The following is a 115,343-nucleotide window of genomic DNA, read 5'->3' as shown; positions in this document are numbered from 1 at the left end:
AAAGAAACTCGGAGTCAAAGTAATAGACTTTACGGGTGGTGAACCACTCCTACACAGAGAATTAGATATACTACTTGAAGAAGCTAAAAGAGGAGGATTTTTAACAACCGTTACTACCAATTGTTTATTATATCCAAAGTATGCCGACCGCCTAAAAGGTAAAATTGACATGCTTCACTTCTCGCTAGATTCACCTGACGAGGAAGAACATAATCAATCAAGAGGTGTAAAATGTTTCGATAAATTACTCGATTCTATACAAATAGCGAAAAATAATAAAGAAAGACCAGATATTATATTCACAGTATTTGAACAAAATGTGGATAAGATTGAGCGGGTGTGGAATGAAATCACTCAACCCAATGATTTGGTCTTAATTCTCAATCCAGTTTTCAACTATAACTCTGTAGAAACTGGGGAAAACCTTTCAGAGGCGAGTTTACAAAAACTTTTATGGTGGGGAAAACAAAAAAATGTTTATTTGAATGAAGCGTTTATTGACCTGCGAAAAAATGGGGGAAATCATGTAGAAAATCCAGTATGCCGAGCTGCTTCAACTACAATAGTTATTTCACCAGAAAATAAATTAGTTCTGCCCTGTTACCACCTCGGAACAAAAGATTTTGATATAAAGGGAAATCTATTTGATTTGTACAAATCGAACGAAGTGCAAGAAATTGTGGCTTTAGAAGGGAAACTGAAGGAGTGCGAAGGATGTGTAATTAACTGCTATATGCAGCCATCTTTCTCGGTAGAAATCAATAAATACTTTTGGAAAGCACTTCCAAGCACCTTAAAATATAATTACATAAAAGGCACTTGGAAGAATTTGTTTTAGTTATGACTTTTTGCCCTTCGACTTCGCTCAGGGAACAAAAAGTTGGGTTACTTCTTAGGCTTTGCCTTATTCTTATCAATAATAGCTTGCATCGAACTGACAGCCGAGATTCCGAAGAATCCAACTGCTTTTTTGGAAGAATTTGAATTTCTATTGATGATATTGGTTGGAATATTTGCTAATGGAGTAGAAAATAAACTACCATCTTGCGAAACTTGCTGAACAAACTGCAAATAATAAAATTGCTCTTGTGTAATCGAATAAAGGTCAACTTTTAAAGTATCTTTATCAGAGTATAATTCTCTACCTACTGAAGTACGAATTGGTAAAATGAACAAAAGTCCATCTGTTTTTGAGCCTGGACTAAAACCAGCATCATAAGCAACCTGAATTTCGGTTGCCTTTGAAAAATACTTATTATTCTTAGCAGATTTTACCCAATAACAATCTCCTTCACCTTCAAAATCTTTAGCATAGAATTGTGGCAGAAAACCTTCCTGTGGGCCATTATCTGGTTTTATAGGTAGTTTCTCTACTTCATAGTTGATTGAATCAATTTTAGGTACACGATTGAGCTTAGAAACCGAAATAAACTCATCCTCTCCATATTTCACATAAAGAGCATATTGCTTTCCGATTTTATTCAAAGGTTTGTTTTTAGCATCGTAGGTATAAACACCATCCTTTTTCAAGTCTTTAAATTCGTAAGCAACACTATCTTGGTCGAACACAAATACCGTAGCTCCAAGAGCAGGCTTGATGGCTGAATTATCAAAGTAACCTTGGGTTAGGGTCAACTTGATTGTTTGTACTTCTGCCTTGTTATTGACGAGTGCATCAACCGAAAGTTGTGATACACCTTCCTTGACATTAATATCAATCACATCCGTACAAGAAAATAAAATTACGGATAAAAAGTATATAGAAAATAAATTACGAATTTTTTTCATTGTGTAACATATGTTTATCTTCGACTTCGCTGGTGACCGAGCGAAGCCGAGGTCAGAATTTAAAATTATAAGTAACAGCTGGAATAATCGAACCAAAAACCGCATAGCGAACTGCCTCAGTTTTTGTTGGGTCTGTTTCATTCTGGCGAACAAAGACCGAAAAAGGATTACGACGATTGTAAACATTATAAACCGAGAAAACCCATTCGCCAGTACCTCGCTTAAAGAAACCATATTTAGTTTGGCGAGTAGCCGCAAAGTCAAGACGATGTGATGCTGGAATTCGATAAGCATTACGAGTATCGTAATAATTGTGCGGAAGGGCATAACCTTGCCAAATAAATTTATTAGTTGGGAAGCTCGCAGGAGTACCTGTGCTAAATGTAAAATTACTTGAGAATGTCCATCGTTTGTTCAAGTCATAAATAGCCACAACTGATAAATTATGGGTTTTGTCAATTCTACTCGGAAACCAATTATTTTGATTCAAACCTTCAATTTTTCTTTCCGTACGAGCGAGTGTATAACTCACCCAACCATTAAATTTTCCCTTAGCTTTCTTTACATAAAACTCAGCACCATAAGCACGACCTTTACCAAAAAGCAAATCAGCTTCAACAGCGGGATTCAACAATAAATCAGCATTTCTGACATAATCAATTTGATTGTAAAGGTCTTTGTAATATACCTCAACCGAAGTCTCAAAAAGGTTATCGCTGAAATTATGAAAATACCCCAAAGCATATTGGTCGGCCAATTGAGGTTTGATGTTATTACTACTCGGAGTCCAAACATCAAGTGGAGAAGAAGCAGTTGTATTTGAAAGAAGATGAATATACTGAGCTAAACGATTATAACTCAGTTTAATTGAATTATCTTGACCGAGACTAAAATTGGCCGCAAATCTTGGTTCAAAATTACCATACTGTTGAATACTTTTGCCCCAACCAAACTCTGTTGTTTTTGAAATGCTTCTTCGCTCTGCATCGTTTGTAGCTGGACTCAATTCATACGCTTTTCCTTTTCCTAAATAATTATAAAGCGAATATCTAAGCCCATATTGAAGCGAAATCTTAGAAGTTAACTTTTGTTCATTTCCAATGTATAACGCATTTTCAGTCGCAAATTTATCATCTAACCCAATCGTACGTTCAACTCCACCCGAAATCGCAACTGCCTGACCTGGATTAAAACTATAATAAGTCAATTGTCCACCAAAAGTAATCGTATTCTTAGTGTTTGGGTAGAAAGTAAAATCTGGCTTTATACTGTAAGTAATAATATTAGATTTCCAACGAAAAGCATCTTGGTCATTTTTCTGTTTAAGGTCTGACTGAAGGGCGTAATCGTAGTTGCTGTAAAAAATAGTATTATTCAAGAATAGCTTGTTGTTGAAAACGTGATTCCATCGGAAACTCGTGGTTGCATTTCCCCAGTTAAAACCAAAATCAGCACCGAAAGTGTCACGACCAAAATATCCCGAAAGAAAGACTGTATTCTTTTCATTGACACGATAATTGGCTTTCGCTGTGAAATCATAAAAATAAAAACTCGTACCTTTCAATTCAGAATTCAAAAATGGTTTTGCCAAAATATCAATGTAAGACCGACGCAAAGCTACAATAAACGACCCCTTATCTTTCAAAAAAGGACGCTCATAGGTAAATCTTGAAAAGATGCTACCAATTCCGCCCGAAAATTGCGGCTTTTTTGAGTTTCCTTCTTTCATTCTTACATCCAAAATAGAAGAAACACGTCCGCCGTACTGTGAAGGGATACCACCTTTAATCAATTTTACATCTTTTACAGCATCAGGATTAAAAACCGAGAAAAAACCAAAAAGGTGAGAGGAATTATAAACAGGAGCTTCATCGAGCAAAACTAAATTTTGGTCAATACCACCGCCACGAACATTGAAACCCGAAGCACCTTCGCCAACCGAAGTTACACCAGGTAAAAACTGAATACTCTTGATAATATCAACTTCTCCGAGCAAAGCGGGCATTTTTTGCATTGTCTTTATGTCAACTTTATTAACCGACATTTCAAGGCTTTTTACATTATCATCGGCCTTTTTTGTAGTAATAACCACTTCCTGTAAAAGCTTCGAATCATCTTTTAGCTCGACATCTAACTTTACATCTTGACTCAAAAGCTCAACTTTTTTTGTAATTTTTTCAAAGCCTACATACGTCAATACCAAGTTGTACGTTCCTTTTGGAAGTGTAAGCGAATAGAAGCCATACGGATTTGTCTGAGTGCCTGTCTTAACTTCTTGTACATAGACCGAAACCCCAATCAGACCTTCGCCATTGGCGGCGTCTTTTATGTACCCACTGACCGTAAATTTTTCTTGTGCTGAGGCATTCCACGTGAAAAACAGACTAACTAACAACAATAATAGTTTTTTCATGAATTGGATTTTTTGTAGTAATAAAAACGTAAACTATTTCTCTTTCAAAAGATATTCATAATTGTAGATGTTTAATTTGTTGACAATTTTGAATACTTTTTACTTAAAAAATAGTGAAGAATGGTAGATTTTTGTTTTGAACGGTTAACAAATAAAAAATAATAGGAATTAATAAACTTAATACAAAACCAAGATTACTAATCAAAAGTAATAACGTTAGAAACATATCGAAAGTTTTGTTTGATGAAGCGGAAGTTTTGAAGGATAAAAGGGTGAATTAGAGATTTTCAGCAATAAAAGACAATTAATAGGCAGAATAATAGAGAATATTTTAAGAAATTGCCGAAAAATCAGTAAACAATAGATTTTTAGTAGAAACCAAAAGAAAATTAGATGAAGAAAACACTCATTTTGCTTTTTATAAGTTTGAATATTTTTCAAACAAACGCACAAACACTCGAAAAACTCAGATGTGAATACCAAGAAACGCCAATGGGCTTGGAAGTACTAAATCCACGATTATCATGGCAAATGAAAGCCACCAATCGAGGTGCAAAACAAACAGCCTATCAGATTTTAGTAGCCGATAACGAAGCCGACTTAAAGAAAGATAACGGAAACGTCTGGAACTCAGGCATGGTAAAATCAGAACAATCAATAAAAATAGATTATGCAGGAAAACCACTCGAATCTCGTAAAAGATATTTCTGGAAAGTGAAAATATGGAATGAGAAAAACAAACCAACGCTTTACAGCGAGCCAACTTGGTGGGAAATGGCATTACTAAAAAAAGAAGATTGGTCGGCTCACTGGATTGGAAAAAATGGAACAGATGGCAAATCAATCGAACTTCAAAAAGAATTTAACTTAGGCAAACGTGCCACAAGAGCCAGAATCTATGTAACTGGAGTAGGAGCGTATCACTTGATTTTTAACGGAAAAAAAGTAGGACAAGATATTCTGACACCCGGTTTGACAAAAGATTCTAAGACAATTCCTTATCAGATTTACGAAATCTCAAACGAAGATTTAAGTATCGGTATCAACTTCATTACTGCAACGCTCGGAAATGCTTGGCAAAAAGGTAATCTGCCAAACAAGCTTTTATTTCAGATGGAAATGGAGTTTTACGATGGCTCTCGTCAAACTGTAATTTCGGATGGAAGTTGGAAAACTCGACTATCACCAATTGTGTCAAATTCGATTTATGCTGGTGAAATTTATAATGCTCAGCTCGAATACGGCAAAGACTGGGAAAATGCTGCCATCATGGACGAAGCCCAGAATGGAATAGAACTCAAGCCTCAAATCTCGCCACAAGCAAAAGTTATCAAAGAAATAAAGGCAGTAAAAATAACCGAACCAAGAAAAGGTCGTTACGTTTTTGATTTCGGAGAAAACATCGTTGGATACGCTTATTTACAAACCGAAGGCAAGGCAACCAAAGAAGTAGAACTAAAATACGCCGAAACTTTGACCGACAAAGGCTTGGCCGAACTAAAAGGAATCAAACCAACCGATAAGTATCTATTAAAAGGTTATGGTATTGAAAAATGGGAGCCTAAATTTAGCTTTCATGGATTTAGATATGTTGAGGTAGAAGGGCTTCCTAAAAAAGCCGACGAAAATACATTGGTCGCAAAAGTAATTTATGAAAATAGCCCTTTTGTAGAAAACTATGCTTACTCAGAAGACCTTTTGGCGAAAATTTATGCGAAAAAAGTAATAGTAGAGCCAAATTTCAACGAATCTAAGGTTGTCATTGCTCCGCCTTTGGCCCAAGAATCAAAAACATTTGACACAAATTATGGTCAAATAATTAGCCAATCGAACCTACAAGGTAATAAATTTAGTTTGAAGCTGACAATTCCTGCAAATTCGTCGGCACAAATACAGCTACCACTTCAAGCAGGAAAAACAATCAATAATATCAAAGAAGGAGGGAAGTTCTTCATTGTGAAGAAGAAACCCGTAAAAATTGAAGGTATCACTTACGTAAAGTCCGAAAAAGACAAAGCAATCTTTGAAGTGTCAAGTGGTACTTACGACTTTATAATCGAATAAAAGAATAAAAATTTTATCATATAACCTCGGTATTTCAAACTTGAAAACCGAGGTTTTTTATTTTACAAAAATATTTTTATTAGTATGCTTGCATAACAATTTAAAAATTCTTTATATTTGCAACAGTATGCACGCATACTATTTAAACAACGATAATATTCAATTCATAATACCATGACAGCAACCGAAAACAAATCATCAATTAAAGGTGGCGAATTTTTAATCAAAGAAGTAGAAGCTCACCAAATTTTCATTCCAGAAGAATTTACGGAAGAGCAACAAATGATTGCCGAAACTTGCCGTGATTTCTTGAAAACCGAAGTTCACCCACGCCTTAATGAAATTGATACGGCCAAGTCTCCAGAATTAATGTCTTCGTTAATGACAAAAGCTGGTGAGTTGGGTCTTCTCGGCACAGCCGTACCTGAAGAATACGGTGGTTTTGGTATGAATTTCAATACTTCAATGTTGGTTGCTGAGGCTCTCGGAACAGGTCACTCGTTCTCAGTGGCACAATCGGCACACACAGGTATCGGAACTTTACCGATTGTATATTACGGAAACGAAGAACAAAAATCTAAATATTTGCCACTTTTGGCTTCAGGCGAGTGGAAAGCTGCTTATTGCTTAACTGAGCCAGATTCTGGTTCGGATGCCAACGCTGGAAAATCAAAAGCAGTTCTTTCAGCTGATGGCAAGCATTATATCATCAACGGACAAAAAATGTGGATAACCAATGGCGGTTTTGCTGAGTTATTTATCGTTTTTGCAAAAATTGATGATGATAAAAACCTTACAGCATTCATCGTAGAAAAATCTTTCGGAGGAATTACGATGAACGAACCTGAGCATAAACTTGGTATCAAAGGCTCAGATACTCGCCAGGTTTTCTTTAATGATTGCCACGTTCCTGTTGAAAATATGCTTTCATCTCGTGGAAATGGATTTAAGATTGCTGTAAATATCCTTAACATTGGTCGTATTAAACTCGGTATTGCAGTAGTGGGTGGCTCGAAAGGCTCACTAAATAATGCAATCAATTATGCCAACGAACGCAAGCAATTTGGGGTTTCTATTGCCTCATTTGGTGCGATAAAATATAAATTGGCTGAAATGGCCACTCGTATTTTTGCTTCTGAAACGGCCAACTACCGTGCGGGACAAAACATTGACGATGCCATCGAAGACCTAAAAGCACAAGGCTTAGGAGACTCTGAAGCGAAACTAAAAGCACTCGAACAATTTGCTATTGAGTGTGCTATCATGAAAGTACATAGCTCAGAAGTTCTGGATTATGTAGTTGACGAAAGCTTACAAGTTTACGGTGGAATGGGTTATTCGGCCGATGCTCCAATGGAGCGTGCTTACCGTGATGCTCGTATCAACCGTATTTTTGAAGGTACTAACGAAATCAACCGCATGTTGATTGTTGATATGTTGCTAAAACGTGCCATGAAAGGCGAACTTGATTTGATGGGCCCTGCAATGGCAGTTGGCAAAGAAATCATGTCGATTCCAGATTTCAGTGCTTCTGATGACGAAACACTTTTTGCAGCAGAAAAGAAAGTATTGAAAAACTTGAAAAAAGCAGCGTTGATGGTTTCGGGTGCGGCAGTACAGAAATTCATGATGTCGTTATCAAGCGAACAGGAAATATTGATGAACGTAGCAGATATGGCTATCGAAATCTATGCTGCAGAATCGGCTTTACTAAGAGTTGAAAAACTAATCAGTATCAAAGGCGAAGCAGCAGTTGAGCTACAAAAAGATATGGCCTTAATTTATTTACACGAAGCGGTTGCCAAAGTAAATAACGCTGGCCGTGAGGCTATCACATCGTTTGCCGAAGGCGACGAACTCAGAGTAATGCTCATGGGCTTGAAACGTTTCACTAAAATTGAACCAATGAACCTCAAAAACGCTCGTCGCCGTGTGGCCGATGCTATGATTGAGGAAAACAAATACATTTTTTAAAGAATAGGGTAAATTTTTTAAAAAGGCTTAGAATCAACAACTAAAAATCAACAAACCGTCTTTCTGATTTGAGAGGCGGTTTTTTATTTTTCAGAAAAAACGTACCTTTGAGGCCTTAAAAATTAAAAGTAGGCTTATCTATTCGTAAACAATAAAATAATGGCATACGGACTCCTTAAAGGTAAAACAGGCATCATTTCTGGTGCATTAAACGAAAAATCAATTGCTTGGAAAGTTGCTTTGAAAGCACACGAAGAGGGAGCAAGGATAGTTTTGACCAATGCCCCAATAGCCATGCGTATGGGCGAAATCAATAAATTGGCCGATATTTGCGAAGCACCAATTATAGCGGCCGATGCAACTTCGGTTGAAGATATTGAAAATCTTTACACAAAATCAATGGAGCATTTTGGTGGAAAAGTTGATTTTGTGTTGCACTCAATCGGAATGTCGCCCAATATTCGTAAAGGAAAAGCCTACGGAGATTTGAATTATGATTGGTTTCTGAAAAGTGTTGATATTTCGGCTTTATCATTTCATAAATTCTTGCAAACTGCCGAGAAACTCGATGCTATCAATGAGTGGGGTTCGGTTGTAGCTCTTAGTTATATGGCAGCTCAACGTACGTTTCCGTTTTATACCGATATGGCCGAAGCAAAAGCCATGCTTGAGTCGATTGCCCGTAGCTATGGATATCGCTATGGTAAACTAAAAAAAGTGCGTGTAAATACAGTTTCTCAGTCACCAACTGAAACATCGGCAGGTACTGGAATCGGTGGTTTTGATAAATTCTTTGATTTTGCCGATAAAATTTCACCACTTGGAAATGCCTCAGCTGATTCTTGTGCCGATTATTGTATCACACTTTTCTCAGACCTTACTCGAATGGTTACGATGCAAAACCTTTTCCACGATGGAGGTTTTATAAATACTGGTATTTCGGAAGATGTATTGGCTTTTATGGAGAAATAAAGTAATCAAGTATTAAAATAAGAAATACCCGTAACTTTTTGAAATTACGGGTATTTTATTTTGAAAGATATTGTACTTTTTAAAGTTTTACCTGTGATTATTGGCGTTTTTGAACTAATTGGTATAATTTTTCCGTTATTTTTGTGAAACCAAAAAAATAAAAAAATGGAAACACTCGGTTATTTGGCAGGCATACTCACGACAATTGCCTTTGTACCACAAGTATTACAAATCTATAAAACCAAGTCAGCAAAAGATGTGTCGTTGGCTATGTTTTTGATTTTTACAACAGGTGTATTTATGTGGTTAGTTTATGGAATCAAAGCAAACGCTTTTCCTGTAATTGCGGCAAATGCTTTTACGCTAATTCTTTCGTTAGTGATTTTGTTTTTCAAGTTTAAATACAGAAAAACATCACATTGATAGTTTTTTTCACTGGTTTCGACTTCGCTCAACCACCGAAAAAAACTATTTCTTCTCAATAATCTCGTCAATGACAAAAAACGGACGTTTTTTGACTTCAATATAAATTCGGCTGATATACTCACCAATAATTCCGAGCATTGTCAGCATTACTCCTCCTAAGAAGAACATCCCAACGGCCAAAGATGCCAACCCTGGAGTTTCTTCGGGCGTGTGGCCAAATACTTTAAAACCGAAAAGTCGATGAACCAAGAAGAAAACTCCTATAATAAGTGACGGAATGGCAATTGAAATACCCAAATAAGTAGAAAGACGAAGCGGGAAACTCGAAAACCCGAAAAGCCCATCGAGAGCCAATTGTACTAATTTCTTGAAAGTATATTTTACTTCGCCAGCGGCACGCTCGGCACGCTCATACGTTACTCCTATTTGCTTGAAACCTGCATACGCCCGCATACCACGTATGAAGCGAATTTGCTCGGGCATATCATGCACCAATACATTCACAACTTTTCTGTCCATTACGCAGAAATCGCCCGAATCAAGTGGAATTTCAATATCTGAAATGGCTGCCATGATTCTGTAAAAGCTCGAATAGGCCAATTTTTTGAAAAAACCTTCTTTACGTTTCGTTCTTACAGCATACACAACTTCGTAACCTTCACGCCATTTGTCCAGAAAACGATATAATTCTTCGGGCGGGTCTTGCAAATCACCGTCCATGATGATGATGGCATCGCCTTTAGCTTCTTGTATTCCTGCCGAAATAGCTGGTTGATGACCAAAATTTCTCGAAAGTTTAATAACCCGTACATGAGAATCCTTCTCAGCCATTACTCGCATCATCGTCAATGAACTATCACGTGAGCCATCATCAATCAATACAATTTCGTAATCTTCTTTCCAAGATGGAGCGGCATTGGTCAGGCGAGTATAAAGATTTTGTAGGTTTTCTTCTTCGTTATAAATCGGGATAACAATCGAAATCATTGGTCTGTAAAGTAGGTCGAAGTTCGTTAGTTGTTAAAAATCAACTATTCTTCATTTTTGATGAGTAAAAAACTTTAAGTTACAAAGATATATTTTTTGAAGCAGAAAAAGGAAGAAGAGGGCAAGAAAACAAAAAAGTCTCGCCTAAGGAATAGACAAGACTTTTGTTTTTTGGATGCGTATGATATATAAACGCCGATGTTATATGAAAAGTTTTATGATTGAAAAATTATTCAACTATTTTTCAGAAAATCATTAAAACCCAATTTGCCCCGAAAGAGAAGCCCGTAAGGTATAAATTAAGAGGTGATAAGCCTTATACTTTCAAAAGATTAAAAACTCCACCGTAAAATAAGTATTTAGCCGATTTTGAGCAAAATATTTGGAAACCCCGCTCCCCCCCTGTATATCTTGTGCCACAATTACGTAATTTGCTGCAGAAAACCACGACTTTTACCACCCAACTTTTGCGAGTAGGTAAAGTTTTTTATGACAATGTAATTTTTAAAATCATGAAAAAACGAATGGGCGGCACTCCGCTTTTACCAATGAACATCATCATTCTTTCTGCCTTATTGATAGGCGGTTGTAGGGGCAATGACCCCGTGGCAAAACCTGCCCTAAACACCGATTATAGTATTATTGATGGCGATACCATAAAAACGGTTGTCTTTAAAGACTACAAAATACTAAAAGACAAAGACCCCAACGGCAAAAACTACATAACCGTAGGCGATACCATTGTGCTATACAAAGAACCAAAACTACACACGCCACCCAGCAAAGACCCCGACCTAAGTAAATTAAAAAACAACGACGACCCCGACCTAAAAGGTAAGCCACTACGCTATGTAGCCATTGGTGGTAGCCTAACGGCAGGCGTGCGAGACGGTGGTTATTTTAATGAAGGCATTTTGACCAGCTACCCCAACCTGATAGCCCGACAAATGAAACTCAAAAAATTTGAGCAACCGCTTTTTGATGCTACCGATTATAACGGTTTTGGGCGAAAAGTACAGACTGGTTTTAATCCTACGGGTGGTAAAGTTCCTAAGTTAAATGCTATTTCAAACAATCTTAGTATTACTATTAGTGGAACAGACTTTAACTTTAAAAAAGTCAAAACAGTTGTTGATAATTTCGCTATACCTAATGGAAGGTATCACTCTCAAGGAGTAGAAGGTGCTTTTTATAGAGACCTTAAATACCAAAATGGAATATTGAAGAAATATTCCGAAAGATTTTTGACTAATGGTGCTGGGTCTGAACTACTTAATCAAAAATTTGATATTATGACGTTTGAATTTGGAATAAATGACGTTCTTGATTATATATTAAAAGGCACTGATTATATGCGTTCGTCTGGATTAGAAAATTCATACCTTGAATCTGATTTATGGTTCGACTTGCTGAGTAAGAAAAAAACTCTCGGCATAATTCTTAATGTGCCTGATGTATTAGATTTTCCCTACTTTACACAGATTAGTTATGATGATGTTTTCGGTGGAATTCCAAATGATTATATAGAATCTGATGCTGGTCGAATATTTAAAGATAAGCGAAAAAACTCTACTGATATTATTTTTCTACCCAACAGTAGAGTTGATTCATTATCGAGTGTCAAAGTTCACCCTGCATTAAAAGTGGGATTAGATAATAAAAGCCTTTTACTCGGAAATAATTTTCTAATAAAACAAGAAATTGCTGATATTAGAAATGCACCAATAAAGCTCAACGCAGAACTTGAACGCTATTCAAAAAAAGTAAATTTTCGGATGGTTGATTTATACTCAATGTATAAAAAAATTAATGATGGTTCTTTTGTTACAGATGATGGAGTAAGAGTCAATAGCAAAAACTTTTTTTCTATTGATGGCATCAATCCTACCGCTTTTGGGCAGGCTGTAGTAGCAAATGAGGTTATCAAAACACTCAATCAAAATTATAAATCTGAAATTCCTCTCATAAAAACTTCGGAATACTTAGAAGTTAAATAAAACTCTCATTTTAAATCATTTTGAATATGAAACTTCTGTTCCATCAATGTCTCCCGTAGGCACGTAGGGGACGTTGATGGCATTGGTCTATGTACTGGCAGATAAACGCTAATACCTCAAAAATCATTACTATAATATTTATTGCCAAAGTAAACCTCAAAACTCCGCAAAGTGTACAACTTTATTTGAGCGATATAAAAGGAAATACCATCAAAGAGTATTCATTTGTAGGAGTTGAAGGCATGAATAATTTTGAAATCAATATTCAATATAAAGTTACGATTGAATCTATTTATAACATTCGTTGTCAAGCAGGCATCTGATTCTAAAAGGGTGGTTATTGAAAAATAAAATCGATATAAATCAAAAAAGCCTCTAAAACAGAGGCTTTTTTGATAAAGATAAGATTTATATGAAGTTAAAACCCAATTTGCCCCGAAAGAGACGCTCCGTAAGGTACAGAATCTGCATTTATTCCCATTGCTTTGCAGGCTTCGGCAGCAACTCTGATTGAATTATTGGTGCTGCGTTCATCGGGATAAATATGCACCATATTTGCCAAATAAAGATTTTCGGTAGCGGTTTTGCAATTGGTTACTTTTTCCGAAAAATTCAAATCACAGACCGTTGCGGCAGTATTAGTTTTGAAAACAAAAACATTTTTAATCCATTCTTCCGAAAACTCTGGGTTGATTTTCTTCAATGGTGGAATCATCACGGCTTTGATTTCGTCTTCGGTCATGGTTGCCAAAGATTCGCTCATGGCAAAATAACGAGAAAGATAAACAATGTGCGAGCCGTTGTATTCTTCTTTCGGAATGAAGTTTGTGTGTTCGATTACTCCTCCGAAAGGATAACCTTCGTCAGCAACGTTCATCCAATAAATATGGCTGAAAGATTTTTTCAATTCTAAAATCGTACAAACTGCTCCGAAATATTCAACACCATTGGCATCGAGTGGACAATTCTTGATTTTATCGAAATAAAGCGATGGAATAGTTAAAAGAAACTTCCCGCCATCAATGGTCATATTCTTTGTAATAATGCCTTCTACCTTGCCATTTGCTACCTTAAACTCTTCGATTGGCTCGTTCTTGATTAATTCTACGCCCATTTGTTCTAAACGAGAAATTAGCGTATCCATCAAGGTTTTCCAGCTACCATTGATATAACCGAGGCGTTCGTCGCCACCCTTGCGAGAGTTTAGGCGTTGTGCCATTCGACCAATCATCCAAGCCAATGGAACTTTATTGGCATACGGCCCAAATTTGATATTGAGCATAGGTTTCCATAGAGCATCGGTAATATCATGACCAGCCCAACGATAAAACCAGTCAAGTGTCGGAATTCCTTCGTTTTCTCTCCACTTGGCCATTTTTCCGAGAAAAAGGCTTGTCAGACCAAAACGAACTTTACCGATTAGACCTACGGGCTTAAATTTCAATAAATCAATCGGTGAATTGAAATCGTAGATTTTGCCATTACGAAAAACTCCCATCGTGGTTTTTTTGTAGAAAGCTTTATCCGATATTTTCAAATCTTCGAGCAACCAGCGAAGTTCGGCATCTTGCGTAAAAAAGTGGTGATAATAGTGTTCGAGTTGGTTTCCACCTATTTCAAAAGTATTCAGAAGTCCGCCAAATTTATCGCTTCCTTCAATTACTGTTACTTTTACGCCTTGTTTGGCTGCTATGTAGGCCGCTGCAAGACCCGTCATTCCGCCGCCGATGATTGTTAGTTTTTCCATAAGTCCATTCTCCTTTTACTTTCGGAGTGAATATTTTCTATTGATATTTTCTTTGTTTATACTTGTTCAACAGCGAATAGGATGCGGTCAAGCGTCGGCCGCCGTCGCTACGGTTCGCCCCACGGTTTACTTTATTTCGATGACTTCTTCTTTTAAAACTTTAAATTGGCCATTTTCGAGTTTTCCGATTTGCATATTGAAACTCCCGATTGGTAAATCAGGCTTGGCTACAATCATACTGATGCGATTATTGTAATATCTTTGAGTGGAAAGAAATGTTGTGAATTTATTGGCTTGTGTTTCGAGATAGAAAGCCAAACGATTGGTATTATTGCTGAAAACTGCATAATAACCATCATATCGTTTGTTGGCCGGCACAAAAGCATTATTTATTTCAATCTTGAAAGTATTCGAGCCATTGATTACACTTACCTGCTCGCCTGCATTGGCAGCAATTTGATTTTTGAATAATGCTTGATTCAAATCATCGATTTCGGTAGGAGGCGTGTAGTTTTTGAAATGTACACGACTTATCCACAAAATGTCGTTGACATACTTCATGACTCCCAGTACGAAACCTGCATAGTTATACGGAGGAATTGGAAGTCGTTGATAAGTGTTGATAGGAGCGTGGTCGTCGGGATTTCGGGAATTATCAAAGGCGTAATAGTAATAGCGACCATTGTTTTTCCAGTTCAGAATCGTTGTTCCGAAGAATTTTCTGCGGTTTTCCACATCGTCCCAACTTTCGTAATAGGAGAAGGCACTAAATAGCACCGTAACTATTATCGAAATTTGTAAATATTTCTTCCAGTTTTTGGTTTGAATGACATTATATAAACTCAAATAAACCACCACAAACAAAATCAACGACACCGTTTTATATCTACTTGCAAAAGCCTGTTCAAGTCCTTGACTGGCACGAGAAGCGGCAAAAGCGGCACCGCTCAAACCAACAAATACGAAAGCGGCCAATAGATAAAGGTTGTATTTTGGGTATTTTAAAATAGTCTGGTATAAAGCACTTGTTTTTTCTTTTGTAAGTCCTTTATAATTAGTTAGATACCAAAAATAAATAAAGCTAAAAAATATATATAAAACCCAGCCCAGCATCAAAACTCCAGCTGAAATGGCAACTGTATATTTAAGATTCGTGCTGTAAAACTGAACGGTACTGTCGATAGGTGAGCCGAAAAATGCAAAGATATCTCCAACGATAATATGTGGATATTGCGTGAAATTTATCTTCACATCGGGACGAATACCTGGTTTTTTGAAATCAAAGAAATAGAGTAAAAACGAAAAAAATGTAAAAGCAATAAACTGAAGTTTCTCGCTACGAGTGCGGGCATACAAAACCAAAGGAATGGCCGCAATGAAAGAAAACATTCCGTTTCCGTTCGTAAACATTGCCACAAAAAATAGGATATTGGCTAAGTAAAACGCCCATTTTTGCTTGTAAAACAACAAAAGAGAAAACCCCCAAAGTCCAAAAATGATAACAGTATTGGGTTGAAGAGAAGTTATTGCCCAAAAGATATTTTCGATGGGTTGAGTGTTGAAAATGATAAAGATGATGGGTATTAGATAAGCTAATCTCAGATTGATTTCACGCAAAACTCGGTAGAAAACAAAGGGTAAAATAAGCAAATACGATACTCCCATGAGCATCAAAATCTTATAGTTTACTTCACCGAAAAGATTGTAGCAAAGGAGCGTACTAAGGCGTACGTACAAGATTCGGTGTTCGCACATTTGCGAAAATAGCAAAGTGATTTTTTCAGAGAAAGTCTCTTGTTGCATCCAACTGGCTAAAAAACCTTCGATTCCGTGCCAATCGTCGTTCCAACCGATGTTGAAAGCATTATGAAAAACAAATACATAAAAGCCAATAATTGGCAGTAGTATCAACAAATATGTGATGAGTTTTTTATTCATGCTCGAGAATTGAAACTGGATTTATATTTTTTCGACGGTTTGGATATAGTCCTGAAAGTGTACCGCAGGAAGAAAATTGAAGTTTACACGGTAAGAAAGAACTGTAAAAACTAATATCAATGTGCTAAGAAATGCTTGGCTCAAAATTCCAAAGAATAGGAGTAAACCCCAAATCGGAATATGGTACTCAAAAACAAATACTAATGAAATACCAAAAACAGCAGTCAAAATAAGTAATGAAACCGCTATTAATAATCGAACCGAAACTGTATCGACATAAACAGCTACGGCACTCAAGCCATGAATCACTAATGAGGTATAATTCATTTTTGATTTGCCCGTATATCTTTCGCCACGCTCCAGACCTACTGATTTATACAATAATCGTGAGCGAATAACACCACCTGGGTAATGATTCCAGATATCAGAAATATGTGCTACTTTATCGAGTAGTTTTTGAGGAATGACCGAGTAATTGCCAAAATTAATGACTTTTCCTGTCAAGAAAACAAAAATGTATTTGTAAATTTTATAGAAAATCTTGAAGAAAAAGCTCTCTTTTCGCTTCGTTCGGCGGGCAAAAACTATTTCATTGGCTTTTCCTTTGATGGCTTCTTCTAATAAAATCGGTAGATGTTGGGGTTTATCTTCACCATCCACATCCATAACCACAACCAAATCTTGTTCTGTATTTTTATTTAGGTAAGATACCCCAATAGCAATAGATTTCTGATGACCGAGATTTTTATTAAGATGTATAATCTCAACTGGGTGTCCTGCCAATTTTGTTGCATCAACTTCCAAACTCGAACAGTCGTTTACCACAACAAAGCGATAATCGGCAAATTGAGTAGGAGAAAGTACCTTACGAACATCTTCTACGAGTTTGTAGAGGCAGTCCCAGTCATTAAAAAGAGGTGTAACTATTGCTATTTTCATAAAATACCCTGCCGAATCGTCGGAACTTCCCTTGAAGGGGAACAAAAAATCAATATTTTTGCAAAATTACTAAATATTCGCTTCAAGTGCTTGAATTTGTTTTTCGTAAGACGCCAACGTTTGTTGAATAGTGCTATCGTACTTGAAATCCAACCATTCGTTGATGTCAGTAAACATTTGTTGGCGGTTTCGTAGAAAATACAAATTGGTGGAAGATTGTACATTACTCAAGCCACCACGGTGTTTGCGGTAAACACCCATTGATTCGTTGATATAATGAATCTTACCCGTTGCGGCTAACTGAATCACTAAGGCCCAATCGCCCGCTGCGGCTCGGCTGTGCCATTCTACAAAATCTCGTTCTCGGAAAATATTTCTGTAAAGTGTGGCTGCTGTGGCAATAAACCATCGGTCTTCGAGAATATCAACAATGCTCGACTCAGTTTTTTGGTTTTCGTCATTGAAGAAATGCTCAGGCGAACCATCTTCATAAATTACTCTCATATTGTGGTGACAAATGGCGTAATCTGGATTTGCTTCCATGAAATCTACTTGTTTTTGTAGTTTCAGTGGGTCAGTCCAATAATCATCACCTTCACAAAGTGCCACGTAATCACCTTTGCAGGCTTTCAGAAGCCCTAAAACATTATTTCTACCACCAAACTCTTTTGGTTCTTTTGGCCCTTGGTTTTCTTTATGCAAAAAAGCTTGAAAGATACTCGGGTACTTATCAACATATTCCTGAATAACTTGTTGATTATTATCTGTCGAAGCATCATCGCCGATGACGATTTCAATTTCAAAATCGGTTTGTTGCATCAAAGCCCCATCAAGGGTTTGACGAATATATTTCTCGTGATTATAAGTCGGAACGCAAACGCTTACTTTTGGTGGCATAGTATTTTAAATGTTATAGAATTGTTTCAGGTTGTTATTTTTGTTACAGATTTGTCATAAAAAAACAATTTGCAACAAATACGACACTACAAACTTTTCTTAATGCGATGAGGTAAAAGTGCAAAAAAACTATAAAGGTTACTTAGCCATTTCGGGAAAATATATTCTCTGATAATCTCTCGTTGTATCTCACTGCTTGGTTTGGCCAATCTCAAATAAGTAATTGCCGTTGGCATTTGCTTAAAATATTTTCCCACAAATTGCTTACTATCAAGCATCATTCGGTAGTAGCGAGCAATATTTTTATTGAGTGTTTCGTGAAATTTATAGTCTAATTCTTGGTCGATTCCTCGGTACATTCCTATACGGTTTTGCAAGAACTCAACATCTTTATAACCATCCGTAAAACTCATGCCGCTATTGCGATTTTTTCGGTAAACCGACATCGTTTCGTTGATGTATTTAAACTTTGTGCCACCTTTTCCCAACAAAATATAACGAGGAATATCACCACTTTTTGATTCATGAAACCATTGCGGGTAATGCGTAATCACACCATTGCGGAATAAAATCGCCGAAGTAGCAATAAACCAAACTTCTTCTTCGCCAATAAAATCTTCGACCGTAACGATTTCTTTTTGGTCGGGAGCATTTACGAACTGATTCGGGTGAGAATCATCATCAAAAATAATTTCGGCATTATGAAAACACGCCACAAAATCAGGGTTTTGGTCTAAGAAATCGGCCAATTTTTGAAGTTTTTGGTCGGAAGTCCAATAATCATCACCATCCATCGGGGCAATATATTTTCCTTTGGCTATTGCCAGTGCAGCCAGTGTATTGTTTTTGCCAAAACCACCGAGATTTTTCTCGTGAAGCATCGGTACAATAATGTCAGGATATTTGGCGTAGTATTCTCTAATAATGTCGGCGGTCGAATCGGGCGAGGCATCATCGCCAACAATTACCTCAAATTTAAAGTTGATTTGTTGCGAAAGTATCGAATCGAGGGTTTTGCGAATAAATTTTTCGTGATTATAAGTCAAAACTATTACACTGACTTTTATATCCGAATTTTCGTTTGGAAAAGTATTCAAGGAATTTCTACAATTAACTTATTGACTATAAAAATCTTTCTGTTTGCGAATTTTCACAAAACGGTTGGCAAAATTAAGCCAAAAAGCTCTTCTAATATTAGAAACACGTTAAATATTCTGATAATCAGACATTTTTTTGCTTTTGACTCTACGCTAATCAATAAATCGTCTTATTTTTACATCGAAAAATACAAACAAACTATAAAACCATGCCTGTTACCACTGAAACTTACCCTTGGCTAAAATATTATCCAAAGGGTGTTCCCTACGAAATTAACCCCGACGCCTATCCTTCCATTTTAGAGTTGATGGAAGATGGTTTCAAAAAGTTTAGCCAAAACTCGGCCTACGCTTGTATGGGCAAAGAAATTACTTACAGACAGGTCGATACGCTTTCTCGTAATTTTGCAGCTTATCTTCAAAGTATCGGGATGCAAAAAGGTGACCGTATTGCGATTCAAATGCCAAACGTACTGCAATATCCAGTAGCGATGTTTGGTGCTTTGCGTGCTGGGCTGACGGTCGTGAACACAAATCCGCTTTACACACCACGTGAAATGGAGCATCAGTTTAAAGATTCGGGAGCAAAAGCGATTGTTATTGTGGCAAACTTTGCTTCGAGTCTTGAAAAAATTCTGGGGAATACGTCAATCAAGCACGTTTTTGTGACAGAGTTGGGCGATATGCTTGGCTTTCCTAAGAAACAAATTGTGAATTTTGTTGTGAAGAGTGTCAAGAAAATGGTTCCTGCATATGACTTACCTACGGCACAGTCTTTCATGGATGCCGTGAGCAAAGGTGCAAACCAAACTTGGACAAAGCCAACGATGAATAATTCGGATTTAGCTTTTATCCAATATACAGGCGGAACAACGGGTGTATCGAAAGGTGCAATGCTAACGCACCGAAATATCGTGTCAAATCTCGAAGCTAATAATGTTTGGCAAGGAGTTTTGACTGATAAAATTACCGATGAAAAACCTGTTATAGTGGCTGCTTTGCCGCTGTATCATATTTATGCTCTTACAGTAAATGCCCTCACAGCTCTGAAAACAGGTACGATGAATTTGCTCATCACCAATCCTCGTGATTTGGAGGCTTTCATCAAAGATTTGAAAAAATATCCTCCGCACGTATTCACTGGCGTAAATACTTTATATAATGGTTTATTGAATCACCCTAAAATCGGGGAAGTTGATTTTAGTAAATTAATTATTACTTCGGCGGGTGGAATGGCTCTACAAGGAGTTGTGGCTAATCGTTGGAAAGAATTGACAGGAAATCTCCCAGCCGAAGGCTATGGTTTGTCAGAAACATCACCAGTACTTACTTCAAACCCACTCATTGGCGAAAACCGTGTTGGTACAATCGGAATTCCGTGGCCAAGTACCGAAATCAGAATCTTGAAAGATGATGAAACTTGGGCAGAAGTCGGCGAAGCTGGGGAAATAGTAGCTCATGGCCCACAAGTAATGGCAGGATATTACAACCGTCCAGATGAAACTGCAAAAGTTACATTTGTGGATAGCGAAGGTAAATCTTGGTTCAAAACGGGTGACGTAGGCGTCATGAGTGCCGATGGTTTCTTCAAGATTGTTGATAGAAAGAAAGATATGATTTTGGTTTCGGGCTTTAATGTTTATCCAAACGAAATCGAAGATGTAGTAGCAACTTGCCCAGGAGTTTTGGAGGTGGCATGTATTGGCGTGGCCGACGAAAAATCAACGGAAGCCGTAAAGGTTTTTGTGGTGAAGAAAGACCAAAGCCTAACTGCCGAGCAAGTACAAGCTTATTGCCGAGAAAACCTGACTGGTTATAAATGTCCGAAGCACATAGAATTCCGTACTGAATTGCCAAAGACAAATGTTGGTAAGATTTTACGCAGAAGCCTAAAAGAAGAAGAAATGGCTAAAAAGTAGAAATTGATGGTTTCGACTTCGCTAACCAACAAAAACAAAACGCCCCGAAATACTTGTTTTCGGGGCGTTTGCTATTTTTAAGCTACGAGATTTTAAACATAATTCATCTCATAACTAAATAATCTGTGGACTGTCGAGCGGAACGCCGCCCGCTATTGACTGTGGACTACTTATCTATCAATCGAACCTAAGACCTTTTTCATAAAAGTATTGGCGGCATCTTTTTCGGGCATACCTTCGGCAATCATCTGATGCACTTCGATTGCACCACAAAGATTTGAAATCAATTCGCCAATCACATCAATTTCCTCCGATTTCAGAGCAGGAGCTTCCGAGATATTCTCCAACACCGAAATAGCCGTTTCGATTTCTTCGACCGAGCAAGAACGCTGAATTTGTCTAATTAAGGGTAATTTCATCAATCAAAGCTTTTAATTGTTCTTCTTTATTTGTTTGAACTTGGTTCAATAGTTTTCCACCTTTGAAACCCGCAAATGTTGGTAAGTTATTTACCGCTGCCAGTTTTCTTGAAGCAGGAAATTTCTCGGCATCAACAATCACAAAAGTTGTGTTATTGTTTTCGCCCGAAAGTCTCTTGAACTTTGGTTTCATCAAACGGCAATTTCCACACCATACCGCCGAATATTGTACCATTACCGATTCGTTTTGAGCAATGATATCGGCTAAGTTATCTTCTTGTAATTCGATTAACATGATAATTTTCTTTGGTTAATTAGTTTTGTGATAAATAGCTCGCTACGCCTGCTGGAGTCGCAAACATCGCTGCTTCGCCTTCTTCCCAGTTTGCCGGACAAACTTCGCCGTATTTTTCAACGTGTAATTGTGCATCTAACAAACGTAGGTATTCATCAATATTACGACCCAATGGCAAATCGTTGATTGATTCGTGGCGTACGATACCTTCTTTGTCAATCAAGAATGTTCCACGGAAAGCAATTGGATTTCCAACAAACGACCAAGTGCGAGTTTCGTTATTGAAAACATATTCGCCACCCAAAACTCCGCAGTTCAAAGCAATAGTCTTTGCTGTATCGGCGATAATTGGGTAAGTTACGCCTTGAATTCCACCATGTTCTTTTGGAGTATTCAACCATGCAAGGTGAGTTTCTTCGGTATCAGTTGAGCAACCAATTACTACCGCACCTCTTTTTTCAAACTCTTCTAACTTAGCTTGGAAAGCGTGTAATTCGGTTGGACAAACAAATGTGAAGTCTTTCGGATAAAAGAATAAAATCACGTATTTTTTGCCGATATATTGGTCTAAACTAAAGTTTTCAACGATTTCTTCACCATTGATAACTGCTCCTGCTGATATGTGCGGATATTTTTTTCCTACTAATCCCATTGTATTATTTTTATATTGGTTTATGTAATGTATAAAATTTGAACACAAAAAAATACAATTTGTTCTTTCGAACACATCTATTATTAGAATCTTATAGAAAGTTCTTTTAATAATCCAAAAAGCACAAATGTCATTCTTTGGTTTTACAAAATTCACTAAAATAGGAAGGTGATAATCTAATAATAATACAATTATTGAGGCAGATGTATCTATAAGAAAATTTAACTAAACCGATATTCTGAAACTTATTGGTCATTAGCCATCTTCAATACCCTAAATAAGAAAAGATAAAGCTAAACTATTGGTGAAAAATGGGTTGCAATCTGGATTTGAATAAAAATATCGTACTTAAAACCTCAAAGTAAAGCATAGAAACCAACATCTTTTTAGGATTTTTATCGTTAAGAAAGAATAATTTCATAATTTTGACCGTCTTTTCAAGATAAAAGTGAGTTCTGCCCAAAATCTAAAAAATATACAATGAATATTTTTTCAAAAGTAGTACTTTGTGTTTGTCTATCATTAGCTATTGGTGCTTGTAGCCGCTCGGCAACACCGACTAAAAACACCAATGTAGGCATTGATAATTATGAAGAAGACCTTTCGGCTGTTAGGGTAAAATATGACCCCAAACCAGTAGCAACCGCCCCGAGTGAAAAAGTACCTGTTAAAGAGAAATCGAGCGGAGCTATCGCTCAACTACCACAGCAAGTGAACTCTCAAGTTGATATTGCTCTTGATTCTATTGCTGTCAGAAACAAAAACGTTCGATATTCATCTGGTTATCGAATCCAAGTTTATGTAGGTAATGACCGCCGAGAAGTAGATGAAGCGAAAGTGTTTATTTACCAAAATTTTCCTGAACTCAATACCTATCTTACATTCAGTCAACCAACCTACAAACTCAAAGCGGGCGATTTTACGTCAAGATTAGATGCCGAACGCTATTATTCTTTCATCAAGCAACGCTATTCAATGGCCATGATGGTTCCCGAAAGAATTGACATCAAAAAAAGTATGCAAACAAAATAAATCTTGTGTTTTGAGTTAGGGAATGAGGAGGAAAAACTCAAAACCAATAATCAATTTTCCAGTAACCAGTAACGAAAATATGACAGCTTATGTTTTTCCTGGGCAAGGGGCTCAGTTTAGTGGAATGGGTAAAAACCTTTACGAAAGTTCGGAATCTGCCCGCCAAATGTTTGAAAAAGCCAACGAAATCTTGGGCTTTGATATTACAAAAGTAATGTTTGAAGGAACCGACGAAGAACTCAAACAAACCAATGTAACACAGCCCGCAATATTCTTACATTCAGTAATTTTGGCTTCAACTATCGAAGATTTTAAACCAGATATGGTTGCTGGCCATTCTTTAGGCGAGTTTTCGGCTTTAGTGACTGCTGGAGCATTATCATTTGAAGATGGTCTGAAATTGGTTTCTCAACGTGCAAATGCCATGCAACGTGCGTGTGAGATAAATCCATCGACAATGGCGGCAATTTTAAACTTAGCCGATAATGTAGTAGAAGATATTTGTGCTGGAATCGATGGAGTTGTAGTAGCTGCTAATTATAATTGCCCTGGCCAACTTGTAATTTCGGGAACGGTTGAGGCCGTAACCGAAGCTTGCGAACAATTAAAAGCCGCAGGTGCAAAAAGAGCCTTGATTTTGCCAGTTGGTGGAGCATTCCACTCGCCATTGATGGAGCCAGCTCGTGAAGAATTGGCCGCAGCGATTGAAAGCACTACTTTCTCGACGCCAAGCTGCCCAATTTATCAAAACGTAAATGCACAACCATCAACGGATGTAGCAACTATCAAAGCTAATTTGATTGCACAACTTACTGGACCTGTTCGTTGGACACAATCTGTACAAAATATGGTAGCAGACGGTGCAACAAAATTTGTAGAGTGTGGCCCAGGAAAGGTTTTGCAAGGTTTAGTGAAGAAAATCGCTCCAGAAGCCGAAACAGCAGGCGTTTAAATCCTGTAAACGAATAATCTGTTCATCACATAAAAGAGAAGCCCAACTTGATTTTTCAAGTTGGGCTTCTTTATTTTAGGTAGAGCGATTAAAATCACCAACTATGGGAACAGAGGAATGATTTTTATCAAATGATTTAAATCGTTTTACTCACAATAATTAAAAATTCGCTGTTCCCATAGCCCCCGAATTTATTCGGGGAAGTATATAAATTACGCCTCCAAAGCTACACGAATAGCCTCTTGTGATAAATTGGCAATTTCTTCGCCAGTTTTACCTTTTGGCTCGATTGGCTCAAGGACTGTCCAAGAAAGTTTTGAGAAAGACACTAACGGAAAAAGTCCACTGTTTGGGTCAAATTTATTGTTTCCTTTGATGGCAATCGGCACAACCAACGCATTTGGTGCTTTTTTCAATAAGGCATTGATTCCACCCGCCGCAAAAGGTTTCATCACGCCCGAGCGAGAACGAGTACCTTCGGGAAAGATTACGGCCGAATAATTATTTTCGCCAATATATTTACTCAATCGCAAGATTTCGCTCACGGCTTGTTTACCATCTTTACGGTCGATGAGAGCCGCATTACTTTTATGAAGATTATATGAAATACTCGGAATTCCTTTTGCCAACTCAATTTTCGATACAAAAATGGGTTGGTATTTACGCAGATACCAATAGATGGCAGGAATATCAAATGTGCTTTGGTGATTAGCAATGAAAACGATTGGTCGGTCGGTTGGTAGCGAGAACTTTTGTGTAAACTTCATGCTTGTACCCGTCAGATACCAGCCAAGAGTAATCAATAAATTTAACACGTAGACAACTTTCTGCTGGGCATTTCGGCCAAAAATAGTAAAAGCTATCACTTGAAGTACGTGAAACACGACTAATAATAGGCCAAAATAGACCAAATAAACCGAACTCAGAATGTAATCAATAATCTTTTTCATGCCACAAAAATACGTAAAAAGCACATAGTTTGCAGAAAAAGTGTAATAATCTGCGTTTTTTTCTAAAATTAGAAGTACCTTGCACCGTTGTTGAAACTAAACTTTACATTTCAGATACTAATATGGAATTATCCAATTTGCGATTAGAGGTAATGAAGTTTGTCGGACAAAAGATTGATTATTTTGTTGATGAATTTCTGAAACCTATCGACACTAACTGGCAGCCAACTGATTTTTTGCCTGATTCAAGAAATGAAGACTTTTTGATTCAAGTAAAAGAACTCAGAGAAACAGCCAAAGACTTGCCCTACGATTATATTGCGGTTTTGATTGGCGATACAATTACCGAAGAGGCACTTCCAACTTACGAGTCATGGTTGATTGATGTTGTGGGAGTTGACCAAGTAGATGAACCAAATGGCTGGGCTAAATGGGTACGTGCTTGGACTGCCGAAGAAAACCGTCATGGAGATTTATTGAATAAATTTTTGTATTTATCGGGTCGTGTGAATATGCGTGCTATGGAAACTTCAACCCAATATCTGATTGCCGATGGCTTTGATATTGGTACAGGTCGTGACCCATACCGAAACTTTGTTTATACTTCTTTCCAAGAATTAGCAACTAATATTTCGCACCGAAATACCGCAAAATTGGCAAAAGAGTACGGAAACACACCTTTAGCAAAAATTTGTGGTGTAATTGCGGCCGACGAAATGCGTCATGCGAAAGCTTACAAAACGTTTATCAGCCATATCTTTGAAGTTGACCCATCAGAAATGATGTTGGCTTTTGAAGATATGATGAAAAAGAAAATTGTGATGCCTGCTCACTTCTTACGTGAGACTGGAATCAATATGGGACAAACATTCTCTCATTTTTCGGATGCAGCTCAGCGTTTGGGAGTTTATACAACTTACGATTACATCGAAATCATGGAGTCGTTGTTGAAAGACTGGAAAATTGAGGGTATTCAGAATTTGAATGATGCTGGCGAAAAAGCTCGTGATTATCTAATGGCTCTGCCAAGCAGATTAAGAAGAGTAGCCGAACGCACGAAAATACCAAACATCGAATACCAATTTAGCTGGATTTCGTAAACAGTATTTTTGAGCAATAAAATTAAAGCCCTTTCAAATTTCAACTTGAAAGGGCTTTGTTTTTTACAAGATGTATTCTGTCTCGCAAATCAATCCATTGACTCTCAGATTCTTGCAACTTCTCTTGAATGATTTGTAACGAAATCTTTCCATATAAAAAATCGAGTAAATCATCATCACCCACCAAAAGTTCGATGGCTGTTTTTTCAGAACCAAACTCGTATTTCCCTTTTCGCCATAAATCTTCTTTTATTTGGGCTAACTCTCTGATAATACTCAACGAATGCAGTAAACTATGATAATTTTGGTCATTGAGTAAATGAAGCTGAAAACCCGTACAAACTTCACCCGTAAACTTATGGAAGGTCGGTATGAATTTTAAGGGCCTTAAAACAGCTTTAGTTGACCAATCTTTATTGATTTTATCGCATACATGGCTAATCTCTTGCCAAGAAAAATCGGGCGAGCCAATTATCTCGAAAGGTCGAGTTGTGCCTCTTCCTTCGCTCAGCGTTGTTCCTTCAAACAAACACTGTCCTGCATAAATCAAAGGCGTAATTTGATTGGGAATATTAGGTGATGGATTAATGCTGACGGGGTTTATGGTCGTGTCAGTATAATCTTCAATCACGCAAATATTGAGTTTGCTATTAAGTTTTTCTTGAAAATAGAAGCATAACTCGGCTATACTCATACCGTGCCGATGCGGCAATCCTTCCAAACCAATAAAAGATGCGTATTTTGCAGAAATTGGCGTGCCTTCTACTTGTCGGCCAGCAGGATTTGGGCGATTTAACACAAAAATATAAGGAGAAAGATTGTGCTTAACGAGACTTTCAAACAAATAGAAAATAGTACTCGTAAAAGTAAAATATCGACACCCAACATCTTGAATATCAATTACTATGGCATCTAAGTCGGTTAAATGAGCAACTTCGGGTGCGAGTGACTTTTCGTTATGCTGATACAGCGAAACAACCTCAACACCTTGCAAGTCAAGCGATTCGTAAACGTTCGTTTCATCAAGTTTCTCTTGGTCTTGGAGTTCACCAAAAAGGCCATGTTCTGGCACAAAAAGACGTTTTAGTGTCTTTTTCTCACTCAAAATCCGAAACAAATATTGCTGCGAAACAAAATCAAACGAAACCTGATTGCACAATAAGCTAAGTTGCTGCATTTGAGCAAAACGACTATCTTGTATTAAATTACGTATCAGGTTTTTCAATGCCGCTTATTTTTGATTTTTCTTGTCTTGGCAAAATTTATTCCAAAGTGCTGTTCCTTTGGCTTGTTGCATATTTTTGAGTTGCTGTAAATCTACACACATTTTCTGAACGTCTTTTGTGAGAGCATAAACCGCTGCACGAGCGTAGTAAGCATCAATATTTAGTGGGTCTAAAGCAATACTCTTTGTAAGTTCTTTGATTGCCAATGTGTATTTTTTTGCTTCTACATAGATATTTCCTTGCATCAAATAATAATTCGACTCATTTTCATCAATCGTATCTTTTTTTGCGATACTCTCGCCGCTTTTTAGGCTCATTTTTTCGCTCCAACCCATATCAAAACCCATATTGATTTCAGTATTTATAGGTTTTCCGTCCCATACGGCAGGTTTCCATTTTCCTGCGGTTGATTTAATGGCTTTTATTAACTGCTTGTTATAATTTTCGTGGGTACTTTCTAAGACCTCGATTCCCTTAACCTCACCTTGTTTGGTAATAATGAATCGGGTATAAAAATTACCCGCTTTGTATTCGGGAAAAAAGAAGTTATCGGAAATAAACTGAGAAGCCGACCTATCGGCATCCATAAAAAATGGTTCAAGATAATTATGCTTAGAAACATAAATAGTATCTTGACCTTTTGTTCGATACGTTTGGGGCGTAAAACCTAAATTATGAAAACGAGCAGGAATAAAAGAGAACCTCAAGGCTTTCGACTGACTGACCGAGTCTAAATTAATCGCTCGAAAGACAAGTTTTATATCATCTAAGCGTTCAATCTTGAAAGCAATGTCTTTTCCAAAATACAACGTGTCGTTTTTAACTTTGTACGTACTTTCGCCTGTTTTGCCGTTGATAGTTACTCGAAAAGAATCGTTAGGCATGAAAGTATAGCGTAACTGCATATTCCGAATATCGTCTTTCAGAATTGGGCTGCCATCATAGAGCGAAATATTATCTTTGACCCACTCATCAATAATTTTTTGTTTAAATGTCTGAGCAAAGATTTGTGTAGAGATGAATAGAAAGGTTAGTATTTTGTACATTGTATAGATAGTTATTGGGCGACAATTTAGTGAAAATTATAAAACAAAAAAAAGTGAAGATTTGATAACTTTCTAAAAGCTCTACAAATCTTTTGCATATATCAATCACAAAATGCCTAAAAACAAAAAAAGGCTTACTTTTTCAAGTAAACCTTTTTCTTGGGGAGGTAGCGGAACACGCTGTTCGGGACACGCAGTCATAGGGCTCGAAGCGTACCGTCGCACCGTCCACGACCCACGGTACCTAAAAATGCCTAAAAACGAAAAAAGGCTTACTTTTTCAAGTAAACCTTTTCTGGGGAGGTAGATGGGGCTCGAACCCACGACCCTCGGTACCACAAACCGATGCTCTAACCGACTGAGCTACAACCTCCATATTGTAAGTTCTAATTCACAAACCGATGCTCTAACTGACCGGCAAACGTTTTGTGAGCTACAACCTCCGTCTCGTATTTGAGATTGCAAAGGTAGAGGTATTTTTTTATTTCTCAAAAAAAATTTGCTCAAATTTATTGAACCTGCTAACTTCGAGACATGAGCGAGCGTAGAATATCTTTTTTTGACACTAAAATTGAGTATTTAAAGGGTGTGGGGCCATCGAAAGGCGAGATTCTCAACAAGGAGTTGAATATCTTTACATTTGGTGACCTGATAGAGTATTATCCCTTTCGCCACGAAGACCGCACACAATTTCATAGAATCTGCGATTTACACGACGGAATGTTTGCCGCCCAAATCAAAGGTAGGTTGCGTTCGTGGGAGAAAATAGGTGAGGGAGCAAAGGCCCGATTGGTTGGGCAGTTTACCGATGGCACGGGCGTTTTAGAACTTACATGGTTTCAGGGTATTACATGGGTTGAGAAAAACCTTCGCCTCCAAGGTGATTATATTGTTTATGGCAAACCAAGTTCGTTTGGCAGTAAATGGCAAATTACGCACCCCGATATGGACGTGCTTACTGCCGAGAATGAACGTGGTGGATATTTTCAGCCTGTTTATTCATTGACCGATAAACTTCGTAAGAAATACATTGATAGTAAGCAAATTAGCCGTTGGATGCGAACTTTGCTCGAATCGGCCGTTACGAATATTAGAGAAACTCTGCCTGCTCCGTTGGTGCAGAAGTTTCGGCTGATTTCTAAGCAAGAAGCTATCTATCATATTCATTTGCCGCTCAATCAGGAGGCACTTCGCCAAGCCCAACGACGCTTGAAGTTTGAAGAGTTATTCTACAATCAGTTTCGATTGATTAAACAAAAACTCATTCGCCGACACGACTACGCAGGACAGGTTTTTGATAAAACTAAACTACTAACCGATTTTTACCAAAATTATCTTCCGTTTGATTTAACCAATGCACAAAAGAAAGTGATTCGGGAGATTTTTCATGATATGCGTTCGGGAAAGCAGATGAACCGCCTACTACAAGGCGATGTAGGTAGTGGGAAAACAATCGTAGCGTTTATTACGATGCTGTTGGCTCTTGATAATGATGCTCAAGCGTGTTTGATGGCTCCAACCGAAATTCTTTCTGACCAACATTATACGGGTCTGAAAAAATTTGCCGATTTGATGGGCCTCAAAATTGTTGAACTCACGGGCTCGGTCGGAAAAAAACAACGCCGAATCATTGATGCGGGCTTGCTCGATGGTAGCATTAATATCATTGTCGGCACACATGCTTTACTCGAAGACCACGTTCAGTTTAAAAACCTTGGTCTTTGTGTGATTGACGAGCAGCACCGTTTTGGCGTAGCCCAACGAGCCAAACTTTGGGAGAAAAACCAAAACTTTAGGCCGCATATTTTGGTGATGACCGCCACGCCGATTCCACGAACGTTGGCCATGACACTTTACGGAGATTTGGATATTTCTATCATTGACGAACTTCCGAAGGGTAGAAAACCTATCAAAACACTGCATAAATATGACTCTGACCGCCTGCGAGTTTTTGAGTTTCTGAGAAGTGAAATTCAGAAAGGCCGACAAGTGTATATTGTGTATCCGCTCATCGAAGAGTCAGAAACCATGACCGTGAAAAACCTCATGGATGGCTATGAAAGTATTGCGAGGGCTTTTCCAGAATACGCTCTAAGTATTGTACACGGAAAAATGGGCTGGAAAGAAAAAGACTACGAAATGCAGCGTTTCAAGAATAAAGAAACCGAGATTTTGGTGGCGACTACGGTTATTGAAGTAGGCGTTGACGTGCCAAATGCCTCGGTGATGTTGATTGAAAGTGCCAATCGGTTTGGGCTTTCGCAATTACACCAGTTGCGTGGTCGTGTGGGGCGTGGAGCTGAGCAATCATATTGTATTCTAATGACCGACCATAAACTGGGTAAAGATACTCGCCTCCGAATTGATACGATGGTCAGAACCAACAACGGTTTTGAGATTTCGGAAGTAGATTTATCGTTGCGTGGACCAGGCGATATGGCTGGCACACAACAAAGTGGAATGCTCGACCTAAAAGTGGCGGATTTGGCCAAAGATGGCGAGATTCTGAAATACGCCCGTGAGGCAGTTATGGAAATTCTGGACAACGACCCAGAATTGGAATCGACTGAAAATCAGCCGATTAAGCAACACGTAAACGCTTTACGGAGTAATGAAACTAACTGGAGTCGAATTAGTTGATTGTTTCGATATGTCTTTGGTTTCGGTGTCTGAGCGGAGTCGAAGACACCGAAACCAAAGACCCAATTCTAATTTACCTTCATCAACCAACCCATGCAATACTTAAAACATCAAAAATTTGCCGATGTCGAAATGTTTCGCTTTGGATATTCGCCCATTGGCAAGCCGTGGTTGAGTGTTTATTGCTATCTTATTGATAATGTGCTGATTGACACCGCCCAAACCAACTGTCAAGAAAAAGTACTGAAAGCCTTTCAAAATAAGCAAATTGATAAGATTTTGCTTACGCACTGGCACGAAGACCATTCGGCCAATACTGCCAAGCTTGCCAAACTTCATAATGCTCAAGTTTACGCACACCCGTTCACGCAAGAAAAACTCCGTCAAGGTTTTGAAATTCTGCCCTACGAAAAATTTCTTTTCGGAAAAATAAAGCCGTTTCGAGAGAAAATGTCTGATTTTGAAGCTATTATCGAAACACCGAATCATAAACTTTTACCAATTTTTACCCCAGGCCACGCCGACGACCACACTGTTTTTCTGGAAAAAGAAAATGGCTGGCTTTTTTCGGGTGATTTGTATGTGGGCGTAAAAATTCGTGTTTTTCGTAAAGGTGAGCAGTTTTGGCCACAGGTTGAGGCTTTTCGTAAAATATTGACTTATGATTTTGATGTATTGTTTTGTGGACATCATCCACGACTAAAAGATGGCAAGAAAATGCTGGCTCAGAAACTTCAATATTTTGAGGATTTTGCAGGAAAAGCCCAATATTTTCAACAAAAAGGCTTGAATACGAAAGAAATCATGAAGGCCATGAGGTTTCGAGAAAATAGCTTGCTAAAACTTTTGCTCTCAAATGATGTTTCAATAGAATATATGATTGAAGCGGCATTAAATAAATCTTGAAAAATATCTATTCGCTTAAAATACTAACAAAGTGTTTCGCCTGAGTAAATCATATAAACAAATCATTGTAACTTGCTGGTGATTAGCATTATACATTTTCAATTATACATTATCCATTGTGCGTCAGCACTTATTTATTCTCTAAACTAAAAAACAAAGCTATGAATCGCAGAAATTTTATTCAAACTTCGGGTTTAACCCTCGGGACATTAGCTCTTTCGGGCAAAAGCTTATTGGCAAATATGTTGGCCGAAAATCCTTACAAAATGCGAGAGTTACGTGGTGGAGTAGGGGTTTTTACCGAAAGAGGTGGCACAATTGCTTACTTAAATACTAACAAAGGTTTTGCGGTTGTCGATTCGCAATTTCCTGACCAATCGAAACATTTGATTGATGAATTGAAAAAGCTTTCCGAAAAACCGATTCAACTCTTAATCAACACGCATCACCACGGCGACCATTCGGGCGGAAATATTTCTTTCAAAGGCTTAGTCGAACACGTTGTTGCTCACGAAAATTCTTTGAAAAACCAAAAAGAGACAGCACAAAAACAAAAAACCGAAGATAAGCAGCTTTATCCTGATGTTACGTTTTCTGATACTTGGAAACAAAAGGTAGGTAAAGAAAGCATTAAAGCTCATTATTTTGGAGCTGGACACACAAACGGCGATAGTTTTATCCATTTCGAACAAGCCAATATCGTTCACACGGGCGATTTAGTTTTTAATCGTCGTTATCCGTTTGTTGACCGTGCCGCTGGAGCATCTATTAAAAGCTGGATTTCGGTGCTTGATAAAGCTCTCACGACATTCGATAACGAAACGCTTTTCGTATTCGGTCATGCCTTCGACCCAGAAAAAATTACAGGAACAAAAGAAGATATTAAAGTTTTTCAAAACTATCTAAGCCAACTTCTCGTATATACCGAAAAGGAAGTAAAATCGGGTAAAACGAAGGAAGAGTTCTTGAAAACAACAGCGATTCCGGGTGTTACCGAAATGCAAGGAGATGGTATTCAACGAAGTCTGCAAGCTGCTTATGAAGAAGTAAGTGGGTTGTAGGTTTTGTCGTAACTGACAAATTTGTAGAGGTTTATTTCCTAATAAAAACCTAACCCAAAGAGTTTACCTATTATGAATATAATCCTTCTATTAATTTCGAACCGTTATGAGCAATGGTATGAATAGTGAAAAAAAAACTCTTTGGGCTGAAAAATGGATTCCTATCATAATAGATGTTGAAGGAGTCGAAAACCCACCTCGTTATGAAGTTTCAAACTTTGGCCGTTTGAGAAGTTTTCAGAACAACGAAAAAGGTGAGGTTATTAAAGGGTCGGTGATTCAAGGCTACAAGTCGTTGAATATTCGTTTGCCCAAAGGGAAATCGTTTAATAGATATGTCCACAAACTCGTGGCTGAGAATTTTGTTCCAAAAACCAGCCCTGACCACAAATTTGTGATACATCTTGATTTCGATAAACAAAGTAATCATTTCGAAAACCTTAAATGGGTTACAAAAGATGAGATGGTTGCACACAACCGAGAAAATCCCGCTGTTATAAATAAGCCAATCCCGAAGCGTACGAAAAATTATAAATTAACCGAAACCAAGGTTAAAATGATTAAGAAGATGCTTCAAAATGAAAATACTCGTCTGAAAATGATAGCCAAACAGTTTGGTATAACGCATACGCAATTAAACCGTATTCGTTCGGGCGAAAACTGGGGTTACGTTACGATTGAGTAATTTTAGATTACATGATGCCCATTTGCTTCAAGATTTTAGTCGTAATTTCGATGCGTCTTGAAGCAAATTCGGGCATTTGCTTTTCTTCGGGCTTCTGCATTCGCAGAGCGAAAAAATAAACATTGTCTTGTTTTTCTACATAGCCCACAAACCAACCAATATCTACCTTATCAACAGTTGCCATTCCTGTTTTGGCTCTCAAGGTATAATCATTCGTTTTTTCACGAACCATCACTCGTTTCGTGATTTCAAACGTACGTTTTGAGAATGGTAATTTTTCTTCGTAAAGTTTTACCAAAAACTCAATTTGATTTTTTGGCGAAATTTTCAAACTCTTTCCCAACCAAAACTGAGTAAGCCCACCACTAATATCCTTATTACCGTAGTCGCAGGCTTTCAAATATTTATTGTAATTCTTTTCTCCAATTCTTCGAGCCAATTCCTGATAAAACCAAACCGTTGAGTTTTTGTAGGCTTCGGTTAGGTCATGGTCTTTGTCCCAAACAGGTAGCCAGCGTTTCTCTCCATCCCACTTGATTACTTCGTTTTCATCTTTTATAGCCCCAACTTCCAAAGCAATCAACGAATTTGGAATCTTGAAAGTCGAAGCAGGCGAAGTTGCTCGCACAAAATCTGTCTTATCGCTTACTTGATAGCTTTTTGTTTTGTAGTTATACAGAAAAAATCCGCCTTCGAGGTCGTATTCTTTAAAATACTGGCTAAAATCAACCACTTCTTGGGCAGAAATCCTAAAAAACGAACAAATAAAAAGGCTGGCAAAAAAGATTTTTTTCATTGCTTGCAGAAAGAAGGTTAATTTTGATGAAATGTTTACAAATATAGATAGCAAAACCGAGAGATTCTCCGACGAACAGAGATTCTTCTGATGAAATTTTGCTTTAAATTTTAAGAGTTTTTTTATGAAATATCACCGAGTTTTAGTCGAAGCCATAGTTTTTGCTCTACAACAGATTTTCAACGAAAATCGTCAGGCCGATAAGGTCATTGAGCAAGTTTTGAAGTCAAATAAAAAGTGGGGCAGCCGAGATAGAGCTTTTATTGCCGAAAACACCTACGAAATAGTGCGTTGGTGGCGTTTACTGAAATTCGTGGCAAATATCAACTGTGTAAGAGTGGAAGAAGAGGCATTATTTTGGCAGATTTTTGCCGCTTGGCGAGTTATTCAAGGCGATAAATTACCGGAATGGGCGGAGTTTAAGACCATAAATGCCAAAGAAGTTTTAGCCCGAAACGAAGAAGCAAAAGGCATCAGAAAAATCAGAGAATCAGTACCCGATTGGATAGATGCTATTGGCGAACAAGAACTGGGTGAAAATTGGGAAGCCGAACTTCATGCCATGAATTTCCAGGCTCCCGTAGTTTTACGAACCAATACACTGAAAACCAATAAATTAGACCTGAAAAAGTCGTTTAGAGAAATCGGTATCGAAACCGAAACATTGCCGAGTGTACAAGATGCTTTGGTGCTTCCCAAACGAGCCAATGTTTTTTCGACCGAACTTTTCAAAAAAGGCTTATTTGAAGTACAAGATGCGGGAAGTCAGCTAATTGCCGAATACCTTGATGTGCAAGCAGGTATGCGAGTGATTGATGCCTGTGCAGGTGCGGGCGGAAAAACGCTTCATTTGGCAACTTTGATGCAAAATAAAGGTCGAGTAATAGCAATGGACGTAGAAGATTATAAACTTCAAGAACTTCAACGCCGAGCCAAACGCAACGGAATCGGCAATGTAGAAATCAAATTGATTGAAGCAAAAACCATCAAAAGATTAAAAGAAAGTGCCGACCGCCTTTTGCTCGATGTACCCTGTTCGGGTTTAGGAGTTTTAAGAAGAAACCCCGATGCAAAATGGAAATTGAAGAAAGATTTTTTGGAGAAAATCAAACAAACCCAAGCCGAAATCATTACAAATTATTCAAAAATGCTCAAACACGGCGGTAAAATGGTTTATGCAACGTGTAGCATTTTGCCTTCAGAAAGCGAAGAACAAGTACAAAAATTCATCACTCAAAACCCTGAATATCAATTAATTGAAGAAAAACGCACTTCACCAGCCAAAGATGGCTTCGATGGTTTTTATATGGCTTTGATTGAGCGAAAGTAGATTTTTGTAGGACAGGTTGAAAACCTGTCTTTTTTCTGTACCGAGTTTATTCCTATATTTGACCAACAAATTCAACGCTATAAAACATACCTATTCAACAAAACCAATCTATGAAATACGTAGCATCAATCGACCAAGGCACCACCAGCACTCGCTGCATAATTTTTGATAAGAAAGGGAATATAGTCTCGGTTGGACAAAAAGAACACGAGCAGATTTACCCAAAACCAGGTTGGGTTGAGCATAACTCAGAAGAAATCTGGAAAAACACGCTCGAAGTAATAGCCAAAGCCCGAATTAGTAAAAATATTAAGCTCGAAGACATTGCTGCTTGCGGTATTACTAACCAACGAGAAACCGCCGTAGTTTGGAATAAGCTCACAGGAAAAGCCTACTACAATGCCATCGTTTGGCAAGATACTCGTGTGGGCGAAACCGTGAACGCTCTCACTAAAAGTCACGGTTCACAATTTTTTCAAGACCGCACGGGTTTGCCCTTGGCAACGTATTTCAGTGGTTTAAAAATCAAATGGATTCTTGATAACGTAGCAGGTGTACGTGAAGATGCCGAAAAAGGCGAAGCAATTTTCGGAAATATGGATACGTTCTTGATGTGGCATCTTACGGGTGGCACAAAAGGAGGTTTGCACATTACTGATGTTACGAACGCCAGCCGTACGCAACTAATGAACCTCGAAACCGTTCAGTGGGATGCCGAATTGGCCGCAATCATGAATATTCCACTACAAATGTTGCCCAAAATTGAGCCAAGTAGCAAAGTTTATGGACACATCCAGTCGGAAACGATGCAAGGTGTGCCATTGGCAGGAATCTTAGGCGACCAACAAGCGGCCCTCGTCGGACAAACTTGTTACCAACCTGGCGAAGCAAAAAACACTTACGGAACGGGTTGTTTTATGTTGATGAATACAGGCACAGAAATCGTTCCATCGAAAGCGGGCTTACTCACAACGGTAGCCTATCAGTTTGAAAATCAACCAGTTCACTACGCACTCGAAGGCTCGGTAGCGATTGCTGGAGCATTAGTGCAATGGCTGCGTGATAACATGGGAATGATTGAAAAAAGTACGGATGTAGAAGCTTTGGCTAAAACCGTTGAAGATAACGGCGGGGCATATTTCGTTCCAGCCTTTTCGGGGCTTTATGCACCCTATTGGAAATCGTCGGCTCGTGGTGTAATTGCTGGGCTAACTCGCTATGTAAACAAAGGTCATATCGCTCGTGCAGTTTTGGAAGCAACTGCTTATCAAACAAGAGATGTTTTGGAAGCAATGGAAAAAGATTCGGGAATCGAAGTTTCTTCACTCAGAGTTGATGGCGGAATGGTCGTGAACGAATTATTGATGCAATTCCAGTCGGATATGCTCAAAGTGCCAGTTATTCGCCCGAAAATGATTGAAACCACCGCATTGGGTGCTGCTTATGCCGCAGGTTTGGCTGTTGGTTTTTGGGCAAATTTAGATGATTTGCTACAAAATTGGGGCAAAGACAAAACATGGAAACCAAAAATGAAAGCCGCCGAACGCAAGAAATTATATACAGGTTGGAAGAAAGCAATCAAGCGTTCGTTTGATTGGGAGAAGTAGATTTTGCAATTAGGACGGGGTCGCCCGGGCGATTTAAGAATTAAAAATGTAAAATGAATGTTTTACTATTAACTTTGATATAAGAAATATTCACAACATTCACTCAATCCAAACGGGCGGCGTTCCGCTTCACTCATTGATTTTATCATGCAAAAAGTAGATTTTTTAGTTATAGGTTCGGGCATTGCGGGTTTGAGTTTCGCATTGAAAGCCTCAACAAAAGGTAAAGTTTTGGTTCTGACAAAAGTAAATGCCGACGAAACCAATACCAAATATGCACAAGGCGGAATTGCTGCCGTTTTTGACCCCGACACCGATTCTTTTGAAAAACACATCAGCGATACGCTCATTGCAGGCGATGGACTTTGCGACCGAAAAATCGTAGAAATTGTTGTGAAAGAAGGCCCAGACCGTATTCAAGAATTAATCGAGTATGGCACAAATTTCGATAAACACGATGGAGAGTATGACCTCACTCGTGAAGGTGGGCATTCGGAAAAACGAATTCTGCACTATAAAGATATCACGGGTAAAGAAATCGAACGTGCATTGCTCGAAGAAGTCAGTAAAAACCCAAATATCGAAATCCTGACGCATTATTATGCTGTTGAGCTAATCACGCAGCACCATTTGGGCATTGAAGTAAACCGTGAAACCAACGACGTAACTTGTTACGGCGTTTATGCCTTAAACTTGCAGTCGGGCGAAGTCGAAACGATTTTATCGAAAATGACCGTGATGGCAACGGGCGGTGCGGGGCATATTTATTCGGCAACAACCAATCCTGTTATTGCCACAGGCGATGGCATTGCAATGGTTTATCGTGCAAAAGGGCGAGTGCGAGACATGGAAATGATTCAGTTTCACCCAACATCGCTCTACAATCCTGGCGAATACCCAAGTTTCTTGATTACCGAAGCCGTTCGTGGTGAAGGTGGAGTTTTGAAAAATAAAAAAGGTGAAGAATTTATGCACGGCTACGACCCACGAGGCTCACTTGCTCCACGTGATATTGTTGCTCGTTCGATAGATGCCGAGATGAAAAAAACTGGTGAAGACCACGTTTATCTTGATATTTCGTTCAAACCAAAAGAACTGATACTTCAACATTTTCCTAATATTTATGAGAAATGTCTGAGTATCGGGCTTGATATTACTAAAGACCAGATTCCAGTTGTTCCTGCCGCCCATTATTTGTGCGGCGGAATTTTGGTCGATGAAATGGGGCGTTCAACCATCAATCGCTTATTTGCCTGTGGCGAATGTTCGTCAACGGGATTACACGGAGCAAATCGTTTGGCATCTAACTCATTGCTCGAAGCGGCCGTTTTCGGCCACAGAATTGCCCAGGATGCCCTCGACGACTTTGATAATCTGACTTTCCAAGAAAACGTACCAGACTGGAATGAATTCGGAACAGAACAATCGAACGAAGAAATTTTGGTGACGCATAATCTCAGAGAATTACAAAGAATGATGGCCGATTACGTCGGAATCGTTCGCTCAGATTTTCGTTTGGAGCGTGCCATGCGACGCCTAAAACTTATCAAAGAAGAAACCGAAGAGTTTTACAAAAAAACAAAGCTTTCGATGAAACTCTGTGAATTGCGTAATTTAGTGCAGTGTGCCGAGCTCGTAATCAAATGTGCCATGAAGCGTAAAGAAAGTCGTGGGCTTCATTATACAACCGATTACCCTTATAAGTTAGGCGGAAAGCCAGAAAACTCGGTTTTATAAAGAAAATTGCAAATAATAAATATTTTATCTAATTTTGCACCCCGATACTGAAAAGTATCAAGTTGCTTTGTCGAAGCGAATGGTTCTTTCGACAGAGTTTTTATCACTCTAAAAAATTTGAACCAATGTCACAAAAAATCAGAATCAAATTGAAGTCATTTGACCACAATTTAGTGGACAAATCGGCTGAAAGAATTGTGAAAGCTGTAAAATCTACAGGTGCAGTTGTTAGTGGTCCAATTCCGTTGCCAACTCGTAAAGAAATCTTCACAGTTTTGAAATCACCTCACGTTAACAAAAAAGCACGTGAACAATTCCAATTGTGTACTTACAAGCGTCTTATTGACATCTACTCGGCAAGCCCGAAAACAGTAGATGCCTTGATGAAATTGGAGCTTCCAAGTGGTGTTGATGTTGAAATCAAAGTGTAGTTTTGATAAAACGTACTATAAGAAACCTATTTGTTGAAAAGCAAGTAGGTTTTTTTATGGAGTGAATATTCTGTTCGTCGTGGAGGAATAATCAGGATATTAAACGTTTTTACCATAAACCGATACTTTACTGCCAATATCGCAATAACAAGCCACTCGAAATGTTTGAGTGTAATGTTTTTATTCCTAAATTTGCACTAATTCTAAGCGATTTACATTCACCATAAAAGATTCAAGAAGTCAAAATGGCATCTACTAAAGAAAAAGCCCCAAAGGTTAAATACAGTAAAGAGACTTATATGTATTGGTACGAATCAATGTACCTTCAGAGAAAATTTGAGGAAAAAGCAGGGCAATTATATGGTCAGCAAAAGATACGTGGTTTTTGCCATTTATATATAGGACAAGAGGCTTGTTCTTCGGGAGCGGTTTCGGCATTAACTAAAGATGATAAATGGATTACAGCTTACCGTGACCACGGACATCCGTTGGCACTCGGTACTGACCCTAAGCGTATCATGGCAGAACTTTACGGAAAAGTTACGGGTACAACCAAAGGTAAAGGTGGCTCGATGCACATTTTTGATAAAGACGTTAATTTTATTGGTGGACACGGTATCGTTGGTGCTCAAATTCCTTTGGGTGCGGGTATTGCGTTTGCTGAAAAATATAAAGGTACTCAAAACCTATGTATGTGTTATTTTGGTGATGGTGCAGTGCGTCAAGGTGCATTACACGAAGCATTCAATATGGCCATGACATGGAAATTGCCAGTAATCTTTGTGGTAGAAAACAACGGTTATGCTATGGGTACTTCGGTTGAGCGTACTTCAAACGTACGTGAGCTTTACACAATCGGAGAAGCGTATGATATGCCATCAGAGCCGGTTGATGCGATGGATGTAGAAATGGTACACGAGGCTGTTAAGCGTGCAGCCGAACGTGCAAGAGCAGGCGAAGGCCCAACTTTCTTAGAGTTCAAAACCTATCGTTTCCGTGGTCACTCAATGTCTGACCCACAGAAATACCGTACGAAAGAAGAAGTTGAAGAATGGAAAAGCCGTGACCCACTCGAAATGGTTAAAGACCGTATCCTAAAAAACGGCGTGGCTACCGAAGCAGAATTAGAAGAAGTTGATGCAAAGGTAAAAGCGATTGTTGAAGAGTCGGTGAAGTTTGCCGAAGAATCACCATTCCCTCAGCCAGAAGAAGCGTTTGAAGATGTTTACGTTGATGCAGAATATCCTTTCTTGAGAGAGTAATCGTATTCTCAAATAATATTTAGAAGCCAGTTTTGAATGTTCAAAACTGGCTTTTTTTATAAGTAAATGCCAAATTTTTGTTTATAATTGCCTGAAAATAAGATATTTATCATAATTTTGAAAAAAAAACACTTTTTCTAAAACATAAATACAAACATTCGGTTATCCTTATACTTTGATTTATATCTGAAAAGCCCGAAAGTGCTTTGTATATCTCGAATCTGAGAAAACATTGTACAGAATTTTGAATGTGGAGCTAAACTAACTTTTCAATAAAGTAAAGAAATGAGTAATTATTCGATTAAAGATTTAGAACAACTATCTGGTATCAAGGCCCATACCTTGCGGATTTGGGAACAGCGATACAACATTATCAATCCCAAAAGAACAGATACCAATATCCGTACTTATGATGATAATGATTTGAAACTGGTTCTGAACATTGCGTTACTCAAAGACCACGATTACAAAATCTCAGAGATTGCGAAATTGAGTTTAGAGGAATTATCAAAAGAGGTTTTGGCCATTTCTGATAAACAACTCAATTACCCCGACCAGATTCATGCTCTCACGATTGCGATGATTGACATTGACGAAGAACGCTTCGAGAAAATCATGTCAACCAATATTCTTCAGTTTGGCTTCGAGAATACGATGATAAATATTATCTATCCGTTCTTGAGTAGAATCGGTACGCTTTGGGTAACAGGCTCAATAGGCCCAGCACAGGAGCATTTCATCACCAATTTGATTCGACAAAAAATCATTGTTGCGATTGATGGACAAATCATCAAGCCGAACGCCGATTCTAAGAAATACATTCTCTATACACCCGAAGGCGAATTTCACGAAATACCGCTCTTGTTTGCTAATTTTATCTTACGAGCAAGACATAACAAGGTGATTTATTTAGGACAAAGTATGCCATTTTCGGAGTTACAGTTTATTTGTCAACACCACAAGCCCGATTGTTTATTTACTGTCATTACTTCAACACCTGGGCAAGATGAAATACAGCAATATGTCAATAAACTTGGCGATAGTTTCCCTGATGTAAAGATTTTGCTTACTGGCTACCAAGTAATAGCACAAGGTCTTGATTTACCGAAAAATGCCGAGGTAGTAAATAACGTAAGACAATTAATGGAATTTGCCGAAGGCTGATAATAATCGCCCACAGTCTATAGTCGGCAGTCAACAGTGAAGTAAAGCATATTCAATAATAATGTTATAACAAAAGCGGCTCGATTTTCTGAAAATCGAGCCGCTTTTTTATTTGTTCATTGCGAGATAATTTGTGGCAAATCTTTGAGATGTGCCACAAATGTTTTACACAATCTCCTTATTCTTTCCTTTCGTAAAAGTATAAATCAAAACACCTATGCCGAGCAATACGGCAGGAATACTCAAGATTTGCCCCATGTTCAATGCCATTTTATCTTCAAATGCCTCTTGGTTTTCTTTCAAGAATTCATAACAGAATCTTAGTCCAAAGCACCAAATCAAGAAGATTCCGAGCAATAATCCACGAGGAGTTTGTACTTTATATTTATTCCAAAGGAAAAACAAAACACCGAAAAGCACTAAACAAGAAAGAGCTTCGTATAATTGTGCTGGGTGGCGAGCAAACCCTTCGGGTGTCATTACAAGGTTTCCGTCGGGCGACATACTGAAAAGATTAAATCTGAACGCCCACGGCAGATTACTTTCTTTGCCCACAATCTCGTGGTTCATTAGATTTCCCATACGAATGAAGAAACCCGCTAAGGCTACCGTAATCACTACACGGTCGGCCACCCATAAGAAAGGTTGGTCTTTGTGGCTGCGAGCGTAGAGAATCAAAGCTGTTACGATTCCGACCAAAGCACCGTGACTTGCCAAACCTTGATAAGGTGGCGTAATCATATCTATCAGGAATGTTCCTGGGTTTTTCAGAAAATCATCGAATTCATAGAAAAAATAATGTCCAAATCTCGCTCCAATGACGGTAGCTACTATCATTACAAATAGAAGTGTATCAAGGTCTTTTTCGGATTTGCCTTCTTTTCTGAAAACATTGAGCATAATTTGGTAGCCCAACAAAAAGCCCGAAGCAAACAAAAGTCCATACCAGCGTAATTCAAAACTACCAAGTTTTGCTATAATCGGATTGACGTTCCAAGGAATTTCTAAAAGAGTCATTTATAATTGGGTTTGAAATTTCCTCAAAAATATGAGTTTTCTCTGAGAGGTTGCGTAATTTTGTGACAGATTGTTTAAAAATGTTGTTAGTGGTAATAGACGATATTATTTAAACCTTGTTTTTACGACTCTTTTTTAAGTACCAAACATCATATTTTTTGTAAATCTCTAACGTTCTCGATTTCCGCTTTGGTGTAGAGAACTTTTTCCAAATGAAAATAAACATCGGTATCATTGGTGGGGCTGGCTACACAGGTGGCGAATTGCTCCGTATTTTGCTCAATCACCCACAGGTAAATATTAGTTTCGTTAATTCGAAAAGCCAAGCAGGAAAACCTGTTTATTCAACGCATACAGATTTGATAGGCGAAACCGACTTGCTTTTTACTGACCAAATGCCTTTCGACGAAGTTCAAGCTATTTTCCTATGTTCGGGCCACAACGAGTCGAAAAAGTTTTTGGTAGAAAATATCATTCCCGAAAGCCTCAAAATCATTGACCTAAGCACCGACTTCCGTGACCAAAGTAATGGTTTTGTCTATGGTTTGCCCGAATTACAGAGAGATTTGATAAAAACAGCTACCAAAATTGCGAATCCGGGTTGTTTTGCTACAAGTATTGAGCTGGCTTTATTGCCTTTGGCCAATGCAGGATTATTGAATGAAGACGTACATGTAAGTGCCGTAACGGGTAGCACAGGAGCAGGACAATCGCTTTCGGCAACTACGCATTTTAGTTGGAGAAACAATAATATCTCTATCTATAAGGCTTTTACGCACCAACACCTGAAAGAAATCAATCAAAGCCTCAAAACTTTGCAACCTGCTTTTGGCAAAGCTGTAAACTTTATTCCTTATCGTGGAAACTTCAGTCGAGGCATCATGGCGAATGTTTATACCAAATTTGCTGGTACAATAGAAGAAGCCAAAGAATTATACAAAAACTATTATGCTTCGCACCCGTTTACGCATTTGAGCGAAGCTGCCGAAATAGATTTAAAGCAGGTTGTAAATACAAATAAGTGTATTTTGCATCTCGAAAAACATGATGATAACTTATTGATTACGAGTATCATAGATAACCTAACCAAAGGAGCGTCTGGTCAAGCTGTACAAAATTTAAACCTTGTTTTTAGCTTAGAAGAAACAACTGGATTGAAATTGAAGTCGGTTGGGTTTTGATAAGTTTTTTCCTTTTCGTTGCCTTCGACTCCGCTCAGGCAACGAAAAGTTTTAATTTTTAATCTTCATAAAATTTCCTTTCTGCAATATTCCGCCATATTTTTTGTTATAAAACTGCCATAAAAGGTTAAATTTGTAGGTCTAAAAAATAAAATGCTGATAATCAGACACTAAAATCTTGACATATTGTCAGATTTTTACCTTTGGTTAGGTATTTGTTAACAGTAAAACTTCATAAAAAGAGAATTAACGAACAAGAAATATAAAATGCTTAATTTTTTAACAAAAGGTATCAGCCAGATTTTCGGTACGAAGTCTGATAAAGATAACAAAGAGTTACAACCCTACGTAAAACTCACCAACGAAGAATTCGTAAAACTTGCGAGCCTTTCGCACGATGAATTTAGAGCTAAGACTAAAGAACTTCAAGACTATATTGCTCAGAAACTTTCGCACATTGACGAACAGATTGACGCCCTCAAAGAAGGAATCGACAATAATCCTGATATGCAGGTTGACGAAAAAGAGGTTAGTTTCAAGAAAATTGATGCCTTGAAATTGGAGCGTAACAAAGAGTTGGAAGTTGTTTTGTTAGAAATTCTTCCGAAAGCCTTTGCAATCGTTAAAGAAACTGCTCGTCGTTTTTCCGAAAATTCTGAAATCGCCGTTACGGCTACTCACCTCGACCGTGAGTTGGCCATGAAAAAATCGCATATCACGATTGAAGGCGACAAAGCTATTTGGAAAAACCAATGGGTAGCGGCAGGAAACTTGATGACTTGGAACATGGTGCATTACGATGTTCAGATTATCGGTGGTGCGGCACTTCACAAAGGTAAGATTTCGGAAATGGCTACGGGTGAAGGTAAAACATTGGTGGCTACTTTCCCAGCATTCTTGAATGCCTTAGCAGGAAAAGGCGTACATATCGTAACTGTCAATGATTATTTGGCTCGTCGTGACTCTGAGTGGATGGGGCCAATTTTTGAATTTAATGGCATCACTTGTGAGTGTATAGATAAATATCCTGCCAACTCAGCCGCTCGTCGTGCTGCGTATCGTGCGGGAATTTGTTACGGAACAAACAACGAATTTGGCTTCGATTACCTACGTGACAACATGGTAAACGACCCCGAAGAACTCGTACAGCGTGAACACCACTACGCAATGGTCGATGAGGTTGACTCAGTTTTGATTGATGATGCTCGTACACCTTTGATTATCAGTGGCCCAATGGCTCGCACGGGTGACGAAGAATTGTTTATTTCTTTAAAACCACGTATTCAGAGAATTGTAGAAGCACAAAAAGCATTGACCAATGGCTATTTAAATGAAGCCAAAAAGTTAATTGCAGCTGGAAACAAAAAAGATGGTGGTTTAGCTTTATTCCGTGCGTTCCGTGGTTTACCGAAAAACAAACCATTGATTAAATACCTTTCGGAGTTCGGAATGAAAGCGATGTTGCAAGAAACCGAGGCAATCTACTTGGCAGAAAACCAAAAATTAATGCCAGAAGCCGATGCTCCGCTTTATTTCACTATTGATGAAAAAAATAACTCAATTGAGCTAACCGATAAAGGTATTGATTTCTTGACAGGCGAAAGCGAAGACCATAGCTTCTTTGTAATGCCCGATTTAGGCGTTGATTTGGCGGCCATCGCAAAATCAGACCTAAATGAGCAAGAAAAAATCTTGAAAAAAGATGAGTTAATTCGTGATTACTCAACCAAAGCTGAGCGTATCCACGCTGTCAATCAATTATTAAAAGCATACACTTTATTCGAAAAAGACGTAGAATACGTTGTGATTGATAATAAAGTAATGATTGTTGACGAGCAAACGGGTCGTATCATGGATGGCCGTCGTTGGTCAGATGGTTTGCACCAAGCAGTTGAAGCAAAAGAAAACGTAAAAGTTGAAGATTCAACCCAAACGTATGCTACAATTACGCTTCAAAACTATTTCCGTATGTACCACAAATTAGCTGGTATGACGGGTACGGCCGAAACCGAAGCGGGCGAGTTTTGGAAAATCTATAAATTAGATGTGGTTTCGATTCCTACTAACCGAGCAATCGTAAGAAAAGACCAAGAAGATAAAGTTTACAAAACAGTTCGTGAAAAATATAATGCGGTTGTTGAAGAAATTAATGAGTTAGTAAATATTGGTCGCCCTGTTCTCGTTGGTACAACTTCGGTTGAAAACTCTGAGATTTTGAGCCGTATGCTTACACTTCGTAAGATTCCACACCAAGTATTGAACGCCAAACAACACGCACGTGAGGCTGATATCGTTGCTGAAGCTGGTAAGCCTGGTACTGTGACGATTGCAACCAACATGGCTGGTCGTGGTACGGATATTAAACTAACGGCCGAAAGTAAAGCGGCTGGTGGTTTGGCAATTATCGGTACCGAACGCCACGATTCTCGTCGTGTTGACCGCCAATTACGTGGTCGTGCGGGTCGTCAGGGAGACCCAGGAACTTCGCAATTCTTTGTATCGCTCGAAGACCAACTGATGCGTTTGTTTGGTTCTGACCGTATCGCTTCCGTAATGGACAAAATGGGTATGGAAGAGGGTGAAGTGATTCAGCACTCAATGATTACGAGTTCGATTGAAAGAGCCCAAAAGAAAGTAGAAGAAAATAACTTCGGCACTCGTAAGCGTTTGATTGAGTACGATGACGTGATGAACGTTCAGCGTGATACGATTTACAAACGTCGTAGAAATGCCCTTTTCGGCGACCGTCTTTCACTCGATATTGCTAATATCTTGTATGATACTTGCAGCGACATCGTGATGAACGCCGAAGGTAATTACGATGAGTTTGAGCTACGTTGTATGCAAAAATTGGCCATTCAGCCAGAAATTGCTCGTGGCGAATTCACGAAAGGGAATCCGAAACTCGTAGATAGACTTTATTTGCAAGCAGAAAGAGCTTACAAAGCCAAAAACGACGAAATTCGTAAGAATATGTTGCCAGTTTTGGAAAATGTGTTGAAAGACCGTCGTGCTTTGGTAGATGAGCCATTTATTGCAATTGTGGGCGATGGCAACCAAAATATTGGTTTGTATTGTAATCTGAAAGCTGCCGTTGATAGCGAAGGCCGTGAATTGATTAAAGAAATCGAAAAACACATTTCGTTGAGCGTGATTGACCAAGAATGGAAAGAACACCTCCGTGATATGGATGATTTGAAACAATCGGTGCAAAATGCTTCTTACGAACAAAAAGACCCATTGTTGATTTATAAATTTGAAGCCGTTGAGTTATTCAAAAATTTCTTGAATAAAGTAAACGCTGATACTGTAAGCTTCTTGATGAAAGCGGGTATCGTAGAGCTTCGTTTCCAACAAATGGCTCCGCCAAAAGTAGAAACACCAAAACTTCAAACCAATAAATCGAGCGATGAAGATGGTGGAGAAGCTCCCGCAAAATTAAATCCTTTGCGTAACGTAAAAATAGCCGACCGTAATCAACGTGTGAGTGTACAGTATAAAGATGGTACCGTAAAACGTGACATCAAGTACAAAAACGTAGAAGATGATGTAATTGCAGGAAAAGCCGTTTTGGTTGAGTAAAATCTCAATAGATATACATAAAAAAGGCTGTCTCGAATTATTCAAGACAGCCTTTTTGTTATAAAGTAAGGCTTAACGATTAGTGTAAGACGTTAAACCTGCCACATATTTTGATGCAGTAGTTACTAATTTTCCAGTACCATCTTTGGCTTGTGTTGCCAACAAACCACGAGTAATAATACTGTAAGCTCTGCCTGGGGTAACGCCTGTAATAGTTAAATTCAGCGAAGCGGTAATACTACCTTCTGTGGTTGCTGTTGATGTACCGTTGAGTTTTACCACAATAGGTACAGTTACCGAACCACTGGTATAATTTGGTAGTTCGACAGCAATAAACTTATCTCCACCTTCTTTTGGTTTTATTCCCGCAGCTGCACCTGAACCTAAAATTGACACTTCGGCATCAGCAGCATTTGCCACAAGGTTAATTACTCTAAAGAAAACTTTGTTTCCAGAAATTGCAGGCAAATTATCTTGAACCACAATCGGGGCGTAAGTCGGTGCTAAACCCGTAGCGATTACAGTATAAAATTTGCCAGATTCGAGATTAACATCGCCCGAAAGAATTACAGCATTATTGGCCGTTGGAGTGGTAACCGAAACTTTGGCCGCACCTGCCGATAAATTGGCATAATCTTGTGCTGGAAAAGCACTTCCATAGGTAATCACCCCCGGTGTAGCGGGTGCAACTGTCAGTAAGCCTGACACTTTCTTATCATTGACAAAAATTGCAACCCCAGGTGCATCGGGTGCTGCATGAATGAACTTAACTTTAGCCCCTTCTGCCGTAACGACATTTGTCAGGAAGCTATTTTCATCGCCACAACTTCCTAAAAAGAGCGTTGATAATAAACTTATTGATAAAAGGTATTTCTTCATTTTAAATATAATTAAACTCTTTTACCTTTCGGGGTAAAAGAGTAATGAAAGACTTATTTTTTACTAAACCATAGCTCATAAGTATGGTAATCGGTGTTATTTCCGCCGATTAAGTCGAGCGAATTACGATTCCAAACATACTCAGAGTTATATCTTGGGCGTACACGTTGAGCTGGTTTTCCATTATTATCAGCCGATAATTGCGTAGTCACTGGCAATGTAAAGCCTAAGAAAACATCACTGCTATAATTATAACGACGCATATCAACCCAAGATTCTAAGCAACCAATTCCCCAAAGAGCAATGTATTTTTGGGTCATGATATCGCTAAGCTTTAAATCAGCAGCTACGTTTACAACTGCGGCACTTGCCAAATAATCAGTTTGGTCTTTAGCAGCTACGCCCACGTAATTCATGTGTGCTGTAATACCATTCTTATAGGCTTCAAGAGCTTTTGCTCTGTCTCCTTTTTTGAATAAAGCTTCAGCTTTGATAAACTGCAATTCCGAGTAAGTCAAAATCGGATAATCAATTTTATCTTGGAACATATATTTTCCAGTCAAAGCAGTTACGCCTGGTACGGTATTCCAAAGCGTAGGGATACGTGTATTGGCATTTGCCGAGTTAGGGTCACCAAAAGTAGTATTTACACCACGATAAACACCATCAACCGAAGGAGAAAGTGTAAGAGCCAAACGAGGGTCTTTTACACCTTTAAATATTGTTCCATCCAATAAAGCAACGATGTAAGCACTTTGGCGGTAACTACCCATATTATTACGCGTAGGGCCAAAGAAATTAGCATCGGTTGAGCTTGTTCCTGCGTGGGGTACGTTAAAGTTGTCGGCATTGCTTGCAAATGATTTATCGACATACTCAATTACCTTATCAGGGTTATAGGTGCTTTTATTGCTTAAATGATGAGCATTTCTTGCCAAAACACCATATACAAACTTAATCCATTTGCTACGATCGCCTTTATAGACCAAATCGCCACGAGCCAAAGATGCCGTTGAAACAATACCATCTGTACGGTTAAGGTCAGTCAGGGCATTATTAGCTACACGAACAACCTCAGCGTAAATTTCTTCTTGAGTATCGTAGTCAAAAATATAGCGATTTGGCTCAAACATCTCTTTCAAAATCATTTCGCCATGATAATCGGTAGTTGACTGCCAACTCCAAGCTTGAATCGCTTTAGCTACTCCAGAGTAATCCCATTTGCCTTTTTCTTCGCCATCTTTGATTTGTAGCAACAGGTTTTGGCCGAGAGCATAATAGTGTTGTCTCCATTTTTCGCCAGCGGCATCACTACCAGCGGCATATCCATGTCTATCCCAAGTGTTACCAGCCGATGAAATATGCCAGTTTTGAATATATTGACCAATATAACGAGAATCAAAGGCTTCGCCACGCACCATACTTTGAAGTAAAGCAGGCAAAAGAACATGCCCTTCGGCAACTTGTGGGTTGCTTGGGTCTTGGTTTATATCGAGATATTTTTCGCAACTACCTAAGCAAAGGCTTAGAAAAAGTAGAGCGAGTATTTTTATTTTTTTCATTTTATCTAAAACTTTTATTTTTCAGAAGAACCTTAATTAAAAACCAGCTTTAATACCAAAAGTAATATTACGAGGCATAGCCAATGTACCGTAGTCGAAACCACCAGCACCAGCACCACCCGAAGTAGCAGTTGTACCGTTTACGTTAGGGTCAGCACCCGTGTAGTTTGTGAGCATAAATAAGTCTGTGCCTGTTACGAATACGCCCGCCGAACGGAATACTTTCAGTGGTTTTAAGATTCTATCAGGGAATGTATATGATAAAGTAATATCTCTCATTCTCAGCCAGTTGATGTCTTTTTCAACAAATTCAGACTCGGGAAGTGAAGTAAAGAAGTCAGAACGATACAATGGCGAAACTTGGATTGTATTGGTTGTTGGGTTATCAGAGTTTTCGAGACCATCTCTCAATACACCTTTAAATACAACTGGAGTTTCACGGTCTAAGAATTTGCTGCTCAAACCATTTCTGAACATATAGAAAGCATTACCATTAAATACATCGCCACCTTTACGAATATCAAGCAAGAATGATAGGTTGATGTTTTTGTAGCTAAATTTATTGGTCAAACCAATCGTAAAGTCAGGAGTTCTATCACCAATCGGTAAGAAGTTAGCGTTGATAATTGGTAAACCACTGCTTGGGTTTATCAAAATATCACCTTTCGGGTTTCTCAAGTAGCTGTATCCACCAATTGCCATAGCACTTCCTGCTCCACGTTGGTTATAATCAAGGTTCATATTACGGAAATAATTCTCCAAATCACCAACGAAAGCACTCGCTCGAGCATTACCAAATAGCCAAGTATCAGAGTTATAATATTCAGGAACACCCGCTGGAAGGTTTTTAACGTCAGTTTTAAGTTTCGTGAAGTTAAGTTGAATATCCCAGTTAAAATCGGTTTTCTTGATAGCGTTTGCTTTCAACTCAACCTCTACACCTTTATTATAGAAATCGCCGCCATTCAATAAACCGAAGATAAAGCCCGTTCCGTAGCTCAAACGTTGAGTAACGATTTGGGCAAAACGATTTTGTTGGTAATAGGAAGCGTTGATTCCAAAACGGTTTTGAACGAATGATAATTCAGTACCAATTTCAAAGCTTTTTCCTCGTTCTGGTGTAAGGTTTTCGTTTCCACCAAAGAATCCATAAGCAAAACCACCACCCGTAGTTGTTTGAGGCGTAAGGCTTGATAATACTTTATACGGCGGTGCATCTTTACCCACTTCGGCATAAGAAGCTCTGATTTTACCAAAGGTAAGCCATTGAATTTCTTTGAATGCAGGAAGTTGAGTAAACTCAAATGCTGTATTGATTGAAGGATAAAAATACGTGTTATTGCCTTTAGGTAGGGTAGAAGACCAGTCGTTACGACCAGTAACAGTTACACTAAGCAAATTCTGATAACTCCACATCATTTGTGCAAACACACCCATACGTCGTTGTTGAACAAGTGTCAACTTTGCACGTTGTGTAGTAGGGTCAGTATTATTGATGCTATTGAAGTCAGAAATATACAATTTCTCACCATAAGAAGCATTTACTTCGTATCGGCTGTCATACACGTCACCACCTACTTGGGTCGAGAACTTAAACTTACCAAATTGCTTATTTACCGAAGCTAATAAGTTACTTGTAATGAGTTGACCATTTTCTACGTAATTATCAATTGCACCTTTACGACCAATACCTAAGTTAGACTCAGGATGTACGAAGAAATTCCCTAAAGTTGAATAAAATTCTGGACCAAAACGTCCTGTAAATTTCAACCAAGAAGTTGGTTTATAGTTCAACTCAAAACGTCCTATTGTACGAGTAGAACGGTCTTGATTTTTGTTACGATTTAAGTTAAACAATGGGTTGTCAAGCTCGCCTGAATCAGAAATTAATCTACGACGAGTACCATCTGGGTTTTGCCAGTTTGTGATATCATCATTAGCAGGCCAAGATAACAAACCAATATAAAAACCACCATCACTACGAATCGGCTTTACGTTAAGTGATTTTAAGAACTGAATAGAGGTCGAAATATCTAATTTCGGACTAATATCCGCATCTCCTTTGAGCATCATTGATAAACGCTCATATTTTGTAGTCGGTACAACGCCACCTTGATTCGTATAAGTGGTAGAAAAACGGTATCTGACCGCATCTGTACCGCCTTGCACACCTAAATTATGAATTTGGGTTTTACCAGTTTGGTAGAAATTATCAAGATTATTATAAATCGTTGACTCTGAACCATATTTTGGGCCAAAAAACGAAAGTGCCGTTGCCGAAGGCGAACCATTGAAACCACGACTATATACTTGTTGTGTTTCGAGCGTACGATATACTTGCGAGAAACCAAACGAGTTGTTATAATCTATTCTTGGACGTCCCTTTTTAGCTTTTTTAGTTGTAATCAAAATTGCACCTGATGCACCATCTTGCCCGTAGAGAGCTGCGGCCTCTGGTCCTTTCAAAACCGTGATAGTTTCAATGTCTTGTGGGTTTATTTCCCCTGCACGGTTCATGTAGTCATTGCCACGGTTAGGGCCATCGCTTACTAAAGCACCTTGACCAAATGTACGGTTATCAAGCGGTAAACCATCAACAACAAAAAGCGGGCTGTTGCTTCCTCCAATTGAAGTCACACCACGTAATTGAATTTGTACGGAAGCTCCAGGCTGTCCACTGGTTGATGTCATGCTCAAACCTGCGGCACGACCTTGTAGTGCAGTCATGAAGTTTGTTCTTTGCGTTTCGGCAACATCTTCACCTTTTACCTCTTGAATTGAGTATCCAAGTGTACGGCGGTCTTGTTTGATACCCTGTGCGGTGGTCACAACTTCCGTAAGCATAGTGGCTGAAGAGGTAAGTACAAGGTCGATAGTAGTCTGATTTCCCACTTTTACACTTTGAGTCTCGAAACCCAAAAAGCTGAAAATTAACGTTGCATTTTGCGGAACGGTTATTTTGTATTTACCATTACCATCAGATGATGTACCTTTCGATGTGCCTTTTATCGAAATGCTTACTCCTGGCATCACTGAACCATCTTCTGAAGAAGTAATTGTTCCGCTGATTGATTTTTCTTGGGCTAAGGCTTGCTGATATAGCAAAACAGAAAATGCCACGACCCAACATCGTAGAATGTGTTTCATAAATAGAAATGTAGAAAATAGGTTTATTGATGATTAAAACTATTGCAAGTTAACAAAAAGTCGTTTAGTTGGTTATCGCTCTTTAATGTTTTCTTAATGCTGTATGACCACAATCATGATAATTTTAGCGAATATCAAGATTTGTAGCGGCACTAAAACACAATTTTTGAAACATATTTTCGGTAAAATGAGATTATTGGCATAATTTTTATCAAAGTATTTATAGAAGTTCAAAATCAATTTCATAACTTTGCACTCCGAAAAACTTTAGAGTTAAGTAGAAATATTATTTTTTGAAAATTAAACTTGATTATCAATTAATTAGTCAAGTAAATCCGATAAATTAAAGCGGTAGTCGCACTATCAAACAATGGCAAAAAAAGAAAAATCAGGTCTTGAAATCATCGAAAGTCCAGAAGCTTTACAACAAGAATTCAACAAAGCAGAAGGTTTCTTGAAAAACAACCAAAAATTACTAACTATCATTGGTGGTGGTATTTTGGCAGTTGTATTAGGGGTAGTTGGATATAACTATTACACAAAATCTCAAGACGAAGAGGCACAAGCAGCAATGTTTAACGCCGTTTATGCCTTTGAGGCCGATTCATTGAAACAAGCATTGAATGGTACAGGTGGTAATGAAGGTTTATTGGCCATTGCTGATAACTACGGTGCATCAAAAGCTGGAAATTTAGCAAACTTCTATTCAGGTGTTGCATTGGTAAAGCAAGGCAAATACGATGAAGGTATTGAGCATTTGAAAAGTTTTAGCTCAAACGACCTCCTTGTACAAGCAAGAGCGTATGCTTTGATTGGTGATGCTTATATGGAAAAGAAAAGCGTTGAAGATGCTATTACTTACTACAAGAAAGCAGCTGATTATCAACCAAACAAAACTTTCACACCAGTATATTTGATGAAATTAGCTACTGCCTACGAAGCTGCTAAAAATAATAAAGAAGCAGTTAGCGTATATAGCCAAATTATCGAAAAATACCCAGAATCAACAGAAATTGGTAACGCCAAGAAATATAAATCCAAACTCGAAGGCACCGTCGGCGAGTAAGAACTTGGTTATGCAACAAAAATATAATCAAAGGGATAAGCCGAAGTAGGTTTATCCCTTTTTTTAATTTATCCCGAAAAAAACATGTCGTCAGCTAATAAAAATTTAAGTGAGTTCAGTACCGCTGGTTTGCCAGATGTAAGTCAAAAACGTTTTGCAATTATTGTTGCCGAATGGAATACCGAAGTGACCGAAGTTCTTTTTGAAGGTGCATACAAAACGCTCATAGAAAATGGTGTAAAAGCCGAAAATATCGTAAGAGCCAATGTACCAGGGAGTTATGAGTTAAGTTTTGGTTCGCAGGTTTTCGCACAAAAAGCCGATATTGATGCAGTTATTGCCATCGGATGCGTGATTCAAGGTGAAACCAAGCACAATGATTATATCAACCATGCAGTAGCACAAGGATTGACCAACGTTTCATTGAAATACAATAAGCCAGTTATCTTTGGAGTTTTAACCCCAAATAACCAACAGCAAGCTCTCGACCGTGCGGGCGGAGTTCACGGAAACAAAGGCGATGAGGCGGCGATAACGGCGATAAAAATGCTGGCTTTTTAAGTGTTATGCCCAGAATCTCAATCGAAATACAAATTAATGCTCCAATTCAAATCTGTTATGATTTGGCATTGAGTGTTGATTTACACCAACTTTCAACTGCTAAAACAGGCGAGCATATTGTAAGTGGCGTAAGTGAAGGAGTAATGAAATTAGGCGAAAGCGTAACTTGGCGAGCAAAACATTTTGGGGTTTGGCAGGAGCTAACCAGTAAAATCACGGAAGCACAGTCGCCAAATTTTTTTGTAGATGAAATGCAGAAAGGTATTTTTAAATCTCTGAGACACGAACACTATTTTTTTCAGGAGAATCAAATAACCATCATGAAAGATGTATTTATGTTTGAATCCCCGCTCGGATTTTTAGGGAAAATTGCCAATAAAGTCATTTTAGAGTGTTATTTAACCAGTTTCTTGCAAGAAAGGAATTTAGTAATAAAACAAATTGCCGAATCTGGAAAATGGCGAGATATTTTAAGAAAAAATTACTGATAATCAACAAGCTAAATAACACACTCATTCAAAACATTCATTCAAAATTAAATTAAAAAAATGCAAGTTTGGAAATTTGGCGGGACTTCAGTAGGTAAGCCCGAGCGTATGCACTCAATCCGTAATCTTATCACGGAAGATTCTGGTCGTAAAATCGTAGTTTTGTCGGCACTTTCTGGCACAACCAACTCACTTATTTCTATTGGCGAGTCGCTCAAATCTAATAATGATGCCGAAGCAAACGAAAAAATCGACTCGCTTTATGCTCATTATCAGTCTTTTATCAAAGAATTATATAAAACCGAAGAAGGATATACAAAAGGTAAAACCATCATCGACAATGAATTTAACTTCATTCGTTCGTTGGTAAATATCAAGCCTTTCACGCTCAAGCAAGAAAAAGAAATCGTTGCCGAAGGCGAATTACTTTCAACGCAAATGTTTGAGGCTTATCTGCAAGAAGAAGGCGTAAGCTCAGCTCTTTTGCCAGCCCTTGATTTCATGCTAATTGATGCCGACAACGAGCCTGTTTTGAGCTTTACAGAAGAAAAACTCACAGCGATGCTCTCGCAGTTGGAAGACAAGCAAATTTTCATCACACAAGGCTTTATTTGTCGTAATCCTCGTGGAGAAGTTGACAACTTGAAGCGTGGTGGTTCTGATTATACAGCTTCATTGGTTGGTGGAGCAATTCGTGCCGAAGAAATCCAAATCTGGACAGATATTGACGGAATGCACAACAACGACCCACGAATCGTGAAGCGTACCTTCCCCGTGCGTGAATTGACTTTTGAAGAAGCCGCAGAACTGGCGTATTTTGGTGCAAAAATTCTTCATCCAAGTACAATTACCCCAGCCAAAATGCGTGGAGTGCCAGTGCGTTTGAAAAATACTATGGAGCCAAACGCTTACGGAACGCTCATCGCCGACAAAACAACCGATTCTGAAATCAAAGCAATTGCAGCAAAAGATGGTATCACGGCTATCTACATTCACTCAACTCGTATGCTGAATGCCTACGGATTTATGAGAAAGGTATTTGAGGTTTTTGAAAACTTCAAAACACCGGTAGATATGATAACTACGTCGGAAGTTTCGATTGCAGTAACGATTGATAATGCCGAAAATTTAGATAAAATCACGGCAGTTTTAGGTCAATTTGCTGATTTGGAAGAGCATGACCGTAATCAATCAATCATTTGTATTGTAGGTAATTTTATGGCTGATAAAGCTGGTATCGCTCTAAAAGTGATGGAAGCTATGCGTGATATTCCAATCAGAATGATTGCTTATGGAGCGTCGGAGCATAATATCTCACTTTTGGTTGATACAAAGCACAAAAACGAAGCCTTAAATGCTTTGAACGAAGGTTTGTTTAAGTTTGATTGAAATAATGTTTCGTAAGTAATATGTCATGGCTAAAGCCAATATATTGTGAATTTTCATAACCCCATGCTAAAGCAATGGGGTTGAAAATAGAGTATCATATAACTTCAGCCTTTAGGCTGGAGTTAGTAAAATAGACAAAAGATGGCTTTAGCCATGACCTAAACACACAGATTATGGCATTCGTTAAAATCTGGATTCATGTCGTTTGGAGTACTAAAAATCGTGAATCAATTCTTGAAAAATCAAAAAGAATAGAATTATTCAAACACATTCGCCAAAACGCCCAAGAAAAAGAAATTTACATTGATTTTATCAATGGCGTAGAAGACTATATTCATGCTTTGTTGTGTCTAAATGCCGATTTGAGTATTTCCAAGACAATGCAATTAATAAAAGGAGAAGCTTCGTTTTGGGCAAATAAAGAGAATCTTTTTAGTAAAAAACTTCATTGGGCTGATGAATACTTTGCTGTTTCAGTAAGCGAATCACAGATTAATAATGTGCGTGAGTATATCAAAAACCAAGAAGAACATCATTCTAAGAAGACTTTTGCACAAGAATATAAGGAATTTATTAGTAAATTTGGCTTTCAAATAGGTCAGGGCTAAAGCCCTTTAATCTCGGGTTATTATTCCACGCCCTAAAGGACGTGGTTAAAGAAAATATCTCCTTAATTTAAAGAAAATGCTACAACTCAATTATATAAAAGAAAACAAACAAGCTACGATTGACAGCTTGAAGCGTAAGTATTTCAAGAATGCCGAAGAAACGATAGAAACGGTTTTAGGAATCGACCAAAAGCGTCGTGAAACACAATCTGAGTTAGATACAACTTTGGCAAGAGCCAATGCTTTGGCCAAAGAAATCGGAGGCTTGATGAAAGCAGGTAAAAAAGACGAAGCGGAAGCCGCTAAAGCTGAAACTGCCGAATTGAAGGTAAAATCAAAGGCTTTGGAAGAAGATTTAAAGGCTTCTGAATCAGAGCTTTACGATGTGATGGTAACAATCCCGAACCTTCCACATGTAAGTGTTCCTGAAGGCCGTACACCCGAAGAAAACGTTAATGTTTTTCAAGCGGGCGAAATCCCTGAGCTTCATGAGGCAGCTTTGCCACATTGGGAGTTAATCAAACAATATGATATTATTGATTTCGATTTAGGCAATAAAATTACAGGTGCGGGTTTTCCTGTTTACAAAGGAAAAGGAGCAAGAATTCAGCGTGCCATGATTAACTTCTTCTTAGATGAAGCATTGGCTGCTGGATATTTCGAAATCCAACCACCGATTCTAATCAATAAAGATTCTGGCTTTGGTACAGGTCAGCTGCCCGATAAAGAAGGACAAATGTATCATTCAACGGTCGATGACTTATATTTGATTCCAACTGCCGAAGTACCAGTTACAAATATTTACCGTGACGTAATTTTATCAGACAACGACTTACCCATCAAAAATGTAGCCTATACACCGTGTTTCCGTCGTGAGGCAGGAAGTTGGGGTGCTCACGTGCGTGGATTGAATCGTTTGCACCAATTTGATAAAATAGAAATCGTGCAGATTCGTAAACCCGAAGAGTCTTATCAAGCTCTCGACGAAATGGTTGAACACGTAAAATCATTGCTCGAAAAACTTGAACTACCGTACCGTATTCTTCGCCTTTGCGGAGGAGACATGGGCTTTACATCGGCACTTACTTACGACTTTGAAGTGTATTCAGCTGCTCAAAAACGTTGGTTAGAAGTTAGTTCGGTTTCAAACTTTGAGTCATATCAAGCCAATCGTTTGAAACTACGCTATAAAGTTGATGGCAAAACGCAGCTTTTACATACACTTAATGGCTCAGCCTTGGCTTTACCACGTATTCTGGCTTCAATTTTAGAAAACTTCCAAACACCAGAAGGCATCAAAATACCAAAAGTATTAGTGCCTTATTGTGGTTTTGAAATGATATAAAGGTATTTATGGCGAACACCCTGTTCGCCATAAATATTCTAAATCAAAAAAGCCTCATTATCATCGAATAATGAGGCTTTTTTGATGAAAATCAATTCTTAAAACTCCCAAACAAAACCCAAAGATGGTGTTACCGAAACATCATTATTATCTAAAATGAGCGGAACTGCATTTGAGCCATCTCTTCGAAGAGACAAGCCATCGGTTGTTTGAAAGCCAGTATTATCAGCATTTCGAGCAAATGTATATTGTGGGAATGCTGGACTCTTGAACAAAAGAGCATTTTGCACATCTAAGTAAAGATTGAAAGTAGTTTTTTTGAAATTCCATTTTTTATCAACTCTAAAATCAAGTCTTTTGAAATTACTTAATCTACCTTGATTCAATCTTGAATAATCAAGTGTTCCACGTCCAACCAACGAGTAGTTTGCTTGCGATGCAGCCAAATTGAATGGAGTAAATGGAGCTCCACCTTGCGAAAGCCATTTCAAACCCATTTCCCAACCACGTTTAAATTTACGCCCAAGCTGTGCCGAAAGAATATTTCGAGTATCCCAAGCTGAGGAAATCAGTTTGCCATCTGCTCCCGAAAACTCGCTTCTGAAAAGCGTATAACTCAATACGCCAAAGATATTTTTGGTCAATTTTTGTTGAAAGAAAAATTCTACGCCGTAGCTTCTTCCTGTTCCAATCGAAGTAACTCTTTCGTTTCCAATCGCTCCGAAATCGCCACCTTCATTGGCCAGCGAAATTCCTCTTCCAACCGTAACCGGATAGTTTTTGTATTTTTTATTAAAAGCCTCAACTGTAATTCTGGTCTGTGGAGTCGGAATAAACTCTAAACCCGCCACCAAGTGGTCTGACTGAATGTATTTATTGCCAGGATTCGTAAATCTGCCATCTTCCTGATAGCCCAGAACCGTATAAATCGGTACTTTAAAATAACGCCCAGCCGAAGCATTGACTCGCCATTTATCAGCAAATTGATAGCTTATTGAAGCTCTCGGACTTAGCGTTTCGAGCGGTTTATTGCCATCATCCGTAAACGAGTTCATATCGGTTCTGATTCCTGCCGAAAGGCTTAATTTTTCATTGAAAAACTTCCTTGAAACTTGCCCGAAAGCACCGTATTTAAAGAAATTAATGTCGGTATTGAACGTAACCTTTAGCCCAGGTTGAATAATTTGACCAGCGGAGTTTCTGATTTCTCGACTGAAAATATTGAAAAAGTCGTTGTTATACTTTACATATTGCACAACCGCACCGTAGCTATATTCCCACTTCCCTTGAAACTGATTTACGTCAATTCTGAACTTATTCTCAATTTCTTGCGATTGTGAATTGAAAACTCGGAGATTCGGGTCTTCACTTTTGCCATCTTCATAGCGGTCGAGGGCGTTATCGAACATATTTCTACTCAAGGCAATATTTACGTAGCCATTCGTGATAAGTCTTTTCAAAGAAGCTCCAACCGTATAATTCCATTGCTTAATAAGTGGATTTGAACGCAAAATATATTCTTTCGAGGCATCGGTTTCTTTCGGTACACCAAAATAAAAATCATCAATCGCACCTACACCGATTAGGTTAAGCGTTGTTTTTTTATTGAATTTATGCGTGATTTTGTACTGAAAGTCCCAGTAACTTGGGCGGATTGGCAAGTCAAGAGCTGAAAATAAAAGTTGCAAATATGACCTACGAGCCGAAGCCAAAAAGGTTGTTTTCTGCGAAATTGGTCCTTCGAGCGTTGCCGCTACTTCGGTCGAACTTAGTCGGACATTTCCCTCCACTTTATTCGGATTTCCATCTCGCTGTTTAAATTGTAGCACCGAAGAAAGAGCATTGTCATAGCGAGCATTGAAACTACTCGTAGAAAGCGTAGCATCTTCAATAAACGAAACATTGAGAATCCCCGTTGGGCCACCCGAACTTCCCTGAGTGGCAAAGTGATTGATTACAGGAATCTCAATTCCATCTAAATAAAAAACGTTTTCGTTGGGGCCGCCACCTCTAATTACCAAATCGTTTCTGAATCCACCTACCGAACCAGCCGTTCCACCAACGCCCGGCAAAACGCCAATTACCCGTGAAATATCAAAATTTCCACCTGGATTATTCTTAATTTCTTCGGCAGTTAGTTTCTGAATCGAGTTAGGGGTTTCAATATTTGCCACCGAAACTGAGCGATTCACCACCACTTTTACTTCATCTAATGTTTGTGTTTCTTCTTCAAGTTCAAACGTAACCTGTTGGGCATTTCCCGTCGTGAGGTTGATATTGAATTTAGTCAAAGGTTTGTAGCCGACCAACGTAGCTTTCAAATTATAACTACCTACGGGCAAAGTTAGCTTGAAATTGCCCTCTATATCGGTCGTAACGCCTTTTTGTGTGCCTTCAACAGCAATTGTTACACCAACGAGGTATTCTTGGGTTTTACGGTCTTTTACAATTCCTTGTATTTCGCCTGTGCGTTGGGCATGAGCCACTTGTAGGCAAAGAAAAAAACTAAGTAAATAAATAATCTTGTGCATAAAACAATTATTTGAGTGTGTGTTTGGGGCGTCTTTACATTTGCCCTGCAACATTTTTTGTTAATATGTGTTTATTTAACTAAACAAAACACTCAAAAAAATGTTTTGTTTTTGTACTAAATGTTTTTAAATTGGTATAAAAAAACACTTTTTGTTTCGAGCGAATACTCAAAAAATAAATGAATTATAGCATTTTACAGAAAATAATTGGTGATTTGGAAAACTTTGAAGCTGAAAAAGCATCTGGAGAAGTTTCGATGGAAGATTTTGTGGGCTTTCTGAATCAGAAATATTTGGGGCGAATACTAACTCCGCAACCTGTTGTTACGCCGCCCGAAAACGAAGAAAACAACATCGGTCAATTAGTAGCTTTTATGTACCGATATGCCAAAAGCTACATTAAAAAAGCTTTAGAAGAATCAACTATCTTGACTTTGGATGATTTTGGCTATTTAGCCGCTGTTTGGCAGTACGGAAATCTGACTAAAACGCAAGTGATAGAAAAGAACATCCATGAAAAAAATACTGGTATGGAGATTATCAAGAGGCTTATTGGTAATCAACTACTCGAACAATATGATGACGAACAAGATAAAAGAAGTAAACGCCTGAAAATTACACCGCTTGGGCAAGCAGAGCTTTTTAAGTCTTTTGACGGAATGTTGAAGGTGAGCAAGATAATTTCGGGGAAACTAAGCGATACAGAAAGGCTACAACTTTTCTATTTGCTCAATAAATTACACAATTTTCACAACCCGATTTTCTTGCAAGAAAAAGATACGAGTATTGATAATTTACTTAAGAAATACTTTTAAAAACGAAAGAGCCGCTCAATTTAAGCGGCTCTTTCGTTTTTTATCTGCTTGATTCCATCATGGCAAGTAGTTGGTCTAATTCATATTCCAAAACCTTACCTGTTTGTTTCAGCTTTCTTACGTCCTGTAACTCCACTCCATTACGAATGTAAGTTGGAGTAGTATTCAATGCAGGATTTCTATATCCTTCACGCATGAAGCGTTGAATCATCGTTTTGATTTGTTCAGTCGTATCTTTTTGTTCAACTTTAGTAGGTTCAACTTCGATGAAATTATTCGTTTCCTCGACTGGAATTTGCGTAGTACTTGCACTTCCACCTGATGCTGCTGTGGCAACGGCATGAGGAACTGAGGCCGTAACGGTATTTACTACTACTGTTGGACGCTTTACTTCTTCGGCAGCTGGTGGTGCTACTGGAGGCTCTGGTTCGGGAGCAACAATATCAAATCCTGCCGCTACGATGGTTACACGTACTTTTTTGCCCAAGTTTTTATCAATAGCAAAACCGTGTTTGAATAAACGTGCTTTACTTTGAATCTGACTTTCTACAAATTTCGTTACCAAAGTCTGGTCAGAAAGCTTGATTTTATGCTCTGGACTATATGCAATACTAACCAAAACTCTTTGAGCTCCGTTAATATCATTGCTTTCTAATAATGGAGACGAAAGGGCCAATTTGATAGCATCTTCGGCACGTTTATCTCCTTCTGCCTCGGCTGTTCCCATTACGGCTTGCCCCGCACCGCCTAAAACTTTCTTTACATCGGCAAAGTCAAGGTTAATGATACCTGGGCGAGTAATAAGCTCTGCAATACTTTTTACACCATTGGCCAAAACATCATCGGCTTTGGCATAGGCCTCTTCAATATCCATATCACCGAATTGTGCTTCTAATCGCTCATTTTTGATGATAAGTACTGTATCGCTACATTTTTTTAATTCTTCGATACCTGCACGGGCTTGTAAAATCTTATCTTCACCCTCAAAAGTGAATGGGTCGGTTACAACAGCCACCGTCAAGAGTTTCATTTCACGGGCAATACGTGCAATAACGGGTGCCGCTCCAGTACCTGTACCACCACCCATACCAGCCGTAATGAAAACCATTTCGGTTGGCTCTTTGAGCATTTCTCTGATTGCTTTTTCGCTTTCTTCGGCGGCTTTTTTACCCATTGCTGGTTCTGTTCCAGCTCCTAAGCCTTTAGTAAGCTCTATACCGATTTGTAAGCGTTTGATTTCGGGTGCTGCAGATTCGAGGGCCTGTTGGTCGGTATTACAAATAACTAAGCCAATATCACTCACACCCATATTGTGCATGTGTTTGACGGCGTTACAGCCAGCACCACCTACACCAATTACTTTAATTATATTTCTGAACTTATTCTTGGAAACGAGTTCGTAGTCTGGTTCTTCTGACATCGTGATGAAATTTTATAGATTAGGAAAAGCTGTTTTCTTTTTAAAATTAGTAATTAAATGATGATTTGCTAAAAATATTGCTGATAATCTCAATGAAAATCTATTTTTAACAAATCTCAAAGAATTCTATCAAGTGTAGCCCTTGTCGTCGCCTAAGTCAGATTTACCAGCCTGCATTTGACGTTTGAGCCATCCCAAAATACCCCCACTTTGTTGAGACTCTTCTGGTTGTGGAACTTCTACTTCTTTATGACGTCCTACATTTCGTCCTTCAAATCCATTTGTAGGGCTTGGAATTTGGCTTTCTGGAATCTCTCCCCAAATAACTTCTTGTGGAACTCGCTCATCTAAAGGTAAAAATCCTGATAAAACTAAGCCCACAACGGTTGCGTATTTAGGGTCAACGATTTTGCTTAGTGAGCTTTCGCCAATGTTACGCACCGTATTTCCAACCCTGATATTCATGCCGTTGGTTACTTGGTCGAACACATCTTTTATCATTCTGATATTAGCTGTTCCGCCAGTTAACACAACGCCGCTAATGAGTTGGCCGTCATAGCCCGAATGTATGATTTCGGCCATTGCCATGGCAGCAATCTCTTTTAGGCGTTCTTCGATGATAATACTTACGTTTTTAGCAACGATTTCTTTGTCAGGTAAGCCTTCAACCCCAGGGATTTTGATAATATCATTTTTGCCAACTTCATCAGGCGGAACATCGCCCATGATGAGTTTGAGCTTTTCGGCGTGGTCTGGCAAAATCTGGAAAGCCTTTACGAGGTCATTCGTAATACTTTTTCCTGCAAACGGAATCACCGAAATATGGCGTAAGCCACTTTCGTGAAAAATAGCTACTTCGGTTGTATCACCTCCAACGTTTACTACGGCAACGCCCAATTTTTTGTCAACTTCGCTCAAAACCGACATAGCATCGGCCAAAGGAGAAAAGAGCGTATGAACTATTTTTAGAGGTATAAAACGTTTATTATCTTGAATTTTTACTCCAACACTTTCAATAGTTTGTTGGAGAGCAATGTGCGGGTCGTTTGGTGTTGAAATCAAAAAGAAATTACCACCGAGCGTAACACCAAAGCGTCCAATTGGATTTTCGGGAACTAAAGAACGGTCAATGATAAATTCCTGCGGGAAAGTATGAATAATCACATTTCCTGCAGTTGGACGAAACGATTTACGAATATCAACCGCCAATTTTTCGATTTCTTCTTTGCGAATTGTCGTGCGGCTATCATTGCGGGTAATGAAGTTTTGGTGGGTTTTTCCTTCAACGTACTCGCCCGAAATATTAACAATGACGTTTTGAATATTGATGTCTGCCTTATCTGATAGTTTTGTAAGGATACGGTCGATGTCACGAGCCGTAAACTCTAAGTTTACAACCGTGCCATTAGATACACGTCCACGTTGGGTAGGTTCTTCAACCATATCAAGAATTTTCACTTTCCCGATGTGGTCCATAATCCCTGCCACGGCACAAATTTTCGTGCTACCAATATCAATACCTACTATTACACCTTTATTCATTCTTGTATTTTTTATAAGGCTTTTAGCAAAAAGAGAAGCTAAAAGTCACAGCCTTTATTTACAAACAATTTGCCCGTCGTACTTTACACTTACCGACGAAAAACTATCCCAACCTTTAACAGGCAGGATTTGATTATAAAAAATTTTTAATCTGTTTAATCTGTTTTCAATATTTGTTGGCTCTCCAAACTCAATAATATGGTTGCCAACTAACGGAACAATATTAATATCGCCATTTGTATCAATATCCAGTTGAGTGAATTGTGCCTTCAAAAAGGAATCCTCGTTGATAAAATTTATAAATTGTAGATTCTTTTCCTGACGTTTCGTTTTTAAACTTGACAAATTTCGGAAATATTCGCCCGAAAGCAATAAAATTCTTGCGGAATATCGGTCAGAGAGTGGAAAAAAACTTCCGTCGGCATCAACATACACATCTTCACGGCCATCTGGCATCAAAATTCGGGCAATTGGAATGTGCTGTTCGATGTCAACATTAAGCGTTCCTTCAACACCTCTAAAGACCTGACAGCTTTTAATTTGTCGATTTCGCAATACTCTTTGCTCTATCTCACGAAGGTCGATTTTCTCATAAAGTTTGCCCACGAGCTGGTCACTTCCGTTTCGAGTAACTAAGTTCTCAACGTCGTGTTTATTAAGAAAAAACTGTTCGTCGGCATTCTTAATATTTATCTCTATTTTTTTGCAACGATTCGAGGAAAAACTATCGGTCGAGAAGGCGATTAAGAGCATAATAGCACAAATTGCTACTACTCCCAATAGCACTTTGCCAATTTTACCGAAGTTAGTATTACGAAACATTTTTATAGGTATTAGGAAAATTTGTTATTTATCACTCATATTTGGTTACAGAGAAATCTGCTACTGTTTTATAAAAAACTAACAAATGGTAACAGATAACTAATCACTAACTCACAATTGCTTTAAAAAAGTATTCTGGTTGTCCAGTGTTTTAAATTCGTCCGCAAATTTAGGTTCTAAATCGTTTTTACAAAGGTTTTTTAGGCGTTCGATATCCTGATTCCAGCGATAACCATCGAAATATTCTAAACCTTTGTGGTCTCTGATTTTATACAAAGCCGATGATTTATAGGCGGTTCCGAGATAAACATGCTTTAATCCGTTTTCTTTTCCCCATTTAATTACTCGCCACATGAGCCATTTACCGAGCGAGTGGGTTCGCATATACTCTGTATCAAAAAAAGCAAACCAATAATGCAACATATCGCCTTCAAGAACCGCAAACACAAAACCGATTAATTTACCTTCGATGTTAAATCTGAAAATGTGTGTACCTGTTTCTCTCGATAAAATATACTGCCAACGCTCCATGCTCATGTTATCGTCTCCAATGCGTTGCGAAATGTATTCTTGACTAAGACTTACGAAATCGCTTGCATTCAAGTCGAAGTCTTCTTTCTTGATTACTTCCAGTTGAATATTAAGCGGTTCGACCAAACGATTTACTCGGCGATTCTCGGAAGTATCATCAAATCTATCAAGGTCAACTCTTAGACTACGAGCTAAGTAAAAAGTATCTCCTTCGATGCTCAAATTTCCTGTATAAGGCAAAAACCCTTTTTCATAGATTTCGGGCAATTCGCTTTGTGATTCTTTCAAGCAATAAATTGCATAATCGAATGTGTATGTCGAATAATCTACTCTATTTTCAGAAAAAAAAATCTTCATAATTTCTTAGATAAAACAACCGAACGCTATTGTCAGTGGACTATTGACCGTTAATAATTTTCAGTACTTCTGAGGCAATTTCTTTACCCGCGTTGGGTTTTGCCAAAGTTTTGATATTTTGACTCAACTGCTGCATTTCGGCTTTATTATCAGCCAGCTTTATTACATCATCTACCAAAATATCTCTTGCTTCAGCGTCTTTTACTAACCAAGCAGCTTTTACATTGACCAAACTCATGGCATTTTGGGTTTGGTGGTCTTCGGCTGCAGTTGGTAGAGGCACTAAAATTGAAGGCTTTTCGGCCAAACAAAGTTCCGATACCGACAAAGCTCCTGCACGAGAAACAACCAAATCGGCGGCAGCGTAGGCTAAATCCATTTCATAAATAAAGTCCGAAACAAAAACTCGCTGCGTTTGAAGCGATTCAACCGCTTGTTTTGCTTTATCAATGAATAATTTGCCCGTTTGCCAAATAACCTGTAAATCGTTTGAGATTAAATCATTCAAACCCGCAAAAATAGCCTCGTTTATGGTTCTTGCACCTTGGCTTCCACCAATCACTAAAAGTGTTTTGCGTTCGGGGTCAAGGCCGAAATGTTTGAATGCTTGCTCTCTTTTCGAGGCGGTTTCTAAAATATCTTTCCTTACTGGATTTCCTGTCATGACAATTTTTTCTTTCGGAAAAAACTGCTCCATATTAGGGTATGCTACGCAAATTTTTTGAGCTTTTTTCGCTACAAACTTATTCGTTACACCCGCAAAAGAGTTTTGTTCTTGAATAAGCGTGGGGACACCTAAAAAGTTAGCCATTATGAGCGTTGGTCCACTTGCATAACCACCCACACCGATAGCTACATCGGGTTTGAAGTCTTTAATGACTCTGTAAGTTTTCCAGAGGCTTTTTATCAGCTTTATAGGTAAGCCCAAATTGGCCAACATATTGGAGCGATTAATGCCCGCAATTGGTAAGCCAATAATTTTGTACCCTGCTTTTGGCACTTTTTCCATTTCCATTTTACCTTCTGCTCCAACAAAAAGGATTTCGTTGGTAGAATCAATGGCTTTTAGCTCGTTTGCAATCGCAACCGCTGGATAAATGTGTCCGCCAGTACCGCCGCCGCTGATAATAATTTTTTTCATAAAACACCCCTCCGCCCCTAAAGGGGAACTTTTTATTTGTTTTGAGCCACAAGTGGCTTGTTATTTAGAATTAAAGACTGATTTTTAGGCATTTAATGCTTTCTCATCATATTCTTCTTTACTTACACTCAACACAATACCGATAGCTACTGCTGTAAATAAAATAGATGTTCCTCCCATACTCATCAGTGGTAATGTTTGACCCGTAACTGGCCCCAAACCCACATTGATAAACATGTGAATGAATGCTTGAAATACAATACTGAAAGTAAGTCCGACGCACAATAGTCCTCCGAAAGCCCGTTGGGTATTGCTTACGTTTTTCAGCCCTCGATATAAGAGCCAAAGATACAAACCCATCACGAAAATCGCACCTATCATACCGTATTCTTCTACAATAATGGCGTAGATATAGTCAGAAAAAGCTTCTGGCAAATAGTTACGTTGAAAACTATTACCCGGCCCAATGCCAATTGCTCCACCACGAGCAATTGCAATCATGGCTTGTTCTTTCTGAAAGCTATCATCACGGTCAGGATTTCCTATGACCTTATCTCTGTTTATATCAATGTTAGCAAATGCCTCAATACGCTCCAACACAACTTGTCCACGACCAAACTCCACGCCTCTTGAATATAAGTAGATACTGATACTCATCACTACGACCAATGCCCCAATGACAGCAAACACCATTCGGAACAAATATCGGCTTGGTACACGACCCATATACATTATCAGAAAGCAGGTAACGCCCAAGATAATAGCAGTTGAAAAGTTAGTGATAGCCAGCATCCCACAAAGTAAACCACACCAAAATATGAGGCCCATGAGTGTTTTTTGGGTATATTCTACATTCTGACGGCGAGCCAGCATGGCCGCAAGATTAGTGATAAGTACCAAACGAACCAAGTCAGAAGACTGAAACGAAATTCCAAAAAGGCTAATCCAACGTTTTGTACCTCCAACGGTTGTACCGAATAGATAAGTATAAAGTAGTAAGAAGGGGGTTATCCAAAGTAGAATTTTAGAGATTCCAGCGTATTTAGTGTAGTCAATGCGATGTATAACCCAAATAACAACTAAGCCAAGAAGTAGGTGGGCGGTATGAGTAAGCAGATAACTTTCAGTGTTTCCGCCTGCTTTTTTGTAGGCGAGAGCAGAACTGGCACTATAAACGACCAGCATACTGAATAAAGATAGAAGCACGATGATGAACCAGATTTGCCAGTCACCACGTAATTTGTCTTTCAACCACGTTTCCATGATTTTGCTTTGGCAGCACGAGTCCGCCGATTAAGATTATAAGGAATAAGCACGATTATGGTTTTAAATATCAGACAAGTCTTTGTCTAAATTTAAAACTCGTAACAAATGTAAATTATTTCAAAAAGAAAGAAAAGAAAAATTTGAGATTTTTATTTTAGGGCTTTTAAGCGGTATGTTTTTCATAAAGAACTATTGTTTTTTTAGTTTTTAGCAGAATTTTATTTGGTTTGACTGTTTAAATTGGTAAATACTTTTAATAAATATTATCCACCGAAAATGCTAATTCTCATTAAAAATAGCTGTTTTATGCTCAGATATAGAAAAAGTTTTTTATTAATTTTGACTTTTACACTTTATTCAAAACTTAACCAATGCTCATCAATAAACCAATATTCCGACAAACCTTTTTAGGATTACTAACGATTGTATTTCTCTCAACTCATATACACGCCCAGACTAAGTCTGAGCTTTTTACTCAAGAAATTGCCGAAAAGTTATCGGCTATGCCCTTGCATTGTATCACGCAAGAGTTTCCGAACAAAACAGGTCATAGCTCAGATGCGGCAGAAGACCACAAGTTATTGCCATCTCAATTACACCCAAGTTTCTATGGCTGCCTCGATTGGCATTCGAGTGTGCATGGGCATTGGATGTTGACGAAATTATTGAAAGTTTTCCCGAATATAAAAGACAAAGAAAAGATTGTAGGTGTTTTGGATAGTAGTTTTATGCCCGAGAAAATCAAAACGGAAGCGGAGTATTTTACGAAATACAAAACCACCGTGACGTTTGAGCGAACTTATGGATGGGCTTGGGTTTTAAAGTTGGACCAAGAATTATTAACATGGAACGACCCCTTGGCAAAAAAATGGCATCAGAATCTTCAACCATTAACTAAGGAAATCGTTAGACTTTGGACAGCCTTTTTACCTAAACAAACATACCCGAATCGTACGGGTGTACACCCAAATACAGCTTTTGGGTTAGTATTTGCTTTAGATTGGGCAAGGGCAACTAAAAATGTGGAGTTTGAAAAAGCAATCATCGAAAAGGCCAATCAGTTTTACAAAGGGCAAACAAATGCTCCTGCGTATTTAGAACCAGATGGCTCTGATTTTCTTTCACCGAATCTTGAGATTGCCGATTTAATGCGGAGAATTATGCCACCAAAAGAGTTTGAGGTTTGGTTTAAAGGTTTTCTCGAACCAAAATCTATTCAAAATTTACTACAACAGCCAGTTGTGAGTGACCGAAAAGATTACCAAATTGTTCACCTTGATGGTCTTAGTATAAGCAGAGCATGGTGTTTTAAAGGAATTGCCTCAGCATTGCCGAAAACTAGCCCGCTAAAAGCCAAATTTGAGCAAACTTCAAATGCTTTTCTAAAAAATGCCCTTCCGAACGTGACTTCGGGTAATTATGGTGGCGACCATTGGTTGGCTTCGTTTGCCGTTTATGCAATTTTTGATTAATCGTAGAGCCTTAATTTATATTAAAAAGCCAAATCAAATGAATGCTTTTGTTCATCTGATTTGGCTTTTTAATATAAATTACAAGGCTATTTTTCAGTTAATCGTGCTTTGTTGGCTGCTTTAACAACCAAGAAAATAACCCAAGCCACAATCAAGAACTGAATAACGATTTGGATGAAGTTTCCATACATGATGTTTACTGGATAAACGCCTTTTTCGTCGGGCTGGCCCAAGTGGAGGGCAAGACTTTTGAAATCGACACCTGCCAGAAAATACCCGACAACAGGCATAATTATATCATCAACCAATGATGTAGTGATTTTTCCAAATGCCCCACCAATGATTACACCAACGGCTAAGTCAAGGACGTTACCTTGTGAGATAAATGTTTTGAATTCTTTTAGCATTGTTTTAAAAGGTTTAAGTGTAAGTGAATGAAAAATCTAAGCTAAATTATATTAAAGATTAAATACAAATCCTGCCGCAAAACCTTCACTTATTTGGAATTTTTTAACAATATCTGCGTCATAAACACCTAATAGTGTGAGATTTATATTCAAATATTTATTCACTTTAGCAGTTGTGATGAGCATTACGTTATGGTCCATTGGTTTTGTTTTTGGAGCATAGGCCACAAAACCTTGATAACGCCATTTTAAATTTACGTTTTTGGCAATGTCTTTATCAAATGCCGCAACAACCTGAAAACCCATTTCGTTTAAAACTTTACCTTTTTCGGTGCCATAAGAGCGTTTGATTACTTTACCGTCTTCGGTTACGTCTTTAGCGGTATTAGTGAATACTTCGTCGTTGCTCACAAATGTTTGGCGAAGTGTAGCACCACCTAATTGTACGACAAAGTATTTCTTAGGTTTCCATTCAAGACCAACGCCTTCAGATAGAAAAGCAGGAGCAAACAAGGTTGAAATCTTTTTGCCTTTCACGCCTTTAGCATCATAAGCAAATCCTGATGCAAACTGAGAAAGAAAGTTGATACCAGCAAACCAGTTGACGGTAGGAGAGAGCTTGCTTGCATATTTGTTATCAATAAAGATACGGTCTAAACTTTTACGAGCATCTTGCCCTTTGAATTTCTGAGTACCATATTGTAACTGAATATCAGAGGTAAATACGCCTTTTTTCTTGTGATAAACAGCTTTATTGTTGAAATAAATACCAACGCCAATATTTCCAACGCCACCTTGAGTTTCAGCCCAAGCATCATTGAAACTTGATTGTGAAAAATTAATACCAAATTGTGTACTGCGTGGGTCCCACCAACCCACACGAAGCGAATCTTCGAGGTTTTTTGGTGCTTCTTGAGCAAAAGTAAATGCAGCAAAAGATAAATAACAGATTGTTAAGAAAACCTTTTTCATTACAAAATAGGAGTTTAGTTAATGATTTGTTTAACTACTGATTTGAAATAAATAATTAAAATTTCAGAATATCGAACCATCAACACTAAGAGATGTGACAGTAATTTTAAGACTTTGGGAAGAAACAATAGTAACAGCAGAAAGGAGAAATTTAAAAAAATGACCCCATTCGAAATAAACACTCAAATGGGGTCATTTTGTATTATTCAAAAACCGTAACGGTTTTCGATTGTAAAACCTGTAACGGAAATATTGTTTTTGAATCTTCAGTTTTTAGCGTAATTGTTGTATTATCCATTGCAATTATTTCGCCTTTTATACCATCAATTGCTATAATCTGACCTTCTTTGTAGCGGTTTTTGCTGTAAAACGAAGAAATGATATTTAACAAAATCTCTTTAGAGGCAAAGCCGTAGCCAATCGCAAAGGCAAAGATGATTCCGCCAACTAAGAGGTTAAAACTCGATTCCAAAAGACTTGTATTGATACCCACTTGTGCTACTGACTGAATCACGAAGATTATCAACAAGAAAAAGAAAATAGCTGTTCCGATGAGTTTTCCTGCCGCAATATTGAACGATTTACAGAGCGTAACCACAAAGTTTTTAAGTGCATCGGCCAAAAATACTCCTGCCGAAAGCATCAAAGCAGAAGAAATAAGTTTAGGAATAAATTCTACTAAAAGCTTCACCATATCCGAAATCGCAGGCACGCCAAGCGTATCGGCAGCTGGACGGAGCATGAAAATAAGGATAAAATAATAAAGTGTTTTGGATATAATCGAACTTAACTTAATATCCATTTTTAAGCTCTTGATGGCGTCAATTTCATTGAGTTTATCGCCAACTTTATCTGCTCCTACTTGTTCGAGCATTTTTTTTGTTACGGCAGCCACCATTTTGGCAACTCCCCAGCCAATTAATAAAATAATTACCGCACCTATCAGATTATAGAAAAATGTCATGAAACTTCTAATCATGTCATTGAAAGTTGCCAATAATGTATCAGTAAAGCTTAACGTCGGTTTCATGTATTTTTTGATTTTAAAAGGGTTTTATTGGTTACTCAATTATCTTTTGGTTCTAATTCCTGTAAGAGTTTTACTCCTGCCACCATTGTTTCGCCCAAAAACATTTGTACGATTTGCATGGCGTCCCGAATGGCATCAATTTCGGCCGTTAGCATGCCTTTCAGATGCTCCGGAGCGGTTGCATTCTCATCGAAATCTTCCATTGTTGTTATTTAAGTATAAGTTTAAGGTATTTGTTATTTTTTCCAGAACCAAATGGCCTTGGCGATGATAATTAAGAAGAAAACAATATTTTCTGTGTAAATCTTTCTTAATTTCTCTTTCGTACGCATCAGACGCATTTTTACAGCACTTTCGCTGATATTGAAAGTGTCGGCGATTTCTTTGATACTAAAATCGTCTTGATACTTCATCAATAAGATGGCACGTTCATCAGGGTCGATTTTCTGCAAGGCTTTTTTCAAGTCTTGTGCCTGAATTTCGACTAATTCAGAGTCGTCTTCTTCTTGTTCGAGGTCAAAGTTTTCGTCGAGAGCAGTTTCGGCTTGTTTTTTCACAACCCTCATTTGGTCCATACAATAATTGTAGGTAATCGAATACAGCCAAGTCGAAAACTTAGCTTGTTCTTTAAAACTACCAATTTTCAGAACCAAACGCAAAAATATATCGTGCGTGAAATCTTCGGCTTGAGCTTCGTTTTTTACAAAGGAAAGACACTTCCTGTAAACTTTATCAACGTAACGGTCGTAGAGTTCTTCAAAATAAAGATTTCGTTGGGTTTCGACATACAGCCGCACCAACTCCTCATCAGGTGTATTTTTAAATGCTTTATTTTTCAATTTTGACCAAGTGGTTAGCAAAAAGTAACACGATTACGTGCTTTTTCTTTATGGAATAATCTGAGCAATTCTTATACCATAATCATAGAAATTTACGGTTGCTTAGGGAAAAACCAAAGTGTATGTTCGTTTTCTGAACGAACGGATACATTATTACGAAATTTTTTGATTATGCTTGTCAAATATTGGCTTTTTTCGACAAAAAGACAAATTTCAAATAAAATTTAATAGTATGCTTGCATAATATTATTTCTTTTTTTTACTAACTTTCGGAATCTTTTAAACCTTACATTTCAAAAAAATAAAAACATGACAGCGAAAGAATATTTACAGAACACAGCTTCGAGACTCACAGCAGCAGATATTGATGGCGTAGCAACTACATTACATTTTGATTTTGGTGGAGGGGCTGATTACTCAATGGTTGTGGCTGATGGAAAAGCTGAGTTTGTGGAAGGTTTTGTAGGAACAGCCGAGTGTGTTGTGAAAGCAGATGCCGATGATTTTGTGAAAATTGCAACTGGAGATATGAATCCGATGATGGCCATGATGATGGGAAAACTAAAACTATCAAACCCTGGTGCCATGATGAAATATGCTAAAATGTTGGGGTTGATGTAACCCCCAGCCCCTAAAGGGGAGCTACTACTACTACTACGATATTTTTAATTAAATAATAAAGTCCCTTTTGGGCGGTCCGACGTATCGGTTTAGGATTATGGCAAAGAACTATTTCAATAAAAGAAACGTGGACTTCTTGCTTTATGAAGTTCATGAGGCAGAAACGCTGACGCAACACGCTCGCTATGCCGACCACAACAAAGAGACATTCGATATGACGATTGATGCAGCAACGCAAATTGCTGATAATCTGATGTTTCCGTTTGTGAAAGATGTCGATAAAAATCAACCCGAACTCAAAGATGGAAAAGTAACGGTTCATCCAGCCATCAAAGATTACTTAAAAGCTCTCGGAGAATCGGGGCTTATCGGTGCTGACTTTGATTATGAAAATGGTGGAGCTCAGATGCCGGTAACGGTGACGAGTATTCTGGGGTATATCTTGATGTCAGCCAATAATGGAATGATGTTTACTGGCCTTACGGCGGGAGCGGCTCGTTTGATTGCCAGTTTTGGTTCGCAAGAATTGAAAGATACTTATATTCCGAATATGATTTCGGGAAAATGGCAAGGTACAATGTGCCTAACCGAGCCACAAGCGGGAAGTTCGTTATCTGATATTACTTCCACAGCCGAACCTTTGGAAGATGGAACGTATAAGATTCGTGGACAAAAAGTGTTTATTTCGGCGGGTGACCACGATGCTACTGATAATGTGATACATTTATTCATTGGTCGTATCAAAGGTGCTCCACTTGGCACGAAGGGTATTTCGTTATTTGTAATTCCAAAATATCGCATAGATGGCACTGATAATGATGTGACTTCGATGGGAATTTACCATAAATTAGGCCAAAAAGGCGTTCCTGCCATGCACTTGGGCTTTGGTGATAAAAACGATGATTGTATCGGATATTTGGTTGGAGAACCAAATAAAGGCTTGAATTATATGTTTCAGATGATGAATGAGGCTCGTATAGGCGTAGGTATCACGGGAGCGTCTATCGCATCAGCTGCTTATTATGCGGCACTTGAGTACGCAAAAGAGCGTCCACAAAGCCGTCGATTGAATCAGAAACACGCACTTGATGCTCCACAGATTCAGATTATTCAGCACCCAGATGTGAAACGAATGTTATTGTTTCAGAAAGCCGTTGTTGAAGGTTCATTGTCGCTTTTGCTCGAAACTTCAAAATATTTCGACCTTTCGGAAGCATCTGACGACCCAGAAGAAAAAGAAAAGGCTCATTTGATGCTTGAATTACTGACACCAATTGCCAAAACTTTCCCTTGTGAATACGGTATGAAAGCAATCAGTGATGCCGTTCAATGTTTTGGTGGTTATGGTTTTACGGAAGATTTTCCTGTAGAACAATACTACCGAGATATTCGTATCACTCCAATTTATGAAGGAACAACGGGCATTCAATCGCAAGATTTACTGGGCCGAAAAGTGCCGATGGCAGGAGGGAAGGCAACTATGCTTCTCGCCCAAGAAGTTGGTAAAACCGTAATGGCGGCTTTGCAATATGATGAATTGAAGCGTTATGCACTTTCGCTAAAAGAAGAAGGCGAACGCCTACAAAAAGTGACCATGCACTTGCTGGGAATTGCTGGAACGGGCGATGTTGAGCGTTTCTTATCAGATGCGACACTATACATGGAAATGTTTAGCTTAAATGTAGTAGCTTGGCAATGGCTGAAACAGGCAGTTGTGGCCAAACAGAAGTTAATAGTTTCGTCGGATAATGCTGATGATGTTGAGTTTTATGAAAGTAAAATTCATACGATGAAGTATTTCTTCCACTACGAGATTCCGAAAACGCAAGGTTTAGCTACCCGATTGATGGACGAAGAAGTGTTGACGATTATGACTGAGAAGGAAGTTGTGATGTAATTGGTGATTGGTTTACTGGTTATTTGTGACTGGTTAAAACCATAAAAGTAAAAACCCCCGAAATAGAAATTCTACTTCGGGGGTTTCTGTTTTACAGGCAACTATTTTTGAGTTTGTAGAAATACAATTTATATTATTACGGACTTGTGGACTGTCGACTAATTAATTCTTACCACTCGTCTGTGTTCCAGCAGGTTGAGATTGTTTCGCTTGTTGCATAGGGTTTTGGCCTTGCGGACGGAACGAACCTTGCTTAAATGCTTGGAACTTCGTTGGTTTTTCTGGCTCACGTGGGAACGCATTATTTTCGGTGTCGATGTCAGCAATTTCGTAGAATGGGTCGAGTGTAAACTTCGTTACCTTTTTCTTTGTCGGAATTGTTTTCTTCACTTCTTTGTCGTTCAAACGCCAGATTTCGGCAGGAATTCTTACGATTTCGTTAGTACCGTCTTCATAATCCATTTTGATGATTACTGGCATTGGCAAACCACCTTTGTTTTTTACTTTCAAAACATAGTAGTTCATTCCTGATTCCAATAATTTACGCTCATCTTCGCTTAAACTTGATTTGTATTGCTCAGATTTTTGTTTGTCAGCCGAAGTTACAGCGTATCTATCATAAGAATTATAGAAATCTCTCATCGTAGAATCAGCTTCTACAACTGTTTGCTTAATATCGGTTTGATTACGGATATTGCTCAACGTTTGTCTTTTTGCTTCTGCGTCTGCTTTTTCTGCGGCTTTTTTAGCAACTGGGTCTTGGTTATCGGCGGCGTACCATTCAACTTCTGCTAAATCTTGGTCGGCAGGCTCAACACCATAGAACCAACCTTTCCAGAACCAGTCTAAATCAACACCAGAAGCATCTTCCATCGTACGGAAGAAGTCGGCAGGAGTTGGTGATTTAAACGCCCAACGACGTGCATATTCTTTGAAAGCATAGTCGAATAATTCACGACCCATTACGGTTTCACGCAAGATATTTAAGCCCGTTGCTGGTTTTGCGTAAGCATTTGGCCCGAACGCCATGATGTTATCCGAACTCGACATGATTGGCACTTGTTGTGTTTTGTCGGTTTTCATGTACGGAACGATGTACTGAGGCTCGCCACGACGAGAAGGGAAGTTTCTGTCCCACTCTTGCTCGGCCAAATATTGGCAGAAAGTGTTCAAACCTTCGTCCATCCACGACCACTGACGCTCGTCAGAGTTTACAATCATTGGAAAGAAATTATGACCAACCTCGTGGATAATTACGCCAATCATACCTGCTTTTGTTCCTTCTGAATAGGTACCATCTGGCTCTGGGCGACCACCATTGAATGAAATCATTGGGTATTCCATACCACCACCAGCAGTTGCGTGGCAAGAAATAGCCACAGGATAAGGGTATTGAACCGTACGGTTTCCGTAGCTTCTCAACGTATGCTCAACTACACGAGTTGAGTACTGTCCCCAAAGTGGATTTCCTTCTTTTGAATAAAACGACATGCTCCAAATTTTGCGTCCGTTGTTATAAACATCGGTTTGCATGGCATCCCATATAAATTTACGTGAAGATGTGAAAGCAAAGTCACGTACGTTAGTTGCTTTGTAAATCCAAGTCTTTTTGCCAGTTGGCTTTCCTTTTTCTGCTGCTTCTGCTTCAGCCTGTGTTACGATAAGTACAGGTGTTTTTGAGTTAGCAGCTTGTTGGAAACGCTTTAATTGCTCAGCACTTAAAACTTTGTCGTAGTTTTGGCATTCGCCTGTTGCACCCACAACGTGGTCGTTAGGTACGGTAAGCTCTACTTTATAATCTCCGAAAGGAAGTGTAAATTCACCTTGTCCTAAGAATTGTTTGTGTTGCCAGCCGTTTACATCATCATAAACTGCCATGCGTGGAAACCAGTGAGCAATGAAGTAGTTGTAGTTGCCATCTTTAGCAAAATACTCCATACCTGAGCGGCCGTAGTAGTTAGTGATATTATAGTTCCAGTCGATACGGAAAGAATATGATTGACCTGGTTTTAAAACCACTGGAATATCAATACGCATCATGGTGTTATTGATGGTATATTTCAAATCTGTGCCAGTTTTGGCATCTTTCACAACCGTAATTTTATAGCCATACTCTTTATTGCCCGAAATTCCACCAAAAACTGATGAAGGAGCATTTACGTTTTGAAGAGCATTAAACGACATTCCTTGAGCATCAACTCCACCAGTTTTTGTCATGGCATTGATTGAACTTTTCTCAAAGAGATTTTGGTCAAGCTGCAACCACAAATAACGCAACTCGTCTGGCGATTTATTGGTGTAGGTGATAACTTCCGTTCCGATGATTTTCTGATTGGCATCGTCTAACTCAGCCTTGATGTCGTAATCAGCTTTTTGTTGCCAATAGTCTTTTCCTGGAGCACCAGAAGCTGTGCGATAGGTGTTTGGTGTTGGAAGTTCAGTTCCCATTTGTTCAAAACGGGTGTTCGCATTATACTGATTGCCGCCTTGTTGGGCAACAGCAACTAATGCTTGAAGAATTAAAAGCGTAGCAAAGAGAAGTTCGCTTACGTGCAACGCTCTACCTAATACTGATAGTTTTCTCATAAAGCATGATGAAGGGTTAGTAAAAAGACAAATATATAAATTTAGAGACGATATTTAGCTCAAAATAAGTCAATTTAGTTTCTTTTTGAGATGATTTAGTGCTTATTTACGACGAGGCTTATGGGCTATGGCTGCTACTACTGCAATTTCGATGCTTGCTCCACCAGGTAAATTAGCTACTCCAACCGTTGTGCGTGCAGGAAAGTCGCCTGTGAAATACTTACCGTAAATTTCGTTTACTTTCGCAAAATTATTCATGTCTTTGATGTAGATAGTTGTATTTACAATATCACTCATTTTTGCGTCGGCAGCTTCCAAAACCGCTTTGATGTTTTCCATGATACGAACGGTTTCAGCTTCAAAGCCACCATCGACAAGTTTTCGAGTGGCTGGGTCAAGGCCGATTTGACCAGCCACAAACAGAAAACCATTGGATTTTACGGCCTGACTGTAAGGGGCAATCGGCACGGGTGCTTTATCGGTCTTGATGATTTCTTTGTGTTGTGCAAAGGCAAGATGTGTAGCAAAAAACAAGCATAAAATTAGTTTTTTCATGATTTCTTTTGGTTTTATTCGGTCTGAACCGAAGGTCTGACCGAAAATGATGGATGAAGAGAATATTTCTGCAATTTTCTTCAATTTGCCCGAAAAAGCAAGGTTTTATAAAACGAAAGAGCTTAGTTTCAAAAACTAAGCTCTTTCATCGCAGAATTTTATTGTTGGTCTAATTATATCTTTTTTCGATTTCCTCCAAACTCATGCCTTTTGTTTCAAAAACAATGTATTTAGCAAAAAGTAAGCCGAGTAGTACGACGGTCATATAGATTCCAAAAATACCGCCATTCGTGCCGAGCGATGTTGCCGCCAAAATCGGAAAGGAATAAGCCACGCCCGCATCGAAAAGCCAATGGTTGAAACTACCCATACTTGAAGCAAAACCTCTGATTTTGAGCGGATAAATTTCCGAAATCAATAACCAACCCAACGGCCCAAGGCTAATGGCAAAGAAAACAATATAGACATAAACTCCGCCCACGAGCATAATTTTTTGTAGTTCGGGGCTAAGCGAATCTTTCATGTAAAAAGCCAACCCAACCGTTGCTAAACAAGCCGCTGTTCCGAGAAGACCAGTGTAAAGAATTTGTTTTCTACCAAATTTATCTAAAATCATAATAGCCAAAAACGTAGAAGCGGCATTGATTACACCCACACCCACAGTTGCGAGTGCGGCCGTATTGCCATCAGGAAATACATTTTTGAATATATCAGTCGAGAAATAAATAATGGCATTAATGCCTGAAAACTGCTGAATAAAGAAAATACCAATGCCAATAAACAACGGAATACGTAAACGCTTGCTAAACAGCATTCTCCAGTCGCCTTTGTTGTGTTTTTCGTCTTCGATGATTTGTTTTGTTTGTGCCAATTCTGCTTGTGCTTGACTTGGTTCACGCAAGCGATTCAAAACTTCGAGGGCTTCGGCATCTCGGCCTTTTCCAATCAACCAGCGTGGACTTTCTGGCACAAAAAACATTCCGACCATCAGAATTGCGGCAGGAATAAAGCCCGTCCAGAACATACTTCTCCAGCCATCTTCTTGGTCGGCAAAGAAATAACCAACCACATAAGAAAGTAAAATTCCAAGTGTAATGGCGAGCTGGAAGAATGTTACGAGTTTGCCTCGCTTATCGGTCGGAGCGATTTCTGCCAAATAAAGTGGCACTGTTGAGGCTACGATTCCAATCGCTAAACCCAAAAACAAACGTCCAATGATTAGGAACGAAACTGATGGAGCAATGGCGGTGATAATTGACCCAACAACAAAGACAAATGAAGCAATGATATTGATTTTTTTACGACCTAATAAGTCAGTCAAAGGCCCGCTAATAAACGGCCCAGCCATACCGCCAAACAAAACGGCACTTACGATAAAGCCTTCGGTTTCGGGACTTGGGTTGAATTTTGTACGGAGTTGAGGCAAGGCAACATTGATAACGCCTGTATCAAAGCCAAAAAGTAAGCCACCAGTTGCAGCAACGGCAGCAATGAAATAAAGAAGCGAGTTTTTATTCATCAGAACATTTAATAGGTTAAGTAAGTATTAGGATTACAAATAAACTAAACTTTAGTGAAAAATGCCTAAATTTCGGCATATTTTGTAGAACAACAGCGTCGGCTATCCGATTTTAAAGTTGTCAAAACCATTGATAATGTTTTTAGAAAAAATATATCTTTCAAATTTCAAAAATTACGAAGAAGCAAACTTTACGTTTTCGAGTCAGGTAAATTGTATTGTGGGCGAAAATGGTAGTGGTAAGACCAATTTGCTTGATGCGGTCTATTTTTTGGCCTTGAGTAAAAGTGCCATCCATAGCCAAGATGCTCTTAATATCAACCACGATGCTGATATAATGATGATTGACGGTGTTTTTAGGAAAGGAGATAAGAAACACCAAATTACTTGTTCGATTCAGCGTGGGCAGCGAAAGGTTTTGCTACACGACAAAAAGCCTTACGAACGACTTGCCGACCACATCGGGCAGTTTCCTGTGGTTTTGATTGCCCCCGACGATACAGAATTGATAAAAGATGGGAGCGAAGGCCGTCGTCGTTTTTTTGATGGAGTGCTTTCGCAAATGGATAATGATTATCTGATTGACTATCAGCATTATAATAAGCTTCTCGACCAGCGGAATAGCCTTTTGAAAATTTTCTTTGAGCGAAATTTCCTCGACCAAGATTTGCTTGATACTTACTCCGACCCTTTGGTGAAAATTGCCATCAGGATTTTTGAACAACGAAGAAACTTTATCGAAAAATTTCTACCAATTTTTAAGAAACACTATCAAATTCTCGGTGAAGGGCGTGAAGAAGTAGAAATTATTTATGAGTCAGAAGTGGCCAGTGGAGATTTTGTGAAAGAATTTAGATTAAATCGACAAACGGATGTAAAAGCTCAACGCACTACAAAGGGTATTCATAAAGACGATTACGTTTTTGAAATCGACCGTTATCCTGTCAAGAAATTTGGCTCGCAGGGGCAACAAAAATCATTTGTGATGGCTCTCCGATTAGCACAATTTGAGATGCTGGAGGAATTGAGAGAAGCAAAACCCATTTTACTGTTAGATGATATTTTCGATAAACTCGACGACCGCCGAATTCAGAAACTCATAGAAAGTATTGATAATCAGACTTTTGGGCAGGTTTTTATTTCAGATGCTCGTCCCGAACGAACCGAAAAGATTCTGGAAAATGTTAAAGCTGAGATAAATTATATTCGGACGAGGTAGATGTAAGGCGAACAGGATGTTCGCCCCACAAATCACAAATCATTTCATCTTCACAATCGTAACGCCCTGCCCACCACGGTCGGCGTGTTCGTCAGATGTGCTGGATACTTGTTTATAGCCTCGTAAATGTTGGCGAATGAGCGTGCGTAAAATACCATCACCTTTGCCATGCACAATTCTTAGTTCGGGATAGCCGAGCATAATTGCATCGTTCATCAAACTATCAACTTCGCCGAGGGCTTCTTCGCTGCGTTTGCCTCGTAAATCAATATTAAAACTAAAATTGACCATTTTTTCGTTCATATCAATGCCCGAAACTTTAGCTTTTGGACTTTCTTTGGTGGCTTCTTTGTACTCTTTCTTGCTCATTTTTTCCAAACGATTGAGCTTGATATTAGTTTTAAGTTCACCAATGGCCACTTCAATATCTTTTCCTTTGACCGCCAAAACTTGCCCAATTGTCGGCTGGCCTTTGATTCTCACATAATCATTTACGCCAATATCTCCGCTGCCCGCTTCCCATTCTTCGCCCGCAGGGGCTTTGGTTTCTTCTACTTTTTGTAGTTTTAACTCTTTTTGCTCAAATTCTTGCAGTTCCTGACGAATCAGCTTCGTGATGTCTTTCTCGGCTTTGCCTTCTTTTATTTCACGAATCGTATTTTCTATTTTGCGGTTTGCTTCTTTTAGTAATTCTTTGGCTTGGGCTTTGGCTTCGTTCAAAATCTTCTTTTTCTCAACTTCTAAGAAGCTTTTCAAGCCAGTATATTGCTCAAGAGTGGTGGTGAGTTTCTGATTTTTCTCAATAAATTCTTTGTTTTTTTCTGAGAAAACCTTTCGTTCAATCTCGAGTTCTTTTATCAATTTCTCGAAATCAATTTGCTGTGTGCCGAGTTTTCGTTTGGCATTGTCAACGATTTGTTTCGATAAACCAATTTTTTGAGCAACTTCGAGAGCAAACGAGCTACCAGGCTTTCCGATTTCGAGTTCGTAGAGTGGTTCTAAATGTTCGGCATCAAATTTCATTGCACCGTTTACTGTTCCGTTATGTTTATCGGCAAAAACTTTCAGATTTGTATAGTGCGTGTTGATTACGCCATGAGCATTCGATTTCAGTAATTGCTCCAAAATCGACTCGGCAATTGCACCGCCCAAACTTGGTTCTGTTCCAGTTCCAAACTCATCAATCAGAAACAAAGTAAATTTATTTGAAAAATTTACAAAGTGCTTCATGTTAGTGAGGTGCGAACTATACGTACTTAGGTCGTTTTCGATGCTTTGCTCGTCGCCAATATCAATGAAAATATTCTTAAAAACGCCAACTTTTGAATCGGGTGAAACAGGCACAAGTAGCCCACATTGAGCCATGTATTGGACCAAACCAATTGTTTTGAGCATGACCGATTTTCCACCTGCATTTGGCCCAGAAACCAGCACAATTCGATTGTCTTTATCAAGCCTTATACTCAGCGGTACAACGTTTTTGCCTTGTTTTTTGAATGATAAATACAAAAGCGGGTGCTTGGCTCTGTACCATTCAAGGGCTTGATTTTCGACCAAAAGTGGGGCAGTTGCATCAATTTCTAAGGCAAACTTGGCTTTTGCACCAATAAAATCTATGATTCCGAGAAAAAGATATGCTTTACGCAAGGCGGGTACGTGCGGGCGAATGAAATCTGTCAAACGTTCTAAAATCTTTACGATTTCTCGACGCTCACGGGCTTCTAAATCTCGAATTTCGTTGTTGGCCTCTAAAACTTCAGCAGGTTCGATAAACGCCATTTGTCCAGTTGCCGACTCATCATGTACGAAACCTTTGACTTTTCGTTTGTGTTCGGACAAAATCGGAATAACCATGCGACCATCACGAATCGTTAACGACATTTCATCGCCAATCCAACCACTATTACGAGCCGTACGGAGGATTCGCTCCAAAGTTTTTCGTAAATCGCTTTGTTCAGAAATCAATCGACGACGAATATCCATCAACTCGGGTGAGGCATTATCTCGCACTTTTCCACGCTCATCAATGATTTTATCAATTTGCGAAATCACAGCTGCCCAACCATCCGTACTACTTTTTCCATCACCTAAAACTGGGAGTGAATTCGTAACGAGTGTTTTGAGTTCTGGGTAAATGTGGTCTTCTTTTACCTTAAAGAAATGAATGATTTGCTGAATCGTGCGAAGCGAGAGTTTTATCTCAAAAAATTGCTCTTCGCTCACAAAAGCACCTTCGATGGCTGCTCTTGAAAGGGCTTCGCTGACATCAATATAATTTTGCTGCGGAAAATCAGACTCGGTTTGTAGAATCAACTTAAACTCGGCCGCTTGGCGATGCAAACGGTCGATTATCTTGAAATCGTCAGAAAAACGAATTTTTTCGACAAAAGCTCGTCCGAGCGAACTTACACAATGCTCGGCTATGTGTTCACGGATTTTATCGAAACCTAACTTTTGTTCTATATTTTGGGGGTAAAGCATGAAAATTTGTGGTAAAACAAGTATTTGTAAGTCAATAAGTAGTTTAACTGTTTTAGGCTACTTTTGTCTGTATTAAAATACAAATTTACCACAAATTTTGTTCGTTTAGGGTATTTGAAGAAGTTAGGGTGCAGGATTTAGGTTTTATTTTTTCACCACGGAGTAAAAAATGAGTTTGAACACGGAGTTTCACAGAGTTTTTTTGCATACTCCGAGGAACTCCGTGCTAAACTTTGTGAAACTCTGTGGTTAATTTAACTTGTTCTTTACTTAAAGATTGATTATGTCCTAAACCCTTTCCAACATAATAGGATAGGTTTTTCGAGAAGCCCACTGTGGCACATAAATATTATCGTTGCTATCTACGCACACATCGTGCGGATGTAAGAAAACCTTAAATGGGTCTTGTTTGCGTTGTTCTTGAAGTTGATTGTTTTGATAAATCGGCTCACTTCCGCCTGGGGTCGAAATAACTCGGTCGTTTTTATCCAAAATTGTGATATAACCAGAGTTTGGATAAGAATCAGACGTTGAGCGGAAAGCTGCACCGTAAAGATTTTCGCCTTTGATTACTGGGCGACAAATATAAGTTCCTGGCAAAGCAATCGTTGAGATATATTTACCATCAAGTGTAAAGCGTTTCCAACAATTTTCGATTCTTGAAGTAACAATTAGCGTTGGGTTTTGCTTATTTCGGGTATCAACCACTACTCCGTGATTGCACTTGAATTTATCAACACCATCGCCGCCACCACCCCAATGACGAATGTATTTACCTTTTGAATCGTATTGAATTACGTAGTTCAGACCATAGCCATCAGTTACAAAAATATCGCCATTGGCAGGATTTACTGCACTTTCGGTTGGTTTAAACTGTGCAGGGTGGTCATAAACGCCCGTTTCTTTTGGATATTCTATCTTGAAAATCTCTTTTCCTTTTAAATCGGTTTTTATGACTTGATGGCGGTCGGTATCGCAAATCAACAGAAATTGTTCGCCACCTTCATTCAAAAGCGTCAATCCATGGCCGCCAATGTAGGTTGTTCCCCAAGTTTCAAGTAATTTTCCCGATTTGTCATAAATCAAGACATTGTTTTTGGTTTCGTTGCCGAGCATAATTAGGCGACCTTTGGCATCTTCTACCATTTCGTGGCAGTCGTTTACAGGATTTTTTCCTGCATCCAAAACACCCCAACCAACTTTTACTCGGTATTTGTGTGTGTTATGTCCGATGATTATTTCATCGTTTTTGCCAAAACTGACTTCTGGAAAAGCTGAAATGGCGGTCGTGATTCCTGTAATTTTTAGGAAATTCCGACGAGTTAAAAATTCATTCATTAGTTTGTTATAAGGTTGAATAAAATGGGTGAATATTACACAGTTGCTTCGTTGATTTTGGTAGTTGGGTTCATGATGTAGGTGAGAAGTTTGTTTTCTTTCTGTAATTCTACAATTCTGTATCCTCGGTAGCTTGTTCCCCAATTTCCGCCGATGTGAGAATCAAACATATACGGAATTCCCTCATGCGTTTTTACATTTTCTTGGTCGTGGTCGTGGCCATTAAAAACTGCTCTAACATTTTTATATTGCTTCAATAATTCTTGAAACTCTTTGCTATCTACCGCATTATCGGTCCATTTTACGGGCGTGATATGTATGAAAATAAAAATATTTTTCTTCTTTTTATGCTCATCAAGTTTTGATTTAAACCATTCGATGTTGGGTGGAAGGTATTTTCCTTCCACATTTGAAGTTGTCCCGAACAAAAAAGCGTTGTTTCCTAAAACATAATCGTAGTTGACAGGCACGCCCCACACACGCTCCCATTGCTCAGGCGTGGCGTGGTCGTGATTGCCTTGCGTAACGAAGTATGGCATTTCAAGATCATCAAAAAGGCTTTTTGCTGTAGATAAGAAATTTATATCATCGTGAATAATATCGCCATTGATTACGCAAAAATCAAATTTTTGTTCACGGTGCTGGGCATTTACATTATTGATGAAAGTCTCAAAGTATGTTTTATAATCGGTTTTGGGTTGACCAAAATGACCATCAGAGGCTACTACAAAACGGAGTTTTGATTTTTTGGAAGATAGGTTTTCGGCAAATGCAGGAATGATACTGCCATCTGCCAATAGGAAAGTAGCAAATGATATTTGTTTGATAAAGTCTTTGCGATTCATGGTCAGAATAAATGAATAGTTTTAAGCAATGAATTTGCATCATTTATTTGATTTCAACAAAAAACCGAGCGATTATTTAATGAAATATAACATTGAATAATCGCTCGGAGATTGGAATGAACCGAATTTTAGAATTCGTCTTGGAGTTTTATATACAAACGCTCAAATTTTTGGTGTAATTGGTCATAAAGTTCAGCTTTTGTAGTATCTGGTAAAAATATTCTTGAGGTGGTTTGGGCTGAGGTTTTTGCCTCCAACCCTAAGCTTTTCAGTGCCAAACGTACTGCTCCCCAAGCCGAACCTTCGACATTATCAGTGATGACTACTTTTTTCTGAAAAATATCAGCTACGAGTTGTAACCAAAAATCACTTTTGGCAAAACCTCCGCTGGCACAGATTTCGTCAACCGGAAATTTCTCCATCAATACTTTCCCGACCGAATAGAGATTCAAAATTAAACCCTCCATCACGGCACGGGTCAAGTGTGCTTGGGTGTGATTGATACTTAATCCGAAAAAAACGCCTTTGGCGTTGGCATTCCAAACGGGAGCTCTTTCGCCTAAAATATAAGGTAAAAACAATAAGTTTTCTGCTCCTGCGGGTATTTTTTGAGCTTTTTCAATCAGTTCTTCGGTCGAAATGCTGGTTTGTAAGATTTGTTCTTTCAACCATTGTATCACCACCGCACCATTATTTGTTGCTCCGCCAACAACGTGCTGAGTCGAGGTTAGTAAATAATTGAAAGTTCGCATTTGTGGGTCGGTGTAGTATTCGTCCACACAAATTCTGACTGCTCCGCTCGTACCCATCGTAAAAGCCAGCTTATTTTTACCCATTGCCCCTGTTCCGAGATTAGCTAATGGTCCATCTGCTCCACCGATGAAGTATTTTATATCTTGTTTTGTTCTTGAAAATGTCGTTGGGACTATTTTGGGTAGTTTTTCTTCTCCAATTTCGACCAACTCTAATGCTTTTTTGTCCCAGCATAAATCTTGGATATTCATCATGCCAGTGGCTGAGGCGAGCGATTCATCTATTTCATATTCTCCAAAGATTTTGTGCCATACAAATTCTTTGATACCGATAAATTTATGGGCTTTTGCAAAAACTTCAGGCTCGTTTTCTTTCAACCATAAAATTTTACAGAGAAATGAAAAAGGATGAATAGGCGTACCCGTTCGGTGATAGATTTCTTTGCCCTCGCTGCTTGCTTTTAGCTTATTGCCTATCTCAATGGCACGATTATCTGCCCAAACGATTAGGTTTGTGAGAGGTTTACCGCTTTCATCAACCGCCATAATGCTGTGCATGGCCGATGACATACTCAGCGTTTCGAGCAATGAGCGTTTATCCAAAAAAGCCAAGCATTGATTAACTGCCTCGTAGATTTCGTCGGGATTTTGCTCACTCCAATTGGGGTGATGATGAAACATTTCATAAGAAATGCTCTTTTGGGTCAGAACTTTGCCCGAAATATCAAAAACTACGGCTTTTGTACTGGTTGTGCCTATGTCAAGTCCTGTGAAGTACAATTTTGAATGAGTGAATGAGTGAATGATAGAATCAATTTTTAAGCGGTTTGCCGCCCGTTCGGAATGAGTAAATAAGAGAATAGGACTAATGATTTAAACTAATACAATTAAAATATTCTATCATTCACTCATTCAAAACTCACTCATTTTTCTCAACTGCGTGTCCACCAAATTCGTTTCTTAGAGCTGCCACAACTTTTCCTGAAAATGTATCGGTCTGTTGTGAACGATAACGCATCATGAGCGAAAGTGCGATTACTGGCGTTGCAACTCCCATATCGAGAGCCGTTTCGAGTGTCCATTTCCCTTCGCCTGACGAGTGCATGATTCCTTTGATGGCATCAAGTTTTGCATCTTTTCTGAAAGCATTTTCGGTCAATTCCATCAACCAACCACGCACTACTGAACCATTATTAAAAAGTTTGGCAACAGCTTCAAAATCAAGGTCATAGTTAGATTTTTCGAAAACTTCAAAACCTTCGGCAATGGCTTGCATCATCCCGTATTCGATACCGTTATGCACCATTTTTACAAAATGTCCGCTACCTGCTTCGCCTGTGTAGAGATAACCGTTTTCGAGAGAAATGTCTTTGAAAACTTTCTCGACATAATCAAAAGTTGATTTGTCGCCACCAATCATGGTGCAAGCTCCGTTCAATGCTCCGCTTGTACCACCACTTGTGCCGCAATCAAGAAACTCGATTTGTTTCTCTTTAAGTGCGTTGTATCTTCTTACGGAATCTTTAAAATTTGAATTTCCGCCATCAATAACAATGTCTTTTGGCTTTAAATATTCGCTTAATTCTTCGATAACACCATCTACGATTTCGCCCGATGGCACCATCAACCAAATTACTCTACGTCCTTTGAGTTTGCTACATAGACTTTCCAACGAATATGCACCCAAAATGCCGCCTTCTTCTCCGATTTTATCAACTGATGCTTCGTTTACATCATGAGCAACTACTTCATAATTGTTGTTTCTGAGATTTAGAGCCAAATTATAACCCATTTTACCGAGTCCTACGAGTCCGATTTGCATAAATTTTTATTAATTTTTATATATTTTCTAATTGGTGCGATAAAAATACAAAACCCTACCAACAAATTCGGATAATCGAGTAATTTATCCAATGATTTATTGATAGGGTTCTTGAAAAATGGCTTATTTATCCCACCAAACTTTGGTGTCTAAGTCATCTGCTCCTTGACGGCCAATGGCTTCTTTTACGTTGACACTATTGACCGAAATTTCGGAGTTTGGATAGGTTAGGCGGCGAATAAATGTACCTTTAATTGCTTTTCCAGGGAAAGGGTTTGGCGTAAGGACAGGGAAACCACTTCTTCTGAAATTGGCAAAAGCTTCAGGACCATTTAAAAATGAAGCTATCCAATATTGCGTATTGATTTGCTCTAATGCGGTAGCAGTTTTAAATGGATTTTCTGTCAAATATGCTGTAATTGCAGCGGGAGCAACAGCTGCGTTTGCATCATAACTGGCCAGTTGTTCCATGTGGAGTCTAACACCTTTGTTGAAATATGCTTCTGCTGTTGAGCCTGTTACCCAGCCTCTTTGAGCGGCTTCTGCCAGTAAGAGTTGCGTTTGAGCAGCCGTTACCAAGAAATTTGGAGCAGTGTTTTTTGCCATACGAGTTCTATCAACTTGTGTAAAATCATAGAAACTTGCCAATTTATTCTTTGTAACTTCGGCAGAAATTGTGCTATTATCAAAACCAAAAGGCATTCCTATTTGTACGGCTGGTTCAGAACTTGCTCTTGATGCTACTTGCTCTGGACCAGATTTGGCTCCAACATATCGAACCGCAATTGATTTTAGACGAGGGTCGTTTGTTTTTTTCAAGTAATCAACAAATGGGGCTGCCATATAAACGTTAGCGGCTTCGGTTGAATTCAGCATATTACCTACGGCATTTACATAGTTGGCATCGTGGCGAACCATTGCATTTTCGGTGTTTAGCTCCATTACGCCTGCTGCCACTGCTTTGCCTACAACTGATTGTGCTTGAGCGGCATCTACTTTGCTCAGACGCATACCCGCACGAAGCAAAAGAGAATTAGCAAACTTTTTCCACAAAGCGATGTTTCCACCATATAAAACATCGGCTGTTTCTACTGTTTTTGCTGCATCTAAGGCCGTTGAAGCATCAGTTAATTCTTTGATTATTGCTGCATAAACAGTCTGTTGGGTGTCGTACTTTGGCAATACAATTTGCTGTGTATAACCTTTGGCCGCTTCTCCGTAAGGAATATCTCCGTAAGAGTCAGTAGTTACCATATAAGCGTATGCTTGTAAAATACGAGCCATGTTGTAGAGGTTCGAGCGTGCAGGTACATCTTTTGTCTGGTCGATTACATCTTGCGTATTTCTGATAACTGTACGGTAATATTTTTGCCAGTTCTGAACCGTATTATCACGACTATCTTGATTAAAGTTTGCCCCCGTTAAAACCCCAGAGTTAGGCGATACCATTTGTTGCACGATACCAAGTTCATAGATAACTGTACCAGGAGCATACGTGCTATTGATGGTGGCATTATTGAGAATAAAAACAGGGTTTACAGATGTTGCGGCTGTTTTATTGATATTCAGTTCGTCGAAACCTTTATCGCAGCTTGTTAGCCCCCAAAATGGAATAGATAACAATAAAGCTTTTAATATATTTTTCATTTCAAATTCATTTTTAAATTGATTACTTAGACTTCTGAGGCTTAAAACTTCACATTCAAATTAAAGCCCATGCTTCGAGTGGTTGGTAAACCATGCGACTCCATACCAACAAGGTTATCAGAAGAATAACCAAAAGATTCAGGGTCGATATTATCTACCCATTTTTTGAGTAATAATACGTTATTCGCTACTAAGCTAAGTTTTGCTCCTTTGATGACTGAGTTTTTAGGAAGAAACTTCGTGAAGTCATAGCCAGCTGTAATCTGACGTAATTTCCAGAAACCTCCGTTGTAAACAACTGGTTCGATGATTGCCAACGAGCGAACTACTGACCAGTAATCTTGTACGTTTGCTTTAACGGTGTTTGGCTCGCCTTTTTCGTTTACTCCAACACCAATAACGCCACCAGTATCACGACCAACAAGGGTATTTTTGTGTAAACCATGACGATAGAAGTTAAAGTTTGAACCAGATAGCATCATGTTTCCTAATTTGAAGTCAATCAAAGCTGATAATGTTATTCCTTTATAATTGAAAGCATTATTGATACCACCTACCCATTTTGGCAAGGCACTACCATACGAAATCAAGTCGGCTGTGCGAAGTGGAATACCATTTGCTCCAAACACTTGTTGACCATTGGCATCACGACGGAAGCCAAAACCATATATTTGACCCATTTCTTGGCCAACTACTTGGCGAAGCTCTCCGTTGAAAACGTGCGTTCCAACCGTAATTCTTTCTCCAGGAGTGTCTGTCAATAAGCTGAGTACTTTAGTTTTATTGTAAGAACCATTTAGAGTAATATCCCATTGGAAGTCAGATGTTTTTACAGGAACTAAGCTTAATAAGGCCTCAGCACCATTTGTACGGCTGCGTCCGCTGTTGATGAGTGTGCTTGTAAAGCCAGAAGCATCAGAAACCTGTGCCGAAACGATTTGGTCTGTTGTTATTTTTTGATAGACAGCAAAGTCTAAACCTACTCGATTATTGAATAATTTTAACTCAATACCAGCTTCTTTTTCCGAAGCACGCATCGGACGAAGATTGGCGTTTGGAAGCGTATTGCCCGACGAACCACCAACTGGCTGCAATGCACCTGCTGGATTGCTCAACAAGTTTGAGTTGATACCATAAAATAGATTATTAGAGTAAGGCGAAACGTCGGTGTCGCTACCAACCTCGGCGTAAGCAACTCTCAATTTACCGAAATTCAACCAACTTGGTACGTTATTGAACGACTGTGAGAAAACGTAACTTGCTGAAACCGATGGATACAAAATGCTACGATTTTCGGGTGAAAGTGTTGAAAACCAGTCATTTCTTGCTGTTACGTTTACAAATAGGTAGTTTTTGTATGAAAACTCACTCGAACCATAGATAGAGTTTACGGCTCTTTCAGATAAACCATAGATTGGGTCTTTTACACGGCCATTCATAACTGTGTATAAGCCTCTCACAACAAAATCCTGAACAGCAGTAGAGTTTAAGTCCGAACGACGATACATTTGGTTTCCACCAAGATTCACGTCAACACCAAAATCTCCGAAAGTTTTTGAAGCCGCAATCAAGATATCGGCATTGGTTTCTCTAAATCTTCTGGATTCTTGTGTAAAAGCACCATTCACAAAACCCGCAGGTGCGGCAGCCAACGAAGCTGTACCCGTTGCGAAGTTATTGAACTCTTGGTCACGTGACCAAAAATCTTGTCCGACACGACCTTGAATATATAGCCAATCAGTAAGGTTATACTTTACTGAAACATTACCAAAGATTCTATCTCTACGAATATTCTGAAATTGCTCCGATAAAGTGAAATAAGGGTTCGTACGGTTCATGAATCTTGAATAAATGAACTCATTTCCTGCGGCATTAAATTTCTTTTCTTCCAACAAACTCAAAGGCATAGAATTGGCCATATTTGAGAGGGCTGTCGGAATTGAGTTATCTTGATTGGCAACGTTTGGTGGGTTCTTATTAAACTCGTTAGAGTAGTTGATATTTCCTGCAAAACTTAGTTTTTTCGATAAGTTATATGAAAAACCTAAATTGAGTGTTTTGCGATTAAAAGTATTATTTGGTACAATACCTTTATTATCCATATTTGAAAAAGAAAGGTTCATACCACCTTTTTCGCCCGAACTTGATAATGAGATTGTATTGGTGAAGTTTTGTCCGTTACGATAAAACTTACGAATATTATTATATTGAGGCTCGTAAGGAACACTCACACCATCAAACAAAACTTGGGTCATACCTGGCTGAAATTTCTCTCCGAAAGACCATTGTCCAGAGGTTGGATTGGCCGTTGTTGGTCTTATTCCGTTTTCGCCTTGACCATATTCGTATTGAAAATCAGTAAAATCTAAAGGTGTTTCATTCGTGAAGTTAGTGTTGAAAGTCACACCAAGACCTTTGTTATCACCTTTCGATTTGGTTGTAATCATGATTACACCATCTTTTGCACGAGAGCCATAGAGAGCAGCAGCAGTTGCTCCTTTTAGTACAGTCATGCTTTCTACATCATCGGGGTTGATAGATGATAAACCATCGCCACCATCTGAGGTATTTCCACCACCACGCACACCAATCGAATTATCAGCACCTGCATTACCTGGGTTTGTTCCAAAATTGGTATTATCAATCGGCACGCCATTGACAACTATTAAAGGGTTATTCTGACCAGAAATTGATGATTGACCTCTAATCCTGATTTTTGAAGTTCCAGCTGGGCCAGTTCCTAAACCCGAAATATTCACACCCGCAATTTTACCCGTTAGGGCATTCATCAAATTTGGTGTACGATTCTCGGTTAATTGCTCACGATTTACGGTGGAAGTTGCATAACCTAATTTTTTAGCTTCTTTCTTGATACCCAAAGCTGTTACGACCACCTCATCGAGGCGTTGAGCATCTTCATCCAACGAAACATTAATTACTGATTGATTTCCAACTTTAATTTCTTGAGTTTTGTAGCCAATAAAGCTAAAAACAAGCGTAGCGTTAGACGGAGCATTGACACTAAATGTACCATCGGCACTGGTATTCGTACCAGTATTTGTGCCTTTTACCTGCACCGAAACACCCGGTAATGACACACCTTCTTTAGAGGATGTGACTTTTCCCGATATTTTTTGTGCGTAAAGAACTGCCGATGTACACATCAACAGCATAAATAATAGTAGTTGTTTTTTCATGAATGACTTAATGAGTTTTATTTTAGTTAGGCAAATTTCTTAAAGAAAAAGCCATCAAACTTCCAAATAATTTCGGCGGTGAATATTATAATGATTGCTTGAAAAAATTGTAATATTTTTACATCAATATTAATTCAAATGTCTCATTTTTCTTTACATAAAGGTAAGTCACCAGAAATTCAGGCTTTTCCGCACTTGATTGAGTTTTTTCGCAAGAAAATTCAACAAGTGTTGCCGAACTCTATGCCCGTAAAAGAAAATCAAGGTTTAAGGATAGTTTTTGTTTTGGAAGGGAAATTTGAGTGGATTATTGATAACCAATCTATTACGGTATATCCAAACGATGCCGTTTTGGTTTTCCCCAAACAAAAATTTGGAGGGGCAAAAGAAATGTGGGATGTTGGGGTGGTTATTTCAATTAGCATCAGTCCTCGTTTTTTTTCGGAAGAAGGTGAGTTAATTTTAGGTGAATGGAGTAGTATTTCAGAAGCCGAACAACGATTGATTGGTAAATTGTTGTCATTAAATAAAAAACCTGTCTTGCAAAATTTTAAACCATTAGGAGAAATTTTACAAAAGCTGGAAAATGAAGTGTTTTCTAACGAGCTGGGCTTTAAAACACGTATCAATCATTTACTTGACGAATTTTTGATTACTACTGCCCGACAACTAAGTAAACAAGAAAACCAACGCCGAGATTTTCCTCAAACTTTTCAGAAATTAGACCAAATTCTGCGTGGGAATCTCGCCCATCCGTGGACTGTGGAAGAAATGGCCGTTATAATGGGTTTAGGTATAACGGCCTTTACTGAAAAAGTGAAATCTTACTCGGGGTTTTCACCGCTCAACTACCTCATAAATTTGAGAATTTCAGAAGCGATTCGCCTACTAAAAACCACCAATATTAGCTTAACAGATATCGCACTCGATACTGGATTTTACTCATCGCAACATTTTTCCACAACTTTCAAAAAACTAACAGGCTATACACCAGGGCATTATAGAAAGAATGAGTGAAGCGGTACGCCGCCCGTTTTGAATGAGTGAATGATAGAATTAAAAAGCCATTCACTCATTCAATATTCACTCATTCACTCATTAGACTTATGGAAACAATAATAACTATCGACATCGAAACAACAGCAGTACGAGTTATTGCTTTTGACCTAAAGGGCAAACAAATTGCTGCCCGAAAAGGCACATATCCGACTTTTCACGCCCAACCCGATAATAGCGAACAAGACCCCGAACAGGTTTTTATAACGGTTCTTTTTGTCTTGAAAGGCTTGCTCAACGACCCAGCTTTTACCAAAAAGCATAAAGTCTTATCAATAGTTTTTAGCTCGTCAATGCACAGTGTTTTGCCGATTGATAAAAACGGTGTGCCATTAGGAAATGCTATCATTTGGGCCGATAATAGAGCGAGTAAAGAAGCAACCGAACTAAAAAACTCAGCATTGGGAGTTGAGATTTATAAAGCTACGGGGACACCGATTCACCCGATGTCGCCTTTGGCCAAAATAACTTGGATAAAAAATCATGACCCAGAGCGTTTTGCCAAAACGAGTAAATTTATCTCGCTAAAAGAGTATATTTTACATCAATTTACGGGCGAATATCTAATTGATTACAGCCTTGCCTCGGCCACTGGACTATTCAATATTCATGAGTTAGCTTGGGAACAAAAATCCTTGAATTTTGCTGGTATTTCAAGTAGTCAACTCTCTCAGCCAACTTCAATTTTTAATTCTGAGCTTCGACTTCGACCTGCTTTGGCAAAATCCCTACGACTTTCTGATAAAACAAAAATAATAATTGGTAGTAGCGATGGTTGTCTGGCAACTCTTGGCTCTGGTGTATTCGGAGAAGGACAAGCCACCATTTCGATAACATCAAGTGGTGCCGTAAGGGTAGCAGGAAAAGAAGTTTTACATGACGAAAAACAACGTTTTTTTAATTATATTCTTGATAAAGGTCATTATATTTCGGGAGGCCCCACTAATAATGGTGGTGTAGCTTTCGAGTGGTTTGCTCGGCAATTTGGTCATTTCAATAATGGCCTTGATTTTGAAGACACTATTCACGATTTGTTCAAAGAAGCAGCACAAGTATCGGCAGGAGCAAACGGATTGCTTTTTTTACCCTATTTATTGGGTGAAAGAGCCCCACTTTGGAATGCCAACGCTCGGGGTGTTTATTTTGGTATAAATATTACTCATGAACAACAGCATTTTGTGCGTGCAACTATTGAAGGTATTTTGTTTGAGATTTACAGTATCGGCAAATTGCTACAATCTCATCGAAAAATTGACAATTTATATGTAAATGGCACGTTTGCAACCTTGCCACTTTGGTCGCAAATTATTTCTGATATGTTTGGTATTCAGGTAAATGTTAATGATAACCCAGATAGTGCTAATGTAGGTGCTGCAATGCTGGCTTTGACCGAAATGGGGGTTTTTAGTAGTTTGGCCGATGCTGCCAAAACGATTCAGTCTTCTATTGTTTATCAACCCAACCGAGAAAATCACCAGAAATACCAGAAATTTTATGCAATTTTTGAACGATTAAGCTATAAACTCGAAGAAGAGTTTGATTTGATTGCGGAATTACAACAAAATCAAGGCGATTGATTATCTTTCGGGAAAAATCAACAAACCCTAAGCATTAATGAAAGAACGCCTGACCTCAATTGACGTTTTTAGAGGCATGACCATCATGCTCATGACTATCGTAAATAACCCAGGTGACTGGGGACATATCTACGCCCCACTCGAACACGCCGAATGGCATGGATGTACGCCAACCGATTTAGTTTTTCCGTTTTTCCTCTTCATTGTTGGCATTTCAACGGTGCTTTCTATGCCAGTCAAAAAGTTTGATGGGTCAGTTTTAGAAAGAATCATTACTCGTGCATTAAGAATATTTTTGTTGGGTTTATCACTCAATTTCTTCTCAAAAATCCATCTTGGCTCGCTCGAAGGAGTGCCTTTGATGCTTGTTCGTTTGGTTTTTACGGCTATCATAACGGTCTTATTACTCGGTGAATATGACCGAAAAAAGCAACTTTACGTGGCTGTTGGTCTATTTGCTTTAATGATGATTTTGTGTTTTGGAGGTTTTGAAGATTTTGCTTCGGTCAGAATTCCTGGGGTTTTGCAGCGAATAGCCATTGTTTATCTGATTGTTTCAATTATTTACGCCACAACCAATACAACTGTGCAAATTATTATTGGTTTGGCGTGTTTGTTGGGCTATTGGGCTTTGATGGCTCTCGTTGATGTACCAAATGTGGGAGCTGCTAACTTTGAAAAAGGAACAAACCTTGCTGCTTGGCTTGACAATTATTTGTTGTCGGGGCATCTTTGGGTAACTTCAAAAACTTGGGACCCAGAAGGTATTTTAAGTACATTACCAGCCATCGGAACTGGCTTAGCGGGTGTTTTCACAGGAAAATTGCTCACAAATGATTTTCCAAAAAACAAAAAAGCTGTTTATCTGCTATCAGCAGGTGTTGTGGGTGTAATGATTGGCATACTTTGGAATGATGTTTTTCCGATAAACAAAGCTTTGTGGACGAGTTCGTATGTATGTTATGCCGCAGGAATAGCCTTGATGGTACTCGGAGCATTGTATTTTGTGATTGATGTTCTCGAAGTAAATGCTTGGACAAAACCTTTTGTGATTTTTGGCGTGAATCCGATGCTGGTTTTTTTCTTTTCGGGAATTATTCCACGAGTTTTGAATATGATAAAAATCGCTCAACCCGAAAACCTTGAAAACCCTACCGCTGGTTTGGTTTCTTGGCTTTATAGTCATTGGATTGAGCCATTTTTTACCGAACCCAAAAACGCTTCTTTGGCGGGGGCTTTGACTTACTTAGTGATTTGGTTTGTGATTTTGGTACTTTTCGATAGGAAAAAGATGATATTTAAGGTTTGATATAAATGCTCAAAAAAACAACCAAACGTCTGATAGTTAGTTATTTTACTATCTTGAGCGTTGCACAATTATTTTCGGGCTGTATGACTTTTCGGTTGAGTAAGGCGGATATTGATGAACAGTTTAAAAATACTACTTTCAAGCCAACTGAGCATCGAATCAAAGTTTTGGGTAGAGAAATCAATTATGCTGAAATAGGAAAAGATTCACTTCCTACAGTTTTTTTCGTGCATGGTTCGCCCGGTTCGTGGAGTGCCTTTAGTGGTTTTATGAAAGATAACGAATTGCTTCAAAAAGTAAAAATGGTATCGGTCGATAGAGTTGGTTTTGGTTTTTCGGGTTTAGGAAACGGTGAAAGTTCTTTAGAGCGGCAAGCGGCGTATCTGAAGCCAATTGTAGAAAAATACAGGCAAAAAACTAAAAAACTTATTTTGGTTGGACATTCGTTGGGTGGGCCAATGATTGCCCGAATGGCTATTGACCATCCAGAACTGATTGATAACTTGGTTTTTGTCGCTCCTTCAATCGACCCAACCCTTGAGCCGCCTCGTTGGTATCGTTACATATTAAACTCGGTTTTTTTTAGATATTTCATTCCTCGTTCGTTTAGAGCGTCTAATTATGAAATCTTGTATTTAAAAGAAGAATTAGAGTTAATGCTTCCTTTTTGGCAAAATATTAAACAGCCTACAATCTTAATACAAGGCGGAAAAGATGTTTTAGTGCATCCTGATAATGCCAAATTTGCCCAAAAAATGCTAATAAATTCATCAAGCATACAGATATGGATGAAAGATGATATGAATCACTTTGTACCTTGGTCAAATCCTGAGCTAATAAAAGAGGCAATTCTAAAGTCTCTCTGATGGTCTTTGATAAAATGGCGGTTGATGTCTATTTTCAAAGAAAAATAAGTAATTTTGTAAAAAATATTAAACAAAATATTATTACACATGGCAACAAACAGAACATTCACCATGATTAAGCCACACGCTGTGGCGGATAACCACATCGGTGGAATTACGGCGATGATTGAGGCGGCAGGTTTCAGAATCGTGGCAATGAAAAAAACACAATTATCAGCAGCACAAGCAGGTAAATTCTATGAAGTACATAAAGAAAGACCTTTTTATGGCGAATTATGCGAAATGATGTCGTCTGGCCCAATCGTTCCGATGATTTTGGAGAAAGAAAACGCAGTAGCTGATTTCCGTGCATTGATTGGTGCAACAAATCCAGCGAATGCCGAAGAAGGAACAATTCGTAAAAAATATGCAAAATCAATGGGCGAAAATGCCATTCACGGTTCAGATTCTGACGAAAATGCGGCTATCGAAGGCTCGTTTTTCTTTGGAGCTATTGAGCAATATTGATTATAAATAGTTACAGAATTTAACGTCGACATGGTTCAAAACCATGCCGACGTTCTACCACTGCGATAAAAATTAGTTTTTCAGTCTATCCCTTCGTAAATAATTCCTGCTTTTTGTCTGATTTCATCTAACAGACTTATCAGCTTTACGCTTATCGAAAGTGGCATTTTCGAGCTTTCCTTTTTTCCTTCTCGCACACACTGACTTACTTCTTCAATCTCGAAATTATAACCAAAAGTTTTTCGTGGAAAATTGAATTTCACTGGCTTTTTATCTGTCTCAAAAAGCGTAATTCGCTTCGCTTCCATAAATCGACCTTCGATGTGAATGTAACCGTTTTCGCCATAAATCAAGGCTTCGGTGAGCGTACGTGCTTTGAGCGTACAACTTAAATTGGCAGTTGCTTCGTTTTTATAACCTAACACAAAACTTGTTGTTTCGTCGATTCCTGTTTCTCCAAAATTACTAATTACTTGAATATCAGAAGGATAGCCTAATAAAAGCAGACTTAAATAAGCTGGATAAATGCCAATATCAAGCAAAGCCCCACCACCCAAATTAGGATTTAGTAAACGTTTTTCTGGTAAAAAAGGAGCATTGAAACCAAAGTCAGCTTGTACATTTCTTACTTTTCCGATGCGTCCTTCGGCAATTAAATCTAATGTTTTCTGAATCGCTGGAATAAATCGTGTCCACATCGCCTCCATCAAAAAAGTATCGTTTTCACGGGCCGCTTCCACCATTGTTTGCACTTGCTTTAAATTCATAGCAAATGGTTTTTCGCACAAAACAGGCACTTTATGCTTTAAGCACAAAAGTGTATTCTCGGCATGCGAAGTATGTGGTGTGGCGATGTAAATGGCATCTAAATCAGGCGTTTGAAAGATACTCTCGTAAGAATCGTAGAAATAGGGAGCATCGTAGCGTTCGGCAAAGTCTTTGGCTCGTTCGAGCGAGGAAGAAGATGCAATAGCATGGAGTTGGGCGTTTTTTACTGACTTTAAATCGGTTGCAAACTTTTCAGCAATTTTTCCTACGCCAATAATTCCCCACTTAATATTTTTTTTCATCTTAAATCAGTTTCTTTTGAGAAACGAAATTAAGCAAAAAACGTTTTATCGGATAATTATTTTTTCGGTGAGTTTGGTTTCTCCCATCTCCAAAACGAGAAAGTATAAACCCGCATTGATTTCGTTCGGTAATAAGATTTGTGTTTTTTGATTATCAATGACAATGCTTTCGATAGGAACAGGTAAGCCGATGATGTTTAATAATTGAATTTGAGATATTGGTTTATCAAATGTCTCGATTAAAAAACTTTCATTATCAACTGGGTTCGGAGAAATCTTAACCTTTTGTGCCGAGATATTTGGTTCTGTACTGAGAACAGAAACCGTTACGGTGAGTGTTTTGTAGATAAATTCCTTCCCAACAGCATCAGAGAACTTTAAACGGTAATAGTTTTTACCTAAAAACGGTTTTTGGTCGATGTAAGAATAAGATTTCTTTGTACTTGAATTGATGGAAGCAGCTATTTGGCTCATGACATTAAATTTGATGCCGTCTATGCTTCGCTCAACAATGAAATTTTTAGATTGTATTTCGGTCGAGGTTTCCCAAGCAACTTTTACATATTGTTCGGGAGTAAGGCTTGCACCATATGTTTTTATTTCAGCAGGAAGTTGATTTCCAACCTTTACGGCCCAGAAATCTGTTCCGCCTTTGTTTTCGCTCACATCTCCATCAACTGAGTCTGAGTTGGCTGCAATAATAAAGCCACCATCGGCGGTCGGAAATGCTCCACGTGCAATGTCAGAGTCGGCTCCGCCGAACATTGTATGATTATTAATTAAACCCGAATTTTCGATGTTTACTAACCAAACATCGCCTACTGGTCCATTTGGCTTTACTTTTCCTATCACCGAACTGCTAATTCCCATCGCAAAGACCTTGCCCTCGCTTGATTTCTTGATGGTATATAAACCATCAATGTCGTCTCCGCCCGTCAATATCTTCCAAAGCAATTTACCTTCGGTAGCTGAATATTTTACTAAAACGCCATCTTTTTGACCCAAATTTGGAGTCATATCACCATTGGTAGAATTGGTTTCTCCCACAATTATAAAGGCATTGTCAGAAGTTTCGACGGCTGCATAAGCAATATCTAAATTAGTACCGCCCAAAGCTCTTAGCCATAGCAGTCGGCCAGTAGCATCGGTTTTCATGATGCAAAAGTCAATAAAACCTTTTCCAGCCCCTGATATTTCGAAATTAGAACCTTCAGTTCCACCAACCATCAGAAAACCGCCATCTGCACAAGCAATGACTTCATTCATCGAATCATTGGAAGAACTCCCATAGGTTCTTGTCCATTGAATATCGCCATTTGAGTTGAGTTTCGATAGCCAAAAATCGGTTGTATTGATAGGGTTAATGGTAGCTCCGAGAATATATCCGCCGTCAGCAGTTGGTTTGATTGTAGGTTTTGAATTGGCATCGGCTTTGGCAAAAGATATTTCGCCAACACTATATCCACTGGCTATTACTTTTCGCCATTCTATTGAGCCATCTGTTTTTAGTTTCAGTAAAATTAGCCCTCCACGAGAACCATTTCCTGCGGCTTCGCCATCTGTAGAACTTGTTGTAGCAACGAGTAAAATTCCTTTGTCTTTTGTTTCCAAAACATCGGTTGCAACATCATCTTTTGTGCCACCAAAGGTCTTAGACCATTCGATTTCGCCCCAATTATTGAGTTTTACTACCCAAATATCGCTTCCACCAGCACCACTGAAAGCTTTTGAGGCAGGTACATCACCATCTTTATTATTATTCGTCGAACCGACAATTACGTAACCTCCATCGGTTGTTGGTGTACTGGCGTAGGCATATTCATTGTTTTTTCCACCCAAACTTTTTTGCCAATGGATGGCTAAGTTTTGGGAAAATGACAATGTTTGGAAAGCCAAAAATATGATTAGCAGAAGAAACCTCATTTTTACTTCGGTTGCGGAAGATTATTTTTCGAAAAATGCAACAAACTTCGTACCACAACCACAAAAAAGAATGCCCCAACCGTTACAGTCGAGGCATCTGGGTTTTTATAGAGGGGTTTATTATTATTTTGCAGCTAATTTCGCCTTTAAATTTTGGTCGATAGCCTCTAAGAATTCTTCTGTGTAAAGATAATGCTCTCCGTGAGTCACTTTGTTTCCGTGAATACAAACAGCTAAATCTTTAGTCATTTTACCCGATTCAACTGTTTCAACACAAACTTGCTCTAAAGCTTGGCAGAAATCAATTAACTCTTGGTTGCCATCTAATTTACCACGGAACTCTAAACCACGAGTCCAAGCAAAGATAGAAGCAATTGGGTTTGTTGAAGTTGGTTTTCCAGCTTGGTGGTCACGGTAGTGACGAGTTACTGTTCCGTGAGCAGCCTCTGCTTCCATTGTTTGGCCATCTGGCGTAACGAGTACCGATGTCATCAAACCAAGTGAGCCGAAACCTTGTGCTACTGAGTCAGACTGAACGTCACCGTCGTAGTTTTTACAAGCCCAAACGAATGAACCATTCCATTTCAAAGCAGAAGCAACCATGTCGTCAATCAAACGGTGTTCGTAAACGATTCCCGCTGCTTCAAACTTAGCTTTGTAGTCTGTTTGATAGATTTCTTCAAAAATATCTTTGAAACGACCATCATATTTCTTCAAAATTGTATTTTTTGTAGAAAGATACAAAGGCCATTTTTTGTTTAATGCTACATTGAAACACGAGTGAGCAAATCCACGGATTGACTCGTCGGTGTTGTACATACCCATTGCTACACCACCACCTTTGTAGTTGTAGATTTCGTATTCTTGTACAGTTCCGTCTTCGCCTTCAAATTTCATTGTTAATTTACCTGCACCTTTTACAACGAAATCGGTTGCACGGTATTGGTCACCGAAAGCATGACGGCCAACGATGATTGGAGAAGTCCAGTTTGAAACCAAACGAGGAACGTTTTGACAAACGATTGGCTCACGGAAAACAGTACCATCCAAGATATTACGGATAGTTCCATTTGGTGATTTCCACATTTGTTTTAAGTTAAATTCTTTTACACGAGCTTCGTCAGGTGTGATAGTTGCACACTTGATACCAACGCCATATTGTTTGATTGCATTTGCCGAATCAATTGTTACTTGGTCGTTTGTTTCGTCACGATACTCGATTCCGAGGTCATAGTACTTGATATCAACATCAAGGTAAGGAAGAATTAATTTTTCTTTGATAAATCGCCAAATGATACGAGTCATTTCGTCGCCATCTAACTCAACTACTGGATTTGCTACTTTGATTTTTGCCATTTTTCCAAATGCTCCTTACCCCAAAGAGGAGACTGAGTTTATATTAATTTCATTGTCTTGGGGCGATAACAAGGAATAATAAAGTAGTCAACTGTCAATAGTCCATCGTCAATAGTTTTTAATTATCTCAAAAACCTCAACGTTCTTCCTTCTTGACATCTAAAACACCATTTTATTCCTTAATTGACATGAATAATTTTTTACCGCCACAAAGGTAATTGATTTACATAAATATTCTAAGATTCTATCAAACAAAAAAAGAGCCTCCAAATGGAAGCTCTTTTCTGACTTAAACCAAAGAAAATTATGAAAATTAATAAAATCGTTTATCAGTCGATAGAAGCTAAATTTAATAAACTACCGACCGTCGTCTATTGACTATTTATTCAATAATTCGTCGAATGTAATGGCAACGTAATACATTGAGCCAACCGCTGCACTACCAAAGGCTTGAATGTATGGTTTACCACCGATATTTGTTCCACCCAATTTGATGATAGATTTCATCGAAGCTAATTTATAGCTTACTTGAGCGTCAAATGTTGTTACAGCTGGTACGATTGTGTTTGTAAATGAAGCAACCCCAGTTGTAGTTGGTTGGTTGAAACTTGCTTGCCATACAAACTCATCTTGGTGTCTTAGATTTACATTGAAACCAAATTTATCACCGCTATTCAAACGTTTACCAAAGCTCAAGTTATAACGATTTTTCGGTGTGTTATAGCCAGCATATTGTTGCTCTGGGCTTGCAGTAAAGCCTTTTAAGTTATTTTGAGCATAATTTACACCAACATTAAATCCTTTTGACAAAGAATAATTTCCGCTGATAGCAAATCCGTTAGCTGTAATCTTTTCTTTAGAGTTTGCCACACGTGAATATGCCGAACGAGTAGAAGCCCCACTAAGACCAGACTCGATTGGTAAACCTGGAGCAGCAGCAGCGGTTGGTACAAGTATCGCAGTTCCACCAATGAAGTTGGTGTATTTACTTGTATAGAAATACGAGTCAATGAATAATTTCTTAGCAATTAAACCTTTGTAACCAATTTCGTAAGATGAGATTTTTTCCGGTTTCAAAGCAGCAGCTTTATATTTAGGTAAAGCAGCTAAGCCAAAAGCAGGAGCAACTTGAGCTGTTACACCCGGTACGTTAGCAGCAAGAGCTTTTGCTAATTCAGCATTGAATGCTGGTTGGAAATTGGCAGCAATAGCAGCTGGTAAGTTAGCCGCAACACCAGCTTGAATGCCCGCTTGTGTAGCAGGTAATGCTAATTGTTGTTGAACCGAAGCTTGGATAGTCGCTTGTGTAGCAGGTAATGCTAATTGTTGAGCCACACCAGCTTGAATAGCTGCAGCAGCTGCCGACGCAGCTAATTGTCCTGCTGCAACAGCTGCATTTACTTGAGCCGTTACACCTGCTGTAATTTGTTGAGTAACAGCTGCTAATACACCCGCTTGGATTTGTTGAGTAGCACCAGCAGTAACTGCTTGTAATACACTTTGTTGAATCGCAGCATTTACACCCGCTGTAATTTGCGGTGTCGCTTGTGCTGTTACAGCCGCAGTTGCATAAGCTTGTGCTTTGGCTAAAACATCAGCAGTGATATATTTTGAAGGATTTCTTGAAAAATCTGTCAAAGTAGCTAAATCTACACCGTTTGCTAAGTTATATCTTGTATCAAATTCTGGTTGTCCACCAATCAAAGTACCAGATGGTGTTCTCAAATCAATGTATTGGTTTTGAGTTGTTGGAATACGATAGCCAGTTTGGTATGATACTCTGAAGTTCTGTTGACCAAACGAAGCAACTGCTGATAATCTTGGAGTAAAGAAGCCATCAAAATTTTGGCTTTTATCGTAGCGAATCGAAGCTGATAATTTCAAGTGGTCTTTGAATAAGCTTTTAGCTGCTTGAGCAAAAGCACCGTATTCGTTGATTGGAATAGTACCCGAACGACCTTCTTTTTTATCTGCGAATAACGTTCCGTTAGAGCGTAAGCTATATTGACGAACGTTTGCTCCAACTAATAAATCAACAAACTTGATTTGATTTTTGAAGTTATAAACTCCTTCTGCATGATACATATTAGTTTTATCTAAGAAAGCACCACCGCCATCAACAATGGCTGCATCACGGAATTTATTGAGCAATGTAGTATATTCTGCTGTTCCAGGAGTTGGCATGCCTTTATCAGCAACACCTCTTGCTGCAATACCTGCCTGTTCTTCTGATTGGCCAGCACTACGTGCAGCCACAAAAGCCCCAACGTATTCACCAAACCATGTAGCGTGAGGTTTAATGCTATTCAACATTGCCACCGCTGCCAAACCTGCAGTATATGATTGACCCGAACGCTCTTGAGTTGTATATGCTCTTAAAGTGAAGTTATCACCTCTTAATTCAAGCTTAGCTTGTGTTAAGTTAAAGTTACGGAGTGAATATCGGCCAGTACCAGTATAAACGGTTGTACCGTAACCATAATTTACTTGACCTACTAATTCTACTTTTTCGTTGATGCGATAGTGAGCAGCCAAGTTAGTTTTAAAACTTTTTGTGTTGTAGTCAACCATATCTTTTTCCAAGAAACCGGTTCTACTAACATTTACATTTGGCACTAAAGCTAAAGCTGCTGAAGGCAACAATTTTGCAGCAATTAAACCATTAGCAACAGTAGTCATATTGGCTTGAACCTCATCACCGTAGATGTTCATACCATCATAATCTGTTTTTACACCAGCACCTCTTGTTCCATTTTCTACTCCACCAAGGTTTAGGTTAGAGTAGTTGGTTGCTTGCCAGTCTTTAGCTGTGATGTAAGCTAAGTTTACTTTGAACGCAAATTTGTTGTTTTTTGAAGCCTTAGCATAACGCATCGAGAAGTCTGTCATAGGCGTATTTACCACGTCTCGGTTGCTTGCACTCATTACACCTGCTTTGAGTGTTGCACTCAAACCTTGATACAAAAATGGGCTTTTGCTGTTCATTAATACCAAGCCATTGATAGCATTTGGGCCATAAAGAGCAGATGCTGCACCTGGTAAAACCTCAACATTTTCAACATCAAGCTCAGGCATACCCACGATATTATCAACTGGGAAGTTCAAGCCTGGAGCTTGGTTATCCATACCGTCAATCATTTGCACAGTACGAGGGTTACCTGTGGCACCAAAACCACGCATGTTGATAGATTTAAACAACAAGCCTTGCGTTGTCATGTCGATACCCTTCATGTTGGCGAGGGCGTCATAGAATGACGGTGAGGCTGTTTCACGAATCGTGCGAATATCCATTTTTTCGATAGCCGCCGGCGATTTCAAAACAGATTCTTCAACCCTTGAAGCAGAAACTACTACTTCTTGGCCTAAAACAGCTTGTTCTTTAAGAGCAATATTGATAGAGGCTGAATTGCCAGATACACTCACTTCCTGACTTTCATATCCTACAGAGGAAATTACTATCGAAAATGGAGGTGGAGTTGAAACATTGAACGCAAATTCACCTTTTGAGTTGGTGATTGTTCCTATCACTTTGCCTTTTACTTGCACACTAACCCCAATGAGCGGCTCTTTGGTATTAGCGTCGGTAACGGTTCCAGACACTTTTGTTTGAGCAAAGGAAAGCTGAGTTATTAGTAAGCAGCATATTCCGAGCAAACATTTTTTAACGGAAAGTTTGTACATGAGAATATTGGTTAGTGGTTAACAAAACGTAATTTTGTGTCAAACATAGAAAAGAAAATAATAATATGCAAGCATACTATTAGTAGTTTGTATCAAAATCATACAATTTTAACAAAAAATAATCATATATAATGCGAAAGATGATTTTTCTATCCTTATTTTATTTTTTGCTGATTTTTTCTGAGAAAATAGTAGCTCAAAATACAGTTACTCTAACAGGGCATTTTAATCCTCAATTTACACCACCTGCACCAGATTATACACAAAATAGTGCATGGGCTGCCTTACCAACTATTGAGGATAAAGCAGACAAAACACCCTTGAAGTCGAATCTGATTGAAAATCAGAAAGATGCGAAAGCCGATGTATTCTTTTTGCATCCGACGACATTTACATACGAACCCAAAAATCAATATCAGTGGAACGCCGATGTGAATGATGTTGAACTAAATGAAAAAACAGATAACTCAACGATTCTAAATCAAGCTTCTGCTTTTAATGGTTCTGGGAAAATATATGCACCTCGTTACCGTCAGGCACATTATTATTCTTTTCTGACACCCAACGCCGACGATAAAAAGCAAGCCTTAGATTTAGCATACGCTGATATTAAAGCGGCATTTGAATATTACCTAAAAAACTGGAATCAAGGTCGGCCGATAATTATTGCATCGCATAGCCAAGGAACGGTTCATGCCAAAAGACTTTTGAAAGAGTTTTTTGATGGAAAACCACTTCAAAAACAATTGGTAGAAGCATATTTAATTGGAATTGCAACACAGCCGGATACATTTGAGAATATCAAACCAAGCAAATCGGCTGAAGAAATAGGTGGATTTGTATCGTGGAATACCTTTGCACGCAATTATCTGCCCGAATATTATAACAATGGACTTAATACTGCTGTAAGCACAAATCCACTTACATGGAAGTTGGACGAAGAGTTTGCACCAAAAGAACTCAATAAAGGTGGAGTTGGTTATAAGTTTACATTCGTTAAAGAAGCTGCCGATGCTCAGAATCATCAAGGAGTATTATGGATAAATAAACCATACATTAAAGGGCGTATCTTTATTAACCTTAAAGTATGGCATATTGCTGATATAAATCTTTTTTGGATGAACATCAGAGAAAATGTAGCTTTACGTTTAGAAACATATCTCAAACAATAATAAAGAAGTATCGAAAAGCCAGTAAAAGATACATTTTAATCAATGAACGATAATTACGTAGTTATTATGGCTGGAGGTGTCGGAACAAGGTTCTGGCCGTTTAGTCGAAGCACAAACCCAAAACAATTTCACGATGTGCTGGGTATTGGGAAAACAATGATTCAACAAACGGTAGAGCGTTTCGAGGGTATCTGTCCTAAAGAAAATATATATATTGTTACAAGTAAAGAGTATTATGATATAACAAAGCAGCAACTACCGTATTTAAGTGACGACCAAATTTTACTTGAACCAAGCCGTAGAAACACAGCTCCGTGTATTGCGTATGCTTGTTATAAAATTGGGTCGAAGAATCCGAATGCTAATATTGTTGTTGCTCCTGCTGACCATATTATTTTGAAAGAAGAGGAATTCCGCAAAAGAATTAGCATTGCGTTGCACTTCTCAGCTAAAAATGATGTATTAGTTACGCTTGGTATAAATCCAACCCGTCCCGATACTGGTTATGGGTATATCCAGTTTTCGGAGTCAGAGGGTGATATCAAGCGTGTAGTTACTTTTACCGAAAAACCAAACTTAGAGTGGGCAAAGAAATTTGTAGAAAGTGGTGAGTTTGTTTGGAACGCTGGTATTTTTATTTGGAATGCGAATGCTATAAAGAAATGCTTTGAGGCCTTCTTACCCGAAATGGCAGAAGCTTTTGAAGAAATTAAAGCTGATTATTACACCGAAAGAGAAGCCGAAGCATTGAATAGGGCTTATCCACAATGCAAAAACATTTCGATTGATAACGGTATTATGGAGCGTGCCGAAAATGTTTTTGTAGTGCTTTCTGATATTGGCTGGTCAGATTTGGGTACGTGGAAATCGCTTTATGAAATATCCGATAAAGATGAAAACGAAAATGCCATTGATGCCAATGTAATGCTCTATGATACGAAAAACAGCATCATAAAAACGCCGAAAGAACGCTTAGTTGTTGTGAGTGGTTTGGATGGATACATTGTAGCAGAATTTGACAATGCACTAATGATTTGCAAAAAAGAAGACGAACAAAAAGTAAAAGAATTTGTGGCAGCGGCTGGTGCAAAAGGCAAAGAGTTTGTATAGTAGTCAACAGTTTGCGGTCAACAGTCCACAGAGTCGTCTAATACGATTTTAGTCAAGAGTTTACAAAATATTTATAGAGGGGTTCGATTAATCGAACCCCTTTTTTTGAACCAAATTTTGGCTTCGTAGGTTTTATTTGAAAAACAATTATACAGAATGAGCAACAAACCTTTGCAAATAGATATAGTATCTGATGTGGCGTGTCCGTGGTGTTATATCGGAAAAAAACATTTAGAAAAAGCCCTCGAAAGATTTGATAGTCAGCCAGTTGAGATTACTTGGCATCCTTTCCAACTTGACCCAACGATTCCAGCCGAAGGGCTTGATAAAGAAGAATACTTCCTCAATAAGTTTGGCAGTAAAGAGCGTATCGAGCCAATGTTTCAGCGTGTGGTAGGAGTGGGCGAGCAAGCAGGCATCAAGTTTGATTTTGATAAAATGCCTAAAGCCATCAATACCATTCCTTTACATAAAATGCTACACATTGCCCGTGAAGAAGGAACTCAAATTGAGTTAGAAGAAAAGTTCTTCAAAGCATATTTTACAGACGGTATTGATTTTTCTGAGAAAGAGCAACTCATTGCTTTCATGGAAGATTTTGGCTGGAATCGTGAAAAAACTGAAGGCATTTTGGCTAATGAAGAAATCACTTATCACGTTACGCAGGAAATCAAGCATTTTCAGAATTTAGGTGTTTCTGGTGTACCATTTTTCATCTTGAATAATAAATACGCCATCAGTGGAGCTCAACCGACGAGCGTATTTTTGGATACATTAAATAAAGTTGCTGCCGAAATGCCACCAGTTGAAGCTGTTGGCGAGGTTTGCGATGTGGATGGGAAGAATTGTTGATTATAGATTTTAGACAAGAGACAAAAGACATGAGATAGAGTAAACTATTTTTACTTTTTTCTCTTGTCCTTTGTCTAATATCTCTTGTCTAAATTAAATCTCCATCAACTTCTTCAAATTTTCTCCATAAGCTGAGCCAGTTTCTATTTTTGAAGCTTTTGTATCTCGCATAATTACCAAATATTTTCCGCTAAAATATTTCTGCAACTCTTTGATTAGCAGAGAGTTAATAATTGATGAGCGACTAACTCTCGTGAAATTTTCGGGTAGTTTTTCTTCCAATGAAGCTATTGTATAATTGGTCAAATATTGCTTTCCGTCGGTCGTATTCAAGAAAACGTATTTGTCTTCGGCTTCAAAAAAGCTGATTTCTGTTAGTGGAATAAACAAAATCTTCTCGCCCGATTTCACCGAAATTGAATGAATGTCTTTCTTAGGCTTGAATTGCTCAATTAACTGTAAAAGACTATTATTCATGGAGCTATCGCTCGTGTTTGACTTTAATTTACGCAGTTTTTCAACGGTCTTTTCTAAGCGTTCAGTTTCAATTGGTTTCAATAGATAATCAATCGAATTTTCTTCAAACGCTCTAATGGCATATTGGTCGTAAGCAGTTGCAAAAACCACTAAAGGCATAAAATCAAGCTGAGCAAGCATTTCAAAACCAGTCATTTCAGGCATTTCGATGTCCAAAAAAATCACATCGGGTTTGAGAGAAGTTATCTTTTCGAGTCCTTCGTGTCCGTTTTTTGCTTCGGCAATTATTTCAAAATCTTCAAATTTGCCCAAAAGTCTTTTTAACCGTCCGATTGCCAGCGGTTCGTCGTCGATGAGTATAGTTTTCATTTTTTCTTTATCGTAATTATTACCGCCTTATATGTTTTATCATTCTGAATTTCCAGATGAGCATTTTTGCCGTAAATTAATCTGAGTTTTTCGTTGATACTGCGGAGTCCGTAGCCTGAAGCCATTTCTTCTGGAAAGGGTTTTCCAGAATCATGTACCGAAAGAATAATTGATTCGTCTTTTTGGTAGATTTTTACTTCAATTTTTCCTTCGCCCGAAACCTTCGCTATACCGTGTTTGATAGCATTTTCGACCAAAGGTTGTAATAAAAACCTCGGAATCTGAAAATCTTCAAGGCTTTTATCCAGTTCGGTTGAAAATTTTAGCCTGTCACCAAAACGCACTTGCTCGATTGAAAGATAGGTTTTTACTACCTCAAGTTCGTCGGAGACACTACAAAAATGTTCGTTGTTACGGTCGGTGGTATATCTAAAAAACTTCGATAATAAAATTGTCATTTCTTCGGCCTTATCGGGGTCGGAATGAACCAAACTTGCAATACTGTTGAGTGAATTATATAAAAAATGTGGATTTATACGTGCCTGCAAAGCCCCAAGTTCGGCGGTTGTTTTGAGTTTTTCGAGGTTGAGTAGTTGATATTCCTGCTCCGAAATCTTTCGTGTGATTTGTCGAGTATGTTGCCAGTAATAGAAATAAGAACAACTGACAATCAGCGGAATCAACGAATAAATTCGATTTACATTGAATGTGCCATCGGGAGTTTTAAAATCTCGGTTGTAAGCAACTAAATCGGCATAACTCAATGAAAAAATACCTAATAAAATCTGAGAAAATTCAATCAAAATGAGCGTAAAAGCAATGATAATAAGGTATTTAAGCCAATTTTGGTAAATTCTCTTATCCAATAACTGAATAAACGTTGTAACAGCCCCGTGTGAACTCAATCCGTTAGCAATATTTGATAGGAAAACAATTTTTTCGATGTTAGTTAAAGCGTTCTGAGGGTTTATTTTCGTGTCGATATTCTGAAACGTAAAATACACAATACTACTTAGGCCGTAAGTAAGTAATAAACAGAAAAATAAACCCAAAATGAAGTTGCCGAAGCTGAGTGCCACATAATTTGTGTCAATACTTGGGCTTTGGCGTTTGATAAAACTATCTTTTACCTTATCGAATTTTTGTAATTCGGGTAAAATTTTGATATTTCCACCCGTTCCTTTTACCAAAACTTTTGGTCCACCGCCATTGAGTTTCCCTACGAGTTGGTCTTGGGTTTTAAAACCCTCAAAATTTGAAAGTAGTGGGACTGTAACTTTTGAGCTGGAAATATCTAAGTCAAGCGATTGTTGCAGAGGTAATGCTACGCTGATATTTCCGCCTGCCGTATCGAGCCAAATATACTTATTGACAGCTTTTACTTCGGCCTCTATATTGCCGCCTTTGGTGTTTGCTCCAATATCGCCTTCGATACCGTAAAGTTTTATGTTTCCGCCCCAAGTTGAGCATTGAAGTTCTCCTTTCAATCCTTCGCCCAAAATATTCCCGCCCGACGTACTGGCATGAACTTTCCCTTTTTGGTTTTTTATCTGAATATTCCCGCCGAGGGTTTTTACAACCATATCGCCGTCGTTTTCAGATAAAAGCACTTTTCCACCCCAAGTTTTAGCATCAATATTGGCATCGCAATTATTGATTTCTAAGTTTCCTCCCATTGTTTTACCTCGAAAAATACCTTTAGAGTCGTTAATCAGTATTTTTCCACCCCAAGTCGTGAAAATATGATTGGAGTCGAGATTTTTTAAGTAAATATTTCCTCCGTAAGTCTTAGTATTTGCCAAAATGTGCTTTGGTAATGAAATTCGGAAAGAAGTTTTCTGAAAATTAATCCAGTTATATGGGTGAAAATAATTGGGTTTTGAGAGAATATGGAGTGTCTCACCGATTGTTTCGATGCTTACAGGGTTAATTTCTGAATCAATCGAATCTAATCTTTCACTATTCAGAAATAATGTCATCCAACTTCTGACAGAGGCAAAAATTTCTATTTTTATGATATTTTCCTCTGTTCCGATGAGTTCGATGTCACCAGCGAAAGTCAACAGTTGAAGGTTTTTTATGCCTTCAACGTTGATTTCTTTAATGTGTGTTGCAAATGAGTTCATTTTTATATCTGAGAAAGCATCCATTTAGCAACTCTTTCGCCCCAGTTTGGTGCAATGCTCGATGCGGGTTTGAATTTCGCAAATTTATTGATGGCATCTTGTAAAATCGGCTCTGATTTTTTCTTTCCACCACCAAAAGCTTCTGGAGTATAAAAGACGCCTTGTCCTGCCAATAAAGCCGCTCTTGGATTTTCAGGGTTTAACTTAGCTGCGTTTTGTAAAGCCGTTCCTACGATTCCACCATATTTTTGCCAACGGTCTTGTGGCGAAACCGCCATTCTTGCACTGGCAATGTAGGCTTTAAGCACTTCTATTTCGTCGTTGTTGGGTTGAAGCTTTTCGGCTGCTGCGGCAAATTTTTCGGCTTTTTCTAAAATGATGTCTTTTTTATCGGCATCGGTTTCGGCATAATTTAAGTTTACTAAGCCATAAGCCGCCCAATAATTTGGCAACCATTCTTTGGGTTCGGCAGCAGCGATGCGTTCTAATTGGCTAACGGCTTGCTTGTTATTCTCAGTGTTTTCAAATTCGCTGAGCAAACCGACAGCTTTTTCCATTGCTGAAATGTAGGCAGGGTTTTGAGCAAAAGTTTCGGTAATTACCAATGTTAATAGGCTGATTACAAATAAGATACGTTTCATTTTGATTGATTGTTTGAATGTTAAAAAAATAGCTTTTCTGATTTGTTGACTCAAAGTTATGTGGACTTTTATTGCTGAAATACTGATTTCTGACGAATGCTTGTTTTTGAGGAGTAAACTTCGTTTTTGGAAGAGTGAAAACTATCAATTTTCTAAATCAGCTTCTTTTGGTTTACTGAGTTGTTTTGAAAGATTCATCGAAATTCCCAAAAAGAATGTTCTGTAAACTGGTGGAGTTACTTCAAAACGTTGTTTGCCATCGGCCGAATAACGGTAGCCAAACACATTTTTTCGAGCAAAAATATTATCCAATGACGCATAAAATACCACAAAATTGCCTTTAATCACTTTTA

At 38.6% G+C, this 115,343-nt stretch carries 92 protein-coding genes and 1 tRNA gene (2 of these 93 running past the window's edge); 43 read left to right on the top strand and 50 right to left on the bottom strand.

Annotated features, from left to right (window positions below; all coding sequences use genetic code 11):
• Positions 1 to 838, top strand: the 3' portion of a protein-coding gene (locus tag IEX65_RS16485) for a radical SAM protein (protein WP_188767420.1). The gene continues 140 nt to the left of window position 1, outside the view; 838 of the gene's 978 nt are visible here — the last part of the coding sequence; its start codon lies off the left edge, out of view; it ends in the stop codon at positions 836 to 838.
• Positions 839 to 885: 47 nt separating this feature from the next.
• Here IEX65_RS16485 and IEX65_RS16480 read toward each other — a convergent pair whose 3' ends face one another.
• Together IEX65_RS16480 and IEX65_RS16475 are read right to left on the bottom strand one after the other, a co-directional pair.
• Positions 886 to 1,788, bottom strand: a complete 903-nt coding sequence (locus IEX65_RS16480) for a DUF4249 domain-containing protein (protein ID WP_188767418.1) — start codon at positions 1,786 to 1,788, stop codon at positions 886 to 888.
• A gap of 52 nt (positions 1,789 to 1,840) precedes the next feature.
• On the bottom strand, positions 1,841 to 4,201 hold the full coding sequence (locus IEX65_RS16475; protein ID WP_188767416.1) for a TonB-dependent receptor: 2,361 nt from the start codon (positions 4,199 to 4,201) through the stop codon (positions 1,841 to 1,843).
• 393 nt (positions 4,202 to 4,594) lie between these two features.
• Between IEX65_RS16475 and IEX65_RS16470 the strand changes: the two genes are divergently transcribed.
• The 4 genes from IEX65_RS16470 to IEX65_RS16455 all read left to right on the top strand — a co-directional run bounded on the left by IEX65_RS16470 (position 4,595) and on the right by IEX65_RS16455 (position 9,634).
• Positions 4,595 to 6,265, top strand: coding sequence for a family 78 glycoside hydrolase catalytic domain (locus tag IEX65_RS16470; RefSeq protein WP_188767414.1), 1,671 nt, complete (start codon positions 4,595 to 4,597; stop codon positions 6,263 to 6,265).
• A 174-nt stretch (positions 6,266 to 6,439) separates the two neighbouring features.
• Entirely contained in the window at positions 6,440 to 8,239 is a 1,800-nt protein-coding gene (locus tag IEX65_RS16465; protein WP_188767412.1) for an acyl-CoA dehydrogenase FadE, read from the top strand.
• A 159-nt stretch (positions 8,240 to 8,398) separates the two neighbouring features.
• Entirely contained in the window at positions 8,399 to 9,211 is an 813-nt protein-coding gene (locus tag IEX65_RS16460) for an enoyl-ACP reductase FabI (protein WP_188767411.1), read from the top strand.
• Positions 9,212 to 9,376: 165 nt separating this feature from the next.
• On the top strand, positions 9,377 to 9,634 hold the full coding sequence (locus tag IEX65_RS16455) for an SWEET family sugar transporter (protein WP_188767410.1): 258 nt from the start codon (positions 9,377 to 9,379) through the stop codon (positions 9,632 to 9,634).
• 45 nt (positions 9,635 to 9,679) lie between these two features.
• Here the strand turns inward: IEX65_RS16455 and IEX65_RS16450 are convergent, their stop codons facing one another.
• Positions 9,680 to 10,624 carry a glycosyltransferase family 2 protein gene (locus tag IEX65_RS16450; protein ID WP_188767408.1) on the bottom strand — a complete coding sequence of 315 codons (945 nt, stop codon included), beginning with the start codon at positions 10,622 to 10,624 and terminating at the stop codon, positions 9,680 to 9,682.
• Between the two features lie 512 nt (positions 10,625 to 11,136).
• On the opposite strand from IEX65_RS16450, the gene IEX65_RS16445 reads away from it, so the two are divergent.
• Complete coding sequence (locus IEX65_RS16445; RefSeq protein ID WP_188767406.1) at positions 11,137 to 12,621, top strand: SGNH/GDSL hydrolase family protein; 1,485 nt, start codon at positions 11,137 to 11,139, stop codon at positions 12,619 to 12,621.
• Positions 12,622 to 12,710: 89 nt separating this feature from the next.
• Positions 12,711 to 12,944 carry a hypothetical protein gene (locus IEX65_RS16440; protein ID WP_188767405.1) on the top strand — a complete coding sequence of 78 codons (234 nt, stop codon included), beginning with the start codon at positions 12,711 to 12,713 and terminating at the stop codon, positions 12,942 to 12,944.
• 95 nt (positions 12,945 to 13,039) lie between these two features.
• Here IEX65_RS16440 and IEX65_RS16435 read toward each other — a convergent pair whose 3' ends face one another.
• From IEX65_RS16435 to IEX65_RS16415, 5 genes are all read right to left on the bottom strand, one after another.
• Complete coding sequence (locus IEX65_RS16435; protein ID WP_188767403.1) at positions 13,040 to 14,368, bottom strand: NAD(P)/FAD-dependent oxidoreductase; 1,329 nt, start codon at positions 14,366 to 14,368, stop codon at positions 13,040 to 13,042.
• 126 nt (positions 14,369 to 14,494) lie between these two features.
• The gene (locus tag IEX65_RS16430) at positions 14,495 to 16,306 is read right to left on the bottom strand and encodes a hypothetical protein (RefSeq protein ID WP_188767401.1); all 1,812 of its coding nucleotides are present in this window, start codon (positions 16,304 to 16,306) and stop codon (positions 14,495 to 14,497) included.
• Positions 16,307 to 16,327: 21 nt separating this feature from the next.
• Positions 16,328 to 17,245, bottom strand: coding sequence for a glycosyltransferase (locus IEX65_RS16425; protein WP_188767399.1), 918 nt, complete (start codon positions 17,243 to 17,245; stop codon positions 16,328 to 16,330).
• A 69-nt stretch (positions 17,246 to 17,314) separates the two neighbouring features.
• A complete protein-coding gene (locus IEX65_RS16420; RefSeq protein ID WP_188767397.1) occupies positions 17,315 to 18,142 on the bottom strand; it encodes a glycosyltransferase in 828 nt (275 codons plus the stop codon).
• A gap of 86 nt (positions 18,143 to 18,228) precedes the next feature.
• A complete protein-coding gene (locus tag IEX65_RS16415) occupies positions 18,229 to 19,239 on the bottom strand; it encodes a glycosyltransferase family 2 protein (protein WP_229250719.1) in 1,011 nt (336 codons plus the stop codon).
• Positions 19,240 to 19,448: 209 nt separating this feature from the next.
• Between IEX65_RS16415 and IEX65_RS16410 the strand changes: the two genes are divergently transcribed.
• Positions 19,449 to 21,158 (top strand): AMP-binding protein, encoded by a 1,710-nt coding sequence (locus tag IEX65_RS16410; RefSeq protein ID WP_188767395.1) that lies wholly within the window; start codon positions 19,449 to 19,451, stop codon positions 21,156 to 21,158.
• Between the two features lie 170 nt (positions 21,159 to 21,328).
• On the opposite strand, the gene IEX65_RS16405 is transcribed toward IEX65_RS16410, so the two are convergent.
• From IEX65_RS16405 to IEX65_RS16395, 3 genes are read right to left on the bottom strand one after another with little or no spacing between them, the layout of a single operon-like run.
• On the bottom strand, positions 21,329 to 21,577 hold the full coding sequence (locus IEX65_RS16405; RefSeq protein WP_188767393.1) for a DUF6952 family protein: 249 nt from the start codon (positions 21,575 to 21,577) through the stop codon (positions 21,329 to 21,331).
• A complete protein-coding gene (locus tag IEX65_RS16400; RefSeq protein ID WP_188767391.1) occupies positions 21,558 to 21,872 on the bottom strand; it encodes a thioredoxin family protein in 315 nt (104 codons plus the stop codon). Before IEX65_RS16400 ends, IEX65_RS16405 begins: the two co-directional genes overlap by 20 nt.
• A gap of 19 nt (positions 21,873 to 21,891) precedes the next feature.
• Positions 21,892 to 22,524: a peroxiredoxin gene (locus tag IEX65_RS16395; protein WP_188767389.1), complete on the bottom strand. Its 633-nt coding sequence runs from the start codon at positions 22,522 to 22,524 to the stop codon at positions 21,892 to 21,894.
• A 480-nt stretch (positions 22,525 to 23,004) separates the two neighbouring features.
• Here IEX65_RS16395 and IEX65_RS16390 point away from each other — a divergent pair, with 480 nt between their 5' ends.
• Together IEX65_RS16390 and fabD are read left to right on the top strand one after the other, a co-directional pair.
• Entirely contained in the window at positions 23,005 to 23,556 is a 552-nt protein-coding gene (locus IEX65_RS16390) for an SPOR domain-containing protein (RefSeq protein WP_188767387.1), read from the top strand.
• Positions 23,557 to 23,635: 79 nt separating this feature from the next.
• On the top strand, positions 23,636 to 24,508 hold the full coding sequence (fabD, locus tag IEX65_RS16385; RefSeq protein WP_188767385.1) for an ACP S-malonyltransferase: 873 nt from the start codon (positions 23,636 to 23,638) through the stop codon (positions 24,506 to 24,508).
• A 212-nt stretch (positions 24,509 to 24,720) separates the two neighbouring features.
• On the opposite strand, the gene IEX65_RS16380 is transcribed toward fabD, so the two are convergent.
• Positions 24,721 to 25,458 carry a lysophospholipid acyltransferase family protein gene (locus tag IEX65_RS16380; protein WP_188767383.1) on the bottom strand — a complete coding sequence of 246 codons (738 nt, stop codon included), beginning with the start codon at positions 25,456 to 25,458 and terminating at the stop codon, positions 24,721 to 24,723.
• Positions 25,459 to 25,580: 122 nt separating this feature from the next.
• Here IEX65_RS16380 and IEX65_RS16375 point away from each other — a divergent pair, with 122 nt between their 5' ends.
• Positions 25,581 to 26,558, top strand: a complete 978-nt coding sequence (locus tag IEX65_RS16375) for an acyl-ACP desaturase (protein WP_188767382.1) — start codon at positions 25,581 to 25,583, stop codon at positions 26,556 to 26,558.
• Between the two features lie 40 nt (positions 26,559 to 26,598).
• On the opposite strand, the gene IEX65_RS16370 is transcribed toward IEX65_RS16375, so the two are convergent.
• Positions 26,599 to 27,783 (bottom strand): DUF1343 domain-containing protein, encoded by a 1,185-nt coding sequence (locus tag IEX65_RS16370; RefSeq protein WP_188767381.1) that lies wholly within the window; start codon positions 27,781 to 27,783, stop codon positions 26,599 to 26,601.
• 6 nt (positions 27,784 to 27,789) lie between these two features.
• On the bottom strand, positions 27,790 to 28,830 hold the full coding sequence (locus IEX65_RS16365) for a tetratricopeptide repeat protein (protein WP_188767380.1): 1,041 nt from the start codon (positions 28,828 to 28,830) through the stop codon (positions 27,790 to 27,792).
• Between the two features lie 112 nt (positions 28,831 to 28,942).
• On the opposite strand from IEX65_RS16365, the gene IEX65_RS16360 reads away from it, so the two are divergent.
• The gene (locus tag IEX65_RS16360) at positions 28,943 to 29,137 is read left to right on the top strand and encodes a hypothetical protein (RefSeq protein WP_188767379.1); all 195 of its coding nucleotides are present in this window, start codon (positions 28,943 to 28,945) and stop codon (positions 29,135 to 29,137) included.
• Here the strand turns inward: IEX65_RS16360 and IEX65_RS16355 are convergent.
• A tRNA-His gene (locus IEX65_RS16355) sits at positions 29,127 to 29,203 on the bottom strand. The two genes, IEX65_RS16360 and IEX65_RS16355, sit on opposite strands and share 11 nt — an antisense overlap.
• 161 nt (positions 29,204 to 29,364) lie before the next feature.
• Here IEX65_RS16355 and recG point away from each other — a divergent pair.
• The 4 genes from recG to IEX65_RS16335 all read left to right on the top strand — a co-directional run bounded on the left by recG (position 29,365) and on the right by IEX65_RS16335 (position 34,122).
• Positions 29,365 to 31,470: an ATP-dependent DNA helicase RecG gene (recG, locus tag IEX65_RS16350; RefSeq protein ID WP_188767378.1), complete on the top strand. Its 2,106-nt coding sequence runs from the start codon at positions 29,365 to 29,367 to the stop codon at positions 31,468 to 31,470.
• A gap of 93 nt (positions 31,471 to 31,563) precedes the next feature.
• Positions 31,564 to 32,376, top strand: a complete 813-nt coding sequence (locus tag IEX65_RS16345; protein ID WP_188767376.1) for an MBL fold metallo-hydrolase — start codon at positions 31,564 to 31,566, stop codon at positions 32,374 to 32,376.
• 161 nt (positions 32,377 to 32,537) lie between these two features.
• Positions 32,538 to 33,437: an MBL fold metallo-hydrolase gene (locus IEX65_RS16340; protein WP_188767374.1), complete on the top strand. Its 900-nt coding sequence runs from the start codon at positions 32,538 to 32,540 to the stop codon at positions 33,435 to 33,437.
• A gap of 118 nt (positions 33,438 to 33,555) precedes the next feature.
• Positions 33,556 to 34,122 carry an NUMOD4 domain-containing protein gene (locus IEX65_RS16335; RefSeq protein WP_188767372.1) on the top strand — a complete coding sequence of 189 codons (567 nt, stop codon included), beginning with the start codon at positions 33,556 to 33,558 and terminating at the stop codon, positions 34,120 to 34,122.
• 7 nt (positions 34,123 to 34,129) lie between these two features.
• Here the strand turns inward: IEX65_RS16335 and blaOXA are convergent, their stop codons facing one another.
• Positions 34,130 to 34,918, bottom strand: a complete 789-nt coding sequence (gene blaOXA / locus IEX65_RS16330; RefSeq protein WP_188767370.1) for a class D beta-lactamase — start codon at positions 34,916 to 34,918, stop codon at positions 34,130 to 34,132.
• Between the two features lie 124 nt (positions 34,919 to 35,042).
• Between blaOXA and IEX65_RS16325 the strand changes: the two genes are divergently transcribed.
• From IEX65_RS16325 to IEX65_RS16300, 6 genes are all read left to right on the top strand, one after another.
• Positions 35,043 to 36,248 (top strand): RsmB/NOP family class I SAM-dependent RNA methyltransferase, encoded by a 1,206-nt coding sequence (locus IEX65_RS16325; protein ID WP_188767368.1) that lies wholly within the window; start codon positions 35,043 to 35,045, stop codon positions 36,246 to 36,248.
• A 110-nt stretch (positions 36,249 to 36,358) separates the two neighbouring features.
• A complete protein-coding gene (glpK, locus tag IEX65_RS16320; protein WP_188767366.1) occupies positions 36,359 to 37,855 on the top strand; it encodes a glycerol kinase GlpK in 1,497 nt (498 codons plus the stop codon).
• A 147-nt stretch (positions 37,856 to 38,002) separates the two neighbouring features.
• Positions 38,003 to 39,592, top strand: a complete 1,590-nt coding sequence (gene nadB, locus IEX65_RS16315; protein ID WP_188767364.1) for an L-aspartate oxidase — start codon at positions 38,003 to 38,005, stop codon at positions 39,590 to 39,592.
• A gap of 125 nt (positions 39,593 to 39,717) precedes the next feature.
• Entirely contained in the window at positions 39,718 to 40,023 is a 306-nt protein-coding gene (gene rpsJ, locus IEX65_RS16310) for a 30S ribosomal protein S10 (protein WP_188767361.1), read from the top strand.
• A gap of 245 nt (positions 40,024 to 40,268) precedes the next feature.
• Positions 40,269 to 41,285 carry a pyruvate dehydrogenase (acetyl-transferring) E1 component subunit alpha gene (pdhA, locus tag IEX65_RS16305; RefSeq protein WP_188767359.1) on the top strand — a complete coding sequence of 339 codons (1,017 nt, stop codon included), beginning with the start codon at positions 40,269 to 40,271 and terminating at the stop codon, positions 41,283 to 41,285.
• A 285-nt stretch (positions 41,286 to 41,570) separates the two neighbouring features.
• On the top strand, positions 41,571 to 42,449 hold the full coding sequence (locus IEX65_RS16300) for a MerR family transcriptional regulator (protein ID WP_188767357.1): 879 nt from the start codon (positions 41,571 to 41,573) through the stop codon (positions 42,447 to 42,449).
• Between the two features lie 165 nt (positions 42,450 to 42,614).
• Here IEX65_RS16300 and lgt read toward each other — a convergent pair whose 3' ends face one another.
• Positions 42,615 to 43,466 carry a prolipoprotein diacylglyceryl transferase gene (gene lgt / locus IEX65_RS16295; RefSeq protein WP_188767355.1) on the bottom strand — a complete coding sequence of 284 codons (852 nt, stop codon included), beginning with the start codon at positions 43,464 to 43,466 and terminating at the stop codon, positions 42,615 to 42,617.
• Positions 43,467 to 43,678: 212 nt separating this feature from the next.
• Between lgt and argC the strand changes: the two genes are divergently transcribed.
• Both argC and secA read left to right on the top strand, forming a co-directional pair.
• The gene (gene argC, locus IEX65_RS16290) at positions 43,679 to 44,647 is read left to right on the top strand and encodes an N-acetyl-gamma-glutamyl-phosphate reductase (protein WP_188767353.1); all 969 of its coding nucleotides are present in this window, start codon (positions 43,679 to 43,681) and stop codon (positions 44,645 to 44,647) included.
• A 267-nt stretch (positions 44,648 to 44,914) separates the two neighbouring features.
• The gene (gene secA / locus IEX65_RS16285; protein ID WP_188767351.1) at positions 44,915 to 48,229 is read left to right on the top strand and encodes a preprotein translocase subunit SecA; all 3,315 of its coding nucleotides are present in this window, start codon (positions 44,915 to 44,917) and stop codon (positions 48,227 to 48,229) included.
• 72 nt (positions 48,230 to 48,301) lie between these two features.
• Here the strand turns inward: secA and IEX65_RS16280 are convergent, their stop codons facing one another.
• Genes IEX65_RS16280 through IEX65_RS16270 form a run of 3 tightly spaced genes read right to left on the bottom strand, consistent with a single transcriptional unit; the run spans position 48,302 to position 53,817 of the window.
• Positions 48,302 to 49,108: a DUF4397 domain-containing protein gene (locus IEX65_RS16280; protein ID WP_188767349.1), complete on the bottom strand. Its 807-nt coding sequence runs from the start codon at positions 49,106 to 49,108 to the stop codon at positions 48,302 to 48,304.
• A gap of 53 nt (positions 49,109 to 49,161) precedes the next feature.
• Entirely contained in the window at positions 49,162 to 50,670 is a 1,509-nt protein-coding gene (locus IEX65_RS16275) for a SusD/RagB family nutrient-binding outer membrane lipoprotein (RefSeq protein WP_188767347.1), read from the bottom strand.
• Between the two features lie 36 nt (positions 50,671 to 50,706).
• Positions 50,707 to 53,817, bottom strand: a complete 3,111-nt coding sequence (locus IEX65_RS16270) for a SusC/RagA family TonB-linked outer membrane protein (RefSeq protein ID WP_188767345.1) — start codon at positions 53,815 to 53,817, stop codon at positions 50,707 to 50,709.
• Positions 53,818 to 54,187: 370 nt separating this feature from the next.
• Here IEX65_RS16270 and IEX65_RS16265 point away from each other — a divergent pair, with 370 nt between their 5' ends.
• From IEX65_RS16265 to serS, 6 genes are all read left to right on the top strand, one after another.
• Positions 54,188 to 54,883, top strand: a complete 696-nt coding sequence (locus IEX65_RS16265) for a tetratricopeptide repeat protein (protein ID WP_188767335.1) — start codon at positions 54,188 to 54,190, stop codon at positions 54,881 to 54,883.
• An 84-nt stretch (positions 54,884 to 54,967) separates the two neighbouring features.
• Positions 54,968 to 55,444, top strand: coding sequence for a 6,7-dimethyl-8-ribityllumazine synthase (gene ribH, locus IEX65_RS16260; protein WP_188767333.1), 477 nt, complete (start codon positions 54,968 to 54,970; stop codon positions 55,442 to 55,444).
• Between the two features lie 5 nt (positions 55,445 to 55,449).
• On the top strand, positions 55,450 to 55,932 hold the full coding sequence (locus IEX65_RS16255) for an SRPBCC family protein (RefSeq protein ID WP_188767331.1): 483 nt from the start codon (positions 55,450 to 55,452) through the stop codon (positions 55,930 to 55,932).
• 60 nt (positions 55,933 to 55,992) lie between these two features.
• A complete protein-coding gene (locus IEX65_RS16250) occupies positions 55,993 to 57,321 on the top strand; it encodes an aspartate kinase (RefSeq protein ID WP_188767329.1) in 1,329 nt (442 codons plus the stop codon).
• A 173-nt stretch (positions 57,322 to 57,494) separates the two neighbouring features.
• Positions 57,495 to 57,929, top strand: a complete 435-nt coding sequence (gene tnpA, locus IEX65_RS16245; protein ID WP_188767327.1) for an IS200/IS605 family transposase — start codon at positions 57,495 to 57,497, stop codon at positions 57,927 to 57,929.
• Positions 57,930 to 58,005: 76 nt separating this feature from the next.
• Positions 58,006 to 59,274 (top strand): serine--tRNA ligase, encoded by a 1,269-nt coding sequence (gene serS / locus IEX65_RS16240; RefSeq protein ID WP_188767325.1) that lies wholly within the window; start codon positions 58,006 to 58,008, stop codon positions 59,272 to 59,274.
• 98 nt (positions 59,275 to 59,372) lie between these two features.
• Here the strand turns inward: serS and IEX65_RS16235 are convergent, their stop codons facing one another.
• The gene (locus IEX65_RS16235; protein WP_188767323.1) at positions 59,373 to 61,805 is read right to left on the bottom strand and encodes a TonB-dependent receptor; all 2,433 of its coding nucleotides are present in this window, start codon (positions 61,803 to 61,805) and stop codon (positions 59,373 to 59,375) included.
• Between the two features lie 179 nt (positions 61,806 to 61,984).
• Here IEX65_RS16235 and IEX65_RS16230 point away from each other — a divergent pair, with 179 nt between their 5' ends.
• Entirely contained in the window at positions 61,985 to 62,620 is a 636-nt protein-coding gene (locus IEX65_RS16230; protein ID WP_188767321.1) for a MarR family winged helix-turn-helix transcriptional regulator, read from the top strand.
• Between the two features lie 40 nt (positions 62,621 to 62,660).
• Here IEX65_RS16230 and ftsZ read toward each other — a convergent pair whose 3' ends face one another.
• From ftsZ to IEX65_RS16200, 6 genes are all read right to left on the bottom strand, one after another.
• The gene (gene ftsZ / locus IEX65_RS16225; RefSeq protein WP_188767319.1) at positions 62,661 to 64,040 is read right to left on the bottom strand and encodes a cell division protein FtsZ; all 1,380 of its coding nucleotides are present in this window, start codon (positions 64,038 to 64,040) and stop codon (positions 62,661 to 62,663) included.
• 129 nt (positions 64,041 to 64,169) lie between these two features.
• Positions 64,170 to 65,582: a cell division protein FtsA gene (gene ftsA, locus IEX65_RS16220; protein ID WP_188767317.1), complete on the bottom strand. Its 1,413-nt coding sequence runs from the start codon at positions 65,580 to 65,582 to the stop codon at positions 64,170 to 64,172.
• A 54-nt stretch (positions 65,583 to 65,636) separates the two neighbouring features.
• Entirely contained in the window at positions 65,637 to 66,404 is a 768-nt protein-coding gene (locus IEX65_RS16215) for a cell division protein FtsQ/DivIB (protein ID WP_188767315.1), read from the bottom strand.
• Between the two features lie 111 nt (positions 66,405 to 66,515).
• Positions 66,516 to 67,292, bottom strand: a complete 777-nt coding sequence (locus IEX65_RS16210; RefSeq protein WP_188767313.1) for a GNAT family N-acetyltransferase — start codon at positions 67,290 to 67,292, stop codon at positions 66,516 to 66,518.
• Between the two features lie 40 nt (positions 67,293 to 67,332).
• Positions 67,333 to 68,433, bottom strand: coding sequence for an undecaprenyldiphospho-muramoylpentapeptide beta-N-acetylglucosaminyltransferase (gene murG / locus IEX65_RS16205; RefSeq protein WP_188767311.1), 1,101 nt, complete (start codon positions 68,431 to 68,433; stop codon positions 67,333 to 67,335).
• Between the two features lie 84 nt (positions 68,434 to 68,517).
• Positions 68,518 to 69,696: an FtsW/RodA/SpoVE family cell cycle protein gene (locus tag IEX65_RS16200; protein WP_188767309.1), complete on the bottom strand. Its 1,179-nt coding sequence runs from the start codon at positions 69,694 to 69,696 to the stop codon at positions 68,518 to 68,520.
• 374 nt (positions 69,697 to 70,070) lie between these two features.
• Between IEX65_RS16200 and IEX65_RS16195 the strand changes: the two genes are divergently transcribed.
• On the top strand, positions 70,071 to 71,171 hold the full coding sequence (locus IEX65_RS16195) for a DUF2891 domain-containing protein (protein WP_188767307.1): 1,101 nt from the start codon (positions 70,071 to 70,073) through the stop codon (positions 71,169 to 71,171).
• An 86-nt stretch (positions 71,172 to 71,257) separates the two neighbouring features.
• On the opposite strand, the gene mscL is transcribed toward IEX65_RS16195, so the two are convergent.
• The 5 genes from mscL to IEX65_RS16170 all read right to left on the bottom strand — a co-directional run bounded on the left by mscL (position 71,258) and on the right by IEX65_RS16170 (position 74,419).
• Positions 71,258 to 71,578: a large conductance mechanosensitive channel protein MscL gene (mscL, locus tag IEX65_RS16190; RefSeq protein ID WP_188767305.1), complete on the bottom strand. Its 321-nt coding sequence runs from the start codon at positions 71,576 to 71,578 to the stop codon at positions 71,258 to 71,260.
• A 51-nt stretch (positions 71,579 to 71,629) separates the two neighbouring features.
• Entirely contained in the window at positions 71,630 to 72,550 is a 921-nt protein-coding gene (locus tag IEX65_RS16185) for a DUF3078 domain-containing protein (protein WP_188767303.1), read from the bottom strand.
• A 202-nt stretch (positions 72,551 to 72,752) separates the two neighbouring features.
• The gene (locus tag IEX65_RS16180) at positions 72,753 to 73,580 is read right to left on the bottom strand and encodes a mechanosensitive ion channel family protein (protein WP_188767301.1); all 828 of its coding nucleotides are present in this window, start codon (positions 73,578 to 73,580) and stop codon (positions 72,753 to 72,755) included.
• Between the two features lie 35 nt (positions 73,581 to 73,615).
• The gene (locus IEX65_RS16175) at positions 73,616 to 73,783 is read right to left on the bottom strand and encodes a hypothetical protein (RefSeq protein ID WP_188767298.1); all 168 of its coding nucleotides are present in this window, start codon (positions 73,781 to 73,783) and stop codon (positions 73,616 to 73,618) included.
• Between the two features lie 33 nt (positions 73,784 to 73,816).
• On the bottom strand, positions 73,817 to 74,419 hold the full coding sequence (locus IEX65_RS16170; RefSeq protein ID WP_188767296.1) for an RNA polymerase sigma factor: 603 nt from the start codon (positions 74,417 to 74,419) through the stop codon (positions 73,817 to 73,819).
• Positions 74,420 to 74,728: 309 nt separating this feature from the next.
• Here IEX65_RS16170 and IEX65_RS16165 point away from each other — a divergent pair, with 309 nt between their 5' ends.
• Both IEX65_RS16165 and IEX65_RS16160 read left to right on the top strand, forming a co-directional pair.
• Positions 74,729 to 75,040 carry an SCP2 sterol-binding domain-containing protein gene (locus IEX65_RS16165; protein WP_188767295.1) on the top strand — a complete coding sequence of 104 codons (312 nt, stop codon included), beginning with the start codon at positions 74,729 to 74,731 and terminating at the stop codon, positions 75,038 to 75,040.
• 97 nt (positions 75,041 to 75,137) lie between these two features.
• Positions 75,138 to 76,937, top strand: coding sequence for an acyl-CoA dehydrogenase (locus IEX65_RS16160; protein WP_188767293.1), 1,800 nt, complete (start codon positions 75,138 to 75,140; stop codon positions 76,935 to 76,937).
• 162 nt (positions 76,938 to 77,099) lie between these two features.
• Here IEX65_RS16160 and IEX65_RS16155 read toward each other — a convergent pair whose 3' ends face one another.
• The 3 genes from IEX65_RS16155 to IEX65_RS16145 all read right to left on the bottom strand — a co-directional run bounded on the left by IEX65_RS16155 (position 77,100) and on the right by IEX65_RS16145 (position 81,597).
• Entirely contained in the window at positions 77,100 to 79,523 is a 2,424-nt protein-coding gene (locus tag IEX65_RS16155) for a M1 family metallopeptidase (RefSeq protein WP_188767291.1), read from the bottom strand.
• A gap of 102 nt (positions 79,524 to 79,625) precedes the next feature.
• Positions 79,626 to 80,078 carry a RidA family protein gene (locus IEX65_RS16150; RefSeq protein WP_188767289.1) on the bottom strand — a complete coding sequence of 151 codons (453 nt, stop codon included), beginning with the start codon at positions 80,076 to 80,078 and terminating at the stop codon, positions 79,626 to 79,628.
• A 169-nt stretch (positions 80,079 to 80,247) separates the two neighbouring features.
• Positions 80,248 to 81,597 (bottom strand): sugar porter family MFS transporter, encoded by a 1,350-nt coding sequence (locus IEX65_RS16145; protein ID WP_188767287.1) that lies wholly within the window; start codon positions 81,595 to 81,597, stop codon positions 80,248 to 80,250.
• A 136-nt stretch (positions 81,598 to 81,733) separates the two neighbouring features.
• On the opposite strand from IEX65_RS16145, the gene recF reads away from it, so the two are divergent.
• Positions 81,734 to 82,816, top strand: a complete 1,083-nt coding sequence (gene recF / locus IEX65_RS16140) for a DNA replication/repair protein RecF (RefSeq protein ID WP_188767285.1) — start codon at positions 81,734 to 81,736, stop codon at positions 82,814 to 82,816.
• Between the two features lie 39 nt (positions 82,817 to 82,855).
• Here the strand turns inward: recF and IEX65_RS16135 are convergent, their stop codons facing one another.
• The 7 genes from IEX65_RS16135 to IEX65_RS16105 form a co-directional block, all read right to left on the bottom strand.
• Entirely contained in the window at positions 82,856 to 85,297 is a 2,442-nt protein-coding gene (locus tag IEX65_RS16135; protein WP_188767283.1) for an endonuclease MutS2, read from the bottom strand.
• Positions 85,298 to 85,585: 288 nt separating this feature from the next.
• Positions 85,586 to 86,635 (bottom strand): NHL repeat-containing protein, encoded by a 1,050-nt coding sequence (locus IEX65_RS16130; protein WP_188767282.1) that lies wholly within the window; start codon positions 86,633 to 86,635, stop codon positions 85,586 to 85,588.
• Positions 86,636 to 86,670: 35 nt separating this feature from the next.
• Positions 86,671 to 87,480, bottom strand: coding sequence for a metallophosphoesterase family protein (locus IEX65_RS16125; protein ID WP_188767280.1), 810 nt, complete (start codon positions 87,478 to 87,480; stop codon positions 86,671 to 86,673).
• Between the two features lie 128 nt (positions 87,481 to 87,608).
• Positions 87,609 to 89,012: a gluconokinase gene (locus IEX65_RS16120; protein WP_229250717.1), complete on the bottom strand. Its 1,404-nt coding sequence runs from the start codon at positions 89,010 to 89,012 to the stop codon at positions 87,609 to 87,611.
• Positions 89,013 to 89,151: 139 nt separating this feature from the next.
• Positions 89,152 to 90,054, bottom strand: coding sequence for a phosphogluconate dehydrogenase (NAD(+)-dependent, decarboxylating) (gnd, locus tag IEX65_RS16115; protein ID WP_188767278.1), 903 nt, complete (start codon positions 90,052 to 90,054; stop codon positions 89,152 to 89,154).
• Positions 90,055 to 90,177: 123 nt separating this feature from the next.
• On the bottom strand, positions 90,178 to 91,701 hold the full coding sequence (locus IEX65_RS16110; RefSeq protein WP_188767276.1) for a SusD/RagB family nutrient-binding outer membrane lipoprotein: 1,524 nt from the start codon (positions 91,699 to 91,701) through the stop codon (positions 90,178 to 90,180).
• Positions 91,702 to 91,742: 41 nt separating this feature from the next.
• On the bottom strand, positions 91,743 to 94,898 hold the full coding sequence (locus IEX65_RS16105) for a SusC/RagA family TonB-linked outer membrane protein (protein ID WP_188767273.1): 3,156 nt from the start codon (positions 94,896 to 94,898) through the stop codon (positions 91,743 to 91,745).
• A 138-nt stretch (positions 94,899 to 95,036) separates the two neighbouring features.
• On the opposite strand from IEX65_RS16105, the gene IEX65_RS16100 reads away from it, so the two are divergent.
• The 5 genes from IEX65_RS16100 to IEX65_RS16080 all read left to right on the top strand — a co-directional run bounded on the left by IEX65_RS16100 (position 95,037) and on the right by IEX65_RS16080 (position 100,213).
• The gene (locus IEX65_RS16100; protein ID WP_188767265.1) at positions 95,037 to 95,915 is read left to right on the top strand and encodes an AraC family transcriptional regulator; all 879 of its coding nucleotides are present in this window, start codon (positions 95,037 to 95,039) and stop codon (positions 95,913 to 95,915) included.
• Positions 95,916 to 96,004: 89 nt separating this feature from the next.
• Complete coding sequence (locus IEX65_RS16095) at positions 96,005 to 97,531, top strand: gluconokinase (RefSeq protein WP_188767263.1); 1,527 nt, start codon at positions 96,005 to 96,007, stop codon at positions 97,529 to 97,531.
• A 37-nt stretch (positions 97,532 to 97,568) separates the two neighbouring features.
• On the top strand, positions 97,569 to 98,840 hold the full coding sequence (locus IEX65_RS16090; RefSeq protein WP_188767260.1) for an acyltransferase family protein: 1,272 nt from the start codon (positions 97,569 to 97,571) through the stop codon (positions 98,838 to 98,840).
• 5 nt (positions 98,841 to 98,845) lie between these two features.
• On the top strand, positions 98,846 to 99,706 hold the full coding sequence (locus IEX65_RS16085; protein WP_188767259.1) for an alpha/beta fold hydrolase: 861 nt from the start codon (positions 98,846 to 98,848) through the stop codon (positions 99,704 to 99,706).
• Between the two features lie 87 nt (positions 99,707 to 99,793).
• Positions 99,794 to 100,213 carry a nucleoside-diphosphate kinase gene (locus IEX65_RS16080; protein ID WP_188767258.1) on the top strand — a complete coding sequence of 140 codons (420 nt, stop codon included), beginning with the start codon at positions 99,794 to 99,796 and terminating at the stop codon, positions 100,211 to 100,213.
• A gap of 80 nt (positions 100,214 to 100,293) precedes the next feature.
• On the opposite strand, the gene IEX65_RS16075 is transcribed toward IEX65_RS16080, so the two are convergent.
• From IEX65_RS16075 to IEX65_RS16060, 4 genes are all read right to left on the bottom strand, one after another.
• A complete protein-coding gene (locus IEX65_RS16075) occupies positions 100,294 to 101,283 on the bottom strand; it encodes a Gfo/Idh/MocA family protein (RefSeq protein ID WP_188767257.1) in 990 nt (329 codons plus the stop codon).
• Between the two features lie 45 nt (positions 101,284 to 101,328).
• Positions 101,329 to 103,206: a T9SS type A sorting domain-containing protein gene (locus IEX65_RS16070; RefSeq protein ID WP_188767256.1), complete on the bottom strand. Its 1,878-nt coding sequence runs from the start codon at positions 103,204 to 103,206 to the stop codon at positions 101,329 to 101,331.
• 123 nt (positions 103,207 to 103,329) lie between these two features.
• Positions 103,330 to 104,562, bottom strand: coding sequence for an NADP-dependent isocitrate dehydrogenase (locus IEX65_RS16065; protein ID WP_188767255.1), 1,233 nt, complete (start codon positions 104,560 to 104,562; stop codon positions 103,330 to 103,332).
• 378 nt (positions 104,563 to 104,940) lie between these two features.
• Positions 104,941 to 108,243 (bottom strand): carboxypeptidase-like regulatory domain-containing protein, encoded by a 3,303-nt coding sequence (locus IEX65_RS16060; protein ID WP_188767254.1) that lies wholly within the window; start codon positions 108,241 to 108,243, stop codon positions 104,941 to 104,943.
• A 131-nt stretch (positions 108,244 to 108,374) separates the two neighbouring features.
• Between IEX65_RS16060 and IEX65_RS16055 the strand changes: the two genes are divergently transcribed.
• From IEX65_RS16055 to IEX65_RS16045, 3 genes are all read left to right on the top strand, one after another.
• A complete protein-coding gene (locus IEX65_RS16055; protein WP_188767253.1) occupies positions 108,375 to 109,415 on the top strand; it encodes a DUF3089 domain-containing protein in 1,041 nt (346 codons plus the stop codon).
• A 42-nt stretch (positions 109,416 to 109,457) separates the two neighbouring features.
• Positions 109,458 to 110,525: a mannose-1-phosphate guanylyltransferase gene (locus IEX65_RS16050; protein WP_188767251.1), complete on the top strand. Its 1,068-nt coding sequence runs from the start codon at positions 109,458 to 109,460 to the stop codon at positions 110,523 to 110,525.
• Between the two features lie 156 nt (positions 110,526 to 110,681).
• Positions 110,682 to 111,377 carry a DsbA family oxidoreductase gene (locus tag IEX65_RS16045; protein WP_188767249.1) on the top strand — a complete coding sequence of 232 codons (696 nt, stop codon included), beginning with the start codon at positions 110,682 to 110,684 and terminating at the stop codon, positions 111,375 to 111,377.
• A gap of 93 nt (positions 111,378 to 111,470) precedes the next feature.
• Here the strand turns inward: IEX65_RS16045 and IEX65_RS16040 are convergent, their stop codons facing one another.
• The 4 genes from IEX65_RS16040 to IEX65_RS16025 form a co-directional block, all read right to left on the bottom strand.
• The gene (locus IEX65_RS16040) at positions 111,471 to 112,223 is read right to left on the bottom strand and encodes a LytR/AlgR family response regulator transcription factor (RefSeq protein WP_188767247.1); all 753 of its coding nucleotides are present in this window, start codon (positions 112,221 to 112,223) and stop codon (positions 111,471 to 111,473) included.
• Complete coding sequence (locus IEX65_RS16035) at positions 112,220 to 114,349, bottom strand: histidine kinase (protein ID WP_188767245.1); 2,130 nt, start codon at positions 114,347 to 114,349, stop codon at positions 112,220 to 112,222. Before IEX65_RS16035 ends, IEX65_RS16040 begins: the two co-directional genes overlap by 4 nt.
• A gap of 2 nt (positions 114,350 to 114,351) precedes the next feature.
• Positions 114,352 to 114,990: a hypothetical protein gene (locus tag IEX65_RS16030; RefSeq protein ID WP_188767243.1), complete on the bottom strand. Its 639-nt coding sequence runs from the start codon at positions 114,988 to 114,990 to the stop codon at positions 114,352 to 114,354.
• Positions 114,991 to 115,134: 144 nt separating this feature from the next.
• Positions 115,135 to 115,343, bottom strand: the end of a protein-coding gene (locus IEX65_RS16025) for a TonB-dependent receptor (RefSeq protein ID WP_188767241.1). 1,966 nt of this gene lie beyond the right edge of the window; only the last 209 of its 2,175 coding nucleotides appear in the window; its start codon lies off the right edge, out of view — the gene reads right to left on this strand; the stop codon is at positions 115,135 to 115,137.

The organism is Emticicia aquatilis, assembly GCF_014644295.1.
GTDB lineage: Bacteria > Bacteroidota > Bacteroidia > Cytophagales > Spirosomataceae > Emticicia > Emticicia aquatilis.
Note: the sequence above shows the minus strand (reverse complement) of the source record. Positions and strands in the feature narration are given on the sequence as shown.

Coding starts and splice junctions, on each gene's coding strand:
- IEX65_RS16480 (WP_188767418.1), bottom strand. CDS start 1,788: ATGAAAAAAATTCGTAATTTATTTTCTATATACTTTTTATCCGTAATT.
- IEX65_RS16475 (WP_188767416.1), bottom strand. CDS start 4,201: ATGAAAAAACTATTATTGTTGTTAGTTAGTCTGTTTTTCACGTGGAAT.
- IEX65_RS16470 (WP_188767414.1), top strand. CDS start 4,595: ATGAAGAAAACACTCATTTTGCTTTTTATAAGTTTGAATATTTTTCAA.
- IEX65_RS16465 (WP_188767412.1), top strand. CDS start 6,440: ATGACAGCAACCGAAAACAAATCATCAATTAAAGGTGGCGAATTTTTA.
- IEX65_RS16460 (WP_188767411.1), top strand. CDS start 8,399: ATGGCATACGGACTCCTTAAAGGTAAAACAGGCATCATTTCTGGTGCA.
- IEX65_RS16455 (WP_188767410.1), top strand. CDS start 9,377: ATGGAAACACTCGGTTATTTGGCAGGCATACTCACGACAATTGCCTTT.
- IEX65_RS16450 (WP_188767408.1), bottom strand. CDS start 10,624: ATGATTTCGATTGTTATCCCGATTTATAACGAAGAAGAAAACCTACAA.
- IEX65_RS16445 (WP_188767406.1), top strand. CDS start 11,137: ATGAAAAAACGAATGGGCGGCACTCCGCTTTTACCAATGAACATCATC.
- IEX65_RS16440 (WP_188767405.1), top strand. CDS start 12,711: ATGTACTGGCAGATAAACGCTAATACCTCAAAAATCATTACTATAATA.
- IEX65_RS16435 (WP_188767403.1), bottom strand. CDS start 14,368: ATGGAAAAACTAACAATCATCGGCGGCGGAATGACGGGTCTTGCAGCG.
- IEX65_RS16430 (WP_188767401.1), bottom strand. CDS start 16,306: ATGAATAAAAAACTCATCACATATTTGTTGATACTACTGCCAATTATT.
- IEX65_RS16425 (WP_188767399.1), bottom strand. CDS start 17,245: ATGAAAATAGCAATAGTTACACCTCTTTTTAATGACTGGGACTGCCTC.
- IEX65_RS16420 (WP_188767397.1), bottom strand. CDS start 18,142: ATGCCACCAAAAGTAAGCGTTTGCGTTCCGACTTATAATCACGAGAAA.
- IEX65_RS16410 (WP_188767395.1), top strand. CDS start 19,449: ATGCCTGTTACCACTGAAACTTACCCTTGGCTAAAATATTATCCAAAG.
- IEX65_RS16405 (WP_188767393.1), bottom strand. CDS start 21,577: ATGAAATTACCCTTAATTAGACAAATTCAGCGTTCTTGCTCGGTCGAA.
- IEX65_RS16400 (WP_188767391.1), bottom strand. CDS start 21,872: ATGTTAATCGAATTACAAGAAGATAACTTAGCCGATATCATTGCTCAA.
- IEX65_RS16395 (WP_188767389.1), bottom strand. CDS start 22,524: ATGGGATTAGTAGGAAAAAAATATCCGCACATATCAGCAGGAGCAGTT.
- IEX65_RS16390 (WP_188767387.1), top strand. CDS start 23,005: ATGAATATTTTTTCAAAAGTAGTACTTTGTGTTTGTCTATCATTAGCT.
- fabD (WP_188767385.1), top strand. CDS start 23,636: ATGACAGCTTATGTTTTTCCTGGGCAAGGGGCTCAGTTTAGTGGAATG.
- IEX65_RS16380 (WP_188767383.1), bottom strand. CDS start 25,458: ATGAAAAAGATTATTGATTACATTCTGAGTTCGGTTTATTTGGTCTAT.
- IEX65_RS16375 (WP_188767382.1), top strand. CDS start 25,581: ATGGAATTATCCAATTTGCGATTAGAGGTAATGAAGTTTGTCGGACAA.
- IEX65_RS16365 (WP_188767380.1), bottom strand. CDS start 28,830: ATGTACAAAATACTAACCTTTCTATTCATCTCTACACAAATCTTTGCT.
- IEX65_RS16360 (WP_188767379.1), top strand. CDS start 28,943: ATGCCTAAAAACAAAAAAAGGCTTACTTTTTCAAGTAAACCTTTTTCT.
- recG (WP_188767378.1), top strand. CDS start 29,365: ATGAGCGAGCGTAGAATATCTTTTTTTGACACTAAAATTGAGTATTTA.
- IEX65_RS16345 (WP_188767376.1), top strand. CDS start 31,564: ATGCAATACTTAAAACATCAAAAATTTGCCGATGTCGAAATGTTTCGC.
- IEX65_RS16340 (WP_188767374.1), top strand. CDS start 32,538: ATGAATCGCAGAAATTTTATTCAAACTTCGGGTTTAACCCTCGGGACA.
- IEX65_RS16335 (WP_188767372.1), top strand. CDS start 33,556: ATGAATAGTGAAAAAAAAACTCTTTGGGCTGAAAAATGGATTCCTATC.
- blaOXA (WP_188767370.1), bottom strand. CDS start 34,918: ATGAAAAAAATCTTTTTTGCCAGCCTTTTTATTTGTTCGTTTTTTAGG.
- IEX65_RS16325 (WP_188767368.1), top strand. CDS start 35,043: ATGAAATATCACCGAGTTTTAGTCGAAGCCATAGTTTTTGCTCTACAA.
- glpK (WP_188767366.1), top strand. CDS start 36,359: ATGAAATACGTAGCATCAATCGACCAAGGCACCACCAGCACTCGCTGC.
- nadB (WP_188767364.1), top strand. CDS start 38,003: ATGCAAAAAGTAGATTTTTTAGTTATAGGTTCGGGCATTGCGGGTTTG.
- rpsJ (WP_188767361.1), top strand. CDS start 39,718: ATGTCACAAAAAATCAGAATCAAATTGAAGTCATTTGACCACAATTTA.
- pdhA (WP_188767359.1), top strand. CDS start 40,269: ATGGCATCTACTAAAGAAAAAGCCCCAAAGGTTAAATACAGTAAAGAG.
- IEX65_RS16300 (WP_188767357.1), top strand. CDS start 41,571: ATGAGTAATTATTCGATTAAAGATTTAGAACAACTATCTGGTATCAAG.
- lgt (WP_188767355.1), bottom strand. CDS start 43,466: ATGACTCTTTTAGAAATTCCTTGGAACGTCAATCCGATTATAGCAAAA.
- argC (WP_188767353.1), top strand. CDS start 43,679: ATGAAAATAAACATCGGTATCATTGGTGGGGCTGGCTACACAGGTGGC.
- secA (WP_188767351.1), top strand. CDS start 44,915: ATGCTTAATTTTTTAACAAAAGGTATCAGCCAGATTTTCGGTACGAAG.
- IEX65_RS16280 (WP_188767349.1), bottom strand. CDS start 49,108: ATGAAGAAATACCTTTTATCAATAAGTTTATTATCAACGCTCTTTTTA.
- IEX65_RS16275 (WP_188767347.1), bottom strand. CDS start 50,670: ATGAAAAAAATAAAAATACTCGCTCTACTTTTTCTAAGCCTTTGCTTA.
- IEX65_RS16270 (WP_188767345.1), bottom strand. CDS start 53,817: ATGAAACACATTCTACGATGTTGGGTCGTGGCATTTTCTGTTTTGCTA.
- IEX65_RS16265 (WP_188767335.1), top strand. CDS start 54,188: ATGGCAAAAAAAGAAAAATCAGGTCTTGAAATCATCGAAAGTCCAGAA.
- ribH (WP_188767333.1), top strand. CDS start 54,968: ATGTCGTCAGCTAATAAAAATTTAAGTGAGTTCAGTACCGCTGGTTTG.
- IEX65_RS16255 (WP_188767331.1), top strand. CDS start 55,450: ATGCCCAGAATCTCAATCGAAATACAAATTAATGCTCCAATTCAAATC.
- IEX65_RS16250 (WP_188767329.1), top strand. CDS start 55,993: ATGCAAGTTTGGAAATTTGGCGGGACTTCAGTAGGTAAGCCCGAGCGT.
- tnpA (WP_188767327.1), top strand. CDS start 57,495: ATGGCATTCGTTAAAATCTGGATTCATGTCGTTTGGAGTACTAAAAAT.
- serS (WP_188767325.1), top strand. CDS start 58,006: ATGCTACAACTCAATTATATAAAAGAAAACAAACAAGCTACGATTGAC.
- IEX65_RS16235 (WP_188767323.1), bottom strand. CDS start 61,805: ATGCACAAGATTATTTATTTACTTAGTTTTTTTCTTTGCCTACAAGTG.
- IEX65_RS16230 (WP_188767321.1), top strand. CDS start 61,985: ATGAATTATAGCATTTTACAGAAAATAATTGGTGATTTGGAAAACTTT.
- ftsZ (WP_188767319.1), bottom strand. CDS start 64,040: ATGTCAGAAGAACCAGACTACGAACTCGTTTCCAAGAATAAGTTCAGA.
- ftsA (WP_188767317.1), bottom strand. CDS start 65,582: ATGAATAAAGGTGTAATAGTAGGTATTGATATTGGTAGCACGAAAATT.
- IEX65_RS16215 (WP_188767315.1), bottom strand. CDS start 66,404: ATGTTTCGTAATACTAACTTCGGTAAAATTGGCAAAGTGCTATTGGGA.
- IEX65_RS16210 (WP_188767313.1), bottom strand. CDS start 67,292: ATGAAGATTTTTTTTTCTGAAAATAGAGTAGATTATTCGACATACACA.
- murG (WP_188767311.1), bottom strand. CDS start 68,433: ATGAAAAAAATTATTATCAGCGGCGGCGGTACTGGCGGACACATTTAT.
- IEX65_RS16200 (WP_188767309.1), bottom strand. CDS start 69,696: ATGGAAACGTGGTTGAAAGACAAATTACGTGGTGACTGGCAAATCTGG.
- IEX65_RS16195 (WP_188767307.1), top strand. CDS start 70,071: ATGCTCATCAATAAACCAATATTCCGACAAACCTTTTTAGGATTACTA.
- mscL (WP_188767305.1), bottom strand. CDS start 71,578: ATGCTAAAAGAATTCAAAACATTTATCTCACAAGGTAACGTCCTTGAC.
- IEX65_RS16185 (WP_188767303.1), bottom strand. CDS start 72,550: ATGAAAAAGGTTTTCTTAACAATCTGTTATTTATCTTTTGCTGCATTT.
- IEX65_RS16180 (WP_188767301.1), bottom strand. CDS start 73,580: ATGAAACCGACGTTAAGCTTTACTGATACATTATTGGCAACTTTCAAT.
- IEX65_RS16175 (WP_188767298.1), bottom strand. CDS start 73,783: ATGGAAGATTTCGATGAGAATGCAACCGCTCCGGAGCATCTGAAAGGC.
- IEX65_RS16165 (WP_188767295.1), top strand. CDS start 74,729: ATGACAGCGAAAGAATATTTACAGAACACAGCTTCGAGACTCACAGCA.
- IEX65_RS16160 (WP_188767293.1), top strand. CDS start 75,138: ATGGCAAAGAACTATTTCAATAAAAGAAACGTGGACTTCTTGCTTTAT.
- IEX65_RS16155 (WP_188767291.1), bottom strand. CDS start 79,523: ATGAGAAAACTATCAGTATTAGGTAGAGCGTTGCACGTAAGCGAACTT.
- IEX65_RS16150 (WP_188767289.1), bottom strand. CDS start 80,078: ATGAAAAAACTAATTTTATGCTTGTTTTTTGCTACACATCTTGCCTTT.
- IEX65_RS16145 (WP_188767287.1), bottom strand. CDS start 81,597: ATGAATAAAAACTCGCTTCTTTATTTCATTGCTGCCGTTGCTGCAACT.
- recF (WP_188767285.1), top strand. CDS start 81,734: ATGTTTTTAGAAAAAATATATCTTTCAAATTTCAAAAATTACGAAGAA.
- IEX65_RS16135 (WP_188767283.1), bottom strand. CDS start 85,297: ATGCTTTACCCCCAAAATATAGAACAAAAGTTAGGTTTCGATAAAATC.
- IEX65_RS16130 (WP_188767282.1), bottom strand. CDS start 86,635: ATGAATGAATTTTTAACTCGTCGGAATTTCCTAAAAATTACAGGAATC.
- IEX65_RS16125 (WP_188767280.1), bottom strand. CDS start 87,480: ATGAATCGCAAAGACTTTATCAAACAAATATCATTTGCTACTTTCCTA.
- gnd (WP_188767278.1), bottom strand. CDS start 90,054: ATGCAAATCGGACTCGTAGGACTCGGTAAAATGGGTTATAATTTGGCT.
- IEX65_RS16110 (WP_188767276.1), bottom strand. CDS start 91,701: ATGAAAAATATATTAAAAGCTTTATTGTTATCTATTCCATTTTGGGGG.
- IEX65_RS16105 (WP_188767273.1), bottom strand. CDS start 94,898: ATGAAAAAACAACTACTATTATTTATGCTGTTGATGTGTACATCGGCA.
- IEX65_RS16100 (WP_188767265.1), top strand. CDS start 95,037: ATGTCTCATTTTTCTTTACATAAAGGTAAGTCACCAGAAATTCAGGCT.
- IEX65_RS16095 (WP_188767263.1), top strand. CDS start 96,005: ATGGAAACAATAATAACTATCGACATCGAAACAACAGCAGTACGAGTT.
- IEX65_RS16090 (WP_188767260.1), top strand. CDS start 97,569: ATGAAAGAACGCCTGACCTCAATTGACGTTTTTAGAGGCATGACCATC.
- IEX65_RS16085 (WP_188767259.1), top strand. CDS start 98,846: ATGCTCAAAAAAACAACCAAACGTCTGATAGTTAGTTATTTTACTATC.
- IEX65_RS16080 (WP_188767258.1), top strand. CDS start 99,794: ATGGCAACAAACAGAACATTCACCATGATTAAGCCACACGCTGTGGCG.
- IEX65_RS16075 (WP_188767257.1), bottom strand. CDS start 101,283: ATGAAAAAAAATATTAAGTGGGGAATTATTGGCGTAGGAAAAATTGCT.
- IEX65_RS16070 (WP_188767256.1), bottom strand. CDS start 103,206: ATGAGGTTTCTTCTGCTAATCATATTTTTGGCTTTCCAAACATTGTCA.
- IEX65_RS16065 (WP_188767255.1), bottom strand. CDS start 104,562: ATGGCAAAAATCAAAGTAGCAAATCCAGTAGTTGAGTTAGATGGCGAC.
- IEX65_RS16060 (WP_188767254.1), bottom strand. CDS start 108,243: ATGTACAAACTTTCCGTTAAAAAATGTTTGCTCGGAATATGCTGCTTA.
- IEX65_RS16055 (WP_188767253.1), top strand. CDS start 108,375: ATGCGAAAGATGATTTTTCTATCCTTATTTTATTTTTTGCTGATTTTT.
- IEX65_RS16050 (WP_188767251.1), top strand. CDS start 109,458: ATGAACGATAATTACGTAGTTATTATGGCTGGAGGTGTCGGAACAAGG.
- IEX65_RS16045 (WP_188767249.1), top strand. CDS start 110,682: ATGAGCAACAAACCTTTGCAAATAGATATAGTATCTGATGTGGCGTGT.
- IEX65_RS16040 (WP_188767247.1), bottom strand. CDS start 112,223: ATGAAAACTATACTCATCGACGACGAACCGCTGGCAATCGGACGGTTA.
- IEX65_RS16035 (WP_188767245.1), bottom strand. CDS start 114,349: ATGAACTCATTTGCAACACACATTAAAGAAATCAACGTTGAAGGCATA.
- IEX65_RS16030 (WP_188767243.1), bottom strand. CDS start 114,990: ATGAAACGTATCTTATTTGTAATCAGCCTATTAACATTGGTAATTACC.